This is a genomic window from Bradyrhizobium sp. in8p8, assembly GCF_000426845.1.
Classification (GTDB): Bacteria; Pseudomonadota; Alphaproteobacteria; order Rhizobiales; family Xanthobacteraceae; genus Bradyrhizobium; species Bradyrhizobium japonicum_C.
The window spans coordinates 1-89,351 of sequence record NZ_AUGD01000020.1 but is presented as its reverse complement, the minus strand read 5'-3'; the positions used below and the strand labels follow the sequence as shown (position 1 = coordinate 89,351).

Sequence of the window (89,351 nt, the reverse complement as noted above, 5' to 3'; positions counted from 1 at the left end):
CGGCAAACCGACCCAGAATGCCTTCATCGAGAGCTTTAACGCCCGCCTGCGCGATGAACTCCTCAATGAGACGCTGTTCACTTCGCTCGCACAGGCGCGAGCCGTGCTGGCCGCCTGGAAAGACGACTACAACAACGCCCGGCCGCACAGCGCCCTGGGCAACCTCACGCCGACCGAATACGCCAAACGCAACGCTCTTGGGCCGCAACGGGACGGGACGCTGCGCTATGCCGAGGGCTCCGCGCCTCGCCCCGTTGCTTCACCGAGCCCCTTGGGCTCATATTCAACCGGGACTCTTTCCATTGCTGGATGAAGCGAGGGGCTCAGACCACGATCTGTGGCAGGCCGCATTCGCCGCAGGCCAGCACCTCGAACGGCTACTGCTCCTGCTGCTCGTCTTGGCCATGCCGAAGCCGATGCGCAATCGGCATTAGACCGAGGTCGATGACCGGACGCAGGTTGATCGAATGGCAAAGGCGGCATTGGTCGGTCACGGGTTTGACTCATTGGGAGAGTAGGACGAAATCAGCATCATTGGTTGGTTGTCATCGAACATTCGCGGCGCGACAATCGAATAGCAGCAGCACTCGATCTACGGCCCCCTCAGATGCTTGCCGCGAGCGTACCGATCCTTGTAACGTAGTCCTGCACGGTTCGGAGCCTGGATGGCGCCTTGCGGGGCAGGGATAAGCCCTTGATCCCACGCCGGTCTGCGCGGCCGTCGCGCGGCGCCGGCTGGTCCGTGCAAGCCCCGATACCTTGACCTTTAGCCCTATCCGCAGTAGATACCCCGCACTCGCAGCCGGCCCGTTAGACGCGGATTTCCGGCGCGGCCTTGAAATCCCCGAACAATCGAGCCCGGTTTCCGGCTCATCCTTCGCGACAGAGGGCTGGGTCAACAACGGCGGCTGTTCGGATCCCTGAAATTCATTTGCGTCTGTCGACGGACGTTGGACATCAAACGATGGCAGTCAGCCCGTTCAAGTTCTTGCAGGAAGTGCGCTCGGAAACTGCCAAGGTCACCTGGCCGACCCGCCGGGAGACCACGATCACCACCATCATGGTGTTCGTCATGGTCGCCGTCGCCTCGATCTTCTTCTTCGCCGCCGACCAGATCATCCGCTATCTCATCACCTTCCTCCTGGGCATTCACTGATGGCAACAGCAACCGCTCAAGTGTCCGACAAGCGCTGGTACATTGTCCACGCCTATTCGAACTTCGAGAAGAAGGTCGCCGAATCGATCCGCGAGCAGGCCAAGCAGCGCGGGCTCGAGGATCTGTTCGAACTGGTGCTGGTTCCGACCGAGAAGGTCACGGAAGTGCGCCGCGGCCGCAAGATCGACGCCGAGCGCAAGTTCTTCCCGGGCTATGTGCTGGTGAAGATGAAGCTGACCGACGAGGCGTTCCATCTGATCAAGAACACCCCGAAGGTGACGGGTTTCCTCGGCGCGGAAAACAAGCCGATGCCGATCTCGGAAGCCGAGGCCATGCGTATCCTGCACCAGGTGCAGGAAGGCGTGGAACGGCCGAAGGCGTCGGTATCATTCGAGATTGGCGAGAACGTGCGCGTGGCCGATGGCCCGTTCGCCTCGTTCTCGGGCGTCGTCGAGGAAATCGACGAGGCGCGCTCGCGCGTGAAGGTCGCGGTCTCGATCTTCGGTCGCGCGACGCCGGTCGAGCTGGAATTCGGTCAGGTCGAGAAGGTCTGATCGTTGGTCATTGCCGGGCTTGACCCGGCAATCCATCTCCTTTGCAGAAGTCTCTGCGAAGATGGATGGATGCCCGGATTCAAGTCTGGGCATGACAGAGTGGAGGCGGCGACGTCTCCGATGGAGGCCGTGGGAGGACGAGGGCGGTTGCCAGCCGCCTGAGATCCCGACCACGAACCTGAAACCGCCGGCGGCACGCCGGCACAACAGGAGTGATATATGGCAAAGAAAGTGACCGGATACCTGAAGCTTCAGGTCCCGGCCGGTGCGGCGAATCCTTCGCCCCCGATCGGTCCCGCGCTCGGTCAGCGCGGTCTCAACATCATGGAGTTCTGCAAGGCGTTCAACGCCCAGACCCAGAAGGAAGAGAAGAACACCCCGATCCCGGTGATCATCACCATCTATGCGGACCGTTCCTTCACCTTCGAGATGAAGACGCCGCCGATGTCCTACTTCCTCAAGCAGGCCGCCAAGATCCAGTCCGGCTCGAAGGCGCCGGGCCGTGACAAGGCCGGCAAGGTGACCAAGGCGCAGGTGCGCGAGATCGCCGAGAAGAAGATGAAGGACTTGAATTGCGACACCATCGAATCGGCCATGAAGATGGTCGAGGGCTCGGCCCGTTCGATGGGTCTGGAAGTTGCGGGGTAAGCGGTCATGGCAATCGGAAAGCGTTTGAACAAAGCCCGCGAAGGCATTGATCGCGAAAAGCTTTACCCGCTCGCGGACGCCATCAAGATGGTCAAGGAACGTGCGAAAGCGAAGTTCGACGAGACCATCGAGGTCGCGATCAATCTCGGCGTCGACCCCCGTCACGCCGACCAGATGGTTCGTGGCGTCGTAACCCTGCCGAACGGCACCGGCCGCACACTGCGCGTCGGCGTGTTCGCCCGCGGCGCCAAGGCCGATGAGGCCAAGGCGGCGGGTGCCGACGTTGTCGGAGCCGAGGATCTGGTCGAGAAGGTGCAGAACGGCAACATCGACTTCGACCGCTGCATCGCCACCCCCGACATGATGCCTCTGGTCGGCCGCCTCGGTAAGGTGCTCGGCCCGCGCGGCCTGATGCCAAACCCGAAGATCGGCACCGTGACCATGGACGTCACCGGTGCGGTGAAGGGGGCCAAGGGCGGCTCGGTCGAGTTCCGCGTCGAGAAGGCCGGCATCCTCCAGGCCGGCGTCGGCAAGGCCTCGTTCTCCGAGGAGAAGCTCGTCGAGAACATCAAGGCTCTGGCTGATGCTGTCTCGAAGGCGAAGCCGGCCGGCTCGAAGGGCACCTACATCCAGCGCGTGGCGGTGTCCTCGACGATGGGCCCAGGCGTGAAGGTCGAGCCGGGCACCATTCTCGGCTAAGGTTTGGAAATTGCATGAGGCGAGGGGCGGAATTGGGCAACCGATTCCGCCCCTCGTCGTTTGTGACGGCTTTCACCGGAAACAAGAACAATGACTGACAAGGTCCTGATCTACTCGCGCTTTCCCAAGTCGATGATGGTGCGTTTCGCTGAGCGTTTCGAGTTGCTCGATACCGGTGGCAAGCCCGCGCACGAGGTATTTTCGGCTGATGAGCTGAGCGGCATCCGCGCGATGCTGACGGCGGGCGGCACCCCGCTCGGCCCGGAGGCGATGGACGAGTTTCCAAAGCTGGGTGCCATCGTCTGCTATGGCACCGGCTATGACGGCGTCGACTTGAAGGCGGCAGCCAGCCGCAACATCGCGGTCGGGCACAGTCCGGGCGCCAATGCGGCCTCGGTCGCCGATATCGCGATGACCCTGATGCTGGCGACGACGCGGCGGATCCTGGTGGCCGACCAGTATGTCCGCAGCGGCGATTGGGCTGCGTCAAAACAGTCGCCGATGATGCGGCCCCAGGTCGGCATGCCCGGGCGCCGGATCGGCGTCTACGGCATGGGCGAGATCGGCCGCAAGATCGCGGCGCGCTGCGCCGCCTTCGAGAGCGAGGTCGGCTATTTCAGCCGCACCAGATACGATCTGCCCTATCGATATTTCCCCTCTCTGGAGGCGCTCGTCGACTGGTGCAGCGTGCTGATGATTGCCGTGCGGGCAGGGGGCGAGACCCAGCACGTGGTCAATGGCGATATCCTGAGGCGGCTTGGCGCGGATGGCTATGTCGTCAACATCTCCCGCGGCTCGGTCATCGACGAGAAAGCCTTGGTCGCGGCCCTCTCCGACAAAACCATCGCTGGCGCGGGCCTAGACGTCTATGAGAAGGAACCGCACGCGCCTGACGCGCTGACCGCGCTTCCAAATGTCGTGTTCGCCCCGCATATCGGCGGCCACACCGTCGAATCGCACGTCGCCATGCAGAATTGCGTGCTGGCGAATCTCACCGCGTTCTTCGAGGGGAAGCCGCTACCTTATGCGGTCAAATCCGCCTGAATCGGCCCTTTTCGGCCGTTTCAAGTCCGGCCGGCAACGAACTGGAATTGGTGTGAATTTTGCTCTTGGCAAGCGGGCATAGAGCGGTTAAAGAACCGCCTCCGGACGTGCCGGCCTCGGCTGGCGCGTTCGTGCACGCATCCCGAAAAACCCGATACGACAGGAGATCATTCCTTTTCAGGACGTCCGTAAGGATTTGCCGGAAAAGGAAGAGAGAAATCCGTCGGTTGGCTGGGGTGCGGGCAGAGGTCGGGCGGTTCGCCGGCTGACCTTGTCCTGTCCAAGACTGCAGGCGCCGGCGGGGAATTTCGATTTCTCAACGGCTTAATCGCATAGCCTGCATAGACGGGTGAAGACCGGATTTCACTTCGCACCCAGCTTTAGCGGCTGGTTTCGCGAAACGGGTCTGGTTCGGACCTCGACACGCCGTGGGCCTCATGGGCTCCCGGAGGGCAGGCTTTGAATTGTCGTCTTGCCCGGCGTGTCCGAAGGGCTTTGCCCCGGAGGTTCAGGTTTGGGTGGGACGATGGGTGCAACCCGGTGGTCCCGCTTTTGCGATGACCGCCAACCGGAGAGAGCTTGCTGTGGAACGAGCGGCAAAAAAAGAAGCGGTCGAACAGCTCCATGAGGTCTTCAAGACCACGGGCGTCGCGATCGTTGCTCAATATTCCGGCCTCACCGTCGCCCAGATGCAGACTCTGCGCAAGCAGATGCGGCAGGCTGGCGCATCGGTGAAGGTCTCGAAGAACCGTCTCGCCAAAATTGCTCTTGAAGGCACTGACGTCGTTGCCATCGGCCCCATGCTGAAGGGACCGACCGTGATCGCGACTTCCAGCGATCCGGTAGCGGCGCCGAAGGTCGCCATCGACTTCGCCAAGGCGAACGAAAAGTTCGTCATCGTCGGCGGATCGATGGGGAAGACCGTCCTGAATGTCGACGGCGTGAAGGCGCTTGCCTCGCTACCGTCGCTTGACGAACTGCGCGGCAAGATCGTCGGCCTCATCGTGGCCCCGGCGACCAAGCTGGCCCAGCTCGCCAACGCGCCCGCGGGCAAGCTCGCACGCGTCATCCAGGCTCATGCCTCAAAGGGCGAAGCGGCCTGACGCCCTTCGCAAAACTCAAACCCGAACCAGACTTACACTTAAGGAAACTGAACAATGGCTGACTTGCAGAAGATCGTTGACGACCTCTCGAGCCTCACCGTGCTCGAAGCTGCCGAGCTCGCGAAGCTCCTCGAAGAGAAGTGGGGCGTTTCGGCTGCCGCGGCTGTCGCCGTGGCCGGCCCGGCCGCAGGTGGCGCCGCCGCCGCTCCGGCCGAAGAGAAGACCGAGTTCACGGTCGTTCTCGCCAGCGCCGGCGACAAGAAGATCGAGGTCATCAAGGAAGTCCGCGCCATCACTGGTCTCGGCCTGAAGGAAGCAAAGGACCTCGTCGAGGGTGCTCCGAAGCCGCTGAAGGAAGGCGTGAACAAGGAAGAAGCCGACAAGATCAAGGCCCAGCTCGAGAAGGCTGGCGCCAAGGTCGAGCTCAAGTAAGCAGCACTTACTGGCAAGGATCCCGGCTGCGTTCGGCGCGGTCGGGGTCTTGGTCCGCTGCTCCAGAGGGTGGCCGAGATGCAAAAGGCGTGCGACGGAACCTCCCGACGTAGGCCGAACACGAAAAAGTGTGGAGATTTGAGGGTTTGACCCTCGAATCTGCACTATTGTCGCCCCATATCGGGTCGACAGCACGAAAGCGCGGTGGGCAGGGATGCCGGATTTCCCTGTAAGCCGTTGGGAGAGCAGGTTATTTCGGGCTTTTGCAGTCCGTGAAGTTGGTCGATGTGACGGGCGGGTGCGCTCTTGCGCCCCGCGCGTCGTTTTGCGTTTTGAAGGTCTGAAGAACAGATTCAGGACATTCCTGCCTGAAGCTGAGGCTCCAGCCCCAAGACGGTTCGAAGAATTCAACCCGGAGAGCGGTGGCAGCCGCGTTCCGGACGGCGCGCCCCGAGCGGGCGACGAAAATGAGAGGCCACGATGGCGCAGCAGACATTCACCGGTCGCAAACGAGTTCGCAAGTTCTTCGGACACATCAAGGAAGTCGCCGAGATGCCGAACCTCATCGAGGTTCAGAAGGCGTCCTATGATCAGTTCCTGATGGTCGACGAGCCCCCGGGCGGCCGTCTCGACGAAGGTCTGCAGGCGGTGTTCCGCTCGGTGTTTCCGATTTCCGACTTCTCGGGCACCTCGATGCTGGAATTCGTCCGCTACGAGTTCGAGCAGCCGAAATACGACGTCGACGAGTGCCGTCAGCGCGGCATGACCTTCGCTGCACCCCTCAAGGTGACGCTGCGTCTGATCGTGTTCGATATCGACGAGGAAACGGGCGCCAAGTCGGTGAAGGACATCAAGGAGCAGGACGTCTACATGGGCGACATCCCGCTCATGACGATGAACGGCACCTTCATCGTCAACGGTACCGAGCGCGTCATCGTCTCGCAGATGCACCGGTCGCCCGGCGTGTTCTTCGACCACGACAAGGGCAAGACCCATTCCTCGGGCAAGCTGCTATTCGCCGCCCGCGTCATCCCGTATCGCGGCTCCTGGCTCGATATCGAGTTCGACGCCAAGGACATCGTCTATGCGCGTATCGACCGTCGCCGCAAGATTCCGGTGACGTCGCTGATGTTCGCTCTCGGCCTCGACGGCGAGGCGATCCTGTCCACGTTCTACAAGAAGATTCTCTACAAGCGGACGAAGGAGGGCTGGCGTGTTCCGTTCGACGCCAACCGTTTCCGCGGCTACTCGACCGTCAACGACCTGATCGACGCCGACACCGGCAAGGTCGTGCTCGAGGCCGGCAAGAAGCTCACTGTCCGCGCCGCGCGCCAGCTCCAGGAGAAGGGGCTGAAGGCGCTGCGCATGGCTGACGAGGAACTGGTCGGCAACTACGTCGCCGAGGATCTCGTCAACCCGAAGACCGGCGAGATCCACGCCGAGGCCGGTGAGGAAATCACCGACAAGCTGATGAAGGCGCTCAACGAGCAGGGATACAAGGAGCTGCCGCTGCTCGACATCGACCATGTCAATGTCGGACCCTACATCCGCAATACGCTGTCGGCCGACAAGAACATGACGCGTGAGGACGCGCTGTTCGACATCTACCGCGTGATGCGTCCGGGCGAGCCGCCGACGCTGGAATCGGCGCAGGCGATGTTCCAGTCGCTGTTCTTCGACGCAGAACGCTACGACCTCTCCGCGGTCGGTCGCGTCAAGATGAACATGCGCCTCGACCTCGATGCGCCCGACACCCAGCGCACGCTTCGCAAGGAGGACATCCTCTCCGTCATCAAGACGCTGGTGGATCTGCGCGACGGCAAGGGCGAGATCGACGACATCGACCATCTCGGCAACCGCCGTGTGCGTTCGGTCGGCGAGCTCATGGAGAACCAGTACCGCATCGGCCTGCTGCGCATGGAGCGCGCGATCAAGGAGCGCATGTCCTCGGTCGACATCGACACGGTCATGCCGCAGGACCTGATCAACGCGAAGCCCGCAGCTGCCGCCGTGCGCGAGTTCTTCGGCTCCTCGCAGCTCTCGCAGTTCATGGACCAGACCAACCCGCTGTCGGAAATCACCCACAAGCGCCGCCTGTCGGCGCTTGGACCGGGCGGTCTGACCCGCGAGCGCGCCGGCTTCGAGGTGCGCGACGTGCATCCGACGCATTACGGCCGCATCTGCCCGATCGAGACGCCGGAAGGTCCGAACATCGGCCTGATCAACTCGCTCGCGACCTTCGCGCGCGTGAACAAGTACGGCTTCGTCGAGACGCCGTACCGCAAGGTCAAGGACGGCCGTGTCACCGACGAGGTCGTGTACCTGTCGGCGATGGAAGAGGGACGCTATTCCGTGGCTCAGGCCAACGTGCCGGTCGACGCCAAGGGTCGCTTCACCGAAGACCTGGTGGTCTGCCGCTCGAGCGGCACCCGCGACGTCGTGCCGATGACGCCCGACAAGGTCGACTACATGGACGTGTCGCCGAAGCAGCTGGTTTCGGTCGCCGCGGCGCTGATTCCGTTCCTCGAGAACGACGACGCCAACCGCGCGCTGATGGGCTCGAACATGCAGCGCCAGGCGGTGCCGCTGGTTCGCGCCGAGGCGCCGTTCGTCGGCACCGGCATGGAGGGTGTGGTTGCCCGTGACTCGGGTGCCGCGATCGCGGCGCGCCGCTCCGGCGTGATCGACCAGATCGACGCGACCCGCGTCGTCATCCGCGCGACGGAAGATCTCGATCCCACCAAGTCGGGCGTCGATATCTACCGTCTGATGAAGTACCAGCGCTCCAACCAGTCGACCTGCATCAACCAGCGTCCGCTGGTGAAGGTCGGTGACGTCGTCAAGAAGGGCGACATCATCGCCGACGGTCCGTCGACCGATCTCGGCGAACTCGCGCTCGGCCGAAACGTGCTGGTCGCGTTCATGCCGTGGAACGGCTACAACTTCGAAGACTCGATCCTGCTCTCCGAGCGGATCGTGAAGGAAGACGTCTTCACCTCGATCCACATCGAGGAGTTCGAGGTGATGGCGCGCGACACCAAGCTCGGACCTGAGGAAATCACCCGCGACATCCCGAACGTCTCAGAAGAAGCGCTGAAGAACCTCGACGAGGCCGGCATCGTCTACATCGGCGCTGAGGTGCGCGCCGGCGACATCCTGGTCGGCAAGATCACGCCGAAGGGCGAAAGCCCGATGACGCCGGAAGAAAAGCTCCTGCGCGCCATCTTCGGCGAGAAGGCCTCCGACGTTCGCGACACCTCGCTGCGCGTCCCTCCGGGCGTGCAGGGCACGATCGTTGAAGTGCGCGTGTTCAACCGCCATGGCGTCGACAAGGACGAGCGCGCGCTGGCGATCGAGCGGGAAGAGATCGAGCGCCTCGCCAAGGACCGCGACGACGAGCAGGCCATCCTGGACCGCAACGTCTACAACCGTCTTGCCGAGCTCCTCGAGGGGCGGCAGGGCATCGCAGGCCCGAAAGGCTTCAAGAAGGACACCAAGATCACCCGTGCGGTGCTCGAGGAGTACCCGAAGTCGCAATGGTGGCTGTTCGCTTCGCCCAACGACAAGCTGATGGCCGAGATCGAGGCCATGCGGAAGCAGTACGACGAGTCGAAGAAGGGGCTGGAACAGCGCTTCCTCGACAAGGTCGAGAAGCTTCAGCGCGGCGACGAGCTTCCGCCCGGCGTGATGAAGATGGTCAAGGTCTTCGTCGCGGTGAAGCGCAAGATCCAGCCCGGCGACAAGATGGCCGGCCGCCACGGCAACAAGGGCGTGGTGTCGAAGATCGTGCCGATCGAGGACATGCCGTTCCTCGAAGACGGCACGCATGCCGACATCGTACTCAATCCGCTCGGCGTGCCTTCGCGCATGAACGTCGGACAGATCCTCGAGACCCATCTCGGCTGGGCCTGCGCCGGCCTCGGCAAGCGTATCGGCCAGACGGTCGATGCCTATCTGTCGAAGCAGGACATCAAGCCACTGAAGGAAACCTTGAAGAAGGTCTACGGCGAGGACGAGACGATCAAGTCGCTCAACGACAACGAGCTGCTCGAACTCGGCCATAACCTCAGCCGCGGCGTTCCGATCGCGACGCCGGTGTTCGACGGGGCCAAGGAAGCCGACATCGAGGAGATGCTGAAGCTTGCCGGTCTCGACGCGTCGGGGCAGTCGACCGTCTATGACGGCCGCACCGGCGATCCGTTCGATCGCAAGGTGACGGTGGGCTACATCTACATGCTCAAGCTGCACCATCTGGTCGACGACAAGATCCACGCGCGTTCGATCGGTCCGTACTCGCTCGTCACCCAGCAGCCGCTGGGCGGCAAGGCGCAGTTCGGCGGCCAGCGCTTCGGCGAAATGGAGGTGTGGGCGCTCGAGGCTTACGGCGCGGCGTACACGCTCCAGGAGATGCTGACGGTGAAGTCGGACGACGTCGCCGGCCGTACCAAGGTGTACGAGGCGATCGTGCGCGGCGACGACACGTTCGAGGCCGGTATTCCGGAATCGTTCAACGTGCTGGTCAAGGAAATGCGCTCGCTCGGCCTCAACGTCGACTTGCATAACTCCAAGATGGGACCGGCGCCGACGTCGGAAGCGGCCGAGTAATACGATCTTTCATGCCCGGCCCTCGCGGCCGGGCATTGGTGCCCCTCCCGAGGCCTTGAGGGCAGGGCGCCCCGCTAAGTGATTTTCGAATTTGCGGCCGGAGGCGACCGGCACGCGAGGAGAAGACGATGAACCAAGAAATTATGAATCTCTTCAATCCGACGACGCCGGCTCAGGTCTTCGACCAGATCCGGATCTCGATCGCGTCTCCGGAAAAGATTCTGTCCTGGTCCTACGGCGAGATCAAGAAGCCGGAGACCATCAACTACCGCACCTTCAAGCCCGAGCGCGACGGCCTGTTCTGCGCGCGCATCTTCGGGCCGATCAAGGACTACGAGTGCTTGTGCGGCAAGTACAAGCGCATGAAGTACAAGGGCATCATCTGCGAGAAGTGCTCGGTCGAGGTCACGCTGTCGCGCGTTCGGCGCGAGCGCATGGGCCACATCGAACTCGCAGCCCCCGTCGCCCACATCTGGTTCCTGAAGTCGCTGCCCTCGCGCATCGGTCTTCTGCTGGATATGACGCTCAAGGATCTCGAGCGGATCCTCTACTTCGAATATTACGTCGTGCTGGAGCCGGGTCTCACCGCGCTGAAGGACCGTCAGCTGCTGTCGGAAGACGAATATCTGAAGGCACAGGACGAGTACGGCCAGGATTCCTTCACCGCCATGATCGGCGCGGAGGCGATCCGTGAGCTGCTCAAGGGCATGGACCTCGAGAAGCTCGAGGCCTCCTTGCGCGTCGAGATGCAGGAGACCGACTCCGACATCAAGCACAAGAAGCTCGCCAAGCGCCTGAAGATCGTGGAAGCGTTCCGCCACTCCGGCAACAAGCCGGAATGGATGATCATGACCGTGGTCCCGGTGATTCCGCCGGACCTGCGTCCGCTGGTGCCGCTGGACGGCGGCCGCTTCGCGACCTCGGACCTCAACGATCTCTACCGCCGTGTCATCAACCGCAACAACCGGTTGAAGCGGCTGATGGAGCTGCGCGCGCCCGACATCATCATCCGCAACGAGAAGCGCATGCTTCAGGAGGCCGTCGACGCGCTGTTCGACAACGGCCGCCGTGGTCGCGTCATCACCGGCGCCAACAAGCGTCCGCTGAAGTCGCTCGCCGACATGCTCAAGGGCAAGCAGGGCCGCTTCCGTCAGAACCTGCTCGGCAAGCGCGTCGACTATTCGGGCCGCTCGGTGATCGTGGTCGGTCCCGAACTGCGCCTGCATCAGTGCGGCCTGCCGAAGAAGATGGCGCTCGAACTGTTCAAGCCGTTCATCTACTCGCGGCTTGACGCCAAGGGTCTGTCCACCACCGTGAAGCAGGCCAAGAAGCTGGTCGAGAAGGAGCGGCCCGAGGTCTGGGACATCCTGGACGAGGTCATCCGCGAGCATCCGGTGCTGCTCAACCGCGCGCCGACGCTGCATCGCCTGGGCATCCAGGCGTTCGAGCCCGTGCTCATCGAGGGCAAGGCGATCCAGCTCCACCCGCTGGTCTGCTCCGCCTTCAACGCCGACTTCGACGGCGACCAGATGGCCGTCCACGTTCCGCTGTCGCTTGAAGCGCAGCTGGAAGCGCGCGTCCTGATGATGTCGACCAACAACATCCTGCATCCGGCGAACGGTCAGCCGATCATCGTGCCGTCGCAGGACATCGTGCTCGGCCTGTACTACGTCTCGATCATGCGCGAAGGCCTGCCCGGCGAGGGCAAGGTGTTCGGCGACATGGCCGAACTCGAGCACGCGCTGCACGCGAAGGTCATCCACCTCCACACCAAGATCAAGTACCGGTGGGAAGGCATGGACGAGACCGGCAAGGTCTCCAAGCGCTGGATCGAAACCACCGCCGGCCGCGTCATGCTCGGCAATCTGCTGCCGAAGAACCCGCGGATTTCGTACGAGATCATCAACAAGCTGATGACCAAGCGCGAGATCTCCGGCGTCATCGACCAGGTCTACCGCCACTGCGGTCAGAAGGAGACCGTGATCTTCTGCGACCGCATCATGGCGCTCGGCTTCTACAACGCGTTCAAGGCCGGCATCTCGTTCGGCAAGGACGACATGGTCGTGCCGCACGGCAAGTGGAAGATCGTCGACACCACCCGTACGCTGGCGAAGGATTTCGAGCAGCAGTACAACGACGGTCTGATCACGCACGGCGAGAAGTACAACAAGGTCGTCGACGCCTGGTCGAAGGCCACGGAAGAAATCGCCAAGGCGATGATGAAGGAGATCTCCGCCACCAAGAAGACGGCGAGCGGAGCCGACGCCGACATCAACTCGATCTACATGATGGCTCACTCCGGTGCCCGCGGTTCGCCGGCCCAGATGCGCCAGCTCGCCGGCATGCGCGGCCTGATGGCCAAGCCGTCGGGTGAGATCATCGAGACGCCGATCATCTCGAACTTCAAGGAAGGCCTCTCGGTGCTCGAGTACTTCAACTCGACCCACGGCGCCCGCAAGGGCCTCGCGGACACCGCGTTGAAGACCGCGAACTCCGGCTACCTGACCCGTCGTCTCGTCGACGTGGCGCAGGACTGCATCATCACGCAGAGCGACTGCGGAACCAAGCTCGGCATCAAGATGCGCGCCATCGTCGACGCCGGCACCGTGGTCGCTTCGCTTGGCTCGCGCATCCTCGGACGCACGGCCTGCGAAGACGTGCGTGACAGCTCGGGCAAGGTGATCGTCAAGCGCGATACGCTGATGGAAGAGAGCCACGTGGATGCCATCCATCAGGCCGGCATCCAGGAGGTGAAGATCCGCTCGGCGCTGACCTGCGAGCTCGTCAACGGCATCTGCGGCAAGTGCTACGGCCGTGACCTCGCCCGCGGCACGCCGGTCAACCACGGCGAAGCGGTCGGCGTCATCGCGGCGCAATCGATCGGCGAGCCCGGTACCCAGCTGACCATGCGCACCTTCCACATCGGTGGTGCGGCGCAGCTCAACGAGCAGTCCTTCGTCGAAGCCAACTTCGACGGCAAGATCGTGATCAGGAACAAGGCCATCGCCCGCAACAGCGAAGGTCACCTGATCGCGATGGTGCGCAACATGGTTGTCGCGATCGTCGATGCCGACGGCACCGAGCGTGCAACGCACCGTATTCAGTACGGTTCGCGCCTGCACGTCGACGAGGGCGACATGGTCAAGCGCGGCCAGCGTATCGTCGAGTGGGATCCCTACACCCGTCCACTGCTCACCGAAGTCGAAGGAACCATCGGCTTCGAGGATCTTGTCGAGGGGCAGTCGATCTCGGAAACGCTGGACGAAGCCACCGGTATCGCCAAGCGCGTGGTCATCGACTGGCGCTCGACGCGCGGCGGCTCGGACCTGCGTCCGGCCATCGTGGTCAAGGGCAAGGACGGCAAGGTGCTCAAGCTCGCTCGCGGCGGCGATGCCCGCTACATGCTGTCGGTCGACGCCATTCTCTCTGTCGACATTGGAGCCAAGGTTGCGCCGGGCGACATCCTCGCCCGTGTCTCGACCGAAAGCGCCAAGACGCGTGACATCACCGGCGGTCTGCCGCGCGTGGCGGAACTGTTCGAGGCCCGGCGCCCGAAGGATGCGGCGATCATCGCCGAAATCGCGGGCACCATCCGGTTCGGACGCGACTACAAGAACAAGCGTCGCATCTCGATCGAGCCGATGGACAAGACCGACGAGCCGCGCGAGTACCTGATCCCGAAGGGCAAGCACATCCACCTTCAGGACGGCGACGTCGTCGAAAAGGGCGACTTCATCGTGGAGGGCAACCCGGCGCCGCACGACATCCTGGCGGTGAAGGGCATCGAGGAACTCGCGGCCTATCTGGTCAACGAGATCCAGGAGGTCTACCGGCTGCAAGGCGTGCTCATCAACGACAAGCACATCGAGGTGATTGTCCGTCAGATGCTCCAGAAGGTGGAAGTCACCGACCAGGGCGATACGGACATGATCTCGGGCGAGCAGGTCGACAAGATCGAGTTCGATGCGCTGAACGCGAAGGCCAAGGAAGAGGGCAAGAAACCCGCCACGGGAACGCCGGTTCTGCTCGGCATCACCAAGGCGAGCCTGCAGACCCGGTCCTTCTTCTCGGCGGCATCGTTCCAGGAGACCACACGCGTCCTCACCGAAGCGGCGGTCAACGGCAAGATCGATCCGCTCGAGGGCCTCAAGGAGAACGTCATCGTCGGCCGGCTGATCCCGGCGGGCACCGGCGCCTCCATGGCCAAGATCCGCGAAGTCGCCATGAAGCGCGACAAGCTGATCCTGGACGAGCGCGAGAAGCAGGCGGCCGTCGTGTCGCCCGCACCGGAAGCCGAGCTTCCTGCTCTGCCGCCTGCGGAATGATCGTTCATCCGTAGGAATACGTAGGACAATGAAAAGGCCGGCTTTTGCCGGCCTTTTTGCTGCTATCTTTGCCTGCTGCGACGCAGGCTCAGCCTCCATTCATCTTTCCTTCAGCCGCAAAAGGGCTTCTGCTAGGAGAGCGTAGACCGGTGGTCCCGCGATGGGGGCAGGGCCGGAAGACCACGGAACCCACATGCTTGATCTCGCAATCGTAGGCGGCGGCCCCGGCGGGCTGATGAGCGCCTGGTATCTGAAGCGTAAGCTCGGCGATCTCTGTCGCGTCACCATCTACGAGGCTTCCGATCGGCTCGGCGGCAAGATCGTCACGCGCAAATTCGATTCAGCCCCCGCGATGTACGAGGCCGGCGTTGCCGAGATCTACGACTACTCGATGACGGGACCCGATCCGCTGCGCGAATTGATCCAGCATTTCGGCCTCCAGACCATCCCGATGGACGCCGAGCAGGTACATTTTGGCGGCGAACTCATCAATGATGTGCCCGGCATGCGCCGCAGATATGGCGCCAAGACCGCGGACGCGATCGAGGCGTTCCGGAAGCGCTGCACCGAGGCAATGTCGCCCGTCGAGTATTACGAGGGCGTTGGTGCGCACGACAACGAGAATCCCTGGGCTTACAAGACCGCCGAGCAGGTGCTCGACGAGGAGGTCGAGGACGAGACGGCAAAGCGTTTCTTCAAGGTGATGGCGCGGTCCGACATCGCGACCGAGAGCCACAACACCAACGGTCTCAATGCCCTCAAGAACTATCTGATGGACGTCGATGGCTATATCGGCCTCTATTCCATCCAGAACGGCAACGAGCAGCTGATCGAATGCCTGCAGTCCGAGGTCAACGCGGACATCCAGCTCAATCACCGCGTGCTCACCGTCGGCAAGGCGCCGACCGGCCGCTATCAGCTCAAGATGATGAACGGCAAGGGACCGGAGATCCGCGATTTCGATCTCGTGCTGGTCTGCCTGCCGCATTCCTGGCTCGCCACCCTCGGCTGGGAGGGCGAGCAGCTGCGCAGGTCGATGGTCAAGCACGTTGCCTACTTCGATCGTCCCGCTCATTATTTGCGCGTGTCGATCCTGTTCGACGAGCCGTTCTGGGGCGAGAAGATTCCCGGAGCCTGGTTCATGTCGGAGGCCTTCGGCGGCTGCTGCGTCTACAATGAGGGTGCGCGTCACGACGTCGGCAAGCATGGCGTTCTGAACTGGCTCATCCCCGGCTCCGACGCGCTGGCTTTCGCCAATCTGTCGGACGGGGAGCTGATCGATGCCGCCCTGAAGTCGCTGCCGGCGTCTCTCGGCGATGCGCGTTTGCATTTCATGGAAGGCAAGATCCACCGCTGGCTGTCGTCGGTGAACGCAATTCCAGGCGGCTTGCCGGTGCGCGACGTCATGACCAATCACCGGCCCGAGCCGAAGGATCATCCCGGAATCGTCGTGGTCGGCGACTATCTGTTCGACTCGACGCTGAACGGTCTGCTCGACTCCTCGGACGCAGCGACCGACATTATCCTGACCGAGATGATGCGCCTGCGCCGCGAACGCACGCAGGAGGATAAGCCGCTTTCGAACAAGATCGATCGCGATTATTTCGAGAACTATCGCGGCCTCGGACCCTATCACCAGGCCTGGCGCCACTTCACCGACCCCGATTACCTCACCAGACTGATCAGCATCGTCTGGGGCAAGGCGACGGGCGCCAAGATGCTGGTCGCGGGTTCCGCCAGCGGAGAATTGGTCGGTGCGCTGCGCGATCGCGGCATCGATGCATGGGGAATCGAGAACAATCGCGGCATCCACGCCAAGACGCCAAAAGCGCTGAAGAAGTACAACAAGCTCGGCTCGATCACTGACATGCCGTTCAAGGACCGCGCGTTCGATTTCGTGTTTGAGACCAGCCTCTGTCACGTTGCCCCCAGGCAGGTGGGCCGCGCGATCCGCGAGCTCAACCGCGTGGTCAAGACCGGCCTCGTGTTCGGCTCGATCACCTCGGACATGGCGCCGGCATTGATCGACCGATACGATCTCCTGCGCGGCGTCAAGAAGCTGGGTACCTGGTGGGAATGGTCCGAACTGTTCTTCGGCAACGGCTTCGATCTGTCGATGCACCGCAAGGATTGCACCGATGCGCTCTGGGAAGCGACGCTCGCCGCGAACAAGGGGCCTGGGCAATGGTACGCCGACGCCGACAGCTTGCGTTATTCCTTCTTCGACAAGGTCGAGGACGAGGATTAGCCCGCGGGATGCGGTGCGAATTCGCCAATTGTTTTGCCGAATTCATCCTGATCGCATAGAATCGGTGCAATAGCGGTTGCCGCTATTCCTGCATTCTCTGCGGTCATGCCGGCCGTCAGCATCGGTTGGTTTCATGGCGTCCAAGCCCCTCCCTCCCGACAAACAGAAGCTCGCCGCGAAAGAGGCGGTCGAGCTCGACGACAAGCTGGCCTCTGCCGCCAAAGTCGATCTCGACGACGAGGACGAAGAAGACGGAGAGGACGAACTGGAACTCGACGACGATGAGGACGAGGACCTCGTCGTCTTTACTGCGCGCGAGGCCGCCGGGGCGCTTGCGACCATCGTCGGATTCGTCAGGCCCTATCTGACCAACTACAAGCGGATGCTGTCCTACGTGGCGTTCGGTGTCCTCGTGGAGACGCTGTTCAACGTCATTATGCCCCTCAGCCTCAAGTATCTGATCGACGACGCGCTGGGCGAGGAGGACTTCCGGGCGCTCTACAAGATCCTCGGCGTGCTCGCGATCGCCGGCATATTCACCTCGATCGTCGCGGTCTGGTACGAGCGCTGGGACGCGCGGCTTGCCGCCTGCATCATCTCCGATGTCCGCAAGCGCCTGTTCGAGCATGTCCAGGACCTGCCGGCCGCCTATTTCGGCCGCACCAAACGCGGCGAGATCCTGTCGCGTTTCTCGGTCGACCTCTCGGCCTTCGAAGGTTCGGTCAAGACGTTCGCCAACAGCGCGGCGCTGCCGTTCCTGGAACTGATCGCCGGCATCATCCTGATGTTGTTCCTGAACTGGCAGCTCGCCGTCGTCGCGCTACTGGTGTTCCCGATCACACTGATCGGCCCGCGGATTCTGACTCCTAAAGCGGTGCAGGCCAACTACGAGCAGAAGCTCAACGAGAGCGCGCTGCTCGGGATGGTGCAGGAGAATGTCGCGGCGCAGGCTGTGATCAAGGCGTTCAGCCTCCAACGCAAGATGTTCGGCTTCTTCACCTTGCGGAACGACGAGACCCGCAACAGGATCGCTGCAGCTACGTTCCTCTCGACGATGGTGGAGCGGACGGTCACCATCTCAGTTCTTCTCCTGCACCTCGTGGTGCTCGCGATCGGTGCCTATCTTGCAACCACCGGCCAGATCACCATCGGGACCTTCGTCACCTTCGAGAGCGCGTTCTGGGAGGTGTCCTACAACATCGCTCACGTCATGCATTTCGTCCCGGTGTCGATCTCCTCGGCCGCCGCGATCCGCCACATCCAGGAATTGCTCGATGAGCCGACCCGCGCCGCCGATCGTCCGGGTGCGCCCGATCTGCCGCGCATCATCAACGACATCACTTTCGATCACGTCACCTTCAGGTACGAGGGCAGTCAGACGCCGGTGCTGGATAATCTCAGCCTCAAGCTCAATGCCGGCAAGCGTATCGCCATCGTCGGTCCGAGCGGCTCCGGCAAGAGCACGCTGCTCAATCTGATCCTGCGGCTCTACGTTCCCGACGAGGGCCGCGTCACCATCGACGGCGTCGATGTCCGCAGGGTGACGCTGGATTCGCTGCGGCGGAGCATGGCAGTGGTGTTCCAGGAGAATATGCTCTTCAACATGTCGATCCGCGAGAACATCCGTCTCGGCAAGGAGGGCGCAACGGACGAAGAGGTGGAGGAGGCGGCCAAGAAGGCCGAGATCCACCGCTACATCATGAGCCTGCCGCAGCGCTACGATACGCCCGTCGGGGAACGCGGAGACACGCTGTCGGGCGGCCAGCGCCAACGCATCGCGATCGCCCGCGCAATCATCCGGAACCCTTCCGTGCTGCTGCTGGACGAAGCCACCTCGGCGCTCGATCAGACCACGGAGGCCGCAATCAACCGTACGCTGCTCAAGGTCGCCAAGGGTCGCACCATGATCTGGTCGACCCACCGTCTGACCTCGGTGGTCGAGATGGATGAGATCATCGTGATTTCAGGGGGCAGGGCGATCGAGCGGGGCTCCCACGCCGAGCTGCTCGCCAGGAACGGCATCTATCGCAAGCTGTGGAACGACCAGATCCACCAGCCTCATGGCGCGTCGGCTCACGCCGAGGACAGCGGCGATGACGATGATGACGATCTCGACGATGAGGACGAGGAGTGATCGCGGGCGGGCGTTCAGCTCCGGAAGAACAGACCCTGTCTGATCTATCTCGCCGTCGGGGCTGCGCAAACGCAGCGCCGGCATAGCGATTCTCGGATCCAAATCGTTCGGCCGGCGCGGAGCCGCTGATTTTCTCGGGCCTCTGCGTGGGTGGCATAAGCTTCTGCAACGGCGATCAGTGTCGTCGGAAATCAGCTCGCGGGGCTCGACATCGCAACGCGCGATTGCGCCGGAACCCGACCGCGGAGGGCGGATTGGCGCCCGGCCATCAAAAGAACCTCATTCTAGTAATAAAGGAATATTTAATCCGGATGAAATATGATCGATACTGGCACAGCGGACACTCTGTTGCTCCGTCGGTTGGACGCGGTGGGTACGCCGAAGAGGCTAATTCTGCAGGCGCATGAAGCGCTTTGTGACTGTCGTTTCGCCTTGACTAGACCGATTCTCGCTTATAGAAAGCGCCTCACTTAACGACAGGCGGTGAGCATCGCCAGAGTCGGAACGGGCCACCCGTTGATCCCCAAGGACTAGTCCACAAGGGTCGCTCAAGGCGGGCACCAACCTCGACGAATGCCGCTCAAACGCTGTCGATCATAGCTAGGCAATGCCAGTGCGATTTTAGTTCTCTTGAGCACGCTCTCTTGAGATCGAATTCGGATGCATGACCTCAGTATTCGGGCCGCGGCGTTACGCTGAACGGCTTCAAGACTGCGGTCCTCTGTGGCGTCGAAGCGCTTTCCGCTCGGTGATGGAGCGGTTGGCGCAATTTCGCTTTGCGCGGATTGTTCCGCTTGAGGCGACCTCGTCGGGCGGGTGGCTCGAAAACAATTTGCGGTCCCGGCAACGGGCCGCGGCAAGACAGCGGGTCCGGAAGGGCCTGCGGCAGAACAAAGGGTAAGGCCAGGATGCCGACGATCAACCAGCTGATCGCTCAACCGCGGGAAGTGCAGAAGTCGCGCAAGAAGGTGCCGGCGCTGCAGCAGTCGCCTCAGAAGCGTGGTGTTTGCACCCGCGTCTACACCACGACCCCGAAGAAGCCGAACTCGGCGCTTCGCAAGGTCGCCAAGGTGCGCCTGACGAACGGCTTCGAGGTGATCGGCTACATCCCCGGCGAAGGTCATAACCTCCAGGAGCACTCGGTGGTCATGATCCGCGGCGGCCGCGTCAAGGACTTGCCCGGCGTGCGCTACCACATCCTCCGCGGCGTTCTGGATACCCAGGGCGTCAAGAACCGTAAGCAGCGTCGTTCGAAGTACGGCGCCAAGCGTCCGAAGTAAGCGGGAACCAAGCCTATGTCTCGTCGCCACTCTGCGGAAAAGCGCGAAGTTCTCCCGGATCCCAAGTTCGGGAACATCATCGTCACCAAGTTCATGAACTCGGTGATGTACGCCGGCAAGAAGTCGGTTGCGGAAGGCATCGTCTATGGTGCGTTCGGCATCATCGAGGCCAAGACCAAGCAGAACCCGCTCGGCGTGTTCGAGCAGGCGCTCGAGAACGTCATGCCGACCATCGAGGTGCGCTCCCGCCGCGTCGGCGGCGCGACCTACCAGGTTCCGGTCGAAGTTCGCTCGACCCGCCGGCAGGCCTTGGGCATTCGCTGGCTGATCTCTGCCGCGCGCGAGCGCAACGAGAAGACGATGACGGAGCGCCTCTCGGCGGAGCTCCTGGACGCATCGAACAACCGCGGGAACGCCGTCAAGAAGCGTGAAGACGTGCACCGGATGGCGGAAGCCAACCGCGCCTTCTCGCACTATCGCTGGTAACGGCGACACACTCGGACTCGCAAGGAACGCCCCATGCCCCGCCAACATGCCATCGAGGACTACCGCAATTTCGGTATCATGGCGCATATCGACGCCGGCAAGACCACGACGACCGAGCGCATCCTCTATTACACCGGCAAGAGCCACAAGATCGGCGAAGTGCACGAGGGTGCCGCGACGATGGACTGGATGGAGCAGGAGCAGGAGCGTGGCATCACGATCACCTCGGCTGCGACCACCGCCTTCTGGAACGGCAAGCGCCTGAACATCATCGACACCCCCGGCCACGTCGACTTCACCATCGAAGTCGAGCGCAGCTTGCGCGTGCTCGACGGCGCCGTCTGCGTGCTCGACTCCAACCAAGGTGTCGAGCCCCAGACCGAGACCGTCTGGCGCCAGGGTGACAAGTACAAGGTTCCTCGCATCGTCTTCGCCAACAAGATGGACAAGATCGGTGCCGATTTCTTCAAGTGCCTGTCTGACATCGTCGACCGTCTGGGTGCCAAGCCCGTTGCGATCCAGCTTCCGATCGGCGCCGAGAACAACTTCAAGGGTCTCGTCGACCTCGTGAAGATGAAGGGCGTCGTCTGGAACGATGAAGCGCTCGGCGCGAAGTTCGACTATGTCGACATTCCGGAAGACCTCGTCGACCAGGCCAAGGAATACCGCGAGAAGATGGTGGAAGCCGCCGTCGAGCTCGATGACGACGCCATGGCCGCCTATCTCGACGGCAAGGAGCCGGACGAGGCGACCCTGAAGCGCCTGATCCGCAAGGCGGTGCTGACCGGCGCGTTCTATCCCGTGCTGTGCGGCTCGGCCTTCAAGAACAAGGGCGTGCAGCCGTTGCTTGATGCTGTCGTCGACTATCTGCCGTCGCCGCTCGACGTGCCCGCGATCAAGGGTACCGACGACAAGGGCAACGAGGTGGTGCGCAAGGCGGACGACAAGGAGCCCCTGGCGCTGCTCGCGTTCAAGATCATGGACGACCCCTTCGTCGGCACCATCACCTTCTGCCGCATCTATTCCGGTATCCTGCAGAGCGGCACCGGCGTCGTTAACTCGACCCGCGAGAAGAAGGAGCGGATCGGGCGCATGCTCTTGATGCATGCGAACAACCGCGAGGACATCAAGGAAGCCTATGCCGGCGACATCGTCGCGCTGGCCGGCCTGAAGGAAGCGCGCACCGGTGACACGCTGTGCGATCCCGACAAGCCGGTGATCCTGGAGAAGATGGAGTTCCCCGAGCCGGTCATCGAGATCGCGATCGAGCCGAAGTCCAAGGCCGACCAGGAGAAGCTGGGCGTGGCGCTGGCCAAGCTCGCCGCGGAGGATCCGTCCTTCCGCGTGTCGACAGACCACGAGTCCGGCCAGACCATTCTCAAGGGCATGGGCGAACTCCATCTCGACATCAAGGTCGACATTCTCAAGCGCACCTACAAGGTTGACGCCAACATCGGCGCGCCGCAGGTGGCGTTCCGTGAGCGCGTCACCAAGCGGGTCGAGCATAGCTACACCCACAAGAAGCAGACCGGCGGTACCGGCCAGTTCGCGGCCGTGTCGTTCATCGTCGAGCCGAACGAGCCCGGCAAGGGCTACGAGTTCGAGTCGAAGATCGTCGGCGGCGCGGTGCCGAAGGAGTACATCCCGGGCGTCGAGAAGGGCCTGGAGAGCGTACTGTCGTCCGGCGTGGTCGCGGGCTTCCCGGTGGTCGACGTCAAGGTGACGCTGGTCGACGGCAAGTATCACGACGTCGACTCGTCGGCGCTCGCCTTCGAAATCGCGTCGCGCGCCTGCTTCCGCGAAGCGCTGCAGATGGGCAAGTCCGTCCTGCTCGAGCCGATCATGAAGGTCGAAGTGGTGACCCCGGAAGACTACACCGGTTCGGTCATCGGCGACCTGAACTCCCGGCGCGGTCAGATCCAGGGCCAGGACATGCGCGGCAACGCCAACGTCATCAACGCGATGGTGCCGCTCATGAACATGTTCGGTTACGTGAACAACCTGCGCTCGATGAGCCAGGGTCGCGCGACCTTCACCATGCAGTTCGACCACTACGCAGAAGCGCCGGCCAACGTGTCGGCAGAAGTCCAGAAGAAGTTTGCCTGATTGTCGTCGGTCTCAAGCTGACGATTGAACGGAGAGTCAAATGGCCAAAGCAAAGTTTGAACGTACCAAGCCGCACTGCAACATCGGCACCATCGGTCACGTCGACCATGGCAAGACGTCGCTGACCGCGGCGATCACCAAAATCCTCGCCGAGACCGGCGGTGCGACGTTCACCGCGTACGATCAGATCGACAAGGCGCCGGAAGAGAAGGCGCGCGGCATCACCATCTCGACCGCGCACGTCGAGTATGAGACGCAGAACCGTCACTATGCCCACGTCGATTGCCCCGGCCACGCCGACTACGTGAAGAACATGATCACCGGCGCCGCGCAGATGGACGGTGCAATCCTGGTCGTGTCGGCCGCTGACGGCCCGATGCCGCAGACCCGTGAGCACATCCTGCTCGCCCGCCAGGTCGGCGTGCCCGCGCTCGTCGTGTTCCTCAACAAGTGCGACATGGTCGACGATCCGGAGCTGCTTGAGCTCGTCGAGCTCGAAGTTCGCGAACTGCTCTCGAAGTACGAGTTCCCCGGCGACAAGATCCCGATCATCAAGGGTTCGGCGCTCGCCGCTCTCGAAGACTCCGACAAGAAGCTGGGCCACGACGCCATTCTCGAGCTGATGCGCAATGTCGACGAGTACATCCCGCAGCCGGAGCGTCCGATCGACCAGCCGTTCCTGATGCCGGTCGAAGACGTGTTCTCGATCTCGGGCCGCGGTACCGTCGTGACCGGCCGTGTCGAGCGCGGCGTCGTCAAGGTCGGCGAGGAAATCGAGATCGTAGGTCTCCGCGCCACCCAGAAGACCACCGTCACCGGCGTCGAAATGTTCCGCAAGCTGCTCGATCAGGGCCAGGCCGGCGACAACATCGGTGCGCTGCTTCGCGGCACCAAGCGCGAGGACGTCGAGCGCGGCCAGGTTCTGGCCAAGCCCGGTTCGGTCAAGCCGCACACCAAGTTCAAGGCTGAGGCCTACATCCTCACCAAGGAAGAGGGCGGTCGCCACACCCCGTTCTTCACCAACTACCGTCCGCAGTTCTACTTCCGCACCACCGACGTGACTGGTGTCGTGCACCTGCCGGAAGGCACCGAGATGGTGATGCCGGGCGACAACATCGCGATGGAAGTGCACCTGATCGTGCCGATCGCGATGGAAGAGAAGCTGCGCTTCGCGATCCGCGAGGGCGGCCGCACCGTCGGCGCCGGCGTCGTCGCCTCGATCATCGAGTAATCACGCGAATAGGGAACGGTGAGTGGCGAATAGGGAATTCTGTTCGCTACTCGCTACTCGCCACCCACTGAGAAAGACACGGCAATGAACGGCCAAAATATTCGTATCCGTCTCAAGGCGTTCGACCATCGTATCCTCGATACGTCGACCCGCGAGATCGTGAACACGGCGAAGCGCACCGGCGCGCAGGTCCGCGGACCCATTCCGCTGCCCACCCGCATCGAGAAGTTCACCGTCAACCGTTCGCCCCACGTCGACAAGAAGAGCCGCGAACAGTTCGAGATGCGCACTCACAAGCGCCTGCTCGACATCGTCGATCCGACCCCGCAGACCGTCGATGCCTTGATGAAGCTCGACCTCGCTGCCGGTGTCGACGTCGAGATCAAGCTCTGAGCAAGACCCCGAGAGTGGGCGCCGGTTTCTGACCGGGTCTTGCTCACACCGAAGATTAGCTAGTCCGCAAGGACAGAAAGAACAGGAAGCAAGCCGATGCGCTCCGGAGTGATCGCACAAAAGGTCGGGATGACGCGGGTCTTCACGGAGGCCGGCGAACATATCCCCGTGACCGTGCTGAAGCTCGGCAATTGCCAGGTCGTAGGCCACCGCACCGAAGAGAAGAACGGTTACGTCGCGCTCCAGCTCGGATCTGGCAGCCGCAAGACCGTTTACATGCCGAAGGCTGAGCGCGGCCAGTTCGCGGTCGCCAAGGTCGAACCGAAGCGCCGGGTCGAGGAATTCCGGGTCAGCGCCGATGCGATGATCCCGGTCGGCGCCGAGATCCAGGCCGATCACTTCGTCGTCGGTCAGTTCGTCGACGTCACCGGCACCTCGGTCGGCAAAGGCTTCGCCGGCGGCATGAAGCGCTGGAACTTCGGCGGTCTGCGCGCCACGCACGGTGTGTCGATCTCGCACCGCTCCATCGGTTCGACCGGTGGCCGTCAGGACCCCGGCAAGACCTGGAAGAACAAGAAGATGCCCGGCCACATGGGCGTCGACCGCATCACCACGCTCAACCTTCGCGTCGTCCAGACCGATGTCGAGCGCGGCCTGATCCTCGTCGAGGGAGCCGTTCCCGGCTCCAAGGGCGGCTGGATCCGCGTGCGCGACGCCGTCAAGAAGCCGCTGCCGAAGGAAGCTCCGAAGCCCGGCAAGTTCAAGGTTGCTGGCGACGCGGAAGCCGCTCCGGCTGCGCAGGAGGCGTGAGATGGAATTGAAGGTTACCACCCTCGAAGGTAAGGAAGCGGGCTCGGTCCAGCTTTCCGACGCCATTTTCGGCCTCGAGCCGCGCGAGGACATCATCGCGCGCTGCGTGCAGTGGCAGCTCAACAAGCGGCAGGCCGGCACGCACAAGGCCAAGGGCCGCGCCGAGATCTGGCGCACGGGCAAGAAGATGTACAAGCAGAAGGGCACCGGCGGTGCTCGTCATGGCTCGGCCCGTGTGCCGCAGTTCCGTGGCGGCGGCCGTGCCTTCGGTCCGGTTGTGCGTTCGCACGCCACAGACCTGCCGAAGAAGGTCCGCGCCCTTGCGCTCAAGCACGCGCTCTCGGCCAAGGCCAAGGACGGCGATCTGGTCGTGATCGAGAAGGCTGCTCTCGATACCGCCAAGACCAAGGCGCTGCTCGGCCACTTCTCGGGCCTCGGGCTCACCAATGCGCTGATCATCGACGGTGCCGAACTCAACAACGGTTTTGCCGCTGCCGCCCGGAACATCCCGAACATGGACGTGCTGCCGATCCAGGGCATCAACGTCTATGACATCCTGCGCCGTCAGAAGCTTGTTCTGACCAAGGCCGCCATCGATGCGCTGGAGGCGCGCTTCAAATGACGAAGAACATCGAGCCTCGCCACTACGACGTGATCCTGTCGCCGGTCGTTACCGAAAAGGCGACGATCGCCTCTGAGCACAACAAGGTGCTGTTCAAGGTGGCCGCGAAGGCGACCAAGCCACAGATTAAGGAAGCGATCGAGAAGCTGTTCGACGTCAAGGTCAAGAGCGTCAACACGCTGGTCCGCAAGGGCAAGACCAAGGTCTTCCGCGGTAATCTCGGTTCGCAGTCGAACAGCAAGCGCGCGATCGTGACCCTCGAAGAGGGCCACCGGATCGACGTGACCACCGGTCTGTAAGGTCGTACGACGATGGCACTGAAGACATTCAATCCCACGACGCCGGGCCAGCGCCAGCTGGTCATGGTCGATCGTTCGGCCCTGTACAAGGGCAAGCCGGTCAAGGCACTCACTGAGGGCAAGAAGTCCTCGGGCGGCCGCAACAACACCGGTCGCATCACCGTGCGTTTCCGCGGTGGCGGTCACAAGCAGACGCTGCGTACCGTCGATTTCAAGCGCGAGAAGATCGACGTCCCCGCCACCGTCGAGCGGCTGGAGTACGATCCGAACCGAACCGGCTTCATCGCTCTGATCAAGTATCAGGACGGCGAGCAGGCCTATATCCTGGCGCCGCAGCGCCTGGCCGTGGGTGACACCATCATCGCCGGCAACTATGTCGACGTGAAGCCGGGCAACGTTATGCCGCTCGGCAACATGCCGGTCGGCACGATCATTCACAATATCGAGGTCAAGATCGGGAAGGGCGGCCAGCTCGCCCGTTCTGCCGGCACCTATGCCCAGCTCGTTGGCCGCGACCAGGACTACGTCATCATCCGCCTGAACTCGGGCGAGCAGCGCCTGGTGCACGGCCGCTGCCGCGGCACGATCGGCGCGGTGTCGAACCCGGATCATATGAACACCTCGATCGGCAAGGCCGGTCGCAAGCGTTGGATGGGCCGGCGCCCGCACAACCGCGGTGTTGCGATGAACCCGATCGACCATCCGCACGGCGGTGGTGAAGGTCGTACCTCGGGCGGCCGTCATCCGGTCACCCCATGGGGCAAGCCGACCAAGGGCAAGAAGACCCGCACCAACAAGTCGACCAACAAATTCATTCTCCTAAGCCGCCATAAGCGGAAGAAGTAAGGAACGCCGGACATGGTTCGTTCAGTCTGGAAAGGCCCGTTCGTCGAGGGTTCTCTGCTCAAGAAGGCAGATGCCGCGCGCGCGTCCGGCCGTCACGACGTCATCAAGATCTGGAGCCGTCGTTCGACGATCCTGCCGCAGTTCGTCGGCCTGACCTTCGGCGTCTACAACGGTCAGAAGCACGTGCCGGTGGCCGTCAACGAGGAAATGGTCGGTCACAAGTTCGGCGAGTTCTCGCCGACCCGGACCTTCCATGGCCACTCCGGCGACAAGAAAGCCAAGAAGGCTTGAGGATTAAACGATGAGCAAACCTAAGCGCGAACGGAGCCTCGCCGAGAACGAGGCCAAGGCGGTCGCCCGGATGCTGCGGGTGAGCCCGCAGAAGCTCAATCTGGTTGCCCAGCTCATTCGCGGCCGGAAGGCGTCTGCCGCGCTCGCCGACCTGCAGTTTTCGCGCAAGCGGATCGCGGTCGACGTGAAGAAGTGCCTGGAATCGGCGATCGCCAATGCCGAGAACAACCACGACCTCGACGTCGACGATCTGGTCGTGGCGCAGGCCTTCGTCGGCAACGGCCTCGTGATGAAGCGCTTCGCCGCCCGCGGTCGCGGCCGCTCGGGCCGTGTCTACAAACCGTTTTCGCAGCTGACGATCATTGTTCGTCAGGTCGAAGCTGAAGCCGCCGCTTAAGGGCGCAGGAGAACACGATGGGTCAAAAGATCAATCCGATCGGTCTGCGTCTCGGCATCAACCGGACCTGGGATTCCCGCTGGTTCGCCGGCAAGCAGGAATACGGCAAGCTGCTGCACGAGGACGTCAAGATCCGCGAGATCCTGCACAAGGAGCTCAAGCAGGCGGCCGTCGCCCGCATCGTGATCGAGCGTCCGCACAAGAAGTGCCGCGTCACCATCCACTCGGCCCGTCCGGGCGTGGTGATCGGCAAGAAGGGCGCCGACATCGACAAGCTGCGCAAGAAGGTCGCGGACATCACCTCGTCCGACGTCGTCATCAACATCGTCGAGATCCGCAAGCCGGAGCTCGATGCGACGCTGGTGGCCGAGTCGATCGCCCAACAGCTCGAGCGCCGCGTGGCGTTCCGCCGTGCCATGAAGCGCGCCGTGCAGTCGGCGATGCGTCTCGGCGCGGAAGGCATCCGCATCAACTGCTCGGGACGTCTCGGCGGTGCGGAAATCGCGCGCATGGAGTGGTACCGCGAAGGCCGCGTGCCGCTGCACACGCTGCGCGCGGACATCGATTACGGCGTGGCGACCGCCTTCACGACCTTCGGCACCTGCGGCGTCAAGGTCTGGATCTTCAAGGGCGAGATCCTCGAGCACGATCCGATGGCCCAGGACAAGAGAATGGCCGAAGGCGAGACCGGCGGCAGTGGCGATCGTGGTGGCCGTCAGCGCCGCGATACCGCCGCTGCCTAGAGCCAGACAGGAATTTGAGGGCTTAAAGCCATGATGCAACCTAAGAAAACGAAGTTCCGGAAGGCGCATAAGGGCCGCATCCACGGCGTTGCGTCTTCAGGCGCGACGTTGGCGTTCGGGCAGTTCGGCCTGAAGGCGACCGAGCCTGAGCGCGTCACCGCGCGCCAGATCGAAGCCGCCCGTCGCGCGCTGACCCGTCACATGAAGCGTGCCGGCCGCGTCTGGATCCGCGTGTTCCCCGACGTTCCGGTGTCGAAGAAGCCGGCCGAAGTCCGCATGGGCTCCGGCAAGGGTTCTCCGGAATTGTGGGTCGCGCGCGTCAAGCCGGGCCGGGTGCTGTTCGAGATCGACGGCGTCAACACCCAGACGGCGCGTGAGGCGCTGACCCTGGCGGCGGCCAAGCTGCCGATCAAGACGCGCTTCGTCGAGCGCATTGCGGAGTAATGGCCATGGCCCAGATGAAGATCGAAGACATCCGCGCGATGAGCCCCGACCAGCAGGATGACGCCATCCTGAACCTGAAGAAGGAGCGCTTCAACCTGCGTTTCCAGCGCGCCACCGGGCAGCTCGAGAACACCTCGCGCCTGCGCGAGGCTCGCCGTGACATCGCTCGGATCAAGACTGTCGCCGCGCAGACGCGCGCCAAGAAGAAGTAAGAGGCTTACGAAGATGCCGAAACGTACTTTGCAGGGCGTGGTCGTCAGCGACAAGCAGGCCAAGACCATCGTGGTGCGGGTCGATCGCCGCTTCACGCACCCGATCTACAAGAAGACGATCCGCCGCTCCAAGAACTACCACGCGCACGACGAGAGCAACCAGTTCAAGCCGGGCGACATGGTGTGGATCGAGGAAACGAAGCCGATTTCGAAGTTGAAGCGCTGGGTCGTGATCCGGGGCGAACACAAGAAAAGCGCCTGATCTGTTGGCTCTAGCCGACTGACTTCAGGGAAATGTTGAGCGCCGGCTGGGCTGGCGCAAATAGAAAGAGGACGAGGTGCATCAATGATTCAGATGCAGACCAACCTCGACGTGGCCGACAATTCTGGCGCACGCCGTGTCATGTGTATCAAGGTGCTCGGGGGCTCCAAGCGCCGCTACGCCACGATCGGCGACATCATCGTCGTCTCGATCAAGGAAGCTATCCCGCGTGGCAAGGTGAAGAAGGGCGACGTGATGAAGGCCGTCGTGGTGCGCGTCCGCAAGGACATCCGCCGCGCCGATGGCTCGGTCATCCGGTTCGACCGCAACGCTGCCGTCCTGATCAACAATCAGTCCGAGCCGGTCGGTACCCGTATCTTCGGGCCCGTGCCGCGCGAGCTGCGCGCCAAGAACCACATGAAGATCATCTCGCTCGCGCCGGAGGTGCTGTGATGGCTGCGAAGATCCGCAAGGGCGACAAGGTCGTCGTGCTGACCGGTCGCGACAAGGGGCGCACCGGCGAAGTGTTCGAGGTTCGCCCCGACGCCGGCACGGCGCTGGTGCGCGGCATCAACATGGTCAAGCGTCACCAGAAGCAGACGCAGGCCCAGGAGGGCGGCATCATCTCGAAAGAGGCGCCGATCCAACTGTCCAACATCGCGTATGTCGGCAAGGACGGAAAGCCGACCCGCATCGGATTCAAGATTCTGGCGGACGGAAAGAAGGTCCGCATCGCCAAGAGCTCGGGAGCTGAGATCGATGGCTGAGGCCGCTTACACGCCGCGCCTGCGCGCGGAATACGATGCGAATATCCGCACCGCTCTGACCGAGAAGTTCGGTTATGAGAACGTCATGCAGGTTCCGCGTCTGGACAAGGTCGTCCTGAACATGGGCGTTGGCGATTCCGTCAACGACCGCAAGAAGGCCGAGACCGCCGCAGCCGAATTGACCCAGATCGCCGGCCAGAAGGCGATCGTGACCTATTCGCGTATCGCGATCGCGACCTTCAAGCTCCGTGAGAACCAGCCGATCGGCTGCAAGGTCACGCTGCGCAAGGCTCGCATGTACGAGTTCATCGATCGCCTGGTGAACGTCGCGCTGCCGCGCGTTCGCGACTTCCGCGGCCTGAACCCGAAGAGCTTCGACGGGCGCGGCAACTACTCGCTCGGCATCAAGGAGCACATCATTTTCCCCGAGATCGACTTCGACAAGGTCACGGAAGCCCGTGGTATGGACATCACCGTCTGCACCACGGCCAAGACCGACGAAGAGGCGAGGGCCTTGTTGACCGCTTTCAATTTCCCGTTCCGGCAGTGAGACGCTGATTTAAAGCCTCTCAAACGCGGATACCCAGGAGCCAAGCATGGCAAAGAAGAGTTCAGTCGAGAAGAACAACCGGCGCAAGCGGATGGTGAAGAACGCCGCCGCCAAGCGCGAGCGGTTGAAGGCGATCATCGCCGACAAGACGCTGCCGATGGAGGAGCGGTTCGCCGCGACCCTAAAGCTGGCGGAAATGCCGCGCAATTCGTCGGCGACCCGCATCCGTCTGCGCTGCGAGCTGTCGGGGCGCCCGCGCTCGAACTACCGCAAGAACAAGCTGTCCCGTATCGCGCTGCGCGACCTTGGCTCCAAGGGCATGGTCCCGGGCCTCGTGAAGTCCAGCTGGTAAGGAGGGTCGTTTAGATGTCTACGCACGATCCAATCAGCGATCTGATCACCCGTATCCGCAACGCGCAGATGCGTTCGAAGACCAAGGTCTCCACCCCCGGCTCGAAGATGCGCGAGAACGTGCTCGAGGTCCTGAAGGCCGAGGGCTACATCCGCGGATACGCCACGCTCGAGCATTCCTCCGGCCGCAGCGAGATCGAGATCGAGTTGAAGTATTTCGACGGCGAGCCCGTCATCCGCGAGATTGAGCGTGTTTCCAAGCCTGGGCGCAGAGTCTACGCCTCGGTGAAGAACCTGCCGCGGGTGAACAACGGACTCGGCATTTCGGTGTTGTCGACACCGAAGGGGATCATGGCCGACCACAGCGCGCGCGACGCGAATGTGGGCGGCGAAGTCCTCTTCACGGTGTTCTGAGAAGGATTTTCGATCCATGTCACGTGTTGGCAAAAAGCCTGTGGCGGTGCCGTCGGGCGTTACCGCGACCGTCGACGGCCAGACCGTCAAGATGAAGGGGCCGAAGGGCCAGCTTCAGTTCATCGTCCACGACGACGTCGAGGTGAAGCTCGAGAACGGCCAGGTCAAGGTCAAGCCGCGGACCGAGACCAACCGCGCGCGGGCGCTGTACGGCACCGCTCGCGCCCAAGTCGCGAATCTGGTCGAAGGCGTCACCAAGGGCTTCGAGAAGAAGCTCGAGATCACCGGCGTCGGCTACCGCGCCGCGATGCAGGGTAAGAACCTGCAGCTCGCGCTCGGCTACAGCCATGACGTGATCTATCCAATCCCCGAGGGGATCACGATCACCGTGCCGAAGCCGACCGAGATCACGGTCGCGGGCAGCGACGTCCAGCGCGTCGGCCAGGTCGCCGCCGAGATACGCGCCTACCGTCCGCCGGAGCCCTACAAGGGCAAGGGCGTGAAGTATGTGGGCGAATTCATCTTCCGCAAGGAAGGCAAGAAGAAGTAACGGAGCCGGTCATGTCGAAAGCCAAGGTTACGAATGCCCGGCGCAAGCGGAGTGTGCGGCTGAAGCTGCGCCGTTCCGCCGGCGGCCGTCCGCGCCTGTCGGTGTTCCGCTCGTCAAAGCACATCTACGCCCAGGTCATCGACGACCTGAAGGGCGAGACGCTGGCCTCTGCCTCCTCGCTCGAGAAGTCGATGCGCGATGGCGGCAAGACCGGCGCCGACATCGATGCGGCGAAGGCGGTCGGCAAGTTGCTGGCCGAGCGCGCCGCCGAGAAGGGCGTCAAGGAAGTCGTGTTCGATCGCGGCAGCTATCTCTATCACGGGCGCGTCAAGGCTCTGGCCGACGCGGCGCGTGAGAGTGGGCTGAGCTTCTAACGGAATTTGAGGATTGGGGCGTAAGCCTCTGAAGGATTGGAAAAACCATGGCAGCTGAACGCGAACAACGTGGTGGACGCGATCAACGCGGCGGCGGACGTGAACGCAGGGAGCGCGAGGAGCGCGACAGCGAGTTCGTCGACAAGCTCGTCCACATCAATCGCGTGGCCAAGGTCGTCAAGGGCGGCAAGCGCTTCGGTTTCGCAGCGCTGGTCGTGATCGGCGATCAGAAGGGCCGCGCCGGCTTCGGTCACGGCAAGGCGCGCGAAGTGCCCGAGGCGATCCGCAAGGCGACCGAGTCGGCCAAGCGTAACCTGACGCGCGTGTCGCTGCGCGAGGGCCGCACGCTCCATCACGACATCGCCGGCCGTCACGGTGCGGGCCGTGTCTACCTGCGTGCAGCTCCGGCCGGTACCGGCATCATCGCCGGTGGCCCGATGCGTGCCGTGTTCGAGACGCTCGGCGTCCAGGACGTGGTGGCGAAGTCAATCGGCTCGTCGAATCCGTACAACATGGTGCGCGCGACCTTTGACGCGCTCAAGCACCAGGATTCGCCGCGTTCGGTCGCAGCCCGCCGCAACATCAAGGTGTCCACCCTCCAGTCGCGTCGTATCGGCGGCGATGCCGAGGCGGCTGCCGACTAACGGAAGCTTTTCGGAGTAACTCCCATGGCCAAGGCCGCAAAGACGATCAAGCTCGAGCAGACCGGCAGCGCGATCCGCCGCCATCACTCGCAGCGTTCGACGCTGATTGGGCTCAAGCTCAACAAGATCGGCCGCACCAGCGAACTGCCTGACACCCCGGCAGTCCGCGGCATGATCGAGAAGGTTCACCATCTCGTCCGTATCGTCGACGAGAAGTAAGCAAGAGCGCAGGATCCCGAAAACCGGGAAGCGGTTTTCGGTGAAGATCGTGCGCAAGACACAAGGAGAAGGGCGATGAAGCTCAGCGATATCGCCGACAACGCCGGCTCGCGCAAGAAGCGCATGCGCGTCGGCCGCGGCATCGGTTCCGGCAAGGGCAAGCAGTCCGGCCGCGGCGGCAAGGGCCAGACCGCGCGTTCGGGCGTGCGCATCAAGGGGTTCGAAGGCGGCCAGATGCCGATGCATCGCCGCCTGCCCAAGCGCGGCTTCAACAACATTTTCCGCGTCGAGTTCGCCGAGATCAATCTCGACCGGCTCCAGGAAGCGGTCGATGCCAAGAAGATCGACGCCGGCAGCGTCGTGAACGTCGAGGCCCTGGTAAAGGGGGGTGTGCTGCGCCGCGCCAAGGGCGGCCTGCGGCTGCTCGGCCGCGGCGAGCTCAAGTCCAAGCTCAACATCGAGGTGCACGGCGCCACCAAGACGGCGATCGCGGCGGTCGAGAAGGCCGGCGGCTCGGTGAAGATCCTCGCCCCCGCCAAGGAAGAAGGCGAGGCGGCGTAACAACTGCGTCATCGGCCCGCGGCGCGCGGGCCTTTACGCATGCGGGAACGTAGACTTATCGAAGGCGAGCCTTAGATAATGTCCGGTGTCCGCCAAAGCATGATACGGAAAAGTGTGAAGCGGTTTTCCGGGAAGATCATGCTTAATGCGACAACCTAAAGCGCGATGACGAGGCATCCTGATCTCATCGCGCCTTAGCAGCCCGGCCGCGGGCATGACGGCGCAACAGGCGGCGGGAGAAAGTCCAAGATGGTCTCTGCAGCGGAACAACTGGCAGCCAATCTCAATTTCGGCGCGTTTGCCAAGGCCGACGAACTGAAGAAGCGCATCTGGTTCACTCTGGGTGCGCTGCTCGTTTATCGGCTCGGGACTTACATCCCGCTGCCGGGCATCGATCCCAACATCTGGGAGCAGGTGTTCCGCTCGCAGGCGGGCGGCATCCTCGGCATGTTCAACATGTTCGCCGGCGGCGGCATCCACCGCATGGCGATCTTCGCGCTGAACATCATGCCGTACATCTCGGCCTCGATTATCATCCAGCTTCTCACCACCGTCTCGCCGCAGCTCGAGGCCCTGAAGAAGGAAGGCGAGGCCGGCCGCAAGACTCTGAATCAGTACACCCGCTATCTGACGGTGATCCTGGCCGCATTCCAGTCCTATGGTATTGCTGTGGGTCTCGAGGGCGCCGGCAATGTCGTCAGCGAGCCCGGCCTGTTCTTCCGCCTGTCCACCGCGATCACGCTGACCGGCGGCACCATGTTCCTGATGTGGCTGGGCGAGCAGATCACCTCGCGCGGCATCGGCAATGGCATTTCGCTGATCATTCTCGCGGGCATCGTTGCCGAGCTCCCCGCCGCGCTCGCCAGCATGCTCGAACTCGGCCGTCAGGGTGCGATGTCGACCGGCCTGATCCTGGTCGTCATCATCATGGCGGTCGTCGTGATCGCCTTCATCGTGTTCATGGAGCGCGCCCAGCGCCGCCTCTTGATCCAGTATCCGAAGAGGCAGGTCGGCAACAAGATGTTCGAGGGTCAGTCCTCGCATCTGCCGCTCAAGCTCAACACCTCCGGCGTGATTCCGCCGATCTTCGCATCCTCGCTGCTGCTGTTGCCGACCACGGTTGCGAACTTCAACGCGGGCAGCGGGCCGGAATGGTTTCAGTGGATCACCACGCAGCTCGGCCATGGCCGTCCGCTGTTCCTGATCATGTATCTGGCGCTGATCGTGTTCTTCGCGTTCTTCTACACCGCGATCGTGTTCAACCCGACCGAGACCGCGGACAATCTGAAGAAGCACGGCGGTTTCATTCCGGGCATTCGCCCCGGCGAGCGCACCGCCGAATACATCGACTACGTGCTCTCGCGCATCACCGTGCTCGGCGCCATCTATCTCGCGATCGTCTGCTTGATCCCCGAGATCCTGATCTCCTACGCCTCAGTGCCGTTCTATTTCGGCGGCACCTCGCTGCTGATCGTGGTCAGTGTCACCATGGATACGGTGGCGCAGGTCCAGGGCTATCTGCTGGCGCATCAGTACGAGGGCCTGATCCGCAAGTCGAAGCTGCGGGGCCGCCGTAGATGAACAGGGAGCTCGCCCGCCGAATCGCTTTGACGATCGGCGCGCTGCTTCTTTTCAGGCTCGGCACGCAGATTCCGATTGCCGGGGTAAGCACGTCCAGCCTCTTGCCGACCTCGGCCCTCATCGCCCGCCTCTCGCTCTTTGCACTCGGCCTTGTTCCCTATCTGACCGCTGCGATCTTTGTTCGGCTGCTGTCGGTGGTGTGGCCCGGCGTGAGTTCGCTTGAGCGCTCCGGTGAGAGCGGTCGCCGCAAGATTGCGCGGGCTACGCTCGGGCTCACCTTGGTTCTCGCTGCCTTTCAAGCCTATGGCATTGCCTCAGCGTTGACGTCCATTCCGGGCCTGGTCAGGAGTCCCGATGGCTGGTTCGTGGCGGCGGCGACGGCCTCGATGGTCGGAGGCGTCTTCGTGCTGGTGTGGTTGAGCGAACAGATCACCCGCCACGGCATCGGCAACGGCCTGGCTCTGATCCTGAGTGCCGGCTTTCTCGTCTCCATTCCGCAGGACGTCTCGGGCATCGTCGGTCTCGTGCAGAGCGGGGCAATCTCGGGCTATCTCGTGCTCGGCCATGCCGTGTTCTGGATCGTGACCGTGGCCGTGATCGTGCTATTCGAAGAGGCCCGGCGGAACATTCCCGTCACATTTGGCGCGCGCAGGGTCGGTACGCGATACCTGCCCGCGCGTAATGCCGTGCTGCCTATCAAGCTCAACAGCGCCGGGTTTCTGATTCCGGTTACCGTGGCGCCGTGGATATTCTTTCTGCCGCTCACCTTTGCTGGCCTGGTCCTGGGCGGCGATCACTCGGCGGTCGCGGCGGTCTACGGACATCTTCAAATGGGGCAGCCTGTGCACCTCATGCTCGTGTCGATTGCCGTGTTCGTTCTGGCCTTCGTCTACACCGCCTACGTCGTGGATCCCGAGTACACCGCCAAATGTCTTGCCGCCCGCGATGGCGCCATTCCCGGTGTTGCTCGCGGCGAGGCTACCGCCGATTATCTCGATCGCGTCGTGTCATTGACGACGGTCGTCGGAGCCGTCTACCTGACGGCGTTGCAGGTGATTCCGGAGGTCTTCGACCTTTACGGGATCGGACTGCCTTATAGTATGGTTATCAATGGCGGTGCGGTGCTGGTTGTGGTTTGCACCGCTCTTGATATCAAAGCACAGGTGCGCGACGTATCGCTCACCAATCCGGGGGGCGTACGCCGATGAGAATTATACTTCTGGGACCGCCGGGATCGGGCAAGGGGACTCAGGCTCAGCTTCTGGTGCAGCGCTATGGCATCGTTCAGCTCTCGACCGGCGAGATGCTGCGTGCCGCTGTTGCTGCTGGAACGCCGGTCGGACTGAAGGCCAAGGAGATCATGGCCAGCGGCGGCCTCGTGCCGGACGATGTCGTCGTGGGAATCATCTCCGACCGGATCGACCAGCCGGACGCCAAGAAGGGTTTCATCCTCGATGGCTTCCCGCGCACCGTGCCGCAGGCCGAGGCGCTGGACGAGTTGCTCAAGCGCAAGCATCTCAAGCTCGACGCCGTGATCGAGCTCCGCGTCAACGAGAGCGCGCTCTTGAACCGCGTCGAGACCCGGGTAGCCCAGATGCGCGAACGGGGGGAGGAGGTCCGTGTCGACGATACCCCGGAGGTCCTGACCAAGCGGCTGGCCAGCTACCGCAGCCAGACGGAACCGCTGATTCACTACTATTCCGAGCGTCGAAAGCTTTCCACCATCGACGGCATGATGGCCATCGACGAGGTCACCCAGGCCATCCATCGCCAACTCCTGGCCCTCGGTGCGGTTGAGCCCAAGACCCGCGCCCGAAGCGCAGCGAAGGCGGCGCCTGCCAAAAAGGCCAAGACCACCAAGAGGACGGCCAAGAAACCGACGAAAACCACCAAAAAAGGCGCCAAATCGGTCAAGACTGGCAAGAAGGCGGCCAAGAGGGTCGTGAAGGGCCCCAAGACGGCGACCAGGAAAACAGCCAAGAAGGCGGTCGTGAAGACCGCCGGGAAGGCCGTCAAGAAGGGAGCCAGAAAGGCCGCAAAAAAGGTCACGAAAAAGCGAGCCAAACGCTAGCAGCGGTTGACGAAAGCCCCCGGAATCCCCTAATAAGCCCCGCATCCAAGTCGGATAGTTTCAGACGATGCCGGGCCCCAGGAAGACCGGGGGTGGGCGTCGTGTTCGCGTTTGTGAACACCTGCCCGAGAACACAAGCACTTAAAGCCCGGTCCTGACGAGGATCGGCGACAGGAGAGAAGGCCGTGGCCCGTATTGCCGGCGTGAACATTCCCACCAACAAGCGCGTGCTGATCGCGCTCCAGTACATCCATGGCATCGGTCAGAAGATCGCCGGTGAGATCCTGGAGAAAGTGAAGATTCCCGTGGATCGTCGCGTCAATCAGCTCAGCGACGCCGAAGTGCTTCAGATCCGCGAAGTCATCGACCGCGACTATCTCGTCGAGGGCGATCTGCGTCGTGAGGTCGGCATCAACATCAAGCGTCTGATGGACCTCGGTTGCTATCGCGGCCTGCGTCATCGTCGCGGTCTGCCGGTGCGCGGCCAGCGTACCCACACCAATGCGCGTACGCGCAAGGGCCCGGCCAAGGCCATCGCCGGCAAGAAGAAGTAAGTTTTCGAATCCAATCGCGGCGTGTGGCGAAGAGGGGATGACCCGTTCGCCACGCGCTTTTCGTTCCACAGGTGTAGCCGCTGGCATTACGGCGGCGTTTGAGATCTTCAGGAAAGGGACTCAATGGGCAAGGAAGCCACCCGCGTTCGTCGTCGTGAGCGCAAGAACATCGCGTCCGGCGTCGCGCACGTGAACTCGTCGTTCAACAACACGACCATCACCATCACCGACGCGCAGGGCAACACGATCGCCTGGTCCTCGGCCGGCACGATGGGCTTCAAGGGCTCGCGCAAGTCGACCCCGTATGCCGCGCAGGTCGCCGCCGAGGACGTGTCGAAGAAAGCGCAGGAGCACGGGATGCGCACGCTCGAAGTCGAGGTCGCCGGTCCCGGTTCAGGCCGCGAATCCGCGCTCCGCGCGCTCCAGGCCGCAGGCTTCACCGTTACTTCGATCCGCGACGTGACCACGATCCCGCACAACGGTTGCCGTCCCCGCAAGCGTCGGCGCGTTTGATACCAGGTTGCGGGCGCATCGGCGCCCGCAATGAGTTTTGCAATAAGCCGCAGGTACGGCCCGCGGCCTTTCTCCAACGCCAGTGTCTGCATGGCAGTTCGACTGGCCTGTATGGGTGAAACAGTGACGATCCAGAAAAATTGGCAAGAACTGATTCGGCCGAACAAGCTCCAGGTCACGCCTGGCAGCGACCCCTCGCGTTTCGCGACCATCGTCGCCGAGCCGCTCGAGCGCGGCTTCGGCCAAACCCTCGGCAATGCGCTGCGCCGCATCCTGCTGTCGTCCCTCCAGGGCGCGGCGGTGCAGTCGGTGCATATCGACGGCGTGCTGCACGAGTTCTCCTCGATCGCGGGCGTCCGTGAGGACGTCACCGACATCGTGCTCAACATCAAGGACATCTCGATCAAGATGCAGGGCGAAGGCCCCAAGCGCATGGTCGTGAAGAAGCAGGGTCCGGGCGTCGTGACCGCCGGTGACATCCAGACCGTCGGCGACGTGGTCGTGCTGAACCCCGATCTGCAGATCTGCACCCTCGACGAGGGCGCCGAGATCCGCATGGAGTTCACGGTCTCGACCGGCAAAGGCTACGTGCCCGCCGAGCGCAACCGTCCCGAGGACGCGCCGATCGGCCTGATCCCGGTTGACAGCCTGTATTCGCCGGTCCGCAAGGTCTCCTACAAGGTCGAGAACACCCGCGAGGGCCAGATCCTCGACTACGACAAGCTGACAATGACCATCGAGACCAACGGCGCGATCACGCCGGATGACTCCGTGGCCTACGCTGCGCGCATCCTGCAGGATCAGCTCAACGTGTTCGTCAACTTCGAAGAGCCGCGCAAGGAAGTCGCCCAGGAGATCATCCCCGATCTCGCGTTCAACCCGGCCTTCCTCAAGAAGGTGGACGAGCTCGAGCTGTCGGTGCGTTCGGCCAACTGCCTGAAGAACGACAACATCGTCTACATCGGCGACCTCGTGCAGAAGAGCGAAGCGGAAATGCTCCGCACCCCGAACTTCGGCCGCAAGTCGCTGAACGAGATCAAGGAAGTGCTGGCCCAGATGGGTCTGCACCTCGGCATGGAAGTGCCGGGCTGGCCGCCGGAGAACATCGACGAGCTCGCCAAGCGCTTCGAGGATCACTACTGAGCGGATGGCGAATAGGGAGTGGCGAATGGACGATTATTCGCCATTCGCTACTCACAACTCGCTTTCAAAGGGCGAACGCAGGCAGCCCACCTGAGCAACATGTCCGACGAACCGTCGCGGCAGTTTTAACGTAAAGGACTACTCACATGCGTCACGGCAAGGTTCATCGGAAGCTCAACCGCACGGCCGAGCATCGGCGCGCGATGTTCGCCAACATGGCGGCCGCGCTGATCAAGCACGAGCAGATTGTCACCACGCTGCCGAAGGCCAAGGAGCTCCGTCCGATCGTGGAGAAGCTGGTCACCCTCGGCAAGAAGGGCGGCCTGTCCATGCGCCGCCAGGCGATCTCCGAGATGCGCGACAAGGATCAGGTCAAGAAGCTGTTCGACGTGCTCGCGCCCCGCTACAAGGACCGCCAGGGCGGCTACACCCGCATCATCAAGGCCGGCTTCCGCTACGGCGACAACGCCGCGATGGCCGTGATCGAGTTCGTCGACCGCGACGTCGATGCCAAGGGCCAGGATTCCGGCCCGGTGCAGGAGACGGAAGCCGAGGCGGCGTAAGCCGGCCGGCATTTCGATCTGACAAAGCGGCGCTCTCGCAGGCGCCGCTTTTTTGTACATGGATGCGCATTCGGCGAACCACCTTGCGAGCACCGCGCCACTCACGCGTGAGTGAGCGCCGATTGCACTCCATCGAACGCGCCCGATATCTCCGCCATCATCATGGAGACATCGTATGAAGATCGACCTATCCGGCAAGACCGCTCTCGTCACCGGCTCGACCGCCGGAATCGGCTTCGCCATTGCCAAGGGCCTCGCCGGCTCGGGCGCGAGCATCGTGATCAACGGCCGCGGCCAGGACAAGGTCGATGCGGCGGTGCGCAAGCTGGAAGGGACTGGCGCAAAGGCCCGCGGCATCGCCGCCGACGTCTCGACTGCGGCAGGCTGCAAGGCGCTCGTTAGGGCAGTGCCCGAGATCGACATCCTCATCAACAATGCCGGCATCTTCGAGCCGAAGGACTTCTTCGATATCCCCGATGAGGATTGGACGCGCTTCTTCGAGGTCAACGTCATGAGCGGCGTGCGGCTGTCGCGCGCGTACATGAAGGGCATGCTCGATCGCAACTGGGGCCGCGTCGTCTTCATCTCCTCTGAGTCCGGGCTCAACATTCCCGTCGAGATGATCCACTACGGCATGACCAAGACGGCCCAGCTCTCTGTCGCGCGCGGACTGGCGCAGCTCACCCGCGGCACCGGCGTCACCGTCAATTCCGTGCTGCCTGGCCCGACCATGTCGGAGGGCGTCGAGACGTTCGTGAAGGATCTCGCCAGGCAGAACGGCCAATCGGTCGATGAAGCCGCCGCCAATTTCGTCAAGCAGCATCGCCCTAGCTCGCTGCTGCAACGCTTCGCCAGCGTCGAGGAAATCGCCAACATGGTGGTCTACGTCGCATCCAAGGAGGCGTCCGCGACCAACGGTGCAGCGCTGCGCGCCGAGGGTGGCATCGTCAACACGATCGCCTGAGACGATGCGCATGGCGGCCCCTGTGATATCGAGGCCGGGGTGCGCGACAGAGCTACGATGGGGCCTACCGCACGCTCGCGGCGCAGACCATTGCCCAATATGGCGGCCGCTATCTCGCGCAGGGCGACGCTGCCGAGGTGGGGGAGGGTGGTCCGCCGGCCAAGACCATCATCATCGTCGAGTTTCCCTCGATGGCCCGGGCGCGCGAATGGTACGCATCGGCAGAATATGCCGATGCACTGAAGCTTCGGCAGACGGCGCTCGAGCGGCAACTGCTATTCGTGGAAGGTGTAGTGCCAGCTTACCTGATCTGCCTACTGGGTGCTTCAATTTGGCGCCCGGCAGGCTAGAATGAACTTCTATGTTCTGGCCCCTATCGACCCGCCATAGACGTCTGTTCAGCCTGACATCCGCGCGGTGGCGGCGGCAGGCGATCTTTCTGCTCGGTGGGATCGGAGTCGGCGCCATTGCGGTGGCGCTAGCGCAAGTTGCCGACCTCGCCCAGCACGCCTTTGCGTTGCTGCTCGCGAAATCGCGCTATGCCGTGCTGGCGGTGACGCCGCTCGGCTTCGTGCTGTCGGCCTATCTGACCATCCGTCTATTCCCGAACGCGCAGGGCAGCGGAATTCCGCAGGCAATTGCGGCGCGGCACCTGACCGATCAGGGCGCGCGAGAGAGCCTGGTCTCGATCCGGGTTGCGATCGGAAAGGTGATCCTCACTCTGTTCGGTCTGTTGTGTGGCGGCTCCGTTGGGCGGGAGGGGCCGACGGTGCAGGTCGGTGCTTCCATCATGTTCGCGCTCGGCCGCGTCTCGCCGCGCCGCCAGCCCGGATTGATCCTGGCTGGTGCCGCGGCCGGCTTGGCCGCGGCGTTCAACACGCCGCTGGCTGGCATCGTCTTCGGCATCGAGGAGATGAGCCGCGCTTTTGAAACCCGCACGTCCAGCCTCATCATTGCGGCCGTCATCGCGGCCGGCCTCACCTCGCTCGCGCTCGCCGGCAATTACGCCTATTTTGGCAGCAGCGCGACGACGCTGGCGCGTGGAGCGGACTGGCTCGCCGTTCCACTTTGCGGGGTGGCCGGCGGCCTCGCGGGCGGCCTGTTCAGCCGCATCGTCATCGCGATGGCGCGCGGCTTCAATAATCCGCTCGGACGCGCGATCAAGAGCCATCCGCTGTGGTTTGCATTCGCCTGCGGTCTCGTCGTCGCGATCTGCGGCCTGGTATCCGGCGATACCATCTATGGCACCGGTTACGAGCAGGTGAAGGCGGCGCTGGAGCACAGCTCGCCGCTGCCGCAGGATTTCTGCGCCCTCAAGTTTCTTGCCACCACCTTTGCTGCGATCAGCGGCATACCGGGCGGCATTTTCTCGCCGTCGCTCGCCGTCGGTGCCGGCATTGGCAGCAACATCGCCTCGTTCTTCCACGATGCGCCGCTCGGCGCGATCATGCTGCTCGGCATGGTCTCGTATTTCGCGGGCGTGGTGCAGGCGCCGATTACCGCCTTCGTGATTGTGACGGAGATGACCGACAATCACGGCATGGTCGTGCCGTTGATGGCGGCGGCGCTGATCGCGCACGCGACTTCGCGGATGATCTGCGAGGAGGGCATCTATCACGCGCTCGCCAAGGGATTCATCGAACGGGCGACGCGTCCGCAGGAAAAGATGCAGTAGGGTGGGCAGAGCGAAGCTTGCCCACCACTGACTTGTTTGCCCTACGAAGTTCGCCTACCACCCCTCCAGCACGATCTTGCCGCGCGACTTGCCACTCTCCAGCAGCGCATGCGCGCGCTTGAGGTTGGCGGCGTTGATCGTGCCAAAGGTCTGGTCGAGCGTGGTGCGCAGCACGCCCTTGTCGATGAGGTCGGAGACGTCATTGAGCAGATGATGCTGGGCGATCATGTCCGGCGTCTGGAACGATGAACGCGTGAACATTGATTCCCAGTGCACCGAGATCGCCTTGCCCTTGAAAGTGCTCATGGTGAACTCCGGGGGATCGTCAATGAGGCCGAACTTGCCCTGCGGCGCCATGAACTCCGCGATCGCCTTGTAGTGCTGGTCGGTGAAGGTGAGGCTTGCCACCAGCGCGACCGGCGGCAGCTTCAAGGCCTCGATCTGCTCCTTCATCGGCTTGCCGTGGTCGACCACTGCATGTGCACCAAGATCGAGACACCACTTTTGCGAATCCGGCCGCGTCGCCGTGGCAAGCACCGTCAGACCGGTGAGGCGGCGGGCGAGCTGGATCAGGATCGAGCCGACGCCGCCGGCGCCTCCCGTGATCAACAGGGTGCGCGGATCGACGCTCTTGCCCGGTACCGCGCCGAGACGGTCGAATAGCAATTCCCAGGCCGTGATGGAGGTGAGGGGAAGCGCGGCGGCCTGCGCGAACGACAGGCTCTTTGGCTTGTTGCCGACGATGCGCTCGTCGACCAGGTGGAATTCGGCATTGGTGCCCTGGCGCAGGATCGAGCCGGCATAGAACACCTCGTCGCCCGGCTTGAACAGCGTGACGTCAGGACCGATAGCGTCGACCACGCCGGCGGCGTCATAGCCCAAAATCTTGGTCTCGCCTTCGGACGGGGCAGCGCGCTTGCGGACCTTGTAGTCGACCGGATTGGCCGAGATCGCCTTCACGGCGACGCGGATGTCGCGCCCCTTGGGTTCGGGCTTTGCGGTCTCGAAATCGATCAGGGACTCTGCTTCCTCGATAGGAAGCGATTTCTTGTAGCCGACGGCTTTCATGGCTTGTCTCCATCAGATGGCGTGTTCGCCTGCCGCTCTAACTGTCGCCCTGGCCTCCAATTGGCAAGTACTGTAAATTTGGGGATATAGTCCCTGTTTGGATACTATTGGGAAAACACGAATGAAACGGCGCGATTTTGCCCGTCGTCCGGGTTGTTCGGTCGAGGCGACGCTGGACCTTATCGACGGCAAGTGGAAAGGCGTGATCCTCTACCACCTCCAGAGCGGCACGCAGCGGTTCGGCGAATTGCGCCGCCGGATGCCCGGCATCACCCAGCGCATGCTCACGAAGCAGCTGCGCGCGCTGGAGGAGGACAAGCTCGTCATCCGCAAAGTCTATGCCGAGGTGCCGCCGCGCGTGGAGTATTGCCTCTCCGAACTCGGCGAGAGCCTCAAGCCGGTCATCGACATCCTGAAGGCCTGGGGCGAGAGCCACCAGGAGCGGCTGTCCTGCGCGTCGCCGCCGGTGGTCGTGAAGAAGCCGCGGCGCGCGGCGTAGAGCTTCCGGGAGCGGATCGCACCGCTCCCGGAAAAGCCGGCTGTGTCAGAACGCGAACTGGGTGCGCATCGCGACCGCGTCGAACTTCGAGCCGACATCGGCGGTCGATACGGGCGAAGCCTGTCGCGATACCGTGCCGTGCAGATAGTCCAGCATGAAGCGGACGTTGCCGTTGACGTACCAGTTGAGCGCCAGCGTGTAGACGGTCTGACGTCCGCCGGCAACGCCGGTAGCCGTTGCAAGCTGATCGTTGAGGTCGATCGTCGAGAAGCGTCCTGCGATCTCCCACGCACCCCAGCCGCCGCCATCGAGCGAGAACGGATGTGCCGGTTTGACACCGTGATAGGCGGCGTTCGCCGCATTGTAGGTCCGGCCTTCGCCCGTCAGCACGTAGCCAGCCTGCGCATAGCCGCCCTGGAATTTCAGGCTTGGTGCGCCAGCCAGCGGCACGCTGGTGTTGGCCGTGCGATCGACGTTGTACCAGAAGTACTCGCCCTGGACGATGAACGGACCGTAGGTCGCCGCGGCTTCGACGCTGTAGACCTGCGCACCCGAGACGTTGGCGATGGCGCCGGTGGAGATCAGCGGTGTCGGGTCGAGGCGCAATTCCGGACGATCGCTCAGCGTGACAGTCTGCGTGTTGGCGATCAGATTGCGCGGCGGCTGGATCAGCCATTGCGCATTGGCGCCGATATGCACCGAGTAGTCCTTGGCGCTGATGGGATTGCCAGCGACTCGTGCCACGGCGCCATATTGCTCGCTCGTGCCCGGCGGCGAGACGCTCGAAGCGGAATGGATCGCGCCCGTCGTGGGGCCCGTGACATAGCCGCCGATCCAGAGCTGGTCGTTGAACCAGCGCGCACCGGCTGCGGAGCGGAAGTCGCCGGCGCCGATGTTGGTCGCGATCACGCCTGGCGAGGCGCGCTCCATGAACATGATGTCGTTCGAGCTCGTGGCCTCGTCGAGAGTGTATGGCAGATCCATGATGCCGGCCTCGATCGCCATCTTGCCGCCGAACGGCTTCAGGCCGGTATAGCTGAGATAGGCGTTCTCTACGCCGGAGAGGCCACCGCCCGGAAGCGATCCCGGTGCGGCGCCGCCAAATCCGTCCGACGAGCCGCCGAAATCGTAGATCAGCGCGAAGTTCCAGTCGTGGAAGAACTTGCCGGTGACACCGATGCGTGCGCGGCGGACGTTTTGGCCGCTATCGAGCTTCTGCGGCACAGTCGCCGCCGTATTGGGGCGATAGTCGTAGCCGCCGACATCCCAGTGCAGGCGGCTGGTGATGCCGACGCAGTTTGCTCCATCGGCGGTGCAGATGGTCGGCCGGTTGTTCGGCATCGTCACGACGACACCGGATGCAGGTGCCGGCCCTTTGACCGGGATCGCCGCGTTCGCGTTGGCCACGGCCGCCTTCGCCTCCGACCGCGCCTCGGCTTTCGCCTCGGCCTTGGCTTCGGCTTTGGCTCTTGCCGTGGCCGCCGTATTCGCCGCGGTTTGGCTCTGAAGCCTGTCGAGCTTCTGCTCGAGCAACTTCAACTGCTGCTTCAGGAGCGCGATCTCCTGCTCGCTGCTGCTTGCCGATTGGGCCTGGGCCTGCGAGGCCGCCAGCGCGCCGGCGAGACCAATTGCCGTGGCCGCAATTCTTGTTCTGCTCACGTACGCCTCCCATCGTTTGACGAACTTTCCAAGTCGCGAACGGAGAGCCTAGGTGGGATCGATGACTGCCCCGCGACGCTGCGTCCGGTTGTGCGGTTCCCACTGATGCCAATTCGCCGCAACCGAATCCTGCGTCACTCCACAATGCTGGATGACACGCATCATGCCAATCGATCGCTCAGGCAAATTGCCGAATCGCACGCTGCGCTTGCATGCCGGGTACAGCGGGCACGGGCCGAATATTGCCCTCCGGCGCCCTTCTATTGCGGGACGAACGCGCCTATATTCCGGCGTCTTTTCCAAGAGGTAGGAATGTTTCGATCGACCTGGAGCGCCGTCGTTACGGCATCGTGCATAGTCTTTTCGGCCCATTTCAATCCGGCTGCCGCGCAGGACCGTCGGGTCCCGGCGTCGCCGGTCGAGCTGCGGCTGTCCTATGCGCCGATCGTGCAGCGGGTGCAGCCGGCGGTCGTCAACGTCTACGCCGCCAAGGTGGTGCAGAACCGCAATCCGCTGCTCGACGATCCGATCTTTCGCCGCTTCTTCGGCGTGCCGGGCCAGCAGCCCGAGCAGATGCAGCGCTCGCTCGGCTCCGGCGTCATCGTCGATGCCTCCGGCCTCGTTGTCACCAACGTGCACGTCATTGAGGGCGCGGATCAGGTGAAGGTGTCGCTGTCGGACAGGCGCGAGTTCGAGGCCGAGATCCTGCTGAAGGATTCCCGAACCGATCTTGCCGTGCTCCGCCTGAAGGACACCAAGGAGAAATTCCCGACCCTCGATTTCACCAATTCCGACGAACTCTTGGTCGGCGACGTCGTGCTCGCGATCGGCAATCCCTTCGGCGTCGGCCAGACCGTGACCCACGGCATCATCTCGGCGCTCGCACGCACGCAGGTCGGCATCACCGACTACCAATTCTTCATCCAGACCGATGCGCCGATCAATCCCGGCAATTCCGGCGGCGCGCTGGTCGACATGAGCGGCAGGCTCGCGGGCATCAACACCGCGATCTATTCGCGCTCCGGCGGCTCGCAAGGGATCGGCTTTGCGATTCCCGCCAACATGGTGCGCGTCGTCGTCGCCTCCGCCAAGAGCGGCGGCAAGGCGGTGAAGCGGCCGTGGCTTGGGGCAAAATTGCAGGCGGTGACGCCCGAGATTGCGGAAAGCCTCGGCCTGCGCTCGCCGACCGGTGCGCTGGTCGCAAGCGTGGTACCGACTGGGCCCGCAGCGAGGGCCGGTCTGAAATCCTCCGACCTCATCATCGGGATCGATGGCCAGACCGTGGATGATCCCAACGCTTTCGACTACCGCTTCGCAACCCGTCCGCTCGGCGGCACCGCGCAGATCGACGTGCAGCGCGGCAGCAAGCCGGTCAGGCTCACGGTGGCGTTGGAGACCGCACCCGATACGGGGCGCAACGAACTCGTCATCACCGCGCGTTCGCCATTCCAGGGCGCGAAGGTCTCGACCATCACGCCCGCGGTGGCCGACGAACTGCGTCTTGACGCCGATACCGAGGGCGTCGTGATCACCGATATCGGTGGCGATACTGCGGCCGCGAGCGTCGGCTTCCAGAAGGGCGACGTCATCCTTGCAGTCAACAATCAGAAGATCAGCAAGACCGCGGACCTCGAAAAGGCGGCAGGCGAGCGACCGCGCATCTGGCGTATCACGCTTGTGCGCGGCGGCCAGCAGATCAACGTCACGCTGGGCGGATGAGTCCGAGGCGACCACAGGACGCGCCCACCCTGTTCGGTGCTGCGGGGCTCGACCGCGACGCTCCGCATCCGCTGCCGGATCGGTTGCGTCCACGCGTGTTGTCGGAGGTCGTCGGTCAGGATCATATCCTCGGGCCCGATGGTGCCCTGACGCGCATGCTGGAGACGCGCTCGCTCGGTTCGCTGATCTTCTGGGGCCCGCCGGGCACCGGCAAGACCACGGTGGCGCGGCTGCTGGCGGACGCGACGGATCTGCATTTCGAGCAGATTTCGGCGGTGTTCTCCGGCGTCGCCGATTTGAAGAAGGCCTTCGATGCTGCGCGCGCCCGCCGCGAGATGGGCAAGGGCACGCTGCTCTTCGTCGACGAGGTGCATCGTTTCAATCGCGCCCAGCAGGATTCCTTTCTGCCCGTGATGGAAGATGGCACCGTCGTCATGGTCGGCGCCACCACCGAGAACCCATCCTTCGAGCTCAACGCGGCGCTCCTGTCCCGCGCCCGTGTGCTGGTGTTTCGCTCTCTCGATGCCGCCGCGATCGAAAAGCTGTTCGCGCATGCCGAGGCTGTGGAGGGCAAGAAGCTGCCGCTCGACCCCGAGGCACGCGCGGTGCTGGTGCGGATGGCCGACGGTGACGGGCGCGCCTCGCTGACGCTCGCCGAAGAGGTCTGGCGGTCGGCGCGGGCGGCCGAGATCTTCAATGCCGCGCAACTGCAGGAGATCTTGCAGCGCCGCGCGCCGATCTACGACAAGTCGGCCGATGGCCACTACAACCTGATCTCCGCGCTGCATAAATCGGTACGCGGCTCAGATCCCGATGCGGCGCTGTATTATCTCGCGCGCATGTTGGACGCCGGCGAGGACCCGCTGTTCCTGGCCCGCCGCGTCGTGCGCATGGCAGTCGAGGACATCGGTCTCGCCGATCCGCAGGCGCTCGTCGTTGCGAACGCGGCCAAGGACGCTTTCGACTTCCTCGGCCATCCCGAAGGCGAACTCGCGATCGCCCAGGCTGTGGTCTATCTCGCCACCGCTCCGAAATCGAACGCCGTCTACACTGCCTTCGGCACGGCAATGCAGGTCGCCAAGCAGGCGGGCTCGCTCCTGCCGCCCAAGCACATCCTCAATTCTCCGACCAAGCTGATGAAGTCGGAAGGCTACGGCGCAGCGTACGAATACGACCACGACACGCCGGATGCCTTCTCCGGCCAGGACTACTTCCCGGAATCCCTGGGCCGCCAGACCTTCTACGACCCGCCCGAACGCGGCTTCGAGCGGGAGATCCGGAAGCGGCTCGATTACTGGGCCAAGCTGCGCAAGGAGCGGGGCGGCAAGTAGCCGAAGAACGCATTATGCCGGCGCGATGAGTTACACTTTACGTAATCCGTAAATCATGCTAGGGAACGGCATGATCGTCAGCTACCGTGACAAGCGCACGGAGCGATTTGCCGCTGGCCAGCACGTCAAGGACTTCTCGGGGTTTGCCGGTCAGGCAGAGACCCGCCTCGATCGATTGGGCGCGGCAACAAGCCTAGCGGACCTGGCGGCATTGCCGGGTAATCGTCTGGAAGCCTTTAGGGGCGATCGTGCAGGACAATTCTCGATCCGGATCAACGATCAATGGCGGATCTGTTTTAGTTGGCCGGAAGGGTCGTCTGGCCCAACCGATGTAGAGATCGTCGGCCATCAGTGAAGGAAGCTTATGCCCCGCACGCCCATGCATCCCGGCGAACAACTCGCCGAAGAGCTGCGCGAACTCGGCATCACGGCCGCAGAGCTGTCGCGTCAGATCGACGTGCCGGTCAATCGCATCACTGGCATCATCAACGGACAGCGCGGCATCACCGCCGATACGGCGCTGCGGCTTGGTCACTGGTTTGGCACCAGCCCGCAATTCTGGATGAACCTGCAACAGCAATATGAGCTGCGGCTGGCGGAGAAGGAGGTGGGCGCGCAGGTTGCGTCGCTGCCCCGCCGCGCCAATGCGCAGTCGACACGAAAGCTTGGAAAGACCGCATGAGCCGCCGCATCAAGAGAATGAATCCAAAACCGCGTTCGCGTGACGAGCGCGACAACTCGCGCCCGCATCAGGCGCATAGCGCGAAGAGGGCCGGGCCACGTCCTAGTGGCAAGCCCGGCAGCAAGCCACCGCGCTTTGCGGGTGAGCGCGCCGAGCGGCGTGGGCCCAAGGTGGAACTGGAAAGGTCCGCGCCGGCAAAGCCTGTCGAAGCATTGCTGCCGACCAAGGTGCAGACCGTCACCGTGACGTCCGACGAGAACAACATGCGCGTCGACCGTTTCCTCGAAGCGCGCTTTCCCGGCCTGTCGTTCTCCCATATTCAGCGCGTCGTTCGCAAAGGCGAGCTGCGCGTGGACGGCAAGCGCGTCGACAGCAAGGACCGGCTGGAGGAGGGGCAGAGCGTCCGCATTCCGCCGCTGAAGCTCGACGCCCCGAAGGGCGGCGGCGAGCTCTCGGAGGCTGCCCAGAAGACGCTCAAGGCGCTGAAGGAGATGACGATCTGGGAGGACGACGACGTCCTCGTGCTGAACAAGCCGGCCGGCCTTGCCGTGCAGGGTGGGTCGGGCATGACGCGGCACATCGACCAGATGCTTGAGGTGATGCGCGATGCCAAGGGCCAGAAGCCGCGCCTCGTGCACCGCATCGACAGGGAGACGTCGGGTTGTCTCCTGATCGCCAAGACTCGCTTCGCCGCCTCGCACCTGACCGGCGCATTCCGCTCACGGTCGGCGCGCAAAGTCTATTGGGCTCTGGTACCGGGCCTGCCGAAGCCCAAGCAGGGCCGCATCTCGACGTTCCTGGCGAAGGAGGAGGGCGAGGACGACACCATCATGCGGATCGCCCAGCATGGCGATGAGGGCGCGAGCCACGCGGTGACCTATTATGCCGTGGTCGAGACCGCCGGCAACAAGCTGACCTGGGTGTCGCTGAAGCCGGTGACCGGCCGAACCCACCAGCTCCGCGCCCACATGGCCCATATCGGCCATCCCATCGTCGGCGATCCCAAGTATTTCAACATCGAGAACTGGCAGTTGCCGGGCGGACTGCAGAATCGGCTGCATCTCTTGGCACGCCGCATCGTCATTCCGCATCCGCGCGGCGGCGTCATCGACGCCACCGCACCGTTGCCGCCGCACATGCAGCAGTCGTGGAACCTGCTCGGGCTGGATGCAACCAGATTTGATCCGATCGAGAACGCGCCTGAGGAATAGCCGGGTTGAACGGGCGCGGCCGGTCTACGACATGTCCCCGATGAGTCGGCTCTCGATCTGTTTTGTACTGATGGCGGCGCTCTGCACGGAGCAGGCTGCGCACGCGCAATATGTGTCACCGGGCGCCTCGCGCCTCGCTCCACTATCGCCCCAACCACCGCCGCCGCCGAAGATCGAGGCACCGAAGGTTCCGCAATTCGACGCGCCACCGCGATACAATTACCAGCCACTTCCGCGCAATTCGTTCGGCGATCGCTTCACAAAGTGTCTCGACGCCGCCGCGGCCGCGGGATTGGGCCCGGCCGATCGCGGCACTTATGCACGCAGTTGCGCCAACTAGCGGCGCTCATCGTCGTCCTGGTGAAGTCTCGGCGACGCAGGTAATTTGACTGACGAAGGATCGAAGAAGCAGATGCGCGAGTTGTTCGAAGAGGCAGCAGGCCAGCCCACGCCGGATCCCCGGGCATCGGCGCGCGCGTCCGCGCGTCCGCCGCAGCGCAAGCGCTTCTACAAGGAGGCGGGCGTTGCTGAGGCCGAGGGCGGTTTCGCCGTCACGCTCGACGGCAAGGCGATCCGCACGCCAAGCGGCCGTCAAGTGCTGATTCCGGCGCGGACGCTTGCCGATGCCGTGGCCGCTGAATGGGCGGCTCAGGGCGAAAGCATCGACCCGGTGAGCATGCCCCTGACGCGCATCGCCAACAGCGTCGTGGAAGGCGTCGTCGACCGCGTCGAACTCGTCAGCGACGACCTCGCGAAATATTTCGAATCCGACCTTCTGTTCTATCGCGCTGGCCATCCCGAAAGGCTGGTCGCCCGCGAGGCCGCGCATTGGGATCCCGTGCTGTTCTGGGCGGCGGAGGCGCTGGGCGCACATTTCATCCTGTCCGAGGGGGTCATGCATGTGAAGCAGCCGGACGAGGCGTTGAAGGCGGCCCGTGCCGCCCTGCCGCAGGATGCCTGGTCGGTCGCCGCGCTCCACATGGTGACGACCCTGACCGGCTCGGCGCTGCTGGCGCTGGCGCTGGCTCATGACGTGCGCGATGCCGGGCAGGTCTGGGATGCCGCCCATGTCGATGAGGACTGGAACATCGAGCAATGGGGGGTGGACGAGGAAGCGGCCGCGCGCCGCGCCACGCGCCTCAGGGATTTCGAGGCCGCCGTGACGGTCTTGGCGGCGGCAAAGGCGCTCGCGGCCAAAGGTCCTTAACGAGAGGTTTACGACGCCGGCCTTAGGGTGGGGGCGTGCTCCCTGGGGCCTTTTGCGATGCCGACGCCGGTCACGTCCATTCTTCCCGTCAGTGCCGCCAGCTCCCTGGCTGATGCGACGACGCCCGACCTCGTGCTTCAGGCGGGCAGCGTCGTCAATGCCAGGGTGGTCGGCGTGATGGCCGACAATCTGGTGCGGATCGCGATCGCCAACCTCTCGATGGACGTCATGTCGGAGGTCCCGCTGACGCCGGGGCAGAATCTCCAGCTCGCGGTCTCGCAGAACAACGGCACCATTCGGCTCGCAGTTCTGGGTGGGGCAGGCGAAGCGGCTGCCGATCAGATCACGCTGACGCCCCGCGCGGCATCGTTGCTGGAAAGCCCGCCACTTGCCCCGTCGGCGGGTGCTTCGCGCAACACGCTCACGCCGTTGGAGCATGCTGCTGTTGCGGTGGCTTCGGCCGATGCCGCGACCAGACAGGGCAGCCAGGCCACCCTGTTTGCCAATCTGGCCTCCGTCGTCACCGGCAGCGATCTGCCCGCGGGCTTGAAGCAGGCGGTGCTGGACGTGCTGGCACAGCAGACGCCGCTCAACACCGGGCTCGACGGCGGTGATATCGAATCCGCCTTCCAGAAGTCAGGGCTGTTCCTCGAGGCCTCGCTTGCCGCGGGGGCGCCGTCCTCCGGCACGATGCCCGATTTGAAGGCGGCGCTGCTGGTGCTGCGCCATGCGCTGGCGACAATCGGGACTGCGGTACCATTGACGCAAGCCGCCGCGACGACTCCGGCAGCAGGGGGAGCGGCGCAGGCCGCATCGCCGTCGACCGAAACCGCCCAACAGCCGCAAGTGCCGCGCGGCGCCAATTCCGCAGCTGCCCTGCCCGCCGAGATCGCTGGCAGCGCTTCGCAGCCGGCGGCACTGCGAACCATGTCCGCCGGCCTTGCGGCGAGCTTGCTGCAAGAGGTCGCGCAAGAGCTGCCGCGTCTGGCCGGCAACGTGCCGGGGTCCAGCAAGGGCGTGCCGGATGGCCGCCTCTTCGAGGCCGCCACGCAGCCGACGCCCCCGCCGTTCCGCGGAGCGCTGCCGGCGCCGCAGTCCATCGCCGCGCCATCGCTCGCGCCGGACACGCCGCTTGCCGCGACCGTGGATCGCCTGCTCGACGACACTGATGCTGCGATCGCGCGGCAGACGCTGTTGCAGATTGCTTCGCTGCCCGATCGCAGCGGTGCGACCGGGCACCGGATCGATCCGGCCGTGCCGCAGTGGAATTTCGAGATTCCATTCGCGACCCCGCAAGGAACTGCCATGGCGCAGTTCGAGATCTCGCGCGATGGTGGCAATGAGGCCGCCGATCCCGTCGCGCAGGCTTGGCGTGCACGCTTCTCGCTGAATGTGGAGCCGGCGGGCCCCGTCCACGCGCTGATCACGCTCAACGGCGACAAGACCTTCGTGCGGATGTGGGCCGAGCGGCCGGCGACGGCGCAGCAGCTCCGTGCCGGCATCGGTGAGCTCAGCCAGGCGCTGACGCGCGCCGAGCTCAAGCCGGGCGACATCCTGGTCCGCGACGGCACGCCGCCGCAACCGGCGCCGGCCCCCGCCGGACATTTTCTGGATCGCGCGACATGAGCGATTCAACCAAGCTCGCGATCGCGCTGCACTACGAGAAGGGCACCAACGCCCCAGTCGTCGTGGCCAAGGGCAAAGGCACGATCGGCGAGAAGATCGTCGAGATCGCCAGGGCGCACGACATCCCGATCGAGGAAAACGAGGTGTTGGCCGGCGCGCTCTCCAAGGTGGAGCTCGGTGAAGAAATTCCGCCGGACCTCTACAAGGCCGTGGCCGAGGTGCTGGTGTTCGTGCTGCGGCTGTCGGGCCGGGGAAGGTAAGGATCACCCGTCATCGTTTCACCACGTAGCGGCTGCATGGTCGCGCCGGTTCTCCATGCTCACGGATGTCGCTTTTGCTGACCCGTCGTTCTACCCTCGGTCTTCTCGCTGCAGTCTCGGCCCTGCCATCGCGTGCGCTTGCCCATGTCGCGCCGCCGCGCAATGAAATTCGGGAGGGCATCGCAAAGCGCTTCACCGACCTCGGCACGTCAGGCACCTTTGTCGGCTACAAGGTCGAGGACTATCTCGTTGTCGCAAGTGACAAGGAGCGATCGGGTGAGGGCAAGCTGCCGGCCTCGACCTTCAAGATTCCGAACGCGCTGATTGCGCTCGAGACCGGCGTGGTCACTGATCCCGACAAGGACGTGTTTCCCTGGGACGGCGTCAAGCGTCCGATCGAGGCCTGGAACAAGGATCACACGCTGCGCAGTGCGATCGCAGTCAGCGCGGTGCCGGTCTATCAGGAGATTGCGCGCCGCATCGGCCAGGAACGCATGCAGAAATATGTCGACGAGTTCGATTACGGCAATCGCGACATCGGCGGCGGCATCGACCAGTTCTGGCTCACCGGGGCTTTGCGCATCGATCCGGTCGAGCAGATCGACTTCGTCGACAGGCTGCGCCGCCGCGCACTGCCGGTGAGCAAGCGCAGCCAGGATCTCGTCTGCGATATCCTGCCGGTGACCAAGGTCGGCGACAGCGTCATTCGCGCCAAGTCCGGTTTGCTGGGCGCCGAGCGCGGCGAGCCGTCGCTCGGCTGGATGGTCGGCTGGGCCGAGAAGGGCGAGTCGCACACGGTTTTCGCGCTCAACATGGATTGCAAGGAGCCGCGTCTCGTCGGTGAGCGCATGCCACTGACACAGGCCTGCCTTGCCGATATCGGCGCGATCTAGCTCCATCCGCAGCCGCGTCTGCGAACGCAGGCCGAGCAGTTCTCTTGCAGCCATTCCGCCTCGCCGTGAAATCCTGGCTCCCAGGCAGGCAAGCCCGGCCATGGCGATCTTGGGTGCATGTTCATTGAGCCCGTGGCACCGGTCGCGGGCGGGAAGCCGATCTGGTGTCCTGTTGCCGCCGAGCGCGCGAGCTGGGTGACCCCGGCCGATCCATGCTCCATTCCGCCTCCCAGGCAAAACTTTGTATTTCCTTGCGCTTTTACGCTGCTCAAGGCAGCCCTGCAGGCCCGAAAGCCGCTTCCCGGCCCGCAAAATGCCGTGTTAGAACCCCGGCATCGCGTAAGACTTAAGAACTGGCGGGAGCAAATGAAGCACATCCTGGACGCCCTTGAACATCGTCGTGCCGGCGCGAAGCTCGGTGGCGGGGAGAAGCGCATCGAGGCGCAGCACGCCCGCGGCAAGCTGACCGCGCGCGAGCGCATCGAGCTCCTGCTCGACAAGGGATCGTTCGAGGAGTTCGACATGTTCGTCGAGCACCGCTCCACCGAGTTCGGCATGGAGAAGAACAAGATCCCCGGCGACGGCGTCGTCACGGGCTGGGGCACCGTCAACGGCCGCAAGACGTTCGTGTTCGCCAAGGATTTCACGGTGTTCGGCGGCTCGCTGTCGGAAACGCACGCGCTGAAGATCACCAAGCTCCAGGACATGGCGATGAAGGCGAGGGCGCCCATCATCGGCCTTTATGACGCCGGCGGCGCCCGCATCCAGGAGGGCGTCGCCGCGCTCGCCGGCTATTCCTACGTGTTCCGCCGCAACGTGCTGGCCTCGGGCGTGATCCCGCAGATCTCCGTCATCATGGGCCCCTGCGCCGGCGGCGACGTCTATTCGCCGGCCATGACCGACTTCATCTTCATGGTGAAGAACACCAGCTACATGTTCGTGACCGGCCCCGACGTGGTGAAGACCGTCACCAACGAGGTCGTCACGGCGGAAGAGCTCGGTGGCGCCTCGGTGCACGCCACGCGCTCCTCGATCGCGGACGGCGCCTTCGAGAACGACGTCGAGACGCTGTTGCAGATGCGGCGCCTGATCGACTTCCTGCCGTCCAACAACTCCGACGGCGTGCCGGAATGGCCGAGCTTCGATGACATCGAGCGCGTCGACATGTCGCTCGACACGCTGATCCCCGATAATCCGAACAAGCCCTATGACATGAAGGAGCTGATCCTGAAGGTCGTGGACGAGGGCGACTTCTTCGAGATCGCGGAGAGCTTTGCCAAGAACATCGTCACCGGCTTCGGCCGCATCGCGGGGCGCACCGTCGGCTTCGTCGCCAACCAGCCGATGGTGCTCGCCGGCGTGCTCGACTCCGACGCTTCCCGCAAGGCGGCGCGCTTCGTGCGCTTCTGCGACGCCTTCAACATCCCGATCGTCACCTTCGTCGACGTGCCGGGCTTCCTGCCGGGCACCGCGCAGGAATATGGCGGCCTGATCAAGCACGGCGCGAAACTGCTGTTTGCCTATTCGCAGTGCACCGTGCCGCTCGTCACCATCATCACCCGCAAGGCCTATGGCGGCGCCTTCGACGTCATGGCGTCGAAGGAAATCGGCGCCGACATGAACTACGCCTGGCCGACCGCCCAGATCGCGGTGATGGGCGCCAAGGGCGCGGTCGAGATCATCTTCCGCTCAGACATCGGCGACCCCGACAAGATCGCCGCGCGAACGAAGGAATATGAAGACCGCTTCCTGTCGCCCTTCATCGCCGCCGAGCGCGGCTATATCGACGACGTCATCATGCCGCACTCGACCCGCAAACGGATCGCAAGGGCGCTGGCGATGCTGAAGGACAAGAAGACGGAAATGCCGGCGAAGAAGCACGACAATCTGCCGTTGTGAGATGGAAGTGGCCCGGATAAGCGCAGCGACATCCGGGCCCTTACTCAGGTCCCATGTTGCTTTGCTCATGCGGGCTACAGGTCCCTCTGATTTGGCATCCTGGATGCAATGACCGAAGACGATCCGGCTGGCGAGATTTCCGATATCGAAGCGCGGATCGAGGCGCTCGCCGAAATCGCCGAGCGCTGCCGGAAGTACATTCTCGCGTCCAAGATCGCGATCGGCGGCGGGGCGACGCTGTTGTTGGTGACGATCCTCGGCTTTTTTGGCTTCGGTCAGACCGCCGCCTTGGCATCGATCGCGCTGGTGCTGGGCGGGATCGTCTCGCTCGGTTCGAACGTCAGCACGCTGCGGCAGACGGACGAGGCCATCAGTGAGGCGGAGGCGCGGCGTTCGGCGTTGATTGGCAGCATTGATCTCCGCGTCGTTGCCGATGCGCCGCTGAAGCTGGTGTGAGGCGCACCAGCACGCTTCACGCGGCCCGCTTGAACGTCAGCTCCGACAATTCGGTGCGGCACTCGGCTGCGAAGGCTTGAAGCCGCTCGGCGGCCTGCCGGTCGAGGATGGCCTTGGCCAGCCGCTCGGCGCGCGCAATCTGTTGCTTGAGATATTCGATGCGGGGCATGTGGCACCTTTCAGAGGAGTTCTGCGACGAATGGCTTCGTTCCAGCTGGGGCGACTCTAGTCCGAGTGCCTGATTTATTGTGTGAGGCAGATCACGCCCCGCGCCTGGCATCCGCCATAGCAAAATGTGCCATCTGATCGGCATGAGCCTTGGCGAAGGCGGGACGGGCGGTGGCGCGCGCGAGGTAGGCGCGGCAGGCCGGATGGTCCATCAGCCCGTCGAAGCCGTCGGCAGGGCGCAGCACGTCCGCCATCAGGATGTCAGCGACGGAGAAGGAGCCCGCCAGCCATTCGCGGCTGCCGAGCACCGGCTCGAGGTGCTTCAGCCGAAGCTTGAGGAAGTCGTCGACGAATTTCCACGCGGGCGTATCGGTCGGATGGCCCATGAACTGCGACATTGCCCAAGGCAGGCTCGCCATCTCCACCGAATTGAGCGCAGCGAACACCCATTTCGTCGCTTCAGTGCGGCCGCGCGGATCCGTCGGCATCAGCTTCTCGCTCAGTCCGCCGAGATGCAGCAGGATCGCGCCGGTCTCGAAGATCGAAATGTCTCCGTCGGTCAGCCACGGCACCTGGCCGAACGGCTGGTGCGCGATGTGGGCAGGCCCGCGATCCTCGAAAGGCACGCTCGCAACGTGATAGGGCAGGCCGGCTTCCTCCAGTGCCCAGCGCACGCGGAGGTCGCGCACGAAGCCTCGCGGCGCGTCGGGAACCCAATTGAAGGTGGTCAGGGTGAGGTCGGCCATTTGCTGTCTCCGTGTGTTTCGGGATCCAAGCGAAGGACGATCGAAGGCGGCCCGTTCCGACACCGGCACGAACTCTTTTGTCGCCGCTCGCCGAAGCGGCTATCCTGGCTCAAACAATCAGGAGGAAATCCGATGCCCGCTGCCTTCTTCGTCGTTCGCGCCATCGTCACCGATCCCGCCAAGCGCGCCGCCTTCGACCGGTGGTACGAGAGGGAACACCTGCCCGACGCGGTGAAGGCGTTCGGTGTGGCCAAGGCTTGGCGATTCTGGAGTCTGGATGACCCGTCGATTCACCAGGCCATGTATGAATTCGAGGACGAGGCGAAGCTTACGGCTATGCTCGAGGGCGATGTCTTGAAGCAGCTCGTCGCCGACTTCAATCGCGACTGGCCCGACGTCAAGCGCACGCGAGAAATGCTGGTGCTGGCGCAGGCGTTTGCGAGGTAAGCCGAAGACATCTGCTGGGCGCGATAAATCTGAATGCACGATTCAGCCTCGGTTCATGCCGTCACGGCGACACTCCTTCTGCATCACAGGCACGATGATCCAAGAAGGAAGAAGCCATGGAGCGCCGGAGTTTTTTGAAACTTGCATTGGGATTGACGGCGGGCGCCGCCGCCTTCGCCGCATCCGCGGCGCAGGCCGCGCCGCTGTCACCGCATCCGCTCGCTGATCCCGCCCGCATGCCGCAAGGCAATCCCGACGCTCACCCCGCAGTCACTACGGGGGAGGAAGCCGCCGAGCTGACGCCCGAGCAGGTCCACTGGCACGGGCATCGCCGCCACGCGCATGGCCATCACCGCCACTGGGGCTGGCACCGCCGTCATTGGCGCCGGCATCGCCGACGCTGGCACCGCCGCCATCATTGGTAAGGAATCCAAGTCGAGGACTGGATGGGGATCGCCACTGGCGGTCCTCTTTCGATTCCGACGCGCGTCAGTTCAACGGCGGATGGGCCGTGGGCCGCACCCACAAAAAAGGCCGCGCAGGCTCCCGCCGCGCGGCCATTCTGCAACGAAAATGGAGGGATATCAGAACGGGCGGCAGCGACCGGCGTACCAGCGGAAGCCGTAGGGGCACACGCGGGCGCGCGGCACCACGACGACCGGTGCCGGGGCGATCACCACGGGTGCCGGGCGCACGACCACAGCGCCACGCATCGGGCGGCAATTACCGTAAGGACCGCGATAGAACCCTCGGCCGCAGCCTTCAGCTGCGCTGGCAGCTTCGCTGAAACCGACCACGGCCGCGCTTGCGAGCATGACGGCGGCAAACAGGTATTTCATTGAATTCTTCCTTCTTGTCCTTTGAGGCAGGCACAGGGGCATGGCGCTTCTGGCGCACAATGAATCAAGCGACACGATTCGACACGTTAAAATCCTGCAACATGCCGACACGTAGCGATCCAAACCTGCCAATCATGACCTGAATGCGGCATGAACGTTCTCCGCATGCGGCTTCAGGCGACGTCGGCGGCGCTAGCGGCCGAGAAAGCCCAGCACCAGCTCCCTATACCTCTCCGGCGCTTCAAGGAAGACGAGATGGCCGGTGTCCGGGATTACCTCCGCCCGCGCATTCCGCATCGTCGCGGCCAGCATCTTCGCCAGTTCAGCGTTCTGCCCCATCTTGGCCCGCAGCGCCTCCGGCGCGAGCGGCCGGCCGGGAGCATTGTGATCGTCGGCGCCCATGATGAACAGGGTCGGCAGCGCGATGAGCGGGATCTCGTGCGCGACCGGCTCGCGGTAGATCATCTGGCCGGAGCTGACGAAGGCGCGCAGCCAGCGCGGATAATCCGGGCTGCCCTTGATGTTGAAGCGGGCATCGATGAACGGCGTGATTGCGTCCGCCGGCAGCTTGATCGCGTAGTTGGTCTGGAGCTGCTTCCGGTAGCCCTCCGCCGTGAGCTTGTCCTCGGTCTCCATCATCTTCTCTGTCGGCGTCGGCGGCACGTAGAGGCGGTAGTCCTCGAGTCCGATCGGCGCGGTCAGCACCAGATGGGCAACGCGGTTCGGGTAGGCCCGCGCGATGCGCACGCCCAGCATGCCGCCAAGCGAATGGGCGACGATCTCGGCTTTGTCGATCTTGAGATGATCGAGCAGTGCCATGGTGTTGCGCGCCAGATTGTCGAAGTGCAGCTCGCCCGCCGGCTTGGAGGATTTGCCGAAGCCGATCTGGTCCGGAACCACGACGCGATAACCCGCCTCGCTCAGCATCTCGATCACAGGCGCCCAGTAGCTCGATGGGAAATTGCGCCCATGCAGCAGCACCACGGTGCGGCCGTTCGGCTGAGCCGCGGCGACATCCATATAGGCCATGCTGAGAGGCTCGCCGTCGTTGACGACCGGGATGAAATGCACGGGGTAGGGATAGGCGAAGCCTTCGAGCGCGATGCCATAGGGCTCGCGAGGCTTCGTATCGGCGGCGTGGGATGCAAGCGGGATGCTGAAGAGGACGGCAGCAAGTGCAGTCGAGAAGATGCGGTTCATCAAAATCTCCGTCATGCCCGGGCTCGTCCCAGGCATCCACGTGCCAGCCGCAATAAAGACGTGGATGGCCGGGTCAAGCCCGGCCATGACGAGAGGAGGAGTTCACACGGGATTGTGTGCCGTCGCGAGGGCTCGCGTGATCAGTCCCGCCGATTCCCGAACAGCGCGGCGAATTGCTTCTCGCCGATACGGGTGAAATTCACCACGCGGCTGCCCGGCGTGGCATCGCGCGTGGCCCATTTCAGCTCGGCAAAGCGTTGCATCAGGGTCGCGCCCAGCATGCCGGCGAGATGGTGACGCCGCTCGCTCCAGTCCAGGCAGGCCTTGCAAACCGGGCGGCGCGGGTGGCTGAGCATGTCGGGGGAGATCTGCAGATGTTTGGCAAGGAAACGCGCCCCCTCGGTGGTGAGCTCGATGTCCTGTTTCTTCTGCCTGACCAGCTGCCGCTGTCGCAGCGAGTCCAGCATCTGCACGCCGAGATCGCCGGCGAGGTGATCGTAGCAAATCCGCGCGCGCCGCAGCGCCGGGTCCTTCGGTCCGGTACGCACCCGCATGTGGCCGGTGCGCGCGGCAAGTCCCGCAAGCCCCTCGAGCACGCCGGCGACGTCGTCGTCGGTGAGGCGGTAGTAGCGATGCCGGCCCTGCTTCTCCGGCGCGACGAGGCCGCCTGCCTCCAGCTTCGAAAGATGCGAGCTCGCGGTCTGCGGTGTGATGCCGGCCTCCTGCGCCAACTCGCTCGCAGTGAGCGCGCGGCCGTTCATCAGCGCGGTCAGCATATTGGCGCGGGCGGGGTCGCCGACCAACGAGGCGACCATGGCGATGTCTGGGCCTGCCTTCATAGTTCGATGATAGGCGAAGCATTGTAGCGAGGCAAGCGCGTAGTCCTCACTCAAGTCGTCATTGCGAGCAACCCGTGACAGAATTGCCAAGCAATTTTGCACTGGCGACGAAGCAATCCAGACTGTCCCAGCGGAGGGATTCCTGGATTGCTTCGCGAAGCCTGTCATCGGGCCGCGCTTCGCGCGGACCCGTTGGCTCGCAATGACGGAGCAACGAGGAGAACCCCATGTCCGTTACCGTGTTCATCCGTTACCAGCTAGATCCCTTCAAGCGGGCGCAATTCGAGGAATATTCGAAGCGCTGGCTTACCATCATCCCGCGATGCGGCGGCGACTTGATCGGCTATTTCATGCCGCATGAGGGCACCAACAACATCGCGTCCGCCCTGATCTCGTTCGAGAGCCTGGCGGCCTACGAGGCCTATCGCAAACGGCTGCGGGTCGATCTCGACGGCATGGCAAACTTCAATTTTGCCGAGTCTGAGAAATTCATCCTCGCCGAAGAGCGCACATTCCTGCGCAAGGTGGTATTGTAGGCCAACCAACAGCAGGAGACGCCTATGATCGCCGTGATCTTCGAGGTCTGGCCCAAGCCGGAACATCGCCAGGACTATTTCGACCTTGCGGCGGATCTGAAGCCTCTGCTGCAAACCATGGACGGCTTTATCTCGGTCGAACGCTTCGAGAGCCTGAGCGAGAAGGGCAAGATTCTATCGGTGTCGTTCTGGCGGGATGAGGGCGCGGTCGAGGCTTGGCGCAACACGATCGAGCATCGCCGCACGCAGGCGAAAGGCCGTGCCAAGATCTTCTCGGACTATCATCTGCGCATTGCGAGCGTCATTCGTGACTACAGCATGACCGATCGTGAGCAGGCGCCGAAGGACAGCCGCGCGGTGCACGATGCGCACTAGCGCACTTGAAAACGCGCGCCTATGTCTGCGCGGCCAACGAGGGAGAGATTCATGCATGTGACAACTGCTGACAAGCGCGCGGCGTTCAGGAAGATGCACGAGAGCGGCTGCTTCATCCTGCCCAATCCGGTCGATGTCGGCAGCGCCAAAGCGCTGCAGCATCTCGGCTTCAAGGCGATCGCGTCATCGAGCGCGGGCTTTGCCTGGACCATCGGCAAGGCCGACAATCACGTCACCGTCGAGGACGTCTGTCAGCATCTGGCAGCATTGAGTTCGGCGGTCGACATTCCCGTGAATGCGGATTTCGAGGGCGGCTTTGCGGTTGAGCCGGACAGGGTCGCCGACAATGTCGAGCGCTGCGTGCGCACCGGTGTCGCGGGCCTGTCTATCGAAGATTCAACCGGAGACAAGAACAATCCGCTCTATGACCACAGTCTCGCAACCGAGCGCATCAAGGCCTCGCGCAAGGCGATCGGCGACAGTGGCACGCTGTTGGTCGGCCGATGCGAGGCTTATCTCTGGGGTGTCACCGACCTTACGCTCGTCATCGATCGGCTGACCGCATACGCCGATGCCGGCGCCGACTGTCTCTACGCGCCGGGTTTGAAGAGCCGCGAAGACATCGCTGCGGTGGTGAAGGCGGTACATCCCAAGCCGTTCAATCTCCTGATCGGCGCGTCCGGGCTCTCCCTGCAGGAAGCCCAGGATCTCGGCGTGCGCCGCATCAGTGTGGGAGGCTCGCTCGCCCGCGTCGCCTGGGGCGGCTTCATGCGCGCCGCAAAGGAGATGGCCGAGAAGGGAACGTTCACCGAGCTCGGCAGCGGCTATCCTGGCGGCGAGCTCAACAAGATGTTCAGCTAGGCAAACGAAAAGCGGCGGGACCTTGCATCCCGCCGCTCACCCATCTCACTGAAACTGTCACTTCGCGCCGTCAGGCGGCGTCTGCGACTCCGGCGCCGGGGCAGCCGGTCTGCTCGGTGCAGCACCCGTCGTTACGCCCGGCTCGGTGTTGTTCCGCGGCGTCACGTCTCGCATGCCGGGAGGTGCAGCCGGATTGGAAGGCGCCTGTTGAGCGGTTTGCGAGGCCGGCGTGTTGCTGGCCTGATTGGTCGTGCTGGTATTGTTCAGGCCGTAGAACATGGCGCCCAGCACCAGGGCGATCGCCACTGCAAACACCGCGATCTTGCCGCTGGAAGCAGGGCCTTCGCCAAGTTGGGGATCGGCCTGAAGGTCGGTATCCCGGCGCGCCGTGCGAGAATACTCATCATCGGCGAGGTTCGGGCGGTACGGATCGTTGGGAAAACGGTCGTCAGCCATCGATTGGATCTCCTCGGGTTATGACGGCAAGACAACCCTTAGCTGCGACATTCCGTTCCGCGCCACCTTATGCTTTCGTCGCATGTTGCTGACCCGTGGGGAATCGGGAACCTGTTCGGCAGGAACTGCGCCCAAGTTCCATGTCCGGAGAAGGGGAACAACCGATGTGGAGCTTGCCGCCGACCGACAGCGTGCTGCATGTTCTGGCACTCGTCGCCATCACTGCGGAGGGGATGACGGCGGCGCTCGCCGCGGGCCGGCGCAGCATGGACTATGTCGGCGTTTGTCTGCTCGCCTGCATCACCGCGCTCGGCGGCGGCACGCTGCGCGATCTGTTTCTCGGTCACTATCCGCTGGTCTGGGTGGCCAATCCAATCTACCTCGCACTGCCGGGTGGAGCGGCGCTGCTGACCATCCTGATCGCGCGGCTGGTGCATCGGCTGCACCTCGCCTTCATCGTGCTCGATGCCATCGGGCTCGTCGTGTTCACCATGATCGGCTGCAACGTCGGCTGGCAGATGGATGCCTCGCTGCCGATCGTGATCGTCTCGGGCATGGTGACCGGCTGCGCCGGCGGCGTGTTGCGCGACGTGCTCTGCAACGATGTGCCGCTGCTGTTTCGGTCCGAGCTCTATGCAAGCGTCTCGGTCGTGACAGGGTTGTTCTATGCGACGGCGTTCGGCCTCAATCTCAACGCCGAACTCTGGACGATTTTGACCTTCGTCCTCGGCCTCAGCTTCCGCCTGCTCGCGGTGCGCTACAAATGGGAAATGCCGAAATTCGTCTTTACGGGAGACGAGCGTTAGCGCTTCGCTCACTTGGAATGTCGGAGCCATGCCATCTACAGCGTCATGGCGGTCTCCTCCTGCCATCCGCGACCTCTGCAACCGCACTGCACAACGTCGGGTCCGCAAGCGCCAAGCTAGTCAGAAACGTCCGTTCGAGGGACCTTCCCTGCGACCAATCGCCGTCACCCGCACGATGGGGATGTCCGTTCATTTCGCGGCGGCGGGGGTATTGTGACACAAACTGAAAACGCCCGGCGTGTTTCGGGCCACGAAGTTGCGATTTTTGCCCGGCGCGCCCTTCGGTCCAGATTTGTGGTGCGGATCATGAAATATCCGACATAGAGTGGCGGCGGTGGTCGGCGCGCCCTAGCTAAAAACAACGGGAAGGCAACGGCTTAAGTCAGCAAGACTTGAACAGGGCGGTAGCGAGGACAGCATGGGCATAAACCAGGGTCCGATCAGTCTCGATCAAAAATACACCCAGCAGACGGGACACGTCTTCACCACCGGCATCCAGGCCCTGGTGCGCTTACCGATGGCGCAGATCCGGCGCGACCGCGCCAATGGCCTCAATACCGCCGGCTTCATCTCCGGCTATCGCGGCTCGCCGCTCGGAGGCTATGACCAACAGCTCTTCGCCGCGCGCAAGCACCTCGAACAGTACAACATCAAGTTCCAGCCCGGCGTGAACGAGGATCTGGCGGCCACCGCCGTCTGGGGATCGCAGCAGCTCAACCTCTCGCCCGGCGCCAAGTACGACGGCGTCGTCGGCATCTGGTACGGCAAGGGCCCCGGCGTCGACCGCTGCGGCGACGTGTTCCGCCACGGCAATGCCGCCGGCTCGGCCAGGAACGGAGGCGTACTGTGCCTCGCCGGTGACGACCACGGCGCAAAGTCCTCGACTGTCCCGCATCAGTCCGACCACGCCTTCATGTCTGCACTGATGCCGTATCTCTATCCCTCGAGCATCCACGAGATGATCGAGATGGGCCTGCTCGGCATCGCGATGTCGCGCTATTCCGGCTGCTGGGTCGGCATGAAGGTGATCACGGAGACGGTGGAGACCACCGCCGAGATCGATCTCAGCGACGAGATGAAGCCCTTCATCATCCCGACCGACTTCGAGCTGCCGCCCGGCGGCCTCAACCTGCGCTGGCCCGACGACCGTTTCGAGCAGGACCGCCGCCTGCAGGACTACAAGGGCTTTGCCGCCATCGCCTTCGCGCGCGCCAACAAGGTCAACCGGATCACCATGGATTCGCCGAACGCACGCTTCGGCATCATGGCGTCGGGCAAGAGCTACGAAGACGTCCGCCAGGCGTTGCGCGAGCTCGGGATTACCGAGGAGGTCGCCGCCAAGATCGGACTGCGCCTCTACAAGATCGGGATGCCCTGGCCGCTGGAGCCGGAAGGCGTGCATCAATTCGCCGTCGGTCTCGAGGAGATTCTCATCATCGAGGAGCGCCGCGAGATCGTCGAGAACCAGGTCAAGCAGGTGCTGTTCAACTGGCGCGACGACGTCCGCCCGCGCATCGTCGGCAAGATGGACGAGCACGACAAGCGCTTCCTCACCTTCGCCGCGGAGCTCAGCGTCGCTTCACTTGCGACCTCGCTCACCGAGCGTCTGCTCCGGCTTGATCTCAACCCCGAGATTGCGGAGATGCTTCGCGCCAAGGCCGATTGGTTCAACGGCCGTCAGGCGTCGCAGATGATCCCGACTGCGCCCGTCTCCCGCACGCCGTATTTTTGCTCCGGCTGTCCCCACAACACGTCGACCAAGGTCCCCGAAGGAAGCCGCGCGCTTGCCGGCATCGGCTGTCACTTCATGGCGCTGTGGATGGACCGCTCGACGGAGACCTTCACCCATATGGGCGGCGAGGGCGTGCCGTGGGTCGGCATCGCGCCCTTCACCAACGAAAACCACATCTTCGCCAATCTCGGCGACGGCACCTATTTCCACTCGGGAATTCTGGCGATCCGTCAGGCGGTCGCCTCCAAGGCCAATATCACCTACAAGATCCTCTACAATGACGCCGTCGCCATGACCGGTGGCCAGCGCCATGACGGCGATCTCTCGCCGCAACAGATCACCCATCAGCTCCACGCCGAAGGCATCCGCGAGATCTATCTGGTCTCCGAGGCGCCCGATGCCTATCCGGCCGATACCATTGCGCCCGGCGTGAAGAAATATCATCGCGACGAGCTCCAGAACGTCATGAAGATGTGCCGCGAGTTCAAGGGGACCTCGGCGATATTGTTCGTGCAAACCTGCGCGGCCGAGAAGCGCCGCCGCCGCAAGCGCGGCCTGATGGAGGATCCGGCGCGCCGCGTCATGATCAATCCCGCGGTCTGCGAAGGCTGCGGCGATTGCTCGGTGCAGTCGAACTGCATTTCGGTCGAGCCGCTGGAAACCGAGTTTGGCCGCAAGCGTGCCATCAACCAATCGTCCTGCAACAAGGATTATTCGTGCCTGAAGGGCTTCTGCCCGTCTTTCGTCACCGTGGACGGAGGCAAGCCGCGCCACCGCGCACCCGCGGAACTCGCCGACATCGGTGAGCTTCCGGAGCCGGCCTCGCGGCCCACACTGGACAAGCCCTACAATATCGCAGTCGGCGGTGTCGGCGGCACCGGAGTTCTCACCATCGGCGCGCTGCTCGGCATGGCCGCGCATATCGAGGGCAAGGCTTCGATGATCCTCGACATGTCGGGCCTGGCGCAGAAGGGCGGCGCCGTGCTCAGCCATGTTCGCCTGTCGGATCATCCCGCGGAGGTAACCTGCTCGCGCATCGTCACCGGTACGGCGGACCTCGTGCTTGCCGCGGACGAGGTGGTCGCGGTCGCCAAGGACACGATCTCGCTCTGCGACACCAGCCGCACCCGCGGCATCATCAACAGCCATGTCATTCCGACCGCCGACTTCGTCCTCAACCGCGATTTCAACTTCCAGACTCGGAAGCTGCACGCGCTGCTGGAGACCGCGCTCCACAAGGACTCCGTCTTCTTCGACTTCACCAAGCCGGCCGAGCAGCTCCTCGGCGATGCCATCGCCACCAACATGATGATGATGGGGTACGCCTATCAGAAGGGTCTCTTCCCGCTCTCGGCGGAGTCCATCGAGCAAGCGATCGAGGTCAACGGTGTCTCGATCAAGATGAACAAGGAAGCTTTCCGCCTCGGCCGCCTCGCGGTCGCCGATCCGAAGCGACTTTCCGACATGCTCAAGGGGACGGACGAGGTGGTCGCGCCCAAGACCCTGGACGCGATGACGCTGGATGAGGTCATCGAGCATCGCGCCAAGCATCTCACGGCATATCAGAACAGCCGTCTCGCCAGGCGCTATCGCAAGCTGGTCGACCAAGTCCGAGATGCCGCGGTGAAGGGCGGCTATGGCGACGCGCTGCCGCGCGCCGTCGCGGTGAACTATGCCAAGCTGCTCGCCTACAAGGACGAGTACGAAGTCGCGCGTCTCTACACCGACGGCGCCTTCGAACAGCAGCTCCGCGAGCAGTTCGAGGGCGACTTCACATTCAACTTCAACCTGGCGCCGCCGATCCTGGCGCGTGGCGTCGATGCCCTCGGCCGCCCGAAGAAGCGCACCTTCGGCCCGTGGATGCTGAACGTTTTCCGCGTGCTGGCAAAGTTCAAGTTCCTGCGCGGCACCCCCTTCGACGTCTTCGGTCGCAGCGCCGACCGCAAGCTCGAGCGCGACCTCATCGCCGGCTACGAGAAGGATGTCGCCACCGTGCTCGGCCTCCTATCGCCGGTGACGATCGACACCGCGGTCGAACTGCTCTCGCTGCCTGATCGCATCCGCGGCTACGGCCCGGTGAAGGAGAAGGCGGTGGCGGATGCAAAGGCTCGCTACGCCCAGCTCGCGGCGGACTTGGCAACCCCGCCGCCTGCGCCCAGACAGATCGCGGCGGAGTAGGGCAGTCTCGTAGGTGGGTTAGCTCCGTAGACAGCCACTTCTCCGTCCACGCGGAAAGCCAAGAGGTGGTTACGCCTTCAGCTAACCCACCGAAGAATTCCCGTGTGAAATCAACCACCGTTCTACTGTGCATGGGGTTGTTTTGCAGAATGGATGATCGGCGGCTCCGTTCGCAATGACGACGCGGAGGCCGGCGAGAACCTCTCCACTTGCGCCCACTCGCTGCCCTCTCGCGGGGCGGAATATTTCCACGCTTGCCAATCAGCCCACCGCGGTTCAGAAAAACCACGCAACAAGAAACGCGAGCGGAGACCTGAAGTTTGACCATCAAGGGCAAGGCCTACATTGCCGGGATCTACGAACACCCGACCCGGCATGCGCCGGACAAATCCACCGCCCAGCTCCACGCCGAGGTCGCCAAGGGCGCGATCGAGGATGCCGGGATCAGCAAGGACGACATCGACGGCTATTTCTGCGCGGGCGATGCCCCCGGCGGCGCCTGGCCGATGGTCGATTATCTCGGCCTCAACACCAAGAAGCTCCGCCATGTCGATTCCACCGAGACCGGCGGCTGTTCCTACATCATCCATCTCGGCCATGCCGCCGAGGCGATCGCGGCGGGCAAATGCTCGATCGCGCTGATCACGCTGGCCGGCAAGCCGCGCACCGGCGCGATGCCGCCGCGGGCGCAGGGCGCCGAAGCCGATTTCGAGACCGCCTACGGCGCGACCACCCACAATGCCTATGGCATGTGTGCCATGCGCCATATGCACGACTATGGCACCACCAGCGAGCAGCTCGCCTGGATCAAGGTCGCGGCCTCGCACCACGCGCAGTACAATCCGCATGCGATGCTCAAGGACGTCGTCACCGTTGAGGACGTCCTGAATTCGCCGATGATCTCCGATCCCTTGCATCGCATGGATTGCTGCGTCGTCTCCGACGGCGGCGGCGCAATGATCGTGACGACGCCCGAGATCGCCAAGAGTTTGAAGAAGCCGCTGGTGCGGCTCATCGGTCACGGCGAGGCGATGAAGGGCCCGCGCGGCGGCAAGGACCTCGATCTTACATACTCCGCCGGCGTCTGGTCCGGCCCGCGTGCGTTCGAGGAAGCCGGCATCACGCCGAAGGACATCAAGTACGCCTCCATCTACGACAGCTTCACCATCACAGTCCTGATGCAGCTGGAAGACCTCGGCTTCTGCAAGAAGGGCGAGGGCGGCAAGTTCGTCGCCGACGGCAACCTCATCTCGGGCGTCGGCAAGCTGCCGTTCAACACCGACGGCGGTGGTCTTTGCAGCAACCATCCCGTCAACCGCGGCGGCATGACCAAGATCCTCGAGGCCGTGCGCCAGCTGCGCGGTGAGGCGCATCCGAAGGTGCAGGTCAAGAATTGCGATCTCGCCATCGCCCACGGCACTGGCGGGCTTCTCGGCGTCCGCCACGCCGCGTCGACGGCCATTCTGGAGCGCGTGTGATGAGCGAAGCAAAGAAGTATCCGGCCCCGGTGACGAATCCGGAGACCGCAGCGTTCTGGGACGCCGCCAAGCAGGGCAAGTTCATGATCAAACGCTGCACCGCGTGCGGCGAAGCCCATTACTTCCCGCGTTCGATCTGTCCGTTCTGCTACTCGGACAAGACGGTGTGGGAGGAAGCGTCGGGCGAGGGCACGATCTACACCTACAGCCTGATGCGGAAGTCGCCGACCGGTCCTTACGCGATCGGCTACGTCACGCTGAAGGAGGGGCCGTCGGTGCAGACCAATTTCGTCGACTGCGATCTCGAACAGCTGAAGATCGGGCAGAAGGTGAAGGTAGTGTTCAAGCCGACCGACGGCGCGCCGCTGCCGTTCTTCACGCCGGCCTGACGCGAAAACAAGGTGTAACCCTCTCCCCTTGTGGGAGAGGGTGGCAGCCGAAGGCTGCCGGGTGAGGGGTCTCTCTCAACACGAGAAGTGTCACTGCGGAGCCAACCGTCACCCGAGTGAGTTTGTTGCAAGGGCGGTGCGGCCCTCTCCCACAAGGGGAGAGGGCACAATCAACGGGCATCGCCGCCTGCGGATAAGAAACTCGGAGAGGAAGACAAAACAACATGTCCGCCAGATATGAAGAACTCAAGGGCCTGAAGAACATCGGCCAGAAATATGCCTACACCGACCGCGAAGTCATGCTCTACGCCTACGGCATCGGGCTCGGCGCCGATCCGATGGATGAGAAGGAACTCGCCTTCGTCAACGAGGGCACCTACACGCCGCGACCGCTGAAGGTGGTGCCGACATTTGCGTCCGTGGCCGCCTGGGGCTCAGGTCCGGGCGAGATGAACCTCAACCGCGTCATGGTTGTCGACGGCGAGCGCGACATCACCTTTCATCAGCCGCTGCCGGTGGAAGCGAATATCACCGCCGATTCCTCCGTGCTCGAAGTCTACGACAAGGGCAAGGACAAGGGCGTCGTCATCGTTCACCAGACCGTACTGAAGAACGAGAAGGGCGAGAAGCTGGCAACGCTGGTCGCCTCGCGCTTCGCGCGCGGCGATGGTGGCTTCGGCGGGCCGAACCTGACGCAGCCTGATCCGCACAAGATTCCCTCGCGCAGCCCAGACAAGACCATCGATATCACGACGCGCCCCGATCAGGCGCTGGTCTATCGCCTTTGCGGCGACCGCAATCCGCTGCACTCGGATCCCGAGTTTGCCAAGAAAGCCGGCTTCCCGCGCCCCATCCTGCACGGGATGTGCACCTACGGCATTACCTGCCGCGGCGTGCTCCAGACCTATGCCGATTACGATGCCAGCGCTTTCCGCCAGCACGTCGCGCGGTTTTCTTCCCCCGTCTATCCCGGCGAGACCGTAACCATGGACCTCTGGAAAGACGGCAACGTGATCTCGTTCGAAGCCAAGGTAAAGTCGCGCGGCGTCACAGTGATCAAGAACGGCAAGACGGTCCTGGGTTAGCGCTCTCCGCCATTCCGGGGCGCGCGATGCGCGAACTATGGTGCGCAGTGCGCACCCGAGAATCTCGCGCTAATAGTTCCGGATTCCGGGCTCAGCCCTGCGCGATCCCCCGGAATGACAAAGAAAACAGGGAGAAACCACCATGGGACTACTCGACGGAAAGGTTGCGCTGATCACCGGCGCGGGTGGCGGGCTCGGTGAAGCCTACGCAAAGCTGTTCGCGCGGGAAGGGGCCTCCGTCGTCGTCAACGACCTCGGCGGGCCCCGAGACGGCTCCGGCGCCGACAAGTCCATGGCGCAACAGGTCGTGGACGCAATTACGGCGGAAGGCGGCAAGGCGGTCGCCAACGGGGCCGACATCTCCACCATGGAGGGCGGTCAGTCGGTGTTCGACGATGCCATTAAGCACTTCGGCCGCGCCGACATCCTCGTCAACAACGCCGGCATCCTGCGCGACCAGACCTTTGCCAAGGCCTCCGAGGCCGATTGGGACAAGGTCATCAAGGTGCATCTGAAGGGCACCTTCTGTTGCACCCTTCCGGTGTTTCGCTGGATGCGGGAGAACGGGGGCGGCGTCATCGTCAACACCTCTTCGACCTCGGGCCTGATCGGCAATTTCGGCCAGACCAATTACGGCGCGGCCAAGGGCGGGATCTGGGGCCTGTCCAACGTGTTGGCGATCGAAGGCCGGAAGTACAACATCCGGATCTGGACGCTGGCGCCGGGGGCCCTGACCCGCATGACCGCAGACCTGCCCCGCTATAAGGAGAACCCCGGTGCGGCGCTGGGGCCGGACGGCATCGCGCCGGCCGTGCTATACATGGTCAGCGATTTGTCGGGTGACCAGACCGGCAAGGTGCTGGGCGTCTCCGGGCCGCGCGGCGTGCGCGAGATGCGGATGATGGAAATGGAAGGCTGGAAGCCGCCGCATTCGGGCTGGAAGGCCCAGGACATCGTCGATCACGCCAAGGAGATTTTCTTCTCCGAGGAGCAGATCAAGATGGGGGCGAGGCGGTTTTAGCTTTCCCGTCATTCCGCGGCGTGCGAAGCACGAACCCGGAGTATCGAGATTCCGGGTTCGGCTCTTCGAGCCGCCCGGAATGACGAACATTGAGATAGGGAAGACGATGAAACTCACCGCCGAGGCCAAGGGCACTTTCGCAATCGCGCCGACGCCGTTCCACGACGATGGCCGGATCGACGAGCGCTCGATCGACCGCCTGACCGACTTCTACGAGGAAGTCGGCTGCGACGGCGTAACGGTGCTCGGCATTCTCGGCGAGGCCCCCAAGCTCGATGCTGCCGAGGCCGAGCAGGTGGCGGTGCGCTTCGTCAAGCGCGCCAAGAAGATGCAGGTGATCGTCGGCGTCTCTGCACCGGGCTTTGCCACCATGCGCTCGCTGGCGAGGGCTTCAATGGATGCGGGCGCGGCGGGCGTCATGATCGCGCCGCCGCCCTCGCTTCGCACCGACGATCAGATTGTCGGCTATTTCAAGCAGGCCGCGGAGGCGATCGGCCCCGACGTGCCCTGGGTGCTCCAGGATTATCCGCTGACCCTGTCGGTGGTGTTCACGCCTGCCGTGATCCGCAAGATCGTCATGGACAACCCGAACTGCGTGATGCTCAAGCACGAGGACTGGCCAGGGCTTGAGAAGATCTCGGCGCTTCGCAACTTCCAGAAGGACGGATCGTTGCGGCCGCTCTCGATCCTCTGCGGCAACGGCGGGCTGTTCCTGGATTTCGAGATGGAGCGGGGCGCCGACGGCGCCATGACCGGTTACGCCTTCCCCGAGCTTCTGATCGACGTCGTGCGGCTGTCGAAGGAGGGCAAGCGCGACGCCGCGCATGATCTGTTCGACGCGCATCTTCCGCTGATCCGCTATGAGCAGCAACCCGGCGCGGGCCTTGCCGTGCGCAAATACGTGCTGCAGAAGCGCGGCGTCATTGCCTCCAGCGCCCAGCGCAAGCCCGGCGCGACAATCACGGCGGCGGCGAAGGCCGAGGTCGAGTACCTGCTGTCGCGCGTCGCCCGTGTCGACAAGCGCGCCAATCTCGGCCCGCAATCCAGCGCCGCAGGTTAGTTGCATGGCCGAGACATCAGCATCACGCCCGGCCTCCACGATCCTCCTGCTTCGGGACGGCGCGGCACACGAAATCGAGGTCTTCATGATGGTCCGCCATCATCAGATCGAATTCAACTCGGGTGCGCTGGTGTTTCCAGGTGGCAGCGTCGATGCTGGCGACAAGGAGATCGTCGCCCGCGCCGGCCTTTACTCGGGCGGCGAAGGCTTGAGCGAAGCGGACCGCGGTTTTCGGATCGCCGCGATCCGCGAGACGTTCGAGGAGAGCGGCATCCTCCTGGCGCGGTCGAAGGATACCGGCGCGCCAATCGATGCCAGGCGTGCCGGCGAGATTGCCGACGCGCACCGTGTTGCGCTGAACGAACACAAGATCGGCTTCCTCGACATTCTCGCCGACAACGGTCTCCAGCTCGCGCTGGACACGCTCGTGCCATACGCGCACTGGATCACGCCGGAGGGCTTGCCGAAGCGCTTCGACACCTGGTTCTTCCTTGCCGCCGCACCGCCGGACCAGCTCGGCGCGCATGACGGGCTCGAGTCCACCGATTCCATCTGGGTCTCGCCGCGCGAAGCGGTGGAGGGGGGCGAGAGCGGCCGCTTCAAGCTGCCGTTCCCAACGACGCGCAATCTGATCCGGCTGGCCAAGCAACCAAACGTGAGCGCGGCGATGGAGCACGCCCGCGGCCTGTCCATCGTCACGGTGATGCCGGTCATGACCAAGACTGAAACCGGCCGTCAGCTCCGCATCCCGGCCGAGGCCGGCTATGACGGCGAGGTGTTCGAGGTAGGGGCAGCCGGCTAGTACACCTCTGTGAAGCCAAACATCCGGAGCCGGAGGGCGGATACGCCCGAGCTTTGGCCGGACGGTCTGGCCTTGGCGTGCGTCCTCTCGGCGTCACCGCCATGGCCAATTCGGCCGGCAGCCCGCCGGCGTCGACCTGTCGTAAGGCGCGAGGCTGAAGGAGCGGCAAGCCTTGATATTAAGGATATTCCGCGCCACGAGGCATGTTCCCCCTGGGCGGCAATACGTCGTATATTGGGTTTCCAGCAGCCCGGTCCTTAAACCACCAATGTCCGCCGAATTGACGCCGTCCCCAGAGAAAAGGCGAACATTTTCGCTCTCCATCGGCCAGCTCACCTTCGGCAGCTTCCTGTTGGTGCTGGCGGTGATCATCGTTACCTCGACCGCGAGCGTGATCGCGATCCGGCACATCGACACCACCTTCGCCGAGCTGCAGAGGCTCCAGAGCGTCGGCGACCTCGCCGAGGATATCGACCGCCGCATGAACGAGTTGCGCCTCGCCGCGCGTGACTTTGTCACAGACCCAGGCGCCGGCATTCAGTTCCAGCAGGTGGGCGAGGCGGCCTCGACCCTGAGCGAGATCCTGAAGAAGACCCGTATCGAGCTCGCGCCCGAGCAGCAGGACATGCTCGACGGGGTCACCGAGCGGCTCGCCACCTATCGTACCGGCTTGGAGCGGATCTCGACGCTGATCGACCGCCGCGCCCAGCTGCTCGCCGGCCTGCCGCCGCTGCGCGAGCAATTCGATGCAGCTGTCGCCGGCACTGCGGACCGGGAGCTGGCGTCGCACCTCTCCGAAGCGCAGAGCCGGGTCGCGCTCGGGCTGCTCGCGCGCAACCCCTCCGCGGCCGAGCAAGCGGCGCAGAGCATGCGAACGATGGGCATCGCCGATCCCAGGCTCAAGTCCGCGGTGAACGACTACGCCGAGGCGATCATGGCGGTGGCGGTCCGGGAGCGGCAGATCGCCGACATTGATCGCGAGGTCTTGGGAACTGAGGGCCGATTGATCGGCCGCGTCACCGAATTGCTGCGCGAAGTCAGCTCCCGGCGCGGACACGTGCTGTCGCGCGACTTTGCCCGAACCCTGACCGAGGCGCGATGGCAGAGCATCGTGCTCGGTACGGTCGGCGTGTTGATCGGTATCGGCGCTTCGTTGTTCGTGGTGCGCAGGACGGTTCGTCCGCTCGCCCAGATCGCACGATCCATTCGCGCGCTTGCGGCCGGCCGGAAAGACACCTCGATTCCATCCGCCGACCTCGACAACGAAATCGGCGACATCGCGCGGGCGGCCGAAGTGTTCCGCCGCGCGCTGGAGGAGGCCGACACCGCGCGCGAGGCGGCGGTGCGCGCTCTTACCGAGCAGCGCCTCGCCGAGGAGAGCTACCGCAAGCTGTTCGAGGGCTCGGTCGACGGCATCTATGTGACGACGCCCGCCGGTGACCTCCTCAACGCCAATCCGGCGCTGGCGCGGATGATGGGTTATGACAGCCCACAGCAGCTCATCGACAGCATCAACGACATCGCCCACACGATCTACGTCCATCCAGAGGCGCGCGCCGAATACCAGCGGCTGATGGCGCGCGACGGCATGGTGCGCGAGTTCGAGTACCAGGTGCGCCAGCGCAGCGGCAATATCCTGTGGCTCTCCGACAGCGCCACGGCCGTGCGGGACGAGCAGGGCAGTATCGTCCGCTATGAGGGCACGCTGCGCGACATCACCGACCAGAAGCGCGCGGAAGACGCCATTGCCGAAGGCCGGCGCCTGCTCCAGCAGGTCATCGACACCGTGCCTGCGGTGATCAACGTCAAGGACCGCAACCTGCGCTACGTGCTGATGAACCGCTACATGGCGGGCATTTTCGGCATCGAGCCCCGCGATGCGCTTGGCCGCACCACCGCAGACTTGATGTCGCGCTACGGCGCGGCGAAGACCGACGAGAACGACAAGCGCGTGCTCCAGCTCCGCAAAGGGCTCGGTTTCTATGAGGAGGAGTACAAGGACGCGGCAGGCAACATGCGGCAATGGCTGGTCAACAAGCTGCCGCTGCTCGATGCCGAGGGCGAGATCGAGCGGATCGTCACCGTTGCGCTCGACATCGGCGAGCGCAAGCGCGGCGAGCAGGAGATGCGCAAGGCCAAGGAGGCTGCCGAGACCGCGTTGCGCAATCTTCGCGAGACGCAGGCCTCGCTGATCGAGGCCGAGAAGCTCGCCGCGCTCGGGCGCCTCGTTGCCGGCGTCGCTCACGAGGTCAACAATCCGGTCGGAATCAGCCTCACGGTCGCGTCCGCGCTGGAGCGCAAGACCGCAGTGTTCGCCGCCGAAGTCGAGCGGGGGGAGCTGCGCCGCTCGACGCTCAACGATTTCCTCGGTACAAGCCGCGATGCATCCTCGCAACTCGTCTCCAACCTCAACCGTGCCGCCGAACTGATCCAGTCTTTCAAACAGGTCGCCGCCGACCGCAACTATTCGGACCAGCGCACATTCGATCTCGGCGACCTCACCGAGCAGGTGGTGATGAGCCTGCGGCCGGGCCTGCGCAAGCACAATCTGACGCTCAACGTCGAGTGCCAGCCGGACCTGACCATGAACAGCTATCCCGGCCCGTACGGCCAGGTGCTGACCAACCTGTTTCTCAATTCGGTGGCGCACGCCTTCCCGGATGGCAGGCCGGGGACCATCGAGATCCAGGTGCGCGAATCCGGCAAGGACAATGTCGAGATCATCTTTTCCGACAATGGCTGCGGCATGTCGCTCGACGTCCGCCGCCGCGCCTTCGATCCGTTCTTCACGACGCGGCGCGACCAGGGCGGCACCGGTCTCGGCCTGCACATCGTCTACAGTATCGTCACCAACCGGCTGGGGGGCCGGCTCGATCTCGATTCCGAGCCGGGGGGCGGCACGCGCATCCAGATGATCTTGCCCCGGGTGGCGCCGCTGGAGCAGGCGGCCGAATAGCTAATCGACGTCCGCGAGCTTGTGCAGCGTGGCGCCAAAGATCTGGCTGGCCTTGCCGACCAGCGCAGTCCCGGTCATCTCCCCGCGCGTCTCGGTGAAGCTGCCGGTGACGCCGATGCCGACGGGGGCGGGGCCGCCGAACAGTGGGTTGTCATCGCCCCGAGGCGTCGTGTGCCGTTGCACCAGTACTTCGCCTTTGAAGGTGCTGTTGTCCTTCACCGTGTAGCTGCCGGTGTAATAGAGGTAGGCGTCGCCGCCAAGAATCTTGCCGTCGCGGAACAGAATCACGCCGCTGCCCTTGCCGACTCGACCATCGAGCAGGGTCACGTGAATTGAATAAAGGCCGTTCTTCATAACGTCCCACGGGCCGGCCGCCATCGCCCAATGGCGTAACCGGTCCAGCTTTTATGCCAAAGCCCGTCTTCTCGCGCAACGCGGCAGTTTGCCGGCTGGGCGCGGGAGCACGGCGCGCGTCACGTCAGCTATATTTCTTGTCGCGCTCGAGCAGCTCGATGGAGATGCCTTCAGGGCCTTGGATGAAGCAAATGCGTACGCCGGGCCGGATGGTCGTCGGCTCACGCGTGAAGGTGACACCCTTGGCCTTGATCTCGGCGGCCACGGCGTCGATGTCCTGCACCACAAGGCCGAAATGGTCGAGACCCTGATGCGGGTGAGGGGGCGGCGGGTTGACGTCGCTGTCGCCCTCTAGAGGTGCGATGAAGATCCTGGCGCCGCCGAGGTTCACGTCGATCCGTCCCGGCGCGCGAGCGATCTCGCCACCAAGGATGTCCCGCAGCCAAGCCGCCGTGGCCTCCGGATCGGGGCTGCGCAGGTGGACATGATCCCAAGTGACGGCGAATGGCATTACCTGTTCTCCCAACGGGCTGCGATGTTGCAGCGCATGTTAACGGGCTCGGCTGGTGCTTACCATGCTCCTGGCCGACTCGCATGAAGCGGGGAACCTTAGTTCGTTGCGCGAATTAGGGTAAGCTGTGGCCGAGCCCATCTCCATGGTGCCTTGGCCGCAATTGGTAATGCACCATGAACGCCAGGCTCGACCGGATCGGATTTGGGCGCCTCGCCGGGACCGGCGAAAGGCTGGCACGGGCCGTGACGATCGCCAGTGTTTCGTTTGGCCGCAGTCTTCTCTGGCTGCTGGCGGCGATCATCCTGGGTTGTGGTGTCTGGATTTTGCTACCTTTTTCCAGAGGCAATAGTGCTGAGCCGGCGACGCCGGAGCTGGCCTCTGTTGAGGCGCTTCCGTCGGACGATGCGTCGGTAGACGTGCGGCCGGCATCCCAAGCTCAGGCGCCGGCGAGGGCAGAACTCGGTCGTCTCAGGATCTCATCGCAGACCTGGCGCCGCGGCGGCCTCGGTTCGAAGGCCCTGGTGACGTTCACGCTCCGAAACGACAACGACTATGCCGTAAAGGATGTCGAGATCGTCTGCGCCTTCACGCGGCATGACGGCAGTCGTCTTACGAACCGCACCCGCGTGGTGGCCGATCCGGTCAGCATGAAGAGCCGCAAGACCTTTGTACGTGTCCTCGTCGGCTTCGTTAACGTGAATGCCGATCATGCAAATTGCTCGCTGGTTGCAGCGCGCCGTGTCTAAGGCGACGCGATCGGGTAGCGGAAAAGTTACCCTCCTCGGTGCTTGGGCAAAAAACCATGCATCACCATTTGAACCGAGCGGCTGGGTCAGGAACCAATTGAGAAATCGCCTGTTGAGGCGGAGAGCCCACGCGGGGATGCGGGGGGCGGAGCGCGGCCAATGCCCATCTTTAGGTATTTCATTTTCGTCGGTGGAGCCTTGCTCGCACTGCTGTTCGCGGCGGATTTCGTTCTCCCGCCGGCGCCGGTCACGCAAGCCATCGCAACCGCCGGCATCGATCAGCCCCTGATCCGAATCCGGTCCAATCGGCACCTGCCTGAACGCGTGGTGCTCGACACCAGCCAGCCGACGATAGCCGCGCCCGCGGTGCAGACCGCCGCTGTTGCGGCACCGGAGCCCCCGGCGCAGGAGAGCCTAACGCCGGCTTTGGCCGAGATGTCGGCCAAGACCCGGGTGCGCGAGACCTTCGCCCAGTTCACGCCGGCGCCGAGGACCGAGACTGCCGCGACCAGGAAGACCGAGACGAGGACCGAGCCGAGATCGCAAGCTCGTCAGCTTCAGGCTGCTCAGGCTCAAACTTCTCCGGCCCAGCCCAAGCGCAAAGTTGCCAGGACACCTCCGCCGCAGCCCGGTCGTCCCATGATGCTGGTGGCCCAGCAGCCGCATTTCGGCCTTTTCAACAACACTTGGTGACAGACGCCTGCGACCCCGCTTCGATGAGGCGGGAAGGGCTTTTTATTGGCCGGCCTCTCTGCTAACTCGAAGCAGTCCAAACGCCGTTTGCTGTGCTGGCCTGATCGCCAGCGCCGGTGAGGGGATCTTGGTGGCCCGTCACCCCGGGCTCAGGCGCTCGTAGCTCAGCTGGATAGAGCATCGGATTTCGATTCCGAGGGTCGGAGGTTCGAATCCTTCCGAGCGCGCCAGACCTCGCCTTTTCTAAAGGTCTAGAGAAACTGTACGCATGCTGTGTGGGCCGGCGGGAGGGCTCCTGCGTCCGCGGGCTAGCGTGTCGGACGGCGCCTCCTGGAAGGTCGCGCGGTAGGCCGCGGCAAACTCACCGAGATGATGGAAGCCCTGGGCGCGCGCGCAGGTGGCGACGGTGACGCCGCCGCCCCTAAGCAGGCGGGCGCGAGTCGCCCACAGCCTCTTCAGGCGAATATACTGGTGCAAGCTCATGCCGCGCACCTTGCTGACGGCGCCGCCGAGCGTCCGAACCGAGACGCCAAACTCGCCGGCGAGGTCGGCCGTATAGATGGGTGCTGTCGGATCGGCCGCCAAGAAGTCGTCGATCCGCTGCACGAGCTTGATCGCTCGCTGGCTCTGGACCGAGGCGATCCGGTCCGACAACGATTCGATTCGAAACAGGTCGTCGAGCGCGAGCAGCAAGCCTTCCTGAAGATGGGCCGCAGCCTCGGTGCTTTCGAACAGGCCCGGCTGCACTGACGCCGTGCGTAGGATGTCGAGCAGGAGTTGCCGCGTGTGGAGCAGTGCGGGCCGGTTCGCGACATGGGCCCGCAAGTCGTCGGCATTGTCGAACCAGCCCCGGTCTCTCAGCTCGGGAGAGAAGATGATCATGGCATGATGATTGGATTGGGGTTCGACGAAATGGCACTCGTCGTTGCCGCGCAGCGCAGCGAAGAAGCGGGCGTCGATATCCACTCCCTTGAAACTGGCCTGAACGTCATCGGTCATGGACAGGATCACCATCCCGCCCGGCATGCGATAGGCGGTATCGAGAATGCGCGCGAACGATTTCATCACGATGATGCGGCACGCCGGCAGGGCGACGACAGCGCGGGCCGGCGCGAAGTTGGGGATGTCGAGCGGAATGCTTCTCGCATCCTCCATCGTCTCGATCGGCCGAAATGAATCGACGTCAGAAAAGCCGATCAGTTGAAGCGCGGAGGAGGGAGCAAGGTTGTCGAACAACATGGTTTCTGCCAGCCGCTGAAATGTACAATCAAATGAATGTCGAAGCATCGCCATCAATGACGGAACCGCGCGTTTCAGTAAACCGAATTTCAGGCCGTAGTATTGCGGACGTCATGCCATGAAGTCCGTCGGCTCAATGTCACGCCCAACGTTCTGCACATTCATGCCTGACGACCATCGGGCGGGCAATTAACTCCTTGTTAAAGGATGACCGAGGTCGGCTGATTCATCCTTGATCTGGATCAGATCGGCTCCCATTGCGGTGGCACCGCGCAAGACATGAGCTCGCAAAAAAGCGAAGGGGCCCCGAGAGCCCCTTCAGATGTCACCAGCGGCGATAGCCGTAATAGCCATAATAGCGCGGCCCGTAATAGCGCGGCGGCCCGTAATAGCGAGGGCGGTAATATGGCCGAGGCCCGTAATATCCATAGTAGTTCGGGCGCCACCAGCACTGCCCCCATGCGTTGCAGACCATCCGCACCTGCTCGACGCCGGACATCTGCGGTGTCGCGGGAGCCGGCGCTATCGGCATGGCGGATGCCGCCTGCGATGCCGCGAGGGCGCCAAACAACAGGGACGCGGCGACGCCAGTCTTGAGAGTCATAATGTCTTCCTCCGCTTACGCGATGCAGAATATCGAAGTTGTTCGGATCAAATTGTGGCGGAACCGAAATGTAATGCTGATGAACAAGCCTTCACCAAGTCGACCGGCCCTGATGCCGGCTCGAGGACTGGCCTAGGACCATGCCGTGCCGGAGACCTTGATCCTGCGCAAATCGCAAGTGTGCCTTGGCTCTTACTGTCGTCGCCGTGGCAGCGGCGTGGTGCATGCTGCCGGGTAAGGTTAGCTGGATGCGAATCATTCCAAATCTGTCGATCTCGCCGGAGAAGGTCTTCTTCGTCATCGCGAAATCGCGCCGCTCCGATAGCGAAGCGGCCGGAGGCGGCGTCATCCTGGACTCAGGTGACGACGACATGAGCTACGGACGCGGCGGACGTGGCGAAACCACCGACCGTACGGAGTTGGCGGGCTTCATCCGCGATCTCAACGTTGACGAGCAGATCGATCTGGTGGCGCTGACCTGGCTCGGCCGGGGCGACGGTGATCTCTCTAATTGGCGCGAACTGCACGCCCAGGCCGTACAGGCGCACAATCAGCGCACTGCTTCCTACCTGATCGGCACGCCGATGCTTGCCGATTATCTGGAAGAGGCAATGGCGCAGTTCGGCAAGTCTTTCGAGGAATTCGAAGAACACCTCTGATGCCGGACGCGGGGTCGATAAGTTTCAAGGAGAAGTTGCAATGAACAAGATGAGAATCGAGAAGGGTGACTGGCTGGTCGTGTGCGACGGGCGCAAGGCGCTGATTCTGGAGAACGTCGGCGACGAGATGTTTCCCAATCTGCATACCAGAGAAGTGCACGAGCAGCCCAACCCCTCGACCGCCGCGCAAGGTAGCGATGCGCCCGGCCGCTTGCATTCGGCGGCCGGTGGATCGCGCAGTTCGGTCGAGCAGACCGATTGGCACGATGAGGCGGAGCGCGCCTTCCTGCGGGGACTTGCTGGCCGGCTCGATGCTGCCGTCAGCTCCGGCGAGACCAAGGCGCTGACCATGGTGGCCTCCCCGCGCGCGCTGGGCATGATCCGCGCCGACTATTCTGACACGGTGCGTAAGGCGCTCCAGGGTGAAGTCGGCAAGGACCTCGTCAAGCTGCCGGTCTACGAGATCGAGAAGCAATTGTTGCTGTCGGGCGCCGCGAAATAGAGGCGCCAGCCGGAAGGACGCGCGCGGCGCCTCAGTGGCAGGGGTGCCGCCGTCCATCCTGGCCGATATACGCGGCCGCGCTGCGATAGCAATGGTTGGTCGACGGGCCGTCGTAATAGGCAAAGGTGCCGGGGGTGAGGCCCGGTCCGTAATTGTGCAGATAGCTGATCGGATAGGGCAGCGGGTTGGCGTAAGAGCGGTGATACCGATGGTGTCCGCGCGCTTCCGCAAGGCCGGGAGCCAGAACTGCAGCCGTCAGGGCCACGATCGCGGCTACAAACGTCAACTTGCTCATCTCGATTCTCCGAAGCCCGCTCAAACAGATCAACCATTTATAGCCATTTCGGGTGGTCTGGCATCGCTCCGGAGGCCCAAAATCAGGTGCAATCCCGCAGATTTCCGGGGTGTGTGACAGAATTGTCGGACTTGGGGTCAAAAGCTGCCCATTTTTGGCCTTTTCGGGATGCTTAACGAATTCCCCACACAACTATGACCAAAGAGTATTTCGGTAAGAATCCTGTCGCCGGCGCCGAGGATCATTTCTCTGGGTCCCTGGAAGTCGGTGGTATTCCTGAAGGTCGTCGCCGTCACCTCGCCATGCGCATCACGCTTCTGAGCCTGCTGTTGCTCTGCCTCGCCGCCGTAACTCCGGCGCGCGCCGAACTGCGCATCACCCGCGACCATGGCGGCTATGTCGAGGAGTACAAGGCCAAGTACAAGCGGGTGCGCGAGAAGGGCGAGCGCGTCATCATCGATGGCATCTGCAATTCGGCCTGCACGCTCGTGCTCGGCATCGTGCCCATGAACAAGATCTGCGTGACGCCGCGCGCGAGCCTCGGCTTCCATCAGGCCTATTACGACAAGGCGTTCACCTTCGGCATCAAGGTCACCAGCGCCGAAGGAACCTCTGATCTCATGTCCTACTACCCCGACACGGTGAAGGACTGGATTCGCCGCAATGGCGGGCTCACCACCGACATGAAGAAGATCAAGAACGGTGTCGAGCTCTGGAGGATCGTCAATCCCTGTCCGGAAGAATGGTGACCGGCTGAGCTGGGCCGCTGTGGGCTGACGCAGCGCAGCATCGTCAGAACGAAATTCGCATTGCCGCATGGCCTCCGGTGGGGCAATGAGGGCGGCAATGAACCATAACCAAGAAATCCTGGCCGCCCGCGCCGCGCCGATCCTGTTCGTCCTGCTCTGGAGCACCGGGTTCATCGGCACCAAATACGTCGTCAACAATGCCGATCCTTTGACCTATCTCGCCATCCGCATGGCGATCGTGGTCGGCCTGATGGCGATCATCGCCGGGATTGCGCGGCCGAAATGGCCCGACCGGATCGGGCTCGCCCACAGCGCGGTCGCCGGCATCCTCGTCCATGGTTTCTATCTCGGCGGCACCGCGATCGCGATCGCGCATTCGATTCCGGCCGGCCTCTCTGCGCTGATTCCCGGCCTACAGCCGATCCTGACATCGACCATCGCCAATCGCTGGCTCGGCGAGAGAGTGACGCCGGTGCAATGGGCCGGTCTCGTGCTCGGTCTCGGCGGCGTCGTGTTGATCCTGCACAACCGTCCCATGACCGGCGAAGCCGGACTTGGCTGGCTGGCCTCCGTGGTCTCGCTGATCAGCATCACGCTCGGCACGCTCTACCAGCGCCGCTACTGCAATCACATCGACTGGCGCGCCGGCAATCTCGTGCAATATGTCGCCGTCACCGTCTTCTTCGCGATCGGAGCATTTCTGTTCGAAGACCGCGTGGTGCACTGGACACAGGAATTCGTGCTCGCGCTCGCCTGGCTCGCCGTGGCGCTCTCGATAGGCTCGATCGGGCTGTTGTACTGGCTGATCCGCCACGCTGCGGCGACCTCGGTCGCGAGCCTGTTCTATCTGGTGCCGGCCGTGACGGCGCTGATGGCCTATCTGATGTTCGGAGAAAAGCTGGACGCAATTGCCATTGCCGGAATGGCGACGTGCGCGGCGGCGGTCTTCGTGGTCAATCGACGCTCTTAGCACTGTGCGCAGCACTGACGTCCGTTGACCGCGTCGTGCTAGGGTGGAGCATTCAATTCCACTTCTTTTGTCAGCGCGGCTGTATCAATGAAGGCGAGGCGTGCACTGCTCCATCATGGTTCGAGCCGTTCGCGCATCGCAACGGCACCAAGTTCGATCATCCGGGGTCGATGAAGGCTCCATTCACGATGACCGCGGGCGCAACGTGATCAAGAAGGTCAATGGCCAGCGAGTGATCAAGCAGTTCGGCTCATCGGAAAAGCGGAAGCGCTTCAACGCCGAGGACCGCTCGTTCATCGCAGCGATCCGCAATCTCAAGGCAAGCACCATCCGGGCCGACGGGCAGCCAGGCGGTGAGGATAGGGCGGCGCCGTCTCCGGGCGCGCCCGCACCCGGAGACCTGATCTGAGGATTGCGATCAGCGCTTGGCCTTCTTGGCCTTCTTTTTTGTTTTCGTGGTCTTCTTGGCGGCCTTCTTTGTGGATGTCTTGCCAGCCTTCTTTGCGGTCTTCTTTGCGGTCTTCTTTGCAGTCTTCTTTGCAGTCTTCTTTGCAGTCTTCTTGGCTGCCTTCTTTGAGGATTTACCGGCCTTCTTCTTGGACGTCTTCTTTGGCGCTACTTTCTTGGCGACCTTCTTGGCGGCGCGTCTGACCTGCTTCACGGCCGTGACCGCCGCGTCCTTGGTCGCTTCCACGGCGCTGGTGATCGTGTCCATCGCCTGTTCGGTGATCGGCTTTTCGTCGTCCATCTCATCCCCCGCGGTTTGACAGGAGTCATGACGATAGCGGGTTTCGAAATTGTGTCAAAGCCGCGCTCAACCTCCGCGGATCTTTGCGAAGGCGGCGAGCGCACGCTCGCGTCCTCCGGCATGATCGACAATCGGCTCGGGATAGGTCTTGCCCATTGTGATGCCCGCGGCGGCAAGCTCAATGGGCGTTGCCTGCCAGGGCCGATGGATCAGCTTGGCGGGCATCCCCTTCAGTTCCGGCACCCAGCGCCGGACGTAGGCGCCATCCGGATCGAACTTCTCGCCCTGAAGCAGCGGATTGAACACGCGGAAATAGGGTGCCGCGTCGGCCCCGCAGCCGGCGACCCACTGCCAGTTCGCGGGATTGCTCCCGGCGTCCGCGTCGACCAGTGTGTCCCAGAACCAGGCTTCGCCTTCGCGCCAGTCGACCAGCAGGTGCTTGACCAGGAAGGAGGCGACCACCATCCGGACACGGTTATGCATCACCCCCGTGTGCCAGAGCTCACGCAGGCCGGCATCGACGATTGGATAGCCGGTGCGCCCGCGCTGCCAGGCGGCAAGCGCCTTGTCGTCGCGCGACCACGGGAAGCCATCGAAGTTCGTCTGCAGGTTTTCGGTGGCGAGGCCCGGGTTGTCGTGGAGGAGGTGGCGGCAGAATTCGCGCCAGCCAAGCTCGCTGAGGAATTTTTCGACGCCGGGTCCGAGTGCCGGATCTTCCGCCGCGGCGAAGCGCGCGGCGTGCCAGACCTGGCGCGGGCTGATCTCGCCGAACCGCAAATGCGGCGACAGCCGTGAAGTGCCGTGCCGATCCGGGTGGTCGCGATCGCCGACATAGCCGCGCACTGTGTGCTTCAGGAAGTCGCGCAGGCGCTCGCGTGCAGAGGCTTCGCCGGGAGTCCATGCTTCGCGCAGGCCGGCCGCCCAATCCGGCTTGCTCGGCTCGAGCGTCCAGCTCTCCAGTCGATCGCTGGCGATCTCCGGCGCTGGTCGCAGCTCCTTGGGCGCGGGCAAGGGCCTTGGCGGGGTGCCGAGCGACAGCACCCGCCGCCAGAATGGTGTGAACACGCGCAGGCCCCGGCCATCCTTGTTGCGGATTGCCGAGGGCGGGGCGAGGAGGTCGCCGGGAAAACTTTGCGAGTCCGCTCCGAGCTTTGCCAACGCCGTTTCGAGCTGTCGCTCAACCGCTTGATGCGGCACCTGCGCGATCCCATTCCAGTAGACAGCGCGTGCGCCACTCTCGCGCGCCACTTCAGGGATCACCTTGGTCGCCGGTCCCCTGCGCAGGACCAGCGATCCGCCGCGTGCGGCGATCTCGGTCCCGAGCGCCCGCAGCGACTGCGCCAGCCACCAGCGCGCCGCGCCGCCCGGCGCCCGCCCCACGGATTCATCGAGCACATAGAGGCAGATCACCGGCCCGCCGGTCTTCCCGGCGGCGTGGAGAGCGGGGTGGTCAGATAGACGAAGGTCCTCGCGAAACCAGACGATGACCGGCTGCGGGTTTGGCATGATCGGGAGCGCATCTCGCTGAGCAGGTTCTCAATATACGAGACGCACGCGCCGGGTTTCATCAGCAAGGTCATCCCGAGGAATAAGTGCCCCCGGGATGATGCCCGCTGCTCAACGGCGGAATTATTTCGGCTGCGGCACGATGCGGAGGTAGGGCTTCGGCTCCTTCCACCCCTGCGGGTAGATCGTCTTGGCCTCTTCGTTGGAGACCGAGCCCGCGATGATGACGTCGTCGCCCTGTGACCAATCGGCCGGGGTGGCCACACGATGCTTGGCGGTGAGCTGCAGCGAGTCGATGACGCGCAGGATTTCCTGGAAGTTCCGGCCCGTGGTCATCGGATAGACCAGCACCAACTTGATCTTCTTGTCCGGTCCGATGATGAAAACGTTGCGAACGGTTTGATTGTCGGCGGCCGTGCGGACCAGGGGATCGCCCGAAATGGCGGCCGGCAGCATGCCGTAGAGCTTCGAGACGTTGTAATCGGTGTCGCCGATCATCGGATAATTCGGCGCCGCGCCTTGGGTCTCCTTGATGTCCTCCGACCATTTGGCATGGTTGTCGACCGGATCGACCGAGAGGCCCATCAGCTTGACACCGCGCTTGTCGAATTCCGGCTTCAGCTTGGCGAGAGCGCCGAGCTCGGTCGTACAAACCGGCGTGAAGTCCTTCGGATGCGAGAACAGCAACGCCCAGCTGTTGCCGATCCAGTCGTGGAACTTGATCTTCCCTTCGGTGGTCTCGGCTTCGAAGTCTGGTGCGGTGGCGCCGATTGGAAGTGTCATGATTTTACCTCATCGCATTGAATTTGTTGAAGAATGCGTCTCTGCCGTCGCGGGCAGTATAAGGGGCTTGCAAGACCAAGTGAACGCCAACTGAACCGGCTCAAGTAAAATGTGAATTCCTTCCGGGAAGAGCCCATTTCTCAGCAACTTATTGTTACGGCCGTCCCCGCCGCGAAACGTCTCTTCCGGGGTCACACGGTCTCGCTCGCCCCGATAATGCCTTTTATGACTTCCATCACGCTCCTGGGGCGCGCCCTAGAACCAAATCAGTCCTGACAGCGACCAATTGGCAACCATCTGGACAAGTCGCGATCCCCAAATCGAATCATTAACCACCCCTTTACGTCGGCATGAAAATGCTGGCCGGTCAGAAGAAATCTGGAAGTGAACTATGTCTGCCGCTGCGCCCAAACCCACCGAGTCATCGTCCCTCGAACCGTCCTGCCGCGATACCGCGGCTCACGCGCTGAGCGTGGTGCGCGACGGCATAATCACGGGAGAAGGCCCGACCACCAAGGGAAGGGTGCATTTCTCCCGTTCGCTCGATGCTGATGACACCGCATGGTGCATCCGCATCCTGACGGCCTCCGCCGTGAACGATCAGCCGGTGAGCCGCGCCGAGGCCGAAGTGCTGTTCGAGATCAACGAGGCCGCGACTGAGCGCACCGATGGGGGCCGGTTCGACGATCTGCTCGCCAAGGCGGTCGCCCATTATGCCGCGAGCGCTTCGGGCCTGAAGGTGCCGCCGCGGAACATGGCGCTGTCGGCCGACACCGACATCGAGAGCTGGGCGCCGTCCTATGCCTCCAAGGTGAACAGCGAGATGCTGGAGTGGATCGCCGGCCAGATGCGCGGCAAGCGCCAGAACAACCGCCGGCTGATGGCCATGGTGGCGACCTTCCTCGGCGCCACCGCGTTGCCTCTCGCCGGCCAATTGCCGAACGTGTTCGACATTGGCATGTGAGATTTCGGATGCGTGAGATCTTCGCCGCCTGATGACGGGGAGACGTGGCGGCGGGGCTCTTTCCCCGCCGTTTTTTGTCTGCCGGCGTCCGGCTCAAGCCCGGGCGCGGTACCGGGAAAACCGATGGCGTCGGAGCAACGGCATTGCTCATTCAAGACGCATCGTCATTGCAGACACGCTTTGGCGTCCTCGCGGCTGATCTCGCCCGAGCCTTGCTTTGTGGCCTCACCCTCTGAAATGAAAGAGGGCGCAGGGAAGACCGGGAGCCCGCTGGCACCCGAGGTCCACTGTGCGGAATCTGCGTGGTGAGAAGCTGCACAGCGGCATACAGGTGTAGCCAGGACATCCCGGCCTTCCCTGCGCAGTGGTTGGAACGGCTTATGTCGTGCTCTCCCCGGGGAGCGATGCACTATTGCCCCCGTCGCCTTGCGGATGGCTGGTGCGCGCGTCCGGTCGGACCGCCACATCACCGCAACACTTGGCGCACAGACCCCGGGCGCCAGGACCACACGATTTTGCCGTACGCAGATGGCACCTGTCGCATGCGCGGCGAGCTTGCTCACGGTCTCCCGCCCTGCAAATCCGTTCGCGCCAACGCCATCTGCGTCCACCGCCGCCCGGCCCGCGTTCGTGACGATCGCGATACGCCCCTCTTCCTTGGGCCGGGTTGCGGCGAT

At 63.5% G+C, this 89,351-nt stretch carries 96 protein-coding genes, 1 tRNA gene and 2 pseudogenes; 83 read left to right on the top strand and 16 right to left on the bottom strand.

Annotation, left to right across the window (positions count from 1 at the left end; translation table 11 throughout):
* The 47 genes and pseudogenes from K408_RS0132005 to K408_RS0131770 form a co-directional block, all read left to right on the top strand.
* Nucleotides 1-313: integrase core domain-containing protein (locus tag K408_RS0132005; RefSeq protein WP_028146089.1), on the top strand; the 313-nt coding region annotated here is incomplete at its 5' end.
* Nucleotides 314-964: 651 nt separating this feature from the next.
* Nucleotides 965-1,156 carry a preprotein translocase subunit SecE gene (gene secE, locus K408_RS0131995; RefSeq protein ID WP_007611620.1) on the top strand — a complete coding sequence of 64 codons (192 nt, stop codon included), beginning with the start codon at nucleotides 965-967 and terminating at the stop codon, nucleotides 1,154-1,156.
* Entirely contained in the window at nucleotides 1,156-1,710 is a 555-nt protein-coding gene (gene nusG / locus K408_RS0131990; protein ID WP_028146088.1) for a transcription termination/antitermination protein NusG, read from the top strand. The genes secE and nusG overlap by 1 nt, the downstream gene beginning before the upstream one ends.
* Nucleotides 1,711-1,929: 219 nt before the next feature.
* On the top strand, nucleotides 1,930-2,358 hold the full coding sequence (gene rplK / locus K408_RS0131985; RefSeq protein ID WP_011088164.1) for a 50S ribosomal protein L11: 429 nt from the start codon (nucleotides 1,930-1,932) through the stop codon (nucleotides 2,356-2,358).
* A gap of 6 nt (nucleotides 2,359-2,364) precedes the next feature.
* Entirely contained in the window at nucleotides 2,365-3,057 is a 693-nt protein-coding gene (gene rplA / locus K408_RS0131980; RefSeq protein ID WP_024342437.1) for a 50S ribosomal protein L1, read from the top strand.
* Between the two features lie 90 nt (nucleotides 3,058-3,147).
* Nucleotides 3,148-4,101 carry a 2-hydroxyacid dehydrogenase gene (locus K408_RS0131975; protein ID WP_024342438.1) on the top strand — a complete coding sequence of 318 codons (954 nt, stop codon included), beginning with the start codon at nucleotides 3,148-3,150 and terminating at the stop codon, nucleotides 4,099-4,101.
* A 584-nt stretch (nucleotides 4,102-4,685) separates the two neighbouring features.
* Nucleotides 4,686-5,204: a 50S ribosomal protein L10 gene (gene rplJ, locus K408_RS0131970; protein ID WP_024342439.1), complete on the top strand. Its 519-nt coding sequence runs from the start codon at nucleotides 4,686-4,688 to the stop codon at nucleotides 5,202-5,204.
* Nucleotides 5,205-5,258: 54 nt separating this feature from the next.
* Complete coding sequence (gene rplL / locus K408_RS0131965; RefSeq protein ID WP_024342440.1) at nucleotides 5,259-5,636, top strand: 50S ribosomal protein L7/L12; 378 nt, start codon at nucleotides 5,259-5,261, stop codon at nucleotides 5,634-5,636.
* Between the two features lie 480 nt (nucleotides 5,637-6,116).
* Nucleotides 6,117-10,241 carry a DNA-directed RNA polymerase subunit beta gene (gene rpoB, locus K408_RS0131960; RefSeq protein WP_024342441.1) on the top strand — a complete coding sequence of 1,375 codons (4,125 nt, stop codon included), beginning with the start codon at nucleotides 6,117-6,119 and terminating at the stop codon, nucleotides 10,239-10,241.
* A gap of 128 nt (nucleotides 10,242-10,369) precedes the next feature.
* The gene (gene rpoC / locus K408_RS0131955; protein WP_024342442.1) at nucleotides 10,370-14,566 is read left to right on the top strand and encodes a DNA-directed RNA polymerase subunit beta'; all 4,197 of its coding nucleotides are present in this window, start codon (nucleotides 10,370-10,372) and stop codon (nucleotides 14,564-14,566) included.
* Nucleotides 14,567-14,759: 193 nt separating this feature from the next.
* On the top strand, nucleotides 14,760-16,814 hold the full coding sequence (locus K408_RS0131950) for an FAD-dependent oxidoreductase (RefSeq protein WP_024342443.1): 2,055 nt from the start codon (nucleotides 14,760-14,762) through the stop codon (nucleotides 16,812-16,814).
* Between the two features lie 133 nt (nucleotides 16,815-16,947).
* Entirely contained in the window at nucleotides 16,948-18,948 is a 2,001-nt protein-coding gene (locus tag K408_RS0131940; protein ID WP_024342444.1) for an ABC transporter ATP-binding protein, read from the top strand.
* 908 nt (nucleotides 18,949-19,856) lie between these two features.
* Nucleotides 19,857-20,228, top strand: coding sequence for a 30S ribosomal protein S12 (gene rpsL, locus K408_RS0131935; RefSeq protein WP_007603006.1), 372 nt, complete (start codon nucleotides 19,857-19,859; stop codon nucleotides 20,226-20,228).
* A gap of 15 nt (nucleotides 20,229-20,243) precedes the next feature.
* On the top strand, nucleotides 20,244-20,714 hold the full coding sequence (gene rpsG / locus K408_RS0131930; RefSeq protein WP_024342445.1) for a 30S ribosomal protein S7: 471 nt from the start codon (nucleotides 20,244-20,246) through the stop codon (nucleotides 20,712-20,714).
* A 33-nt stretch (nucleotides 20,715-20,747) separates the two neighbouring features.
* Complete coding sequence (fusA, locus tag K408_RS0131925) at nucleotides 20,748-22,820, top strand: elongation factor G (protein WP_024342446.1); 2,073 nt, start codon at nucleotides 20,748-20,750, stop codon at nucleotides 22,818-22,820.
* A 40-nt stretch (nucleotides 22,821-22,860) separates the two neighbouring features.
* Nucleotides 22,861-24,051, top strand: a complete 1,191-nt coding sequence (gene tuf, locus K408_RS0131920) for an elongation factor Tu (RefSeq protein ID WP_024342447.1) — start codon at nucleotides 22,861-22,863, stop codon at nucleotides 24,049-24,051.
* Nucleotides 24,052-24,135: 84 nt separating this feature from the next.
* On the top strand, nucleotides 24,136-24,444 hold the full coding sequence (gene rpsJ, locus K408_RS0131915; protein ID WP_002712302.1) for a 30S ribosomal protein S10: 309 nt from the start codon (nucleotides 24,136-24,138) through the stop codon (nucleotides 24,442-24,444).
* Nucleotides 24,445-24,540: 96 nt separating this feature from the next.
* Nucleotides 24,541-25,254: a 50S ribosomal protein L3 gene (rplC, locus tag K408_RS0131910; RefSeq protein WP_024342448.1), complete on the top strand. Its 714-nt coding sequence runs from the start codon at nucleotides 24,541-24,543 to the stop codon at nucleotides 25,252-25,254.
* Between the two features lies 1 nt (nucleotide 25,255).
* Entirely contained in the window at nucleotides 25,256-25,876 is a 621-nt protein-coding gene (gene rplD / locus K408_RS0131905) for a 50S ribosomal protein L4 (protein ID WP_024342449.1), read from the top strand.
* On the top strand, nucleotides 25,873-26,175 hold the full coding sequence (locus K408_RS0131900) for a 50S ribosomal protein L23 (protein ID WP_008136362.1): 303 nt from the start codon (nucleotides 25,873-25,875) through the stop codon (nucleotides 26,173-26,175). Before rplD ends, K408_RS0131900 begins: the two co-directional genes overlap by 4 nt.
* Before the next feature lie 12 nt (nucleotides 26,176-26,187).
* Nucleotides 26,188-27,021, top strand: coding sequence for a 50S ribosomal protein L2 (gene rplB / locus K408_RS0131895; protein ID WP_024342450.1), 834 nt, complete (start codon nucleotides 26,188-26,190; stop codon nucleotides 27,019-27,021).
* Between the two features lie 12 nt (nucleotides 27,022-27,033).
* Entirely contained in the window at nucleotides 27,034-27,312 is a 279-nt protein-coding gene (rpsS, locus tag K408_RS0131890; protein ID WP_008136357.1) for a 30S ribosomal protein S19, read from the top strand.
* 10 nt (nucleotides 27,313-27,322) lie between these two features.
* Nucleotides 27,323-27,709: a 50S ribosomal protein L22 gene (rplV, locus tag K408_RS0131885; protein ID WP_024342451.1), complete on the top strand. Its 387-nt coding sequence runs from the start codon at nucleotides 27,323-27,325 to the stop codon at nucleotides 27,707-27,709.
* 17 nt (nucleotides 27,710-27,726) lie between these two features.
* On the top strand, nucleotides 27,727-28,452 hold the full coding sequence (gene rpsC / locus K408_RS0131880) for a 30S ribosomal protein S3 (RefSeq protein ID WP_014494500.1): 726 nt from the start codon (nucleotides 27,727-27,729) through the stop codon (nucleotides 28,450-28,452).
* 30 nt (nucleotides 28,453-28,482) lie between these two features.
* Nucleotides 28,483-28,896 carry a 50S ribosomal protein L16 gene (gene rplP / locus K408_RS0131875; RefSeq protein WP_008136349.1) on the top strand — a complete coding sequence of 138 codons (414 nt, stop codon included), beginning with the start codon at nucleotides 28,483-28,485 and terminating at the stop codon, nucleotides 28,894-28,896.
* Nucleotides 28,897-28,901: 5 nt separating this feature from the next.
* Nucleotides 28,902-29,108, top strand: coding sequence for a 50S ribosomal protein L29 (gene rpmC, locus K408_RS0131870; RefSeq protein WP_011088144.1), 207 nt, complete (start codon nucleotides 28,902-28,904; stop codon nucleotides 29,106-29,108).
* 13 nt (nucleotides 29,109-29,121) lie between these two features.
* Nucleotides 29,122-29,370 (top strand): 30S ribosomal protein S17, encoded by a 249-nt coding sequence (gene rpsQ, locus K408_RS0131865; RefSeq protein ID WP_024342452.1) that lies wholly within the window; start codon nucleotides 29,122-29,124, stop codon nucleotides 29,368-29,370.
* An 84-nt stretch (nucleotides 29,371-29,454) separates the two neighbouring features.
* Nucleotides 29,455-29,823: a 50S ribosomal protein L14 gene (gene rplN, locus K408_RS0131860; protein ID WP_007603030.1), complete on the top strand. Its 369-nt coding sequence runs from the start codon at nucleotides 29,455-29,457 to the stop codon at nucleotides 29,821-29,823.
* Nucleotides 29,823-30,137: a 50S ribosomal protein L24 gene (gene rplX, locus K408_RS0131855; RefSeq protein WP_024342453.1), complete on the top strand. Its 315-nt coding sequence runs from the start codon at nucleotides 29,823-29,825 to the stop codon at nucleotides 30,135-30,137. The genes rplN and rplX overlap by 1 nt, the downstream gene beginning before the upstream one ends.
* A complete protein-coding gene (rplE, locus tag K408_RS0131850) occupies nucleotides 30,130-30,687 on the top strand; it encodes a 50S ribosomal protein L5 (protein WP_024342454.1) in 558 nt (185 codons plus the stop codon). The genes rplX and rplE overlap by 8 nt, the downstream gene beginning before the upstream one ends.
* Nucleotides 30,688-30,733: 46 nt before the next feature.
* Nucleotides 30,734-31,039, top strand: coding sequence for a 30S ribosomal protein S14 (gene rpsN / locus K408_RS0131845; RefSeq protein WP_024342455.1), 306 nt, complete (start codon nucleotides 30,734-30,736; stop codon nucleotides 31,037-31,039).
* Between the two features lie 14 nt (nucleotides 31,040-31,053).
* A complete protein-coding gene (rpsH, locus tag K408_RS0131840) occupies nucleotides 31,054-31,452 on the top strand; it encodes a 30S ribosomal protein S8 (protein WP_024342456.1) in 399 nt (132 codons plus the stop codon).
* Between the two features lie 16 nt (nucleotides 31,453-31,468).
* Entirely contained in the window at nucleotides 31,469-32,002 is a 534-nt protein-coding gene (gene rplF / locus K408_RS0131835) for a 50S ribosomal protein L6 (protein ID WP_024342457.1), read from the top strand.
* Between the two features lie 11 nt (nucleotides 32,003-32,013).
* The gene (rplR, locus tag K408_RS0131830) at nucleotides 32,014-32,376 is read left to right on the top strand and encodes a 50S ribosomal protein L18 (RefSeq protein ID WP_024342458.1); all 363 of its coding nucleotides are present in this window, start codon (nucleotides 32,014-32,016) and stop codon (nucleotides 32,374-32,376) included.
* A gap of 47 nt (nucleotides 32,377-32,423) precedes the next feature.
* The gene (rpsE, locus tag K408_RS0131825) at nucleotides 32,424-33,020 is read left to right on the top strand and encodes a 30S ribosomal protein S5 (protein ID WP_014494507.1); all 597 of its coding nucleotides are present in this window, start codon (nucleotides 32,424-32,426) and stop codon (nucleotides 33,018-33,020) included.
* 24 nt (nucleotides 33,021-33,044) lie between these two features.
* Nucleotides 33,045-33,239, top strand: coding sequence for a 50S ribosomal protein L30 (gene rpmD, locus K408_RS0131820; protein ID WP_011088137.1), 195 nt, complete (start codon nucleotides 33,045-33,047; stop codon nucleotides 33,237-33,239).
* A gap of 75 nt (nucleotides 33,240-33,314) precedes the next feature.
* Nucleotides 33,315-33,800 (top strand): 50S ribosomal protein L15, encoded by a 486-nt coding sequence (gene rplO / locus K408_RS0131815; protein ID WP_011088136.1) that lies wholly within the window; start codon nucleotides 33,315-33,317, stop codon nucleotides 33,798-33,800.
* 249 nt (nucleotides 33,801-34,049) lie between these two features.
* Entirely contained in the window at nucleotides 34,050-35,381 is a 1,332-nt protein-coding gene (gene secY / locus K408_RS0131810) for a preprotein translocase subunit SecY (RefSeq protein WP_024342459.1), read from the top strand.
* A complete protein-coding gene (locus K408_RS0131805; protein ID WP_024342460.1) occupies nucleotides 35,378-36,589 on the top strand; it encodes a preprotein translocase subunit SecY in 1,212 nt (403 codons plus the stop codon). The genes secY and K408_RS0131805 overlap by 4 nt, the downstream gene beginning before the upstream one ends.
* Complete coding sequence (locus K408_RS0131800) at nucleotides 36,586-37,452, top strand: adenylate kinase (protein WP_024342461.1); 867 nt, start codon at nucleotides 36,586-36,588, stop codon at nucleotides 37,450-37,452. Before K408_RS0131805 ends, K408_RS0131800 begins: the two co-directional genes overlap by 4 nt.
* A 185-nt stretch (nucleotides 37,453-37,637) precedes the next feature.
* Nucleotides 37,638-38,006 (top strand): 30S ribosomal protein S13, encoded by a 369-nt coding sequence (gene rpsM, locus K408_RS0131795; protein WP_008549231.1) that lies wholly within the window; start codon nucleotides 37,638-37,640, stop codon nucleotides 38,004-38,006.
* A 123-nt stretch (nucleotides 38,007-38,129) separates the two neighbouring features.
* On the top strand, nucleotides 38,130-38,519 hold the full coding sequence (gene rpsK / locus K408_RS0131790) for a 30S ribosomal protein S11 (RefSeq protein WP_007603045.1): 390 nt from the start codon (nucleotides 38,130-38,132) through the stop codon (nucleotides 38,517-38,519).
* Nucleotides 38,520-38,630: 111 nt separating this feature from the next.
* Nucleotides 38,631-39,662: a DNA-directed RNA polymerase subunit alpha gene (locus tag K408_RS0131785; protein ID WP_029674561.1), complete on the top strand. Its 1,032-nt coding sequence runs from the start codon at nucleotides 38,631-38,633 to the stop codon at nucleotides 39,660-39,662.
* Between the two features lie 146 nt (nucleotides 39,663-39,808).
* Nucleotides 39,809-40,225, top strand: coding sequence for a 50S ribosomal protein L17 (gene rplQ, locus K408_RS0131780; RefSeq protein ID WP_024342463.1), 417 nt, complete (start codon nucleotides 39,809-39,811; stop codon nucleotides 40,223-40,225).
* A 175-nt stretch (nucleotides 40,226-40,400) separates the two neighbouring features.
* Nucleotides 40,401-41,189, top strand: coding sequence for an SDR family NAD(P)-dependent oxidoreductase (locus K408_RS0131775; protein WP_024342464.1), 789 nt, complete (start codon nucleotides 40,401-40,403; stop codon nucleotides 41,187-41,189).
* 57 nt (nucleotides 41,190-41,246) lie between these two features.
* A pseudogene (locus K408_RS41455) lies at nucleotides 41,247-41,539 on the top strand (DUF1330 domain-containing protein).
* Between the two features lie 11 nt (nucleotides 41,540-41,550).
* Nucleotides 41,551-42,864 carry a chloride channel protein gene (locus K408_RS0131770; RefSeq protein ID WP_024342465.1) on the top strand — a complete coding sequence of 438 codons (1,314 nt, stop codon included), beginning with the start codon at nucleotides 41,551-41,553 and terminating at the stop codon, nucleotides 42,862-42,864.
* A 54-nt stretch (nucleotides 42,865-42,918) separates the two neighbouring features.
* On the opposite strand, the gene K408_RS0131765 is transcribed toward K408_RS0131770, so the two are convergent.
* Nucleotides 42,919-43,932, bottom strand: a complete 1,014-nt coding sequence (locus K408_RS0131765) for a zinc-binding alcohol dehydrogenase family protein (protein ID WP_024342466.1) — start codon at nucleotides 43,930-43,932, stop codon at nucleotides 42,919-42,921.
* Nucleotides 43,933-44,053: 121 nt separating this feature from the next.
* Here K408_RS0131765 and K408_RS0131760 point away from each other — a divergent pair, with 121 nt between their 5' ends.
* Nucleotides 44,054-44,431, top strand: coding sequence for a winged helix-turn-helix transcriptional regulator (locus tag K408_RS0131760; protein WP_024342467.1), 378 nt, complete (start codon nucleotides 44,054-44,056; stop codon nucleotides 44,429-44,431).
* Between the two features lie 45 nt (nucleotides 44,432-44,476).
* On the opposite strand, the gene K408_RS0131755 is transcribed toward K408_RS0131760, so the two are convergent.
* Nucleotides 44,477-46,090 carry an OprO/OprP family phosphate-selective porin gene (locus tag K408_RS0131755; protein WP_024342468.1) on the bottom strand — a complete coding sequence of 538 codons (1,614 nt, stop codon included), beginning with the start codon at nucleotides 46,088-46,090 and terminating at the stop codon, nucleotides 44,477-44,479.
* Nucleotides 46,091-46,402: 312 nt separating this feature from the next.
* Here K408_RS0131755 and K408_RS0131750 point away from each other — a divergent pair, with 312 nt between their 5' ends.
* The 12 genes from K408_RS0131750 to K408_RS0131695 all read left to right on the top strand — a co-directional run bounded on the left by K408_RS0131750 (nucleotide 46,403) and on the right by K408_RS0131695 (nucleotide 57,374).
* On the top strand, nucleotides 46,403-47,809 hold the full coding sequence (locus tag K408_RS0131750; RefSeq protein WP_024342469.1) for a DegQ family serine endoprotease: 1,407 nt from the start codon (nucleotides 46,403-46,405) through the stop codon (nucleotides 47,807-47,809).
* A complete protein-coding gene (locus tag K408_RS0131745; RefSeq protein ID WP_024342470.1) occupies nucleotides 47,806-49,140 on the top strand; it encodes a replication-associated recombination protein A in 1,335 nt (444 codons plus the stop codon). Before K408_RS0131750 ends, K408_RS0131745 begins: the two co-directional genes overlap by 4 nt.
* 70 nt (nucleotides 49,141-49,210) lie before the next feature.
* Nucleotides 49,211-49,495 (top strand): type II toxin-antitoxin system RelE/ParE family toxin, encoded by a 285-nt coding sequence (locus K408_RS0131740; protein ID WP_024342471.1) that lies wholly within the window; start codon nucleotides 49,211-49,213, stop codon nucleotides 49,493-49,495.
* Between the two features lie 9 nt (nucleotides 49,496-49,504).
* A complete protein-coding gene (locus K408_RS0131735) occupies nucleotides 49,505-49,822 on the top strand; it encodes a HigA family addiction module antitoxin (RefSeq protein ID WP_024342472.1) in 318 nt (105 codons plus the stop codon).
* Complete coding sequence (locus tag K408_RS0131730; RefSeq protein WP_024342473.1) at nucleotides 49,819-51,033, top strand: RluA family pseudouridine synthase; 1,215 nt, start codon at nucleotides 49,819-49,821, stop codon at nucleotides 51,031-51,033. The genes K408_RS0131735 and K408_RS0131730 overlap by 4 nt, the downstream gene beginning before the upstream one ends.
* A 31-nt stretch (nucleotides 51,034-51,064) precedes the next feature.
* The gene (locus tag K408_RS0131725) at nucleotides 51,065-51,373 is read left to right on the top strand and encodes a hypothetical protein (RefSeq protein WP_024342474.1); all 309 of its coding nucleotides are present in this window, start codon (nucleotides 51,065-51,067) and stop codon (nucleotides 51,371-51,373) included.
* A 72-nt stretch (nucleotides 51,374-51,445) separates the two neighbouring features.
* Nucleotides 51,446-52,240 (top strand): ATP12 family chaperone protein, encoded by a 795-nt coding sequence (locus K408_RS0131720; protein ID WP_024342475.1) that lies wholly within the window; start codon nucleotides 51,446-51,448, stop codon nucleotides 52,238-52,240.
* Between the two features lie 57 nt (nucleotides 52,241-52,297).
* Nucleotides 52,298-53,866 carry a flagellar hook-length control protein FliK gene (gene fliK / locus K408_RS0131715; protein ID WP_024342476.1) on the top strand — a complete coding sequence of 523 codons (1,569 nt, stop codon included), beginning with the start codon at nucleotides 52,298-52,300 and terminating at the stop codon, nucleotides 53,864-53,866.
* The gene (locus K408_RS0131710) at nucleotides 53,863-54,126 is read left to right on the top strand and encodes an EscU/YscU/HrcU family type III secretion system export apparatus switch protein (protein ID WP_024342477.1); all 264 of its coding nucleotides are present in this window, start codon (nucleotides 53,863-53,865) and stop codon (nucleotides 54,124-54,126) included. The genes fliK and K408_RS0131710 overlap by 4 nt, the downstream gene beginning before the upstream one ends.
* Before the next feature lie 74 nt (nucleotides 54,127-54,200).
* Complete coding sequence (blaOXA, locus tag K408_RS0131705; RefSeq protein ID WP_024342478.1) at nucleotides 54,201-55,019, top strand: class D beta-lactamase; 819 nt, start codon at nucleotides 54,201-54,203, stop codon at nucleotides 55,017-55,019.
* 366 nt (nucleotides 55,020-55,385) lie between these two features.
* Nucleotides 55,386-56,918, top strand: a complete 1,533-nt coding sequence (locus K408_RS0131700; protein WP_024342479.1) for an acyl-CoA carboxylase subunit beta — start codon at nucleotides 55,386-55,388, stop codon at nucleotides 56,916-56,918.
* Between the two features lie 108 nt (nucleotides 56,919-57,026).
* Entirely contained in the window at nucleotides 57,027-57,374 is a 348-nt protein-coding gene (locus tag K408_RS0131695; RefSeq protein WP_024342480.1) for a hypothetical protein, read from the top strand.
* A 16-nt stretch (nucleotides 57,375-57,390) separates the two neighbouring features.
* Here the strand turns inward: K408_RS0131695 and K408_RS42970 are convergent, their stop codons facing one another.
* Entirely contained in the window at nucleotides 57,391-57,543 is a 153-nt protein-coding gene (locus K408_RS42970) for a hypothetical protein (protein ID WP_196232431.1), read from the bottom strand.
* A gap of 91 nt (nucleotides 57,544-57,634) precedes the next feature.
* Nucleotides 57,635-58,288: a glutathione S-transferase family protein gene (locus tag K408_RS0131685; protein WP_024342481.1), complete on the bottom strand. Its 654-nt coding sequence runs from the start codon at nucleotides 58,286-58,288 to the stop codon at nucleotides 57,635-57,637.
* Nucleotides 58,289-58,420: 132 nt separating this feature from the next.
* Between K408_RS0131685 and K408_RS0131680 the strand changes: the two genes are divergently transcribed.
* Together K408_RS0131680 and K408_RS41450 are read left to right on the top strand one after the other, a co-directional pair.
* Nucleotides 58,421-58,735, top strand: coding sequence for a hypothetical protein (locus tag K408_RS0131680; RefSeq protein WP_024342482.1), 315 nt, complete (start codon nucleotides 58,421-58,423; stop codon nucleotides 58,733-58,735).
* Nucleotides 58,736-58,851: 116 nt separating this feature from the next.
* Nucleotides 58,852-59,160 carry a twin-arginine translocation signal domain-containing protein gene (locus K408_RS41450; protein ID WP_080654964.1) on the top strand — a complete coding sequence of 103 codons (309 nt, stop codon included), beginning with the start codon at nucleotides 58,852-58,854 and terminating at the stop codon, nucleotides 59,158-59,160.
* Between the two features lie 159 nt (nucleotides 59,161-59,319).
* Here K408_RS41450 and K408_RS0131670 read toward each other — a convergent pair whose 3' ends face one another.
* The 3 genes from K408_RS0131670 to K408_RS0131660 all read right to left on the bottom strand — a co-directional run bounded on the left by K408_RS0131670 (nucleotide 59,320) and on the right by K408_RS0131660 (nucleotide 61,613).
* Nucleotides 59,320-59,574, bottom strand: coding sequence for a GCG_CRPN prefix-to-repeats domain-containing protein (locus K408_RS0131670; RefSeq protein WP_024342484.1), 255 nt, complete (start codon nucleotides 59,572-59,574; stop codon nucleotides 59,320-59,322).
* A 192-nt stretch (nucleotides 59,575-59,766) separates the two neighbouring features.
* Nucleotides 59,767-60,774 (bottom strand): alpha/beta fold hydrolase, encoded by a 1,008-nt coding sequence (locus tag K408_RS0131665; RefSeq protein ID WP_024342485.1) that lies wholly within the window; start codon nucleotides 60,772-60,774, stop codon nucleotides 59,767-59,769.
* 140 nt (nucleotides 60,775-60,914) lie between these two features.
* Nucleotides 60,915-61,613 (bottom strand): ArsR/SmtB family transcription factor, encoded by a 699-nt coding sequence (locus K408_RS0131660; RefSeq protein ID WP_024342486.1) that lies wholly within the window; start codon nucleotides 61,611-61,613, stop codon nucleotides 60,915-60,917.
* Between the two features lie 227 nt (nucleotides 61,614-61,840).
* On the opposite strand from K408_RS0131660, the gene K408_RS0131655 reads away from it, so the two are divergent.
* From K408_RS0131655 to K408_RS0131645, 3 genes are read left to right on the top strand one after another with little or no spacing between them, the layout of a single operon-like run.
* On the top strand, nucleotides 61,841-62,149 hold the full coding sequence (locus K408_RS0131655; protein WP_024342487.1) for an NIPSNAP family protein: 309 nt from the start codon (nucleotides 61,841-61,843) through the stop codon (nucleotides 62,147-62,149).
* 24 nt (nucleotides 62,150-62,173) lie between these two features.
* Complete coding sequence (locus tag K408_RS0131650) at nucleotides 62,174-62,524, top strand: antibiotic biosynthesis monooxygenase family protein (protein WP_024342488.1); 351 nt, start codon at nucleotides 62,174-62,176, stop codon at nucleotides 62,522-62,524.
* A 51-nt stretch (nucleotides 62,525-62,575) separates the two neighbouring features.
* Nucleotides 62,576-63,385, top strand: a complete 810-nt coding sequence (locus K408_RS0131645; RefSeq protein ID WP_024342489.1) for an isocitrate lyase/PEP mutase family protein — start codon at nucleotides 62,576-62,578, stop codon at nucleotides 63,383-63,385.
* Nucleotides 63,386-63,442: 57 nt separating this feature from the next.
* On the opposite strand, the gene K408_RS0131640 is transcribed toward K408_RS0131645, so the two are convergent.
* The gene (locus K408_RS0131640) at nucleotides 63,443-63,841 is read right to left on the bottom strand and encodes a hypothetical protein (protein WP_024342490.1); all 399 of its coding nucleotides are present in this window, start codon (nucleotides 63,839-63,841) and stop codon (nucleotides 63,443-63,445) included.
* Between the two features lie 164 nt (nucleotides 63,842-64,005).
* Here K408_RS0131640 and K408_RS0131635 point away from each other — a divergent pair, with 164 nt between their 5' ends.
* The 9 genes from K408_RS0131635 to K408_RS0131595 all read left to right on the top strand — a co-directional run bounded on the left by K408_RS0131635 (nucleotide 64,006) and on the right by K408_RS0131595 (nucleotide 77,348).
* On the top strand, nucleotides 64,006-64,647 hold the full coding sequence (locus K408_RS0131635; RefSeq protein ID WP_024342491.1) for a trimeric intracellular cation channel family protein: 642 nt from the start codon (nucleotides 64,006-64,008) through the stop codon (nucleotides 64,645-64,647).
* Between the two features lie 418 nt (nucleotides 64,648-65,065).
* Complete coding sequence (locus K408_RS0131630) at nucleotides 65,066-68,557, top strand: indolepyruvate ferredoxin oxidoreductase family protein (RefSeq protein WP_024342492.1); 3,492 nt, start codon at nucleotides 65,066-65,068, stop codon at nucleotides 68,555-68,557.
* Between the two features lie 320 nt (nucleotides 68,558-68,877).
* Nucleotides 68,878-70,035 (top strand): thiolase family protein, encoded by a 1,158-nt coding sequence (locus K408_RS0131625; RefSeq protein WP_024342493.1) that lies wholly within the window; start codon nucleotides 68,878-68,880, stop codon nucleotides 70,033-70,035.
* Complete coding sequence (locus K408_RS0131620) at nucleotides 70,035-70,424, top strand: Zn-ribbon domain-containing OB-fold protein (RefSeq protein WP_024342494.1); 390 nt, start codon at nucleotides 70,035-70,037, stop codon at nucleotides 70,422-70,424. Before K408_RS0131625 ends, K408_RS0131620 begins: the two co-directional genes overlap by 1 nt.
* A 224-nt stretch (nucleotides 70,425-70,648) precedes the next feature.
* A complete protein-coding gene (locus K408_RS0131615; RefSeq protein WP_024342495.1) occupies nucleotides 70,649-71,509 on the top strand; it encodes a MaoC family dehydratase in 861 nt (286 codons plus the stop codon).
* A gap of 142 nt (nucleotides 71,510-71,651) precedes the next feature.
* On the top strand, nucleotides 71,652-72,530 hold the full coding sequence (locus K408_RS0131610) for an SDR family oxidoreductase (RefSeq protein ID WP_024342496.1): 879 nt from the start codon (nucleotides 71,652-71,654) through the stop codon (nucleotides 72,528-72,530).
* Nucleotides 72,531-72,636: 106 nt separating this feature from the next.
* Nucleotides 72,637-73,590 carry a dihydrodipicolinate synthase family protein gene (locus K408_RS0131605; protein WP_024342497.1) on the top strand — a complete coding sequence of 318 codons (954 nt, stop codon included), beginning with the start codon at nucleotides 72,637-72,639 and terminating at the stop codon, nucleotides 73,588-73,590.
* Nucleotides 73,591-73,594: 4 nt separating this feature from the next.
* Nucleotides 73,595-74,392, top strand: coding sequence for an NUDIX hydrolase (locus tag K408_RS0131600; RefSeq protein ID WP_024342498.1), 798 nt, complete (start codon nucleotides 73,595-73,597; stop codon nucleotides 74,390-74,392).
* 268 nt (nucleotides 74,393-74,660) lie between these two features.
* Nucleotides 74,661-77,348, top strand: a complete 2,688-nt coding sequence (locus K408_RS0131595; RefSeq protein WP_024342499.1) for a PAS domain S-box protein — start codon at nucleotides 74,661-74,663, stop codon at nucleotides 77,346-77,348.
* Here the strand turns inward: K408_RS0131595 and K408_RS0131590 are convergent, their stop codons facing one another.
* Together K408_RS0131590 and K408_RS0131585 are read right to left on the bottom strand one after the other, a co-directional pair.
* Nucleotides 77,349-77,702 carry a GrlR family regulatory protein gene (locus tag K408_RS0131590; RefSeq protein WP_024342500.1) on the bottom strand — a complete coding sequence of 118 codons (354 nt, stop codon included), beginning with the start codon at nucleotides 77,700-77,702 and terminating at the stop codon, nucleotides 77,349-77,351. It lies immediately after the preceding gene.
* A 124-nt stretch (nucleotides 77,703-77,826) separates the two neighbouring features.
* Nucleotides 77,827-78,213, bottom strand: a complete 387-nt coding sequence (locus K408_RS0131585) for a VOC family protein (protein ID WP_024342501.1) — start codon at nucleotides 78,211-78,213, stop codon at nucleotides 77,827-77,829.
* A gap of 176 nt (nucleotides 78,214-78,389) precedes the next feature.
* Here K408_RS0131585 and K408_RS0131580 point away from each other — a divergent pair, with 176 nt between their 5' ends.
* From K408_RS0131580 to K408_RS0131570, 3 genes are all read left to right on the top strand, one after another.
* Entirely contained in the window at nucleotides 78,390-78,962 is a 573-nt protein-coding gene (locus tag K408_RS0131580; RefSeq protein WP_024342502.1) for a hypothetical protein, read from the top strand.
* A 159-nt stretch (nucleotides 78,963-79,121) separates the two neighbouring features.
* A complete protein-coding gene (locus K408_RS0131575) occupies nucleotides 79,122-79,655 on the top strand; it encodes a hypothetical protein (protein ID WP_024342503.1) in 534 nt (177 codons plus the stop codon).
* Between the two features lie 153 nt (nucleotides 79,656-79,808).
* Nucleotides 79,809-79,885, top strand: a tRNA-Arg gene (locus K408_RS0131570).
* A gap of 13 nt (nucleotides 79,886-79,898) precedes the next feature.
* Here K408_RS0131570 and K408_RS39355 read toward each other — a convergent pair.
* Nucleotides 79,899-80,894, bottom strand: coding sequence for an AraC family transcriptional regulator (locus K408_RS39355; RefSeq protein ID WP_024342504.1), 996 nt, complete (start codon nucleotides 80,892-80,894; stop codon nucleotides 79,899-79,901).
* Nucleotides 80,895-81,219: 325 nt separating this feature from the next.
* Entirely contained in the window at nucleotides 81,220-81,498 is a 279-nt protein-coding gene (locus tag K408_RS0131560; RefSeq protein WP_024342505.1) for a hypothetical protein, read from the bottom strand.
* A 224-nt stretch (nucleotides 81,499-81,722) separates the two neighbouring features.
* On the opposite strand from K408_RS0131560, the gene K408_RS0131555 reads away from it, so the two are divergent.
* Nucleotides 81,723-82,157, top strand: a complete 435-nt coding sequence (locus tag K408_RS0131555) for a DUF3775 domain-containing protein (RefSeq protein WP_245265947.1) — start codon at nucleotides 81,723-81,725, stop codon at nucleotides 82,155-82,157.
* A gap of 40 nt (nucleotides 82,158-82,197) precedes the next feature.
* On the top strand, nucleotides 82,198-82,659 hold the full coding sequence (locus K408_RS0131550) for a host attachment protein (protein ID WP_024342507.1): 462 nt from the start codon (nucleotides 82,198-82,200) through the stop codon (nucleotides 82,657-82,659).
* Between the two features lie 31 nt (nucleotides 82,660-82,690).
* Here the strand turns inward: K408_RS0131550 and K408_RS0131545 are convergent, their stop codons facing one another.
* Nucleotides 82,691-82,954 carry a hypothetical protein gene (locus tag K408_RS0131545; RefSeq protein WP_024342508.1) on the bottom strand — a complete coding sequence of 88 codons (264 nt, stop codon included), beginning with the start codon at nucleotides 82,952-82,954 and terminating at the stop codon, nucleotides 82,691-82,693.
* A 302-nt stretch (nucleotides 82,955-83,256) separates the two neighbouring features.
* On the opposite strand from K408_RS0131545, the gene K408_RS0131540 reads away from it, so the two are divergent.
* From K408_RS0131540 to K408_RS39350, 3 genes and pseudogenes are all read left to right on the top strand, one after another.
* Nucleotides 83,257-83,703, top strand: a complete 447-nt coding sequence (locus tag K408_RS0131540) for a hypothetical protein (RefSeq protein WP_024342509.1) — start codon at nucleotides 83,257-83,259, stop codon at nucleotides 83,701-83,703.
* Between the two features lie 97 nt (nucleotides 83,704-83,800).
* Entirely contained in the window at nucleotides 83,801-84,673 is an 873-nt protein-coding gene (locus tag K408_RS0131535) for a DMT family transporter (protein ID WP_024342510.1), read from the top strand.
* A gap of 110 nt (nucleotides 84,674-84,783) precedes the next feature.
* A pseudogene (locus K408_RS39350) lies at nucleotides 84,784-85,030 on the top strand (hypothetical protein); the annotation flags it as partial.
* 61 nt (nucleotides 85,031-85,091) lie between these two features.
* Here the strand turns inward: K408_RS39350 and K408_RS39345 are convergent.
* The 3 genes from K408_RS39345 to K408_RS0131515 form a co-directional block, all read right to left on the bottom strand.
* Nucleotides 85,092-85,421, bottom strand: coding sequence for a hypothetical protein (locus K408_RS39345; protein ID WP_035698730.1), 330 nt, complete (start codon nucleotides 85,419-85,421; stop codon nucleotides 85,092-85,094).
* Between the two features lie 66 nt (nucleotides 85,422-85,487).
* Entirely contained in the window at nucleotides 85,488-86,927 is a 1,440-nt protein-coding gene (locus K408_RS0131520; RefSeq protein WP_080654965.1) for a cryptochrome/photolyase family protein, read from the bottom strand.
* 123 nt (nucleotides 86,928-87,050) lie between these two features.
* Nucleotides 87,051-87,710: a peroxiredoxin gene (locus tag K408_RS0131515; RefSeq protein ID WP_024342514.1), complete on the bottom strand. Its 660-nt coding sequence runs from the start codon at nucleotides 87,708-87,710 to the stop codon at nucleotides 87,051-87,053.
* A gap of 391 nt (nucleotides 87,711-88,101) precedes the next feature.
* Here K408_RS0131515 and K408_RS0131510 point away from each other — a divergent pair, with 391 nt between their 5' ends.
* On the top strand, nucleotides 88,102-88,674 hold the full coding sequence (locus tag K408_RS0131510) for a hypothetical protein (RefSeq protein ID WP_024342515.1): 573 nt from the start codon (nucleotides 88,102-88,104) through the stop codon (nucleotides 88,672-88,674).
* Nucleotides 88,675-89,351: the final 677 nt, after the last annotated feature.

Excerpts from the sequence above, each read along its gene's own strand:
- rplE (WP_024342454.1), top strand. The coding sequence starts at position 30,130 with ATGGCTGAGGCCGCTTACACGCCGCGCCTGCGCGCGGAATACGATGCG.
- rpsE (WP_014494507.1), top strand. The coding sequence starts at position 32,424 with ATGGCAGCTGAACGCGAACAACGTGGTGGACGCGATCAACGCGGCGGC.
- K408_RS0131595 (WP_024342499.1), top strand. The coding sequence starts at position 74,661 with ATGTCCGCCGAATTGACGCCGTCCCCAGAGAAAAGGCGAACATTTTCG.
- K408_RS0131615 (WP_024342495.1), top strand. The coding sequence starts at position 70,649 with ATGTCCGCCAGATATGAAGAACTCAAGGGCCTGAAGAACATCGGCCAG.
- K408_RS0131510 (WP_024342515.1), top strand. The coding sequence starts at position 88,102 with ATGTCTGCCGCTGCGCCCAAACCCACCGAGTCATCGTCCCTCGAACCG.
- rplX (WP_024342453.1), top strand. The coding sequence starts at position 29,823 with ATGGCTGCGAAGATCCGCAAGGGCGACAAGGTCGTCGTGCTGACCGGT.
- rpsH (WP_024342456.1), top strand. The coding sequence starts at position 31,054 with ATGTCTACGCACGATCCAATCAGCGATCTGATCACCCGTATCCGCAAC.
- rplK (WP_011088164.1), top strand. The coding sequence starts at position 1,930 with ATGGCAAAGAAAGTGACCGGATACCTGAAGCTTCAGGTCCCGGCCGGT.
- K408_RS0131610 (WP_024342496.1), top strand. The coding sequence starts at position 71,652 with ATGGGACTACTCGACGGAAAGGTTGCGCTGATCACCGGCGCGGGTGGC.
- secE (WP_007611620.1), top strand. The coding sequence starts at position 965 with ATGGCAGTCAGCCCGTTCAAGTTCTTGCAGGAAGTGCGCTCGGAAACT.
- K408_RS39355 (WP_024342504.1), bottom strand. The coding sequence starts at position 80,894 with ATGTTGTTCGACAACCTTGCTCCCTCCTCCGCGCTTCAACTGATCGGC.
- K408_RS0131760 (WP_024342467.1), top strand. The coding sequence starts at position 44,054 with ATGAAACGGCGCGATTTTGCCCGTCGTCCGGGTTGTTCGGTCGAGGCG.
- K408_RS0131575 (WP_024342503.1), top strand. The coding sequence starts at position 79,122 with ATGCCCATCTTTAGGTATTTCATTTTCGTCGGTGGAGCCTTGCTCGCA.
- K408_RS0131770 (WP_024342465.1), top strand. The coding sequence starts at position 41,551 with ATGTTCTGGCCCCTATCGACCCGCCATAGACGTCTGTTCAGCCTGACA.
- rpsC (WP_014494500.1), top strand. The coding sequence starts at position 27,727 with ATGGGTCAAAAGATCAATCCGATCGGTCTGCGTCTCGGCATCAACCGG.
- K408_RS0131730 (WP_024342473.1), top strand. The coding sequence starts at position 49,819 with ATGAGCCGCCGCATCAAGAGAATGAATCCAAAACCGCGTTCGCGTGAC.
- K408_RS0131940 (WP_024342444.1), top strand. The coding sequence starts at position 16,948 with ATGGCGTCCAAGCCCCTCCCTCCCGACAAACAGAAGCTCGCCGCGAAA.
- K408_RS0131645 (WP_024342489.1), top strand. The coding sequence starts at position 62,576 with ATGCATGTGACAACTGCTGACAAGCGCGCGGCGTTCAGGAAGATGCAC.
- rpmC (WP_011088144.1), top strand. The coding sequence starts at position 28,902 with ATGGCCCAGATGAAGATCGAAGACATCCGCGCGATGAGCCCCGACCAG.
- K408_RS0131585 (WP_024342501.1), bottom strand. The coding sequence starts at position 78,213 with ATGCCATTCGCCGTCACTTGGGATCATGTCCACCTGCGCAGCCCCGAT.
- K408_RS0131545 (WP_024342508.1), bottom strand. The coding sequence starts at position 82,954 with ATGAGCAAGTTGACGTTTGTAGCCGCGATCGTGGCCCTGACGGCTGCA.
- rpsN (WP_024342455.1), top strand. The coding sequence starts at position 30,734 with ATGGCAAAGAAGAGTTCAGTCGAGAAGAACAACCGGCGCAAGCGGATG.
- rpsS (WP_008136357.1), top strand. The coding sequence starts at position 27,034 with ATGGTTCGTTCAGTCTGGAAAGGCCCGTTCGTCGAGGGTTCTCTGCTC.
- K408_RS41450 (WP_080654964.1), top strand. The coding sequence starts at position 58,852 with ATGGAGCGCCGGAGTTTTTTGAAACTTGCATTGGGATTGACGGCGGGC.
- K408_RS0131580 (WP_024342502.1), top strand. The coding sequence starts at position 78,390 with ATGAACGCCAGGCTCGACCGGATCGGATTTGGGCGCCTCGCCGGGACC.
- fusA (WP_024342446.1), top strand. The coding sequence starts at position 20,748 with ATGCCCCGCCAACATGCCATCGAGGACTACCGCAATTTCGGTATCATG.
- K408_RS0131805 (WP_024342460.1), top strand. The coding sequence starts at position 35,378 with ATGAACAGGGAGCTCGCCCGCCGAATCGCTTTGACGATCGGCGCGCTG.
- K408_RS0131655 (WP_024342487.1), top strand. The coding sequence starts at position 61,841 with ATGTCCGTTACCGTGTTCATCCGTTACCAGCTAGATCCCTTCAAGCGG.
- rplB (WP_024342450.1), top strand. The coding sequence starts at position 26,188 with ATGGCACTGAAGACATTCAATCCCACGACGCCGGGCCAGCGCCAGCTG.
- rpsK (WP_007603045.1), top strand. The coding sequence starts at position 38,130 with ATGGGCAAGGAAGCCACCCGCGTTCGTCGTCGTGAGCGCAAGAACATC.
- rplO (WP_011088136.1), top strand. The coding sequence starts at position 33,315 with ATGAAGCTCAGCGATATCGCCGACAACGCCGGCTCGCGCAAGAAGCGC.
- K408_RS0131800 (WP_024342461.1), top strand. The coding sequence starts at position 36,586 with ATGAGAATTATACTTCTGGGACCGCCGGGATCGGGCAAGGGGACTCAG.
- rplR (WP_024342458.1), top strand. The coding sequence starts at position 32,014 with ATGTCGAAAGCCAAGGTTACGAATGCCCGGCGCAAGCGGAGTGTGCGG.
- rplL (WP_024342440.1), top strand. The coding sequence starts at position 5,259 with ATGGCTGACTTGCAGAAGATCGTTGACGACCTCTCGAGCCTCACCGTG.
- K408_RS0131710 (WP_024342477.1), top strand. The coding sequence starts at position 53,863 with ATGAGCGATTCAACCAAGCTCGCGATCGCGCTGCACTACGAGAAGGGC.
- rpoC (WP_024342442.1), top strand. The coding sequence starts at position 10,370 with ATGAACCAAGAAATTATGAATCTCTTCAATCCGACGACGCCGGCTCAG.
- K408_RS0131775 (WP_024342464.1), top strand. The coding sequence starts at position 40,401 with ATGAAGATCGACCTATCCGGCAAGACCGCTCTCGTCACCGGCTCGACC.
- tuf (WP_024342447.1), top strand. The coding sequence starts at position 22,861 with ATGGCCAAAGCAAAGTTTGAACGTACCAAGCCGCACTGCAACATCGGC.
- K408_RS0131650 (WP_024342488.1), top strand. The coding sequence starts at position 62,174 with ATGATCGCCGTGATCTTCGAGGTCTGGCCCAAGCCGGAACATCGCCAG.
- K408_RS42970 (WP_196232431.1), bottom strand. The coding sequence starts at position 57,543 with ATGCCCCGCATCGAATATCTCAAGCAACAGATTGCGCGCGCCGAGCGG.
- K408_RS0131550 (WP_024342507.1), top strand. The coding sequence starts at position 82,198 with ATGAACAAGATGAGAATCGAGAAGGGTGACTGGCTGGTCGTGTGCGAC.
- rplQ (WP_024342463.1), top strand. The coding sequence starts at position 39,809 with ATGCGTCACGGCAAGGTTCATCGGAAGCTCAACCGCACGGCCGAGCAT.
- rplP (WP_008136349.1), top strand. The coding sequence starts at position 28,483 with ATGATGCAACCTAAGAAAACGAAGTTCCGGAAGGCGCATAAGGGCCGC.
- K408_RS0131640 (WP_024342490.1), bottom strand. The coding sequence starts at position 63,841 with ATGGCTGACGACCGTTTTCCCAACGATCCGTACCGCCCGAACCTCGCC.
- rpsL (WP_007603006.1), top strand. The coding sequence starts at position 19,857 with ATGCCGACGATCAACCAGCTGATCGCTCAACCGCGGGAAGTGCAGAAG.
- K408_RS0131535 (WP_024342510.1), top strand. The coding sequence starts at position 83,801 with ATGAACCATAACCAAGAAATCCTGGCCGCCCGCGCCGCGCCGATCCTG.
- rplF (WP_024342457.1), top strand. The coding sequence starts at position 31,469 with ATGTCACGTGTTGGCAAAAAGCCTGTGGCGGTGCCGTCGGGCGTTACC.
- rpsG (WP_024342445.1), top strand. The coding sequence starts at position 20,244 with ATGTCTCGTCGCCACTCTGCGGAAAAGCGCGAAGTTCTCCCGGATCCC.
- K408_RS0131975 (WP_024342438.1), top strand. The coding sequence starts at position 3,148 with ATGACTGACAAGGTCCTGATCTACTCGCGCTTTCCCAAGTCGATGATG.
- K408_RS0131555 (WP_245265947.1), top strand. The coding sequence starts at position 81,723 with ATGCTGCCGGGTAAGGTTAGCTGGATGCGAATCATTCCAAATCTGTCG.
- nusG (WP_028146088.1), top strand. The coding sequence starts at position 1,156 with ATGGCAACAGCAACCGCTCAAGTGTCCGACAAGCGCTGGTACATTGTC.
- K408_RS0131750 (WP_024342469.1), top strand. The coding sequence starts at position 46,403 with ATGTTTCGATCGACCTGGAGCGCCGTCGTTACGGCATCGTGCATAGTC.
- rpmD (WP_011088137.1), top strand. The coding sequence starts at position 33,045 with ATGGCCAAGGCCGCAAAGACGATCAAGCTCGAGCAGACCGGCAGCGCG.
- secY (WP_024342459.1), top strand. The coding sequence starts at position 34,050 with ATGGTCTCTGCAGCGGAACAACTGGCAGCCAATCTCAATTTCGGCGCG.
- K408_RS0131660 (WP_024342486.1), bottom strand. The coding sequence starts at position 61,613 with ATGAAGGCAGGCCCAGACATCGCCATGGTCGCCTCGTTGGTCGGCGAC.
- rplA (WP_024342437.1), top strand. The coding sequence starts at position 2,365 with ATGGCAATCGGAAAGCGTTTGAACAAAGCCCGCGAAGGCATTGATCGC.
- K408_RS0131765 (WP_024342466.1), bottom strand. The coding sequence starts at position 43,932 with ATGAAAGCCGTCGGCTACAAGAAATCGCTTCCTATCGAGGAAGCAGAG.
- K408_RS0131520 (WP_080654965.1), bottom strand. The coding sequence starts at position 86,927 with ATGCCAAACCCGCAGCCGGTCATCGTCTGGTTTCGCGAGGACCTTCGT.
- K408_RS0131515 (WP_024342514.1), bottom strand. The coding sequence starts at position 87,710 with ATGACACTTCCAATCGGCGCCACCGCACCAGACTTCGAAGCCGAGACC.
- K408_RS0131740 (WP_024342471.1), top strand. The coding sequence starts at position 49,211 with ATGATCGTCAGCTACCGTGACAAGCGCACGGAGCGATTTGCCGCTGGC.
- K408_RS0131745 (WP_024342470.1), top strand. The coding sequence starts at position 47,806 with ATGAGTCCGAGGCGACCACAGGACGCGCCCACCCTGTTCGGTGCTGCG.
- K408_RS0131785 (WP_029674561.1), top strand. The coding sequence starts at position 38,631 with ATGGGTGAAACAGTGACGATCCAGAAAAATTGGCAAGAACTGATTCGG.
- K408_RS0131735 (WP_024342472.1), top strand. The coding sequence starts at position 49,505 with ATGCCCCGCACGCCCATGCATCCCGGCGAACAACTCGCCGAAGAGCTG.
- K408_RS0131670 (WP_024342484.1), bottom strand. The coding sequence starts at position 59,574 with ATGAAATACCTGTTTGCCGCCGTCATGCTCGCAAGCGCGGCCGTGGTC.
- K408_RS0131680 (WP_024342482.1), top strand. The coding sequence starts at position 58,421 with ATGCCCGCTGCCTTCTTCGTCGTTCGCGCCATCGTCACCGATCCCGCC.
- rpsQ (WP_024342452.1), top strand. The coding sequence starts at position 29,122 with ATGCCGAAACGTACTTTGCAGGGCGTGGTCGTCAGCGACAAGCAGGCC.
- rplN (WP_007603030.1), top strand. The coding sequence starts at position 29,455 with ATGATTCAGATGCAGACCAACCTCGACGTGGCCGACAATTCTGGCGCA.
- K408_RS0131590 (WP_024342500.1), bottom strand. The coding sequence starts at position 77,702 with ATGAAGAACGGCCTTTATTCAATTCACGTGACCCTGCTCGATGGTCGA.
- K408_RS0131540 (WP_024342509.1), top strand. The coding sequence starts at position 83,257 with ATGCGCATCACGCTTCTGAGCCTGCTGTTGCTCTGCCTCGCCGCCGTA.
- K408_RS0131900 (WP_008136362.1), top strand. The coding sequence starts at position 25,873 with ATGACGAAGAACATCGAGCCTCGCCACTACGACGTGATCCTGTCGCCG.
- K408_RS39345 (WP_035698730.1), bottom strand. The coding sequence starts at position 85,421 with ATGGACGACGAAAAGCCGATCACCGAACAGGCGATGGACACGATCACC.
- K408_RS0131630 (WP_024342492.1), top strand. The coding sequence starts at position 65,066 with ATGGGCATAAACCAGGGTCCGATCAGTCTCGATCAAAAATACACCCAG.
- rplC (WP_024342448.1), top strand. The coding sequence starts at position 24,541 with ATGCGCTCCGGAGTGATCGCACAAAAGGTCGGGATGACGCGGGTCTTC.
- K408_RS0131635 (WP_024342491.1), top strand. The coding sequence starts at position 64,006 with ATGTGGAGCTTGCCGCCGACCGACAGCGTGCTGCATGTTCTGGCACTC.
- K408_RS0131720 (WP_024342475.1), top strand. The coding sequence starts at position 51,446 with ATGCGCGAGTTGTTCGAAGAGGCAGCAGGCCAGCCCACGCCGGATCCC.
- K408_RS0131605 (WP_024342497.1), top strand. The coding sequence starts at position 72,637 with ATGAAACTCACCGCCGAGGCCAAGGGCACTTTCGCAATCGCGCCGACG.
- rplD (WP_024342449.1), top strand. The coding sequence starts at position 25,256 with ATGGAATTGAAGGTTACCACCCTCGAAGGTAAGGAAGCGGGCTCGGTC.
- K408_RS0131560 (WP_024342505.1), bottom strand. The coding sequence starts at position 81,498 with ATGACTCTCAAGACTGGCGTCGCCGCGTCCCTGTTGTTTGGCGCCCTC.
- K408_RS0131725 (WP_024342474.1), top strand. The coding sequence starts at position 51,065 with ATGTCCCCGATGAGTCGGCTCTCGATCTGTTTTGTACTGATGGCGGCG.
- K408_RS0131695 (WP_024342480.1), top strand. The coding sequence starts at position 57,027 with ATGACCGAAGACGATCCGGCTGGCGAGATTTCCGATATCGAAGCGCGG.
- K408_RS0131700 (WP_024342479.1), top strand. The coding sequence starts at position 55,386 with ATGAAGCACATCCTGGACGCCCTTGAACATCGTCGTGCCGGCGCGAAG.
- fliK (WP_024342476.1), top strand. The coding sequence starts at position 52,298 with ATGCCGACGCCGGTCACGTCCATTCTTCCCGTCAGTGCCGCCAGCTCC.
- rpoB (WP_024342441.1), top strand. The coding sequence starts at position 6,117 with ATGGCGCAGCAGACATTCACCGGTCGCAAACGAGTTCGCAAGTTCTTC.
- K408_RS0131950 (WP_024342443.1), top strand. The coding sequence starts at position 14,760 with ATGCTTGATCTCGCAATCGTAGGCGGCGGCCCCGGCGGGCTGATGAGC.
- rpsJ (WP_002712302.1), top strand. The coding sequence starts at position 24,136 with ATGAACGGCCAAAATATTCGTATCCGTCTCAAGGCGTTCGACCATCGT.
- K408_RS0131665 (WP_024342485.1), bottom strand. The coding sequence starts at position 60,774 with ATGAACCGCATCTTCTCGACTGCACTTGCTGCCGTCCTCTTCAGCATC.
- K408_RS0131685 (WP_024342481.1), bottom strand. The coding sequence starts at position 58,288 with ATGGCCGACCTCACCCTGACCACCTTCAATTGGGTTCCCGACGCGCCG.
- K408_RS0131620 (WP_024342494.1), top strand. The coding sequence starts at position 70,035 with ATGAGCGAAGCAAAGAAGTATCCGGCCCCGGTGACGAATCCGGAGACC.
- rplV (WP_024342451.1), top strand. The coding sequence starts at position 27,323 with ATGAGCAAACCTAAGCGCGAACGGAGCCTCGCCGAGAACGAGGCCAAG.
- K408_RS0131600 (WP_024342498.1), top strand. The coding sequence starts at position 73,595 with ATGGCCGAGACATCAGCATCACGCCCGGCCTCCACGATCCTCCTGCTT.